Raw genomic sequence first — 115,343 nt, 5'->3', positions numbered from 1 at the left:
AATTTTCAATTATCTTGCTTTAACTTAACTCTTGGATAATGATTTTCTTTATAACGCTCAACATTTTCCACAATTTTTTTAGATACATCATACATCTGATATTTTACCGCAAAAGCATAAATAAAATCAGTTAAATCATTTAAAAAATTTTCCTTTTTAACATCATAAAATTTTTCAACCATATATGTATTTTTTCAAGTATCTCACATATTATAAAAACTAAAAAAAGATGAACTTGGTTTATCATAAACAACTCCCGTTGAATAACTATCTTGTAAAAAATCCAAATACCATTTATCATTAAACGATAATTTTTTTGATGTTTTTAAAGTTGGATTAATAAAATAATTTGTCTGCGACCAATTTTCAAAAAAACTACTTCGTAAAAACATTGTATTAATAAAATCAGTTTCATTAATACCTTTATCAGTACTTATTCTCTCGTTTAAGCATATAATGATTCTCATTTAACGGTCTAAACGCCGTTAAAGTAATAAATGGAATAACCAAACCTAAAAAACTTAAAATAAATATGGCAAATAAAGATAACGATTTTTTCATAAATTCAACTCCTAACTATACAATGTTTTTGAAACAATAAACCCAACAATATATAAACTCGATATCGTTAACATTAACGGATGACTAAACAAAACTGCCATTCTACCAAATAATCAAATCAACCAAGTATCAGAATTATATAAATCCATAATAATATTTTTTGCTGATGTAAATTGATTAATAATAACAGTAATAAAACCAGCTCCAAATATAGCAATTGCCGCCACCAATAAAACTAATTTAATCATTATTTAACACCTCTTTTAATTTTTGCTTGTTGTCTAATATTTTGACGTTTAATTTCTCGTTTAACTTGTTGCTTATTACTATTGTGATAAACTTTTTTACCTATTCCAATACCTTTTCGTACGGTTGATGAATATACTTGCGAAACACCATTATTAACTGTTGAACCTAAATTATTATATTGTGTTGATGTGCCGTGAATTGCATAAATAGATAACTTAATAACCATAAAAAAGATTAAAAAATAAGCAATTGACGTATTTGTCATCGGTAACTTTGTATTTCAAATTACATCAAAAATAAACAAAAATATATCAAAAACAAAACTAAAAATCTTGTCTCAATTACTATTATTATTTTCAACTAATAAATTAATCATCTTTACTATTTCCTTTCTCTTTTTTAGGTTTTAAATTCTTTTTCAAAATATCAATATCAAATAACTTCAATCGTTCTTTAACACTTAATTTTGTAATTTCTGACCAATAATATTCTTTTTTATTAACAATTTCATTATTTTTTAAATCACGCACAAATTTTAATCATTGACTATCATACTTATTGGCAAATTCAAGCGGAATAATTATTTTAAAAAACCGAATCCCTAATCCAACATCCGACTTATGTTTTACTCGTTTACCTTCTGCTGTTCGTTCTACTGATTTTGTTTTTCAAATTTCATAATCGGTTATATCTTGGAAAATTCCAATTCGCATAATAAAAAAACGGTTAAAAAAATTAAATCCTTTTTAATAATAGGTTTTTTCAATGAAATTGGAATAATAATCCCACTTGCTAACTGACGAATATTATTTCAAATCATCCCCTCACGCTGAGCAGTAAACAACGCACGATTACCAAAATGTCTCGCTAAAACAATTCACGGTATTTTACCACTATGAACTTTTTTCTCATCGTGAGGACTAGTTCCATCAATATACAAATAACTTTCATCAAATAAAATAACACTATCATCTGGGGGAACTGGTTTTGTTCTATCTGTAAAATCTAAATTTTTAAATGTTAAAACTTTTACTTTATCATCTTCTAACGGATAATTACTATAAATTTTATCTGTCAATAATTTCATAACTTGCGATAAATAAGTTAAAAGTAATGTTTTACCAGTTCCTAATTTACCAATAATTACCGACAACGGATTATATCAAATAAATTGAACTAACCGAAAAGCGTTTAACTGATAAAAAATATTTTTTCACAATCATAACACAAAATAAACACACTGCAAGGCAAACAACAATCAAAATACCAAACCAACACAATATAAAGAAATTATCCAAAATAATAAATCAATTAAACTAAATAAAATCATTGAACCACTAATATAACAATAATTTTTAAAGAAAAATATAAATTTTTTCATTTTACCTCCAATAGTTATTTATAATTAAACTAGTATTATTATGGTTTTTTCTCCCCACAAATCAAAAAATAGAGTGATAAAAATTAAGAAAATTTTAAAAATAATTTCAATATTATTGCCTATTATTGCCTATTATTGGAATTATAAACTTTTTAATCAATCCTATCGAAAAATTAATTACTACAATTAATTTTGTAGAATGAATATTTAAAAATATTAATCAAATAAATGCAAAAGAAATATTTTTTACAACATTATTTATATTAATAATTATTGCATTCATAATGAAAATATATATTATATTCAAAAAAAGATTTTAAAATTTTGTGGGGAGAGAAAACCATAATAATAACAAAATTTAATTATTTAAAACAACTAACTATTTTAAAAACCATTCACATTAAAAACCAAGTTAAGAACAAAATAACAATTCAAATACCAACCATTAAAGTTAAATATTCATTTTGTGTTAAATTCCACATTGTAATACTTTCAACATTCATTTTATCTATAAACAAAAATATATGAATAAAAAACTCTTTTAATTTAATTCAATCATTTTGCATTTTTAAAAACTCCACATTTTTTGAATAAGTTTAAAAAAAATTCCAAAAAACAAAACAATAAATAACACAAACGATATAACATATAAAAACTCAGGGGCATTTGCACCAATAATATAACTAACAAATTGAACTCAATAATCATATAAACTCATTTAATTTAAATCTTCCAAATCTTTAATTAATTGTTGCTCTTTTTCAACAGTTCAATTTATTAAATTATTATTGTTATTATTTGCTTTTACTTTTTTAGGTTCACTTGAAAATAACGCTTCTTTCATTTTAGTAAAATAATTTTGTTTATATTGATTATATAAATTGATTAATTCTGTTCCAGTTAAATATTTTCAAATATTTCGCTTTAAATTTTCATCATACTTTATAATAGGATAAGAATTATCATAAATCAAACCAATTGCTACTTGCTCTGAATGTTTTTCACTCGGATAAATAAACCTATTACTCAACCAAAAACCAATATGGCGATTATGATTGGGTAAATTAATAAAACTTGCTTTATCTGTTGTAAAAGGGATAAATTCCTTACTAATAAAATAATTTTCTATATTCTGATTTTTCTTAATATAATTACTCAATTTTATCAACTCCTTCAATTTGTCAATATTGAATTAATTTTTCTTTTTCAACATCAAAATCCACCTTAATTTCAAAAATATATTTTATATGCATAATAATCATAAAAATAAATGATATAAAAGCAAATACAGACATAATAATTTCAAAGAATGGAAAATCTTTACCATAACTTAATATTGAAATATAAATAAAAAAACTTAAAAAAAACAAATTAATAATATGTCCAAAAAAACAAATCAAATTTAATCAAAAAATATCTTTAATAAAATCTCTCTTTATTTTTTTATATTCCTTAGTTGTTTTAAATTTCATATCCATAATATAATCTCCTAACTAAATATTTGTTGTAAATTAACAGCTCACAACTTAACTAGAAAAATTAAACACTTATTTAGAAAACATTTACAGCTTAATAAACAATGTTATAAATAATGTTCGTATAATGTTTATTTATTGCAATAAACACTGATTATTAACAATGTTATAAAAAATGTTAATATATTGTTTATTTAATGTTTAATAAACACTGTTAATAAACATTGTTAAATATATAAAATAATAAAAATTGGCACACTGAAAATAACTATTAAGAACTTTAATAGTAAATATAATAAATTCATTTTTCTATTTAATAAATTCATTTTTTACATCAAATCACATATAAAAACTAGTGTGCCACAGTTAAAATATATGATAAATAATAAATACTAAACTCCTTTAACCATAATACGGAAAAAATTTAATATTTTTATAATACAAAATATAGCAAACGGAATTAAAATAATTCACGCATCGCCTAAGAAAACCATTATCTCAGGTAAAATATTTGTTATACCTTCTTTAACTTTTCATAATGCACTAGTTAATCCAGTTCAAATACCAGTCATACCCTCAGTCATAGTTTTAGGTGTAGGTGCTGTTGTTGTTAAAAAATTAACCGCCGTTGTTAAATACATACCTAACATTATTTTTTATCCTCCTTTCTTTCAATTTCTTTTTTATCTTTTTTATTTCGTTCAATTTGACGAATTTTTTGATAAATTCCTAAACCAATATAAAGAAAAATCCCCAATACAATAAGAACACTAAATATTGTCGTTAATCAAATTGGCATAATATAACTCCCTTCTAAAAAATTAAAAAATTGAAATTTGCAAACTCGCTCCGCTCGTTGTCGCTTCGCTCCATTAAAAAACATTATTGAATAAATTATCCGCTAATAAATTACGCGGAATAATTTATTCTTTTACTTTTTAATTTCAATATCTTTTGCAATCTTATTAGCATTATTAATAACATTATCTTTACCATACTTTTTCACTAGCGACTGCAAAATAAAATATTGCTTTGTTTGCATAATTTCAACTCCTTAATTAAAAATATTAAAAAAATTTACTTTCCAAAACTGTAAAAACCAAAAATACAAAATGTGTGTGGTTTCTACAATTTTTTTTAATTTTTAATAAAAAGAATTGACTTTTGTGTCAAACCAATATAAAATTTATAAGCGTATATTGTGAAAAGTGAGGTTAATAATTAATGGCATTAAAAGAAAAAGAATTTGGGCATTACGCTAAAAGAATTGATTACACAAAAGTAAGTGGGAATTTAGATTTACCAAACTTAATTGAAATTCAAACTGAAACATATGATTGATTCAAGAAAACAGGGATTAGCGAAGTGTTCGGGGAGGTATTTCCGATTGTTGGACATGAAGGAAATATAGTTTTAGAGATGTTAGATTGAGAATTTAGAGAGCCACGAAGAACAATTTCTCAAGCAAAAGATGAGTCAAAAATTTTTGAAGCACCAATTTATTCAAATTTAAAATTAACAATTAATTCAAAAGATTTAGAAGTTGAAAAAGCAATTGTTAAGGGAGAACCAGAATTAATTAAAGCGTGAATTGAAGAACGTGTCGGGCATATGATTACAATTTTAAAAAAATCAACTGATGTTATTTATTATGATATTCATTCTGGCGATGAAACAGCAACATGTACAATAACAATTAAAGAAAGATTAGATGATAAACTAATTATTGATATTACAATTGAAAAAGAAGGCGAAGTCTTTTTTGGTGATTTTCCACTAATGACAGGAAAAGGAACTTTTATTGTTAATGGTTCAGAAAAAGTCGTTGTTTCACAATTAGTTCGTTCACCAGGTGCATATTATAAAATTGATTTAAATCGTAAAAATGGAGAAAATGTTTACTATGTTGATTTAATTCCATCACGAGGGACATGGTTAGAGTTTGAATCAGATCATAAAAAAATTAAAGTTGGAAAAGAAGAAAAATTTGAGAATGTTTTTTATGTAAAAATAGATAAATCTAGAAAAGTATCTGTTGCTAATTTCTTAACGGCGTTAGGAATTATTAAAGAAGATGCTCTAGAAATTTTTGGCGATAATAAATTAGTAAAAAGCACTTATGAATTAGATTCATACACAGGTGATATTTCATATGATCAAAGTATTGCTGTTCAAGAAATTTATAAAAAAATTCGTTCAGGAGAAACAGCAACTCCAGATGGTGCGACAAAATATTTATATGGATTATTATTTGATAAACGTAAGTATGATTTAACCAAAGCAGGACGTTTTAAATTAATTCAAAAATTATCAGTTGAAAATCGAATTTATAACAAAATATTAGCTGAAGACATTAAAGATGTAAATGGTAAGGTTGTTTTTACCGAGGGAATGTTAATGGATAAAGAAGCTATTAACAAGTTAAAAGGAATTTTAAAAGCAGGAGCTTGTTTACAAGAAGTTAAATTTAGTGATGAAATTATTTGTTCTAATAAAATCCAAAAAATTAAAGTGTATGTTGATAATGAAGTTTGTTCACGTGTAGCGAATATTATTGGAATTGATCTTAATGCAACTGATGAATATGTAACAGTGCCTGATGTTTTGGCGACATTTTCATATTTATTAAATTTAACAGATGGAATTGGGGAAGTTGATGATATTGACCACTTAGGAAATCGTCGTGTTCGAACAATTGGGGAATTATTACAAAATCAATTTCGAATTGGTTTACTAAGAATTGAAAAAAATGTTAAAGAAAAAATGTCAACTTCAAATTTATTTAAAATGAAACCTTCAAATATTATTAATAATAAGCCATTATCATCAATTATTGGTGAATTTTTCAATTTATCACAATTATCACAATTTATGGATCAGACAAATCCTTTAGCTGAATTAACAAATAAACGTCGATTAACAGCCCTAGGGCCAGGAGGATTATCAAGAGAACGTGCTGGGTTAGAGGTCCGAGATGTTCACTACTCACATTATGGTCGTATTTGTCCAATTGAGACCCCAGAAGGGCCTAATATTGGATTAATTAATAACTTAGCAACATATGCTAAAATTAATTCATATGGATTTATTGAAACACCATATCGCCGTGTTATTGGTTGCAAAGTTACAATGGAAAATGATTATTTAACAGCTGATGAAGAAAAAAATTATGTTGTTGCACAAGCTAATATTCGTTTAAGTGACAAGGGTGAAATTTTAGATGAACAAGTGGTTGCACGTTTCCAAGGAGAAAATATTATTGCTGGACGAAACGATGTTGACTATGTTGATGTTTCACCAAAACAAATTGTTTCAATTGCAACAAGTTGTATTCCATTTTTAGAAAATGATGATGCCAATCGTGCTTTAATGGGTGCTAATATGCAACGACAAGCAATTCCTTTAATTGTGCCAAATTCACCATATGTAGGAACAGGAGTTGAATATGTTGCTGCTCGTGACTCGGGATTAGCAATTGTTTCACAATATGATGGAACTGTTGATTTTGTTGATGCAACAAGAATTGTTTTAAAAACAAAAGAAGGATTAAAAAATTATAATTTAGACACTTTTGTTCGTAGTAACCAAGGAACATCATTAACTCATGTTCCATTAGTGCGTCAAGGACAAAAAATTGAAAAAGGACAAGTTTTAGCTGATGGACCATCAATTGATAAAGGAGAACTAGCATTAGGACAAAATGTAGTAGTTGCTTTTACAACATGAAATGGTTACAACTATGAAGATGCAATTATTGTTTCAGAACGGTTAGTATCCGAAGATGTTTTTACATCAATTCATATTGAAGAATATACAATTGAACGTCGTCAAACAAAACAAGGTCCAGAAGAGATTACTCGTGAGATTCCGAATATTTCTGAAAATGCACGAAAATTTTTAGATGATGATGGATTAGTTATTATTGGGACAGAAGTTAAACCCGGTGATATTTTAGTTGGAAAAGTAACACCAAAAGGACAAACCCAATTATCACCAGAAGATAAATTATTACAAGTAATTTTTGGTGAAAAATCAAAAAATGTTAAAGATAATTCATTACGAGCTCCAAATGGTGGTGAAGGAATTATCCAAGCAATTAAACGCTTTCCACGAGAAAAATATGAATTATCAGCTGATGTTTTAGAAGTTATTAAAGTTTATATTGTTCAAAAACGAAAAATCCAAGAAGGAGATAAAATGGCTGGTCGTCATGGGAATAAAGGGGTTATTTCGAAAATTTTACCGTTGGAAGATATGCCACATATGGAAGATGGAACACCAATTGATATTATGTTAAATCCATTAGGGGTACCATCACGAATGAATATTGGACAGGTGTTAGAAATTCATTTGGGAATGGCAGCTAAAAAGTTGGGACAAAAAATTTCAACTCCTGTTTTTGATGGAATGACAAATGAAGAATTAATTGAAATTATGGATAAAGCAGGAATGAAAAACTTTGGGAAAGAAGTTTTAATTGACGGTCGAACAGGTGAAAAATTTGATAATCCAGTTTCGATAGGAGTAATGTATATGTTGAAATTATCACATATGGTTGATGATAAATTACATGCAAGAAATGTTGGGCCATATTCATTAATTACACAACAACCATTAGGAGGAAAAGCCCAAAATGGGGGGCAACGTTTTGGAGAAATGGAAGTATGAGCGTTAGAAGCTTATGGTGCAGCTCATACATTACGCGAAATTTTAACAATTAAGTCTGATGATATTAAAGGAAGAACACGTGCTTATGAATCAATTGTGAAAGATAAAAAGATTCCAGAACCAGGAATTCCAGAATCATTTAATGTGCTAACTCGTGAAATTCAAGGGTTAGGATTTAATATTCATATGATTGACGAAAAAGGAAACATTAAGAATATTAAGAGTTATGATGAGACAGATTATGTTGATGAAGACTTATTAACAGATAGTGAAGAATTTGAAGATGAATTTGATATTGATAACTTTATTTTAAATACTAATCGTGAGCCACAAAAAAATGATAATTTAGATGAATTTGTTAAAGTTGAAGATAGTTTTTACTTGGTAGATAATTTAGTCAATGATGAGTTAGATGACATTGATGATGAACTTGATGAAATTAATGATCAAGATGAATTAGATTAAGGGGCAAGAAAAAAATGATTAAAAATAATGAAAAAAATAATCGTATGATTAAAATCGGCTTAGCAAATCCTAATGATATTCGTAGTTGATCATATGGGGAAGTAAAAAAACCAGAAACAATTAATTATAAAACATTAAAACCAGAACGAGATGGATTATTTGATGAAAAGATTTTTGGTCCAACCAAAAATTTTGAATGTGCTTGTGGGAAGTACAAAAAATCAAAAAATAAGGGAAAAATTTGTGAACGTTGTGGAGTAGAAATTACTGAAGCGATTGTTCGTCGTGAACGAATGGGACATATTGAATTAGAAGAACCAGTAACACATATTTGAATGTTAAAAGCAGCACCTAGTCGAATTGCTTTAATTTTAGATATGAAAACAAAAGAACTTGAAGAAGTTGTTTACTTTGTTTCATATATTGTATTAGATGCTGGTGATGCAAAATCATTGAAACAAAAAATGGTATTAGATTTAGGAAATGCTAAAACATCAGCACAAACACGTCAACGATTAACAAAGACATTGCGTGAAATTTTAGATACACTAGAACATAACAAAATTGCTTATGAAGTGGGAGAAACAATGATTGAAGATTTAAAAAATACTTCATTGCCATTTTCAATGGATGAATGTGCTCAGTTCATTAATCGTCATACTAATGCACGATTTGGAATTGGAGCAGAAGCTGTTGAAGTATTATTAAAAAATCTAAACATTGATGATGAAATTGAAAAAATTAAGCAAGATTTAAAAGATAAAAAAACACAATTAGATCAAAATAAATTAATGAAACGTTTAGAAGTTTTAGATTCATTAAAAAAATCAGGTTCACGACCAGAATGAATGATTTTACGAGCAGTGCCAGTCATCCCACCAGATATTCGTCCAATTATTCAACTAGATGGTGGTCGTTTTACAACATCAGAAATTAATGATTTATATCGTCGAATTATTATTCGAAATGAACGATTAAAAAAAGTTAAAGCAATGGGAGCACCAAGTGTTATTGTTAATAATGAAAAAAGGATGCTACAAGAAGCTGTTGATGCTTTATTAGATAATGAACGTAAGGCACGACCAGTAACGGGAAAAGATAAACGACCATTAAAATCATTAACAAGTATTTTAAAAGGAAAACAAGGTCGTTTCCGTCAAAACTTATTAGGAAAACGAGTTGACTATTCAGGGCGGTCAGTTATTGCAATTGGACCTGACTTAAAAATGTATCAATGTGGGTTGCCACGTGATATGGCCATTACATTATTTAAACCATTTGTTATTAGCAAATTAGTTAAAGATGGTTTAGCAGCAAATATTAAAGTTGCGGAAAAATTAATTTTAAATCAAGATGATAAAGTATGAGAAGTTTTAGAAGAAGTTATTAAGACTCGTCCAGTGTTATTAAATCGTGCGCCAACGTTACACCGATTAGGAATTCAAGCATTTGAACCAAAATTAGTTAAAGGAAAAGCAATTAGATTACATCCATTAGTAACAACTGCTTTTAATGCTGACTTTGATGGTGACCAAATGGCGGTTCATGTCCCAATTACAGAAGAAGCAGTTGCTGAAGCACGAAGTTTAATGTTAGGAAATCGAAATATTTTAGGACCAAAAGATGGTAAACCAATTGTTACACCAACTCAAGATATGGTATTAGGGAATTATTATTTAACATATGAAGAAAAAGGACAATTAGGGGAAGGAACAATCTTTAAAGATTTAAATGAAGCTGTTATTGCATATGAAACTGGAGCTGTCGCTTTACATGCTTTAGTTGCTATTCCTGTTGTTGGTTTTGTAAATAAAAAATTTAAACCAGAACAAATGAAAGATTATATTATTACAACCCCAGGAAAAATTATTTTTAATCAAATTTTTAAAGAAGAGTTTCCGTACTTAAATGAACCGAATGTTGAAAATTTAACAGCATTACCTGCTCGTTCATTAATTAAAGACAATGTTAATTTAGTTGAATATTTAGCGAGTTGAAAAGTTAATCCACCATTTAAGAAAAAAGATTTATCAAATATTATTGATCGCTACTTTAAACAATATGGAGCTAATAAGACTGCTGAAATGTTAGATAACATGAAAAATCTTGGTTTCAAATATTCAGGGAAATCAGGAGTAACAGTGTCAGCGGGCGATGTTAAAGTTTATGATAAAAAACAAGAAGAATTTAAAGCTACAGATGAAAAAGTAAAAGAAATTAATGATTACTTTAAAATGGGAATGTTGACCAGTCGTGAAAAACAACACCGCATTATTAGTGTATGATCAAAAGTTAAAGATAACATTCAAACTGAATTAGAACATGTTTTACGTGAAGACCCAAAAAATCCAATATTTATGATGGCGGATTCAGGAGCACGAGGAAATGTTTCAAACTTTACCCAATTAGTTGGGATGCGGGGGTTAATGAATAATCCAAAAGGAGACATTATTGAATTACCAATTAAGTCTTCGTTTCGTGAAGGTTTAACAGTGTCAGAATTCTTTATTTCAACCCATGGGGCACGAAAAGGGATGGCTGATGTTGCTTTAAAAACAGCTGACTCAGGATATTTAACAAGACGATTAGTTGATGTTTCACAAGAAATTATTATTACAGTGAAAGATTGTAATTCTCGTCGTGGTTTTGTTGTATCAGATATTATTGAGCAAAAACATGCTAACATTATTGTGCCATTATTTGACCGTTTAGTTGGCCGCTATAATTTAAAAGATATTAAATTAAAAAATGGTGAAGTTATTGCTGCTAATACATTATTGACTGAAGAAGATAGTCGAAGAATTGTTGATAATGATATTAAGGAAGTTATTATTCGTTCTGTTTTAACTTGTGAAGCAGAAAAAGGTGTTTGTCAACGTTGTTATGGGAAAAACCTTGCTACAGGAATGGAAGTTGAAATTGGTGAGGCAGTTGGAACAATTGCTGCGCAATCAATTGGAGAACCAGGAACACAATTAACAATGCGAACATTCCATACTGGTGGTGTTGCTGGGGGAGCTGATATTACCCAAGGGCTACCACGGATTAAAGAATTATTAGATGTAACCACACCAAAAGGATCAATTGCTGTTATTTCTGAAATTGATGGAAAAATTAGCGATATTCGTGATGAAGGTGGAATTCATACCATTTATGTTAAATCAGATAGTGATGAACGAAAATTTAAAACACAATATAATGCTGTTTTAAGAGTTAAAATTGGTGACAAAGTTGCTCGTGGTCAAAAATTGACGGAAGGTTCAATTAATATTAAAGAATTATTAGAAGTTGCAAAAATTGAAGATGTACATAATTATATTTTAAAAGAAGTACAACGAGTTTATCGCTTACAAGGAATTGAAATTTCTGATAAATATATTGAAATTATTATTAAACAAATGTTAAATAAAGTTAAAATTATTGATGCTGGTGATACTGAATTATTACCAGGAGAAATTGTAACAATTAAACGCTATCGTAATGAAACAATTAACGCTGTTCGTTCAATGAAAAAACCGCCAACAGCAAAACATGTTATTTTTGGAATTAAAAAAGCACCATTAGAATCTGAGTCATTCTTATCATCAGCGTCATTCCAAGATACAACACGAGTATTGGTTAAGGCAATTATTAAAGGCAAAGTTGATTGTTTAGAGGGTTTAAAAGAAAACATTATGTTAGGACATTTAATTCCGGCGGGAACAGGATTAAAAAATCCCAAAGATATTATTACGGCTGGAATTGCAGCAAAAGCTGAAGAATACTAAAAAGACCTAATGGTCTTTTTTCTTGGGAATATTGACAATAAATCTTGACTTAATTTTTTGTTTTATGTAATATTATATATGGATTGTATTCTTTGATACACTCGGATATGTGAAAGAGAAAGGAGAAATCTTAATGCCAACAATTAATCAATTAGTGCGTAAACCACGTAAATATAAAGTGTGAAAAACAAAAGCTCCTGCTTTAAACAGAGGGCTAAACTCTTTACAAAAAAAACCTACTAATGTTACAGCACCACAAAAAAGAGGTGTTTGTACAAGGGTTGGAACAATGACACCAAAAAAACCGAACTCAGCGTTACGAAAATATGCTCGTGTGCGTTTAACAAACGGAATGGAAGTAACAGCATATATTCCCGGTGAAGGACATAACTTACAAGAACATAGTGTTGTATTAATCCGTGGTGGAAGGGTTAAAGATTTACCGGGGCTTCGTTACCATATTATTCGTGGTACTTTAGATACTGCTGGAGTTAATAACCGCCAACAAGGAAGATCACTATATGGAACAAAAAGACCAAAAGCCGCAAAAGTTTAATTAAACAGAAAGGAGGATTATTACGATGCGTAAACGCCAAGCAGAGAAAAGAGATGTTTTACCAGATCCAATTTATAGTTCAAAATTAGTAACACGTGCAATTAATAAAATTATGATTAATGGGAAAAGAGGAGTTGCTCAAACAATTTTATATGGAGCATTTGAGATTGTTAAAGAAAAAACAAAGACTGAACCGTTAGAAGTTTTTAATAAAGCAATTGAAAACATTACGCCACATTTAGAATTAAAAGTTCGCCGAATTGGGGGAGCTAATTACCAAGTTCCAATTGAAGTAAATGAAGATCGTAAAGTTACGTTAGGATTAAGATGATTAATTAATTATGCAAGATTACGTAATGAAAAAAGTATGATTGATCGTTTAGCAAATGAAATTATTGATGCTTCAAATGGAATTGGTGGAGCAGTTAAGAAAAAAGATGATACTCATAAAATGGCGGAAGCTAATAAGGCTTTTGCTCATTATCGTTGATAAAAAATAGAAAGGAAAAGAAAAATGGCAAGAGAATATTCTCTAGAAAATACGAGAAATATTGGAATTATGGCACATATTGATGCTGGAAAAACTACAACAACAGAACGAATTTTATTCCATACTGGGAAAATTCATAAAATTGGTGAAACCCATGATGGAGCTAGCCAAATGGATTGAATGGCTCAAGAACAAGAACGTGGAATTACAATTACTTCCGCGGCAACAACGGCGTTTTGAAAAAATATGCGCTTAAATATTATTGATACTCCAGGGCACGTTGATTTTACTGTTGAAGTAGAAAGATCATTACGTGTGTTAGATGGAGCAGTAGCTGTTCTTGATGGACAATCAGGAGTTGAACCTCAAACAGAAATGGTTTGACGTCAAGCAACTACATATGGTGTACCACGGATTGTATTTGTTAATAAAATGGATAAAATTGGAGCTGACTTTTTATACTCAGTAAAAACAATTCATGACCGTTTACAAGCAAATGCTCATCCAGTTCAAATTCCAATTGGAGCTGAAGACCAGTTTACAGGAATTATTGATATCGTTGAACGAAAAGCTTATAATTATGATGGAGCAACAAACGAAGAAGCAAAAGAAATTCCAATCTCAGATGATTTAAAAGACTTAGTTGAAGAATACAGAATTAAATTAATTGAAGCAGCGGTTAACTTTGATGAAAATTTAATGATGAAATACTTGGATGGTAATGATATTTTAATTCCAGAAATTAAAAGTGCAATTCGTACTGCAACATTAACTGGTGATTTTTTCCCAGTCTTTTGTGGGAGTGCTTTTAAAAACAAAGGAGTTAAATTAATGTTGGATGGGGTAATTGATTATTTGCCTTCACCACTTGATATTCCATCAATTAAAGGTGTTCTAGAAGATGGGACTGAAGTTGAACGTCATGCTGCTGATAGTGAACCATTTTCAGCATTAGCATTTAAAATTATGACAGACCCATTTGTTGGGAAATTAACATTTTTCAGGGTTTACTCTGGAGTGTTAAAAAAAGGAAGTTCTGTATTAAACTCAACAAAAGATAAAACAGAACGTATTGGTCGTTTGTTGAAAATGCATGCTAATAATCGTGAAGAAATTGAAGCAGTGTATGCTGGTGATATTGCAGCAGCAGTTGGTTTGAAATTAACAACAACGGGAGATACGCTTTGTGATGAAAAAAATGAAGTAATCTTAGAATCAATGGTTTTCCCAAAACCAGTTATTAACTTAGCTTTAGAACCAAAAACAAAAGCTGACCAAGAAAAAATGAGTTTAGCATTACAAAAATTAGCAGAAGAAGATCCAACTTTCCGAACATGAACAGATGAAGAAACAGGGCAAACAATTATTGCTGGAATGGGAGAACTTCACTTGGATATTTTAGTTGATCGAATGAAACGTGAATTTAAAGTGGAAACTAATGTTGGAACACCACAAGTTTCATATCGTGAAACATTTAAAGATAGTGCTGAAGTAGAAGGAAAATACATTAAACAATCAGGAGGACGTGGACAATATGGACACGTATGAATTAAGTTTGAACCAAATCATGATAAAGGATTTGAGTTTGTTGACGCAATTGTTGGTGGAAAAATTCCAAAAGAATTCATTGGTTCAGTTAAAAAAGGTTTAGAAGAGTCAATGCAAACAGGAAAATTAGCAGGATATCTAATGATTGATATTAAAGCAACATTATATGATGGGTCATACCATGATGTTGATTCATCACAAATGGCTTATGAGTTTGCCGCTAGTTTAGCTTTAAAAGAAGCCGCTAAAAAATGTAAACCAGTTATTTTAGAACCAATTATGGCTGTTGAAGTTACTGTTCCAGAAGAATACTATGGGGATGTAATGGGAAACTTATCTTCACGTCGTGGTCAAATTGAAGGAAATGATCAACGTGGAAATGCCCAAGTTGTAAAGGCAAAAGTTCCATTATCAGAAATGTTTGGATATGCAACTGACTTACGAAGTTTTACCCAAGGACGAGGAACTTATACAATGTTGTTTTCACATTACCAAGAAGCACCAAAGTCAATTACCGAAGAAATTATTAAAAAAGCAGGAAAATCAACAGATTAATTATTATACAATGGTTTAATCTACCATTACTAAAAAAAAGATTGCAAAGTAAAAATAATTAATTTATAATAGTTATGACATTTGTCTATTAATTAAAAATATAGGAGGAAAAGATTAAAATGGCAAAACAAAAATTTGATAGAAGTTTACCACACGTAAATGTTGGAACAATTGGCCACGTTGACCATGGTAAAACTACTTTAACAGCAGCTATTACAACTGTATTGGCTAAAAAAGGATTTGCAGAAGCCCAAAAATATGACAATATTGATAAAGCTCCTGAAGAAAAAGAACGTGGTATTACAATTAATACTTCACACGTTGAATATCGTACTGATAAAAGACACTATGCGCATGTAGACTGTCCCGGGCATGCCGATTATGTTAAAAACATGATTACAGGTGCTGCACAAATGGATGGTGCAATTTTAGTTGTTGCAGCAACAGATGGGCCAATGCCTCAAACAAGAGAACATATCTTATTATCAAGACAAGTTGGTGTACCAAAAATGGTTGTTTTTTTAAACAAATGTGATATGATGGATGGCGATACTGAAATGATGGATTTAGTAGAAATGGAAGTTAGAGATCTATTAAGCGAATATGGTTTTGATGGTGAAAAAATACCAGTTATTAGAGGATCAGCTTTAAAAGCTCTTGAAGGTGATGTTCAATGAGAAGAAAAAATTATGGAATTAATGAACGCAATTGATGAATGAATTCCAGAACCAGAAAGAGATACTGATAAACCATTTATGATGCCAGTTGAAGATGTTTTCACAATTACAGGTCGTGGAACAGTGGCAACAGGTCGTGTTGAACGTGGAATTGTTGAAGTTAATGAACAAGTCGAAATCGTTGGATTAAAAAATGAAACTAAAAAAGTTGTTGTAACAGGTTTAGAAATGTTTAGAAAATTATTAGATGATGCTAAAGCTGGAGATAATGTTGGGATTTTATTACGTGCAGTTGATCGTAGTGATGTTGAACGTGGGCAAGTTATTGCTAAACCAGGTTCAGTTAAACCACATAAAGAATTTAAAGCACAAGTTTATGTTTTAACAAAAGAAGAAGGTGGACGTCATACAGCATTCTTCGGAAACTACTGTCCACAATTTTACTTCCGTACAACTGATGTTACAGGTTCAATTAAATTACCAAGCGGTGTTGAAATGGTTATGCCAGGGGATAATGTTGAAATGACAGTTGAATTAATTGCACCAGTTGCGATTGAAGAAGGAACAAAATTCTCAATTCGTGAAGGTGGACGTACAATTGGTGCCGGAACAGTTGTTTCAATTAGTAAATAATAACATTTAAAAATAACTATCTTTGAGTTATTTTTTAATTAATTATAATTAATCTTGTTTTTATATTTTTTTCTTATATAATAATATTAGATAAGTTTTGAAAGAAGTAGTAACAATGAGATATAATCCAACAGTTAATAATGCGGAAGTTCCAGCAACAAGTAGTTTTTGAGGAAAATTATTTGTATACATTTGATTTATTTTAATTATCCCAATTTTCTTATTTATTTTATCAAGAAATAATTTAATTAGAAATAAAGAAAAAATTGAAGAAACAGCTTCTGACATTGATGTTCAATTAAAACGAAGAATTGATATGTTAACAAAATTAATTGATAGCACAAAGCAATATATGAAATATGAAAAAGATACTTTAACAGCAGTTGTTGAATTACGTAGTCAAGCAAATAAAAACTTAAATGTGAAGGAATTAGAGCAAGTTAATAATGCTGTTACAAGTCAAGCTGGTAAAATTAATGTATTATTAGAAAATTATCCAGATTTAAAAGCTAATAACAGTGTAATTGAATTACAAGCAGGAATTAGAGATTGTGAAGATAATATTGCGGCTGCAAGACGTTTTTATAATTCAGTAGTTCGTGACTTTAATGGGAGTTTAAAAACATGGCCATCAAATGTTACAGCAAGTTCATTAAAATTAAGTACATTCTTATATTTTGAAGCTAATGCTGCTGATCGTCAAGATGTTAAGATAGATTTAGGCCAATAATTATTTAAGTTTAATTCTATTTTTTTAATTAATTAAAAAATATAAAAGGATAAAATAAGAATGATTAAATCAGATTTAGAAACAATTGTTGAACATGATTTTCAAATGTTAATGCAAAAACATAAACTAAAAAATCTTAATTTTAAATATTTTAAAAAGCGGTATATCTTTTTGAATTTCATCTTAGTTGTTATTACTTTTTTCTTGTTGTTTTTATTATTAGCAATAATTATGAGAATGCCACTTAGTTTTTTAAAAGGATTATTAGAATTAGGTATTGCTGGTAAAATTATTTTAATTTTTAGTATTTTAGTTATTTTAAGTTTAGGGATTTGATTATTTACAAAGTATTATCAAGCAGCAAAATTACAAAAAATTATTATGCAAGAACTACCGTTTGAGAAATTTTATCAAATTGGTCTTAATGCTTTGGCAAAAAAACAATATCAAATTGCTACTATTACTCAAAAATTTAATCTTTTTCCACGTATGGGAGTACCTAATACGAAAGATCTTAAAGAAGACTATGTTATTAATTTTTATGAAAATGATATTAATTACTCATTTGGAACATTGACACGACGCGAAGTGAATGGTTGAGGTAAATATAAAGAAGTTACTTATACGCGATATCCTTATTTGACGCTTGATGTTAAGGAAATGCCAGAATTAGTTGCTACAATTAAAGCAATGGATACCTTCTTAAAAATTTTTAAAACAATAGATAATACAACATTAGAATCAACAGAATTTGAAAAAATGTTTGCTGTTAATGCAAATGACCAAATTTTAATACGAAAATTATTAACACCAAAAGTAATAGTCAATTTAATTGAGTTAGCAAAAAAAGAAACAAAAATCCCAACAATGCACTTTGATGATGGGAGCTTGACAATTGTTTTTAATAATTATTTTGTTAATAGTTTTGATGACCCAAAAGGACGACTACTTGGATTCTATTTTATTGGAACTTATCAAGATATTTTGACAAATATTATTGATGTTATTAATCAAGACATTGAATGATTATTGACTGTTTTGCAATGAGTTTTAGTGTATGATTTTAGGTAGTAGATTTTTGTGGTGGAATGGGTTTATTTAAAATAATTAAATTAATGGTATTAAATCCACCAATAATACTACAACTTCATAGAACATATCCTAAGCCGACATATCACAATCGCTTAATTATAAGACTAAAAGTTGTTTTTAAAATTAGTTGGATGGAAATTAAAGTTAAAAAGAAGAAAACAATTGTAATGATTAAAACAAAAAAATAAAAATATAAATTTAAACGTAATCAATTTTTGTTGTTATCATAATAATAAATTTTTGAAAAAATGAAGGGGTTTTTAATAATTAAATAATTAATAAATAATATAATTAAATTAACCACAAGAAAAATTGAACAATAAATTAATTTATCTTGTGATGACATGTTTTTTAATGCTAGTAAAATAATTATAAAAATAATTGTTACAATACCTAATGAAGCAAAAAGTCATAATAAATGCCATTTATTTTTTTTAAGATAACTACGAATACGAATAATTTTCATTGTTGACTCCAATCATTTTATTAGTTAAATATATCTTACTATAAATTTTAATAATAATATTATTTTTTCAGTTTTTGTGGTTTAATATAATAGAAAAACTGAGGAGGACATTTATGTATAAAGTAATTAAAGTGACATCATATTTTTGGTAGTATATATTATTTTGAGGTTTTTAATAAAATTAAGTAATTAGAAACAAATTAAGTTTCGCTTATGACTAAATGATAACAAAATTTATAAAAAATTAAACCTTTTTTAAAAAATATAATTTTTAATTATGAATTTTCCCATACCAAAAAGTACTTTTTAAAGTTATTACTAATTTTAAAAAGTTTTTTATAAAGATAAAAATTGGTTTTGTCTTTGATTTAAATAAAAAATATTAAATTTAATTTTTTCTTTAATTTTAGTATTTTTTTCAATTTTAACTTCATTAATTTTGCTATTAAGTCTTAACATTGAAGAAATTAACATATTATTAAATATTTCTTTACAATATATTTTTGCCCCTCGTCCTTTAACGGACTTAATATAATGTGAAACATCACCCTCCATATGACAACCAATATTATATTCTAATGCTTGATTTTCAATGCCATCTTTATTATTTTTAATTAATTCAATAGTTTCTAATAAAAATTTCTTTTTGTTGTCAATAACATAGGGTAAATGACAAATTAAAAAATCTAATAAGACTACATAATTTCCAGTAAAAAAATATATTTTTGCTAATTTATATTTTAATCTATTAATTTTGTTTTTATTTCTATATGAAAATAAGTCTTTAAATCTTTTTACTAAATGAAATTTATCCAAACTATATGATACAGTATTATTTTTATATTTTTGATTGGAGTTTTGTGGATAAAATTAACTAATTTATTTTTATATATTCTATTTGCTCGCATTAAATTAACATTTAATAATAATTTTTTAGCAATGCCTTTTTTATGCAAATCAGTCATAATTTTATATCATTCATCGGTACTAATTTTTGTTATTTGTTCAAAATTTAAACCATATTCAAACAACCATTTATCAACATATCCTTTATATTTTTTATTTAATCGTGGTGCTTTTTGTACCAACTTTGGACTTATTTTTTGTAAGTTTTTTTAAATTTTTAATAGATTGTTAATTTTTTCTAAATTAGAAATTTTAAAACCCTTAGAAAAATCATTACGTGCTAATTTACCAATTGTGTATAATAAAGTCTCATTATTTGCTTGTTTAGTAAAATCAAATATTAATTTATTAAATAAAATCTTTTTACCTGTTACTTGTTTAACAACATCTTCTAAATTTTTAGCAGTTACTATTCCTAATTTTTCAAGTAGTTTAGTTTCTTTTGCTAATTTTAAAACTTTTGTTATTCTAGCAGCACGCGTTAATTTACCAACACCACCAATTGCTGGTAATAAATTTAGCGTAGTACTTTTTGCTGTAACTTCTGAAGTTAAACTATCGTATATTTGATTTACAGCAAAATCGGTTGCTGTTTCTACTCCAAACGAGATAAGTGTGGCAGCAAAATTAGATAATCCAGCACCAAGACCAACAGTCGAAGCAATCCCACCCGTCAAAACTGATAAACCAAGGGCTAAAACTTGTATTCCTAAAAATTCTAATAATTGTAAACCAAAACTTTTTTGTTGTTGTTGAATTGACAATCTAGTTGGTGTTTTAACTGCATAAATCAGAGCAGTTTTACTTGTTCCAATTGGCATATTTTATTTTGATTATTTCTTAGTAGCAGCAGGAACTGTAATTTGCTTTCCAGTTGTTTCTTCGGTTAATCAATTTGTACCACTTAAATTATATGGCACTTCAGCATCTTTACTAAAATCACCCTGGTCTCTATCATCAAAGATTTGATGTGAATAATCTAAAATATTAACATTATAATCTGATGTTCTTAAACCAGCATTAATTTTTTGAATTGCTTTAATAATTCCTGTATTTATTTCATCAATTACAACTGATTTTTTAGTTAAAGTAGGAACATCACTATATCAAGGTGTTGTTAAAGAACCAATATTATCTTTACTAAATCTTTTAATACTAATTTTATTTACTTTTTGTACTTTATAATATTGAACTTGTGAAACACCAGTTGCTTTATTTTTACCAGCAATATAAATATCAATTTCAATATCTGTTGCAGTAATATCATAAGTATCTGGTGAACCTTGATAATATAAAGGCCATCAATCAAAATCATTAGTTGTTAAACTTGCATCAACTGCTTTAACAGCTTTTAAAACTTTTGCATTTAATAATGGTCTTAAATCTTCACTTGTTACTTTTTGTGGTACAGTAATTCCTTTAATAATTTCATCATTTGTTAAACTATCTACACTTGTAATTTTATCGTGAATATCTATGGCGCTACTTACTTTGAATAAATTAAAGAAACTGTTCCACTATACTTATTTGGATTTCCAGTTGCTAATGTGCCAGTAGATGTAATATTAGTGAATGTTGCATCACCAGTTTGATAATTAGTATTTTTTGTTTTAATAGCAGTTTCTAATTCTGCTGTTGTTGGTGTATTGCCTGCCATTGTTATTTGACCTAAATTAGGTTGTGTAATAACTGTTGATAAGGGTTGTAAATAATTATGTTTAATAATTGCTTTGGGTTCAACTACTGCTCCACCTAATTCTAAAATTTTTTCCATAATTAAAGTATTACCCATACCAGTACCTAAACCAGCAGGACCAATTCTTAATGGGGTATGGTCTTTTTTACGCAAAATTAATGGGTCATATTTTTTGCTAAATTTAAAGGCGATTGCATTAACACCATTTGGTAATAGGCTAATTGTTCCTTCTGAACCATCTTCATTAATAATTGGTAATTTTTTAGGAACCATATAGTATGTTGTTCCTTCAACGGTTTTCATTGCTCCACTTGTTGAAATTACACTGTTAATTTGGTCATTTGCTCCAAGTTGTAACTGTAATTTATTACGAATTCCACGGATAAAATCTGCTGAACCCAAGACAACTGTTTCTGATGGAGTAAAACCATTTTCATATATTTTATCCATAATTTCATCATGGATTTGTAAAGCATTTGTATCATCTGCTTTTTTTCCTTTAATAGTTGTAACTTCTCCTTTATTAATAATTTCTAAAATTTTATTACGTTTATAAGCAACTTCAGTATCAATTGCTTGTTCAATATCAGCAGCTCAAAGATTAGGGTTAAAATAACTTTCTATGGGGTCTAATTTACGAGCAAAAAGTAAAATTGTATCTAATACAACAGCTCCATCCTCAAATTCTACTGCTGAATATTTTAACAAATTATCATCTGTATTGAATACTTGCCCATCTTTTCCTAAACCTTGTTTATATTTAATATTTTTCTTTATTTTATATTGTAAACTAAATTTATTTGCATCTAGTCAAGCAAATAATGCTTCTCAGCTTAATTTTTGTTGATAAGTTTTTAAGTATCATTGTTCAAATGTTTCTTTATCATTAACTGTTGCTTGGTTTACAATATCACCAAAAATTCTTTGTGGATTTTGTGCCATAATTTTATTCCTTCTTTCTATTTATTAAATACATTGTCTGTATCTAAAATATTGTTTTGTTTTTCTTTTGTTTTTGGTACTCCACCAGTATTAACTGTTTGTACCTTAATTAATTCATCATAAACACTTTGCAATTGTGTTTTGATAACTTCAATATCATCAGTAATGTCATAAGATTTTAATAAAACATTCTTAAATTATTCATTATCAGTTAAAGAATTAATAAAATCAATTATTTCAATTTGTTTTAATTGAATTGTTTGTTGTTCAATTTGTGAAGTTAATTCATTATTTTTTGTTTGTAATTCGGTTAATTGTTGATTACTATTTTCTAAATTACTTGCATTAAATTCTTCAACTTCATCAGTATTTTCTAAAATAATTTCAGCAGTTTTAATATCTAAGCTGCCATCTTCATTTTTAATTGGTTCATTATCTTCATTGATAAGAACATATTTTACATTTTTTAATGCCATTGATTTTTCCTCCTATTTTTTAATATTTGTATTTGTTCTTTTTCTAATAGCTTTTTGTATAATTTCAAAACTATCTACCCTAAAAGATAAAAAATAGCGTTTAGTTTTTATATTTAACTGATTAAAAACTGAGCCTTTAATTTTTATTTCATCATCTTTTTTTAATTTCAAAAACTCATTTAAAATCAATGGATTATATATTGATAATGTTGAATAATTTAATCCCTCTCATTGACATTTAGCAGAGCAAGCATCAACTTCAACACCCCCCGCAACCAGTGCCTTAATTTTAGTTTTAATCGGATTTTCATGTAATCTAACAGTTAATTCTAATTTATTAACTTTTTTATTTTTTATTTTAGGTTTATTAGTTATTGATTTTTTAGATAAATTACTTTTTGTTTGCGCCATTTTTATTAACTCCTTTTAATAAAAAATATTGTAAATGTTTCCAAGCATCTAATTTATGCTCTGTCATTTTAATATTTCCTTTATAAATATAATTTTTCTTAACAACTGGTGATTGTAAAACATAATTTAAATTAAATAAATATTTACATAAAACTTTTAAACCACCAATAAATTTAGGAGTAGATAGGGGGTTTTTTATTTTTAAACCTTTATGAAGTTGGTAATCTTCAATTATTACAATAACTTTGCTTAAATAATAACAAATTTTATTTTTAAAATCATTTAATATTAAATACATATTATTTATTGCTTCTTCTTCAGAATTAGAATTAAAAGTAATATTATTAATTATTTTCTTTTTCAAAAAATTATAAATAATAATACCAGTTTGTCCAATTCCAGCAGGGTCAATTGCAATAATATATTTAATCATTTTTATCTAAAATTGGTTCTATTTGTTTTGTTTTATATTTTTCAACAAAATAATATCATTTATCAATTATTTTTAAATTACATTTTAACTTTGCTAATTCTAATTCTGTTTTACTATTTCTTAATATTTTTTCAATTATAAAATCATTGTTATCATCTTTTACAGGTCTTCAAATATCGCTATTTTTATAACAAATTACAAAACGCATATTATTCATCCTCATCAATAATTAATTGTTCTAATTGTTTTTTTGTGATTTTAATACCACATAAATAAGCATCTTTTAAATTAGCACCTTCTAAATCAGCACCTTTTAAATCAGCACCTTCTAAATCGGCACCTTTTAAATCAGCACTTCGTAAATAAGCACCTTTTAAATCAGCACCTTCTAAATCAGCAAAGCGTAAATTAGCATCATATAAATTAGCATCATATAAATTATCATCTTTTAAATTAGCATCTTTTAAATCTAATATTTCACTTTCTAAATATTCATTTATTTTTTGTTTTTCAACAGTAACTCTTGTTAAGTCCGTAATCATATCTTGTAATGTTTTCATTAAATATCTTCCTTTCTGTAAAAAACACAATATTTTTTATTTATTTTGATAGAGTTTACCCCCTCACGGAAATAAACAAACAATTTACCCAGTTATTAATTACGTTTCATCAATCCCTACACAACTTTATATAAAGAAAATAACCTTTTGGAGCTCCTCCCTCTTGTTTTTTAGTGTCCGATATTGTTTTTTTCGGTTTAACAGCACTCTTTTTATGAAACAAGCAAAAACACACGCTCTGACATTTCGCGGGCGACTAACCCCGCCGAGAATTAAAAAAATAAATATGGGTAAATCCAATCGCTTTCACACTTTCTTTAAGGCTTCGTGTCATAGATGAGTTATTCATCTTTAAGCATCAAAATATTAAGTTTTAGTATTGCATTATTCATCAGATAGTACCTTTATTAAAAATGATATTATTAGCTGTTAAACCAAAAAAATATAATAAATCACAGAAAGGAAATTATAAAAATTAACTAATTAATGGAGAAAATGGGTTAATTTTTAATTTTAAAGATACTATCTGATGAATAATGCAATTAAAAAAAACGCTCTAATAAGCGATTAATTTAATTTGTATTTAATTACTTTATTTATAATTTTTATAAAACCTCAACTTTTTTCCGACTACCATTCCTTATGCACGAATTAGTGCTGTTACAAATGCAACGGTTTTATTTATTCGTTTTAAAAATGATGTTGATTGAAATGCAATGGATAGAAAACAAACTAAAGTTGCCATTGCTTTAATTATTCCTGAATCTAAATCACGAAAAATTAATTTAGGAATTTTAAGTGAAGTAGTACGAAAATTAATGGATGAAGATTTTAAAAAAAAGCAATGAAAGTTGAAACAGAGAAAGCAAAAATTTCAGCAGCATTATTAACTGGGATTGGAAAAGAAGAGGTTCCAACTAAAACGACTCCAACTGGTCAAAAGCCGTTGTTTTTAGCAATGACAGACAGCTTGTGCAACAGGAGAGTAGTGCATACTTTTAGCTGCGGATAAATTAAACCAAACTGTTCCTAAAATGGTATACGACATTAAAGTTTAAACACATCGAGTTGAAGGTGTTCGCAATGATTTTACAGAGGGAGAAATTAAAGAAGCCGAAGTAATAATTGCTGCAACGGATATTAGACTTGATATGGAAAGATTTAGTGGAAAAGAGTTTATAACTGTCCAGTTGCAAAAGCAATTAAAGTTCCAGAAGGGGTTATTAATGCCGCTCTAAAAGAAGGAAAAGAGCTTATAATCACTATCAAAATTTAGTGGTGTTTTAAATTCTAATATTTAATACTTGCCACTTTGATAATTATCAATGTTAATATCAATATTAGAATAATAACTAAATTTTTTATTTAGTTCTCTTGTTAAATTACTTTTTATATTGAATTATGTAAAATTAAGTGAAAAAAATATTTATTAATTAAAAAATTATAAAATTAAACATAACAAAAAAATAGATTTTATTAATAATATACAAACATTAATTTAATTTGAAAAAATTTTTTTAAAATGTTGTCTTGATGTAAAATTTCCCAAACAAGGTATAATTGTAGTATTTAATACATCTAAAATAGATTTTAATCTACTACTAATATTATTTAATGACTCATTTTGACCTAATCATCGCCTTATATCTCTATTTATTTTTTCTACTAATACTTTCTGATGAGGTTTACCAGCATCACAAAAATATATTCTTATTTTAAAATGTTTTTTTATTGTTTTTCATCTATAAAATTCTTTTCCTCTATCGGTTAAAATACAACTAAATTTGCTAATACCAATTTTGTTAATCATTTTCATTAAAATTAAAATTGTTAATACAATACTTGCCTTTTACTAAATAAAATATCATAAAAAAGTATTTTAGATTTATGATTCACTAAATTACTATTATTATTTTCAACTAATAAATTAATCATCTTTACTATTTCCTTTCTTTTTTTAGGTTTTAAATTATTTTTCAAAATATCAATATCAAATAACTCCAATTGTTCTTTAACACTTAATTTTGTAATTTCCGACCAATAATATTCTTTTTTATTAACAATTTCATCATTTTTTAAATCACGCACAAATTTTAATCATTAAATATCATACTTATTGGCAAATTAAAGCGGAATAATTATTTTAAAAAACCGAATTCCTAATCCAACATCCGACTTATTTTTGTGTTAAATTTCACATTGTAATACTTTCAATATTTGTTTTATCTATAAACAAAAATATATGAATAAAAAACTCTTTTAATTTAATTCAATCATTTTGCATATTTAAAAAATCCACATTTTTTGAATAAGTTTAAAAAACATTCCAAAAAACAAAACAATAAATAACACAAACGATATAACATATAAAAACTCAGGGACATTTGCACCAATAATATAACTAATAAATTTAACTCAATAATAGTTATTATAAATAATATAAATATTGTTATAAGTTCAACTTTTTCAACTCATTTTTTAAATCCTTTCTGTATTACTAAAATATAAAATTAATTAGCATAATAACAAATCAAATTAATCATTTACTCGTATTGTAATTTTTAATTAAATATATTAAATTTGTTAAGAAAAAATATATCCCAGTTAAATAATTCCTAATTCCAAAAACAAATATTAAAAATATGAATGTTTTTTTATTTTATTTCAAAGTTAGATATATTAATCCAATTCACAATCCAATTATTAACAAAAATAACACAAAACAACTTATATACTAAAATATAATATTATTTGAGAAGTTTTTTTGTATTTCGTTAACTGAATTTGTTTTTTCATTTTTTGCAATTTAATACCAAGAAACTTCTATAAACAACCAAACAAGCGGATTATGGAAATTGTTTTCATCATACCAATTATTGCATTTAACATCATTTACACTTCCTTTCTTTTTTATTTTTTATTTGTGGTAAATAACTTGTAAAGTATTAGTTTCAAAATGATCATATTTTTGTTTGCATACTTTGTTTTGTTAATAACCAATATGCAAATCCCTCTGCCAATAACTCGTCATCATCACTCAATCGATATTACTGTTAGCAAATATCCTTAACACTTTTTCTTTGTCTAGTTTTACAAACTTATTTAAGTTATTAATTTTCTGTCCTAAAAATTGCTTTAAATAAAAAATATGATTAATTTTAAATTCTTCTCAATCATAAAAATAAAAGTTATGTCCTAATTCATGGATTAAAATATTCAGAAAATTATTGGTTGTAAATTGTCCCTTGTGTAATTCACTATTTATTTTTTTCAAATGCACAAGATAAAACCTTTTTGTTTAGCAAAATAGTTTGGTGATTATTTGTTTGTCCTAAGACATTATTATCACCATCAATCGCATTTTTTATTTCTATTTTCTTTAAAATTTCATTGATATTTGTTTTATTTCAAATATTAGCAACAAAATTATAAAACAATAAAATAAGTTGTTTTAAATTATATTGGTATTGTTGACAAATATTATTCAATATTTTTTTTCAATAATTTTGTTGTTATATTTTTAATAATATTGTAGTTGTTGATAAGTACTAAATTCTGTTTTAAATTTAATTTCTAAATTAATATCTGCTTTGCTTAAAAAAGCATCTGTTAAATTTTTTATTATATCTGTTTTATATTGATATTTGTTATTTTTACAATAACTTTATTTTCTTTTTCATACATAAACAAAATATATCTCCTTTTCTAAATTAAATTTTGATAAGTTGATATTTGATATATTTTATCTTTGTTTATTTGTTTCTTTTAATTTTAGTTCCATTTCTAAAATTTCTTTTTTAATTGTAAATTTTCATTTTGAAGTGATAAGGATTATTAATCTTTTTATTTTTTGTGTATAATAGAAAATATTAATATAAAAGGAGGATAAGACAATGCATTTGTTAGTAAAATCATTATTCGATGTTCTTCCATGATGAGCTGCTTTATTTAATTTCAATAATAATTTTAATGCTTATAATTGGATTAGTTCTTTTTTTCAAACGAAGAACTGATCAAGTTGCAATTCAACAGTTTAATAAAAAATTATAAAGTTTATGGCAAAAAACTGGTAAGTCAAGAAAAAAACATAAAAAGCAAAAAACAGTAAATAAGAATAAAAATCAAGATAAAGATAACTTAAAATAAAAATTATAATTTTTATCTTTTTATATTATAATATTTCCAGGATATTTTAGTCTCATTATATAAAGGGGGATACAATAATAAAAGTACAATACAAAAAACATCTGAAATTTTTTGCCTCAAAAAAATGATATGCGACTGCATTAGTATTAATTTTATTAGCAACATTACAAGAAATTATTATGGAATCAACAGACTTAGTTGATAATTTTTTTGCAAGTTCAATTCAAAAAAATGTCCATGGTTATCAAGAACTATTTAATGAGATTAAATATATTTTTGGAGCAGATAATGTTTATCATGTAAAAGCAGCTTGAGATAGTTGGGGTTTAGGAAATTATGTTGGATATCATTATACAGCAGGACAATTAGCAATTAATGGAGTTACTGCCTCTAACCAACTTTATTTTATTATGTTTGCAATTCTAAGCGGAGTTTGTTATGGCTTTGGAGTTTTTAATTCACAATATTATGGTGCTGAAAAATATAAAGAATTACAACAAGTAACATTATTAAAAATTTATGTTTGTTTAATCATTTGCCTTATTGTATTAATTTTATCTCAGGTTTGTGGTTATGAAATGATTAGTTTTATTACAACACCAAAATATGTTCCTCGCCCTGAGATAGTTGCACAATTAAAACCTGAGGATAAAGATTTAGCAATTCAGTGGTTTAAATATTTTGAATATAGAGCAGCGTCAATTTCAACATTAGAAGGAGCAGAGTATTTTAAAATAGTTGCTTTATCATATCCATTGTTAGCAATTAACATTGCTTTTATTACGACTTTACGTGAAACTGGCCGAACAGGTTTGGCAGTATGAATTTCAGTTATTGCTTTAAGTACAAATTGTTTTATGAATCCATTTTTAATTGAACCAAATTTTATTGCAAATTTTAATGGAATTGGTGTACAAGGAGCCGCGATTGCTACGTTAGTTTCACGTATTTTGCAACTTTTTTTTATAATAGTTTTATTTTCATATAAACGGTATAAATTTATTCCTAGAAATTTATGATACTTTGATGGTTATGTTATAAAACGAGCGTTTCAAAAATCTTGACCAATTGTTTTAAATGAAATTTTTTGATCAGTCGGAATGGTAATACAAGTTAAATTACGAGCATATTATAGTTTAGATGCTTTAACAGCAAATGCGATTTTTTCAACAATTATTGCTGCTTTATATACGCCGCTGTATCATGGATTTGCTGCGGGAACTTCAGTTTTAGTTGGCAGCCGGTTAGGGGCTAATAATTTAGAAGAGGCAGAATATAATGGTAAACATTTAGTTATTTTGTCTTTTCTAGTTGGAATTATTGCGGGATTAATTTTAGTTGCCGGAGGATGATTTTTACCAGATTCATTGTTTTTAAATAATACGACAGAAACACTTAAAATTGCACATTGAATGCTTTTTGCTTATGGATTATGATATCCTTGTTTAATGATTGCTGCAACAAGTTATGCCATTATTAGAACAGGTGGTGCTGTGATGAATGCCTTTGTTTTAGATGCTTTATTCACATGATTAGTGCCAGTACCATTATTAGCAATTTTAATTTTTACTTCAAATTTAGATATTATTTATATTGTATTAATTATGCAATCAGTTGACAGTTTAAAAGCAATTTGAGCATTGATTATTTTAAAACGAAAAAAATGGGTAAAAAATTTAACAGAAACTAAGCATATCACAGAATTTGATAATAAAGTAAAAATTATAAAAAGAAATGCGAAAGAAATGTAAAAATTTTGCATTTTTTTATTTTTTGTGTATAATATTATTTTTTATTTTAATACTAAAAAACAGTGAATGTATGATATAATTACTTTGTAATAAAATGGGTATGAAAATGGCTAAACTAAATTTAATAAAACATATTAAGTTTTTTTGAACGGGGTAAACATAAACAATGAAAAAAATTAGAGTATTAACGTTAGAAAAAAAAGGAATTTTAAAAAAATTCTTATATCAGAATGAAGAAGTTAAATTAGGTGATAAAATTGCTTTAATTGAAACTGAAAATGGTGAATCTATTATTACAGCCCCAATGGATGGAATTATTGTTAAGTCAATTAAAGAAGGCGCTAAAATTAAACCCAATGCTGTTATTGCTAATTTGCTAACAACTGAAGATGAAATTGAAAAGTATTATTTTAAACGTCTTGAAGATAACGAATTTACTCGTTTAAATAAAAAAGGGGTAAAATTTTCGACAACAAAAAATGGTCAATTTGGAACAAAATGAAATGATGTTGAAGAAGATGATTATTCAGGAATTAGTATTGGGAACGAAAATACTTTACATCCAACTTTTACGCCACCTTTATTTAATCAGCAACAAGTTTACAATAATGAAAACATAATTAATTCAAGAACTATATTAATTAATGAACAACAGCCATTTGATACTTCGATATTATCACAAAATTTTAACAAAAATGGTGGAACTCCCTTTTCTAAAGAGAATACTATTAATAATAGTTCTTATTTTTCAACAAATATTGAACAAAATCAATCTATTAATTTTCAGCAACAAAACAATTCATCATCACAAAAACAACTTTTTGAACAACCCACTAAAATAACACAAGAAGAACAGAAACGATGGGATGAAACAGCATTATCTTTTGGTCCTAAGAAAACACGAAGATTATCATTTAAAAATTTAAAAATTAATGATAATGATATTATTAATAATCGAGAAAAAATTCCTTCAATTGATACAATTAAAAACCCAATGAATAAAGAAATAAAAAGTGAGGCTAAGACAACAATGGTTAATATTCCTGATTTGAATAGTAATATGTTTAAAGATGGTAACTTTGAATCACAAACAAATAGTTTGAATCAAACGTCTTCTATTCCCAACCAAAATATTATAACGAATGCTATTACAATTGGACAAAAAAAAATAACAGAAGAAAATCAAGCAAAAGAATATGCAAAATATTTAGTTAATACAACAAAGCATCAAGATGAAGTACCAATTAATGCAGCAGCATTTTTTGGTGGTCAAAATGAAAATACTAGTTTTCGTAATCTTGTAAATCAACGTCGTGAGCAATTACATAATAATAATGATTTTCATGATTTATCATTAGAAATTGATAATTCAAAAAATTCAATGGATTTTTTAGATGAAGATGGACGTCCTAAAATTTTACGTAATATTGTCCAAGGAAGAATGAATGATTTAATTAAAAGAAATGTATCATCAGAAGTACAAACTGGGCATAGTAGTTCTGCTTCTAGTTATAATGACAATGTTAATACTTTTAAAACAAATGACAAAAAAATATCTGATGAAGCTTATATTTCTGCTGATGTTTACACAATTGATCCAAATGATTCAAATGAAGCGAAAGAAAAAAAACAAGGACATTTTTCTCCATTAAAATCTTATCGTGATCGTTTATATAAAAAATTAAATGATAATCAGCAACGAGAAAAAATTTTAAAAACAAGAAATCAACGAGAGTTAATTAAGAAAAGAATGGAACAAATTGCAAAAGGAAATGTTGAAGTTGATTCTGTTTTAGGAGGAATTAGTAATTATCAGCGTCCTTCTTTTGAGGAAGTTGAATCACAATATAAAATATTAGATAATGAATACTATTATAATAATTCGCAGCAGAAAAAAACAAATGATGATATAGTTAAACCATCTTTATCATATGAAAAACAACAATCATCTAAGCAATTAACTCAATTTGAAAACAGTGATGAAAGTAACTGTAGTTTAAAAGGTACAATTGACAATAATGTAATGATTGAATTGGCAATTTTAAAAGAACGCTTATCTAATCAAGAACAAAATAATCGTCAAAATGAATTATTACGAGAAATTCAAAGTTTACGTAAAGTAAATAATAATAATAATAATAATAATACAGATGGAACAAACATTGAAAAAATGATGCAATATATGTTAATGCAACAAATGTTAAAAACAATGAATGAGTCAGTTCCTGTTTTAAAAGATATGTTAAAAGAATTTAAATTTAATAATAAACAAGGGCCTGAATTAAAAACTGAACATAATTGTGAAACACATAATTTACAAGTTAAAAAATTTAATTCCACAGAAACTACAATTCCTAATAGTTATGGAAACTTGGTACAACCATTAAATAACAATTTAAATATTATTAATACTAATAATCAAGTTGAACCACAGGGATTAGAAACAAGAGAAGAAATTAAATCAACAAGATATCCTGCGATTCAATCAATGATTATGTCTCAAGCACATGTACCACCATTAACAATTAATACTGAAATTGATATGTCAGCAATTATTAATCAACAACAAAAATTAAAAAATGCAAATGCTGAGCATGGTATTAAATTTTCGACAATGAGTTTTTTAGTAAAAGCAGTTTCGTTATCTTTAAGTGAATATCCAAAATTAAATTCATATTATGATTCAAAAACAAATCAAATTGTAATTAAAAATTCACAACACATTGGGTTAGCAACAGAAACTAGTGAGGGATTAGTTATTCCAGTTATTAAATTTGCTGAGCGAATGAGTTTAAAACAAATTGCAATTAACATTCAAGAAACAATTGAACGTTTACGTCAAGGTGAATTATATGATTATGAATTAAAAGGAAGTACTATTACTATTGCCAACTATGGAATGGTTGGAGCAGTTAATGCAACACCAACAATTTTTTATCCTAATTCAGCAGTAATTGGTGTTGGGCGTATTGTTCGTAAACCAATTGTTATAAAAGGGGATAAACTAGTAATTCGTTCAATAATGAATCTTGCTTTAACAATTGATCAACGAATTATTGATGCTGCAGAAGCAGGTATTTTCTTGACACGATTAAAAGAAATTTTAGAATCACCAGAATTAATTACGTTGTCATAAAAAAATCTTATTAATTAAAAATTAATAAGATTTTTTAATTTTTTAAAATTTTATAACTATAATTTTTTCCTTTAATAATTAAATTATCTAGTTCAATTAGTTCACTGTCGTTACGATCAATAATTATAGTAAAAATTAAGTCACCATGATAAATTAACCTAGATATAATATTAATTTTATTTTTGTCTAAAAGTTCTCGTAAAAATACTTCATTTAATGGGCGTAATAAAATTCCAATTTTAATTTGTTTATTAATTTTTTCTAACTGAGAAGAATTTAAAATAATACGCGTAATGGCTGTATATCCATTTTTAATTCAATCTTTGGGTAAAATGTAAATTAAATTAAAATACCGAAGAACTAGAACAATAATATTTGTTATAATATTTTTTATATTTTTTTCAAGAATATTTTTTAAGATAGTTTTTCCTGAAATATGTCGTATTTCACCATTATTGGTTTTGTAAATATTTTCACGACGATTCCCAATGACATATGCATATACATTATGTTTTGCTTTTTTATCTTTATACTTTTTTTAAGAAGTTAATAACATCTGTTTCAGTTTGAACGTAACTAGCAAAACAAAGAAATTTAACATTACGAATTATTAATTTTTTAATTAAAATTTTATTTTTCTTAATTATATACATTTTGTTATTCTTTTTCTATTTTTACTCCCCTGGGTACTACATAGTTGTACCTAATATATTATATAATATAAAATTAATAATAAGATTTATTAACATAATAATCCTTTTTTAAATAATATCTTATTTATTTTAATTTTATAAAAAATATGTTTTTAAGATGTAGAAATAATTCTATTTACTTTTTTTTGTTTTAAGTTATAATAAATAAAGTTATTTATATAATAAGATATGGCGGTTGTGGCGAAGAGGTTAACGCTCCGGATTGTGGCTCCGGCATTCGTGGGTTCAAGTCCCATCAGCCGCCCCATTTTTAACTACAAAAGTAGTTTTTTATTTTTAAAAAGAAAAAATATCAAATCCAACATAATATCTCCCCTATTAAAATTATCAAACAAATAGGGGAGATTTTTACTTAACTATAAGATCTTGTAAAAAGCAATATATAAATTTATAATTTCCAAAATAATTTATTTCCAATAAAAAAAATTTTTAATTAGTTAAAGTCTGTCTATTTACTTAATAAATACAACTGATATAATGAAAATGTTGACGTATTTAAAATAGAATTTTATTTTAAAGTAATTAATATCAAAATAAAATTAAATATTATGGCAATTTAAATTTAATAATTTTACACAATTTTTTATTGTATTATTTTTAGTTGTTTTTTTGCTGTAATTTTAAAAAAGTAAATTATGGGAGGTAACATTATGGACTCGTTACAAGTTGGAGATACTGTCTTAGTACATGCTTATAAACATAATGGTTCAGTTTACCGTAGTTGAAAATCAGCAGTTCTTTTATTACTAGAAGAAGAATATATTGTTTTAGTAAATGAAAATGTTACTGTTACAGAATTGAATGGGAGAAAATGAAAAACAAATGAACCAGCAATCTGGATTTTTAATCGGAAAAATTGAAGTAATATTATTTGTATGCTTAAAGATACCGGGATAAATTATTATTGTAATATTGCATCACCCTTTATTATGGATCAAAAAACAATTAAGTATATTGATTATGATTTAGACATTAAAGTTTTTGCCAATGGTAGTTATAAAATTTTAGATTTAAAAGAGTTTAATCGAAATCGCATTGCTTGAAAATATAGTCGTGATATTGTTAATGCAATTTGAACAGAAATTTATAATTTAAAGCATTTAATTAAAAATAAACTTTTTATTTTTGAACATAGTCGTGTAGAAACATTATGGAAACAATATTTAGTATTAAAATCTAAATTACTTAAATAATGTTTTATTGTTTATTCTCTAAACAATAGATATAATAAAAGTGTTTTAAAGAGAAGATTTCTAATGAGACAGTATAATTTTAAAAAAAATTTTTTATGAGGTAGTACTTTTTCTGGACCGCAAACAGAAGGGGCATCTTTGGAAGATGGAAAATCTGCATCAAATTGAGATCATTGATTTAAGTTAGAAAAATACCGTTTTTTTAATTAACAACCTTGTTTGAATGATTTTTACCATCGTTATCAAGAAGATATTAAAATTGTAAGGGAGTTAAATTTTAATTCATTACGAACATTAATTCAATGAACTAGATTAATTCATGATGGAAAAACAGTTAATCCAAAAGGAATTGAATTTTACAATAATGTAATTAATGAAATGTTAAAAAATAATATTAAACCAATTATTAATTTATTTGATTTTGATATGCTCATATTGAGCACAACAAAAAGGTGGTTGGCTTTCACGAGAAGTCGTTGATGCTTTTGTTTTTTATGCAAAAACTTGTTTTGAATTATTTGGTGATCGAGTTTAAATATTTACCACTTTTAATGAACCAATTGTTGTAATTTAAGGTAGTTATTGATATGATTAATCTTTTCCAAATAAAGTTAATATGCAACATGGTATGCAAGCCCAATGGAATACTTTAATTGCTCATTTAAAAGCATTTAAAGTATTCCTACAATTAAAATTAAAAGGAGAAATTGGGTGCATTTTAATCATTTCACCATCAATTCCTCGTAGTAAAAATAAAGCTGATTTATAAGCAGCAAAATTACATGATTTGTTTACAATTAATTGTTTTTTAGATTAAATGGTTAAAAATGTTTATCCACAAGAATTAAAAGAAGTTGCTAAAAATATAACTTTATGTGACAAATTGCTGATGGAGATTAAGAATTAATTCAAGATGAGAACTTAAAAATTGATTTTTTAGGAGTTAATTTTTATTAACCAGCTCGAGTAAAAGGCGTTGATTTTATTCCAGATTTTACTAATGGAGCAATTACACCACATTATTTTTACCAATCTTATGAAATTCCATGGCGTCGTATTAATCCATACTGAGGATGAAAAATTTTCCTAAGGAAATTTATATCACATTAATGAATTTAAAAAAAAATTATAATAACATTCCAGTTTATATTTCATAAAACGGAATGGGAGTTGAGAATGAAGAGCGTTTTTTAGAATATGGTATTATTAATGATCAATATCGCATTGATTTTACTAAAAAACATTTAGTTTGAGTTCATCAAGCAATTAAATAAGGTTCTAATTGTTTTGGCTATCATTCTTGAACTTATATTGATAATTGATCATGAATGAATGCGTATAAAAATCGTTATGGATTTGTTCAATTAGATTTAGTTAATAGACGGTAAAAAGATTTTAAAAAAATTAGCTAATTTTATTGATGAAACTGCTAAAACAGCAATATTTGAATATGAAACAGAAGTAATTTAAGAATTTAAAAAATGAAAATTATATATTAAGAGCGTATAATTGTTTTACGAAAAGAATATGATGATAATCATAGCAAATTTAATCAATAAGTGTATGTTTCACGGTATAGTGAAGCATCACGAATTTTAAAGTTAATTCTGGTAATTAAAGTTAAAAAACCATTGGGTGAAACTTTTCATATGTTATTAACATGTTGGCGCATGATATGAATGCTAATCTAAAACACCAACAGAAAATAATTGAACTATATTATCTAGTAGTTGATGTAAAAAAAGATTTTTTCAAATAACTAATAAACAAAAATTAATAGGTAATTTAACTATTTTAATTCAATCAGATAATGATAAACAAAAAAGATGATATAGACCATATAATTATCCAAAAGTACATATTCAAGTTTGATAAGCAATGAAATCAGCAATAGGTAAAAATGGAAATGGAGCAGGATCAGTATTTTGAAATATGTGATTACATGTATTATTACGCAGTGAATTAAGATAATATGTTAATTGACAAATATATACACAACAAAATAAAGGTGGCGGTGATGTTAAATTAAGATCAAGCCGTATTAATAAAAACTTATTAGAATTAAATAAAGAAATAAATCGTTATAGTAATAATTTTTATCAAACAAAAGATGCTAAGTTAAATAAAAACAAGCAATTTATTGATAATAAAAATTTATTAATTCAACAACGATAATATGCTACTAATTTAAAATTAGGTTATCAAAAATTACATACTAAAATAATATTAAAATCAAAAACAATTAATTTTTATAATGAAATTAAAAAAGGATTTAATATAACTAAAAACCCAATAAACACAACAAAAAATAAAATAAAAAGGAAATAAATCCTTTTTATTTTCTAGTTGCAGCAGGAACTGTAATTTGCATTCTTGTTCTTTCTTCAGTTAATCAATTTGTACCACTTAAAGTAATTGTTAAATGCAAAAGTTTTAAAAGCAGTTAAAGCAGTTGATACTAGCATCATCTAATTTATTAATAATTTCTTTTTGAAATTCTGATAATTTTAATTTTCTAATTTCTTTCATATTATTTATTCTCCTTGCCATTCAATTTTTTCTAAATTAATAATAGTTTTTTCACTATAAAATATATTTTTAGCAGTAAGCTCTGCTTCAATATATGTATAAAAGAACTGGGTATTAAATCCAAATTTATCTTTTGATACTTGATGAGGAGGTACTTAATACTACAAGTAACTACAAAATGTAGAACATTGTAGTACTTTGTAGTTAATTGTAAAAAGGAGAATTTAAAAATGAATATGAAAAAGAAACTTTGTTTAAAAAAAAGATATTGGGGTTATTGCTTTACATGTAATAAAGAAAATGAAGAAGAAATTCAAAATAGATTGATTAAATACACACTTGGACAAGATGAAATTATACACGAACATTGAGCATTAAATACTAGAAAAAATTAGGAGGAATTAAATTATGAAAAAATATAAATACTTATAAGTCCCCACTAGTAGATTAATTAAGAAATCCTTGCCCAGTTTTTAAAAGTTATTTATCCTCTACGCACACGATTTTATTTTTCTTCTTGCAATTAATAGTTATGAATGCACCACTACGCGTCTATCTTAATCAAAGTCATTAATTTACAAAATCGCAAAAAACAAGTTAACAGCTCTAATGGTTTCATTCCGGCGGAAATGCCTTGTTGGGGAACCTTCCCTAAAAAATATGTAATTATAAATTAAACACTTGTAGAGCCAATTATTTAATTTTTAAAGTTGTTTTATAAAATTTAAGGTTTTAAAAAAAAAATTTTAATATTCAGTGTAATAAACATCTTCAAATCATTCTGTTTTTTCACGATGGTTAACTGTATGAAACTGCTTTGGTGTTCCACATTTACTACATTTAATAAAAGTATTTTTAGACATATTTTTTTCATCTCCTTTTTATGGTTGTTTTTAAATAAAAAAACCAACCCAATAAGGGTCGGTTTTTTGTCCTACTTCATCCTTTATTCTACATTTTTAATATTTTAAAATTAAATATAACAAAAAAATAGATTTTATTAATCATACACAAATATTAATTTAATTTGAAAAAATTTTTTTAAAATATTGTCTTGATGTAAAATTTCCCAAACAAGGTCTAATTGTAGTTAATCAAGTTGGCATAATACATCCCTTTCATAAATTAAAAAATTGAAATTTGTAAAATCGCTCCGCTCGTTATTGCTTTGCTCCATTAAAAAACACTATTTAATAAATTATCCGCTAATAAATTACGCGGAATAATTTATTCTTTACTTTTTAATTTTAATATTTTTTTTGCAATCTTATTAACAATATTAATAACATTATCTTTATCATACTTTTTCACTAGCGACCGCAAAATAAAATATTGCTTTGTTTGCATAATTTTAACCTCCTATAATTAACTTAAAAAAGTTAATTAAATTAATAGTTAACTTTTTATAGGTTGGCATTTACAATTTACAGAGTTAAAAACATTTTCTGTCGTTTGTTTGCCTGACTTTGAAATAACAGTTAATGATAATAAGATTGATAATCCAAATTATTTTGCACTATTTATTCCTACAAGTGATTTAAAAGTACTTAAGAATGAATTTGATTGGGTAATGTTAGATAATAAAAATGATTTTAGAACAACTATTAATAAGGAATGATATTCAGGTTATTTTTATATGAAGGGAGTTCTTTAAATGCATATCAACACTGCATTTTTGTACTTAAAATTATTTTATAGTTTTGAAATTACAGAAAAATCACCTTCTTCTTCTAATTACATTAATCTAAGGATAAAATCAGGTTAAACATTACAAGTGATAAGAAAATAATGAAAGATTAAAAAAAAAGAAATAAGTTTGAAAGTTCAATTTATTTCTTTTTATTTAATTATTTTTAAAAATGTAAGTAATTACAAATTAAATCTTGGTATTATCTTTATAATTATGTTAAAATCTAATAAATTAAGGAGGAAAAGTAATTAATGTCATTTACTGTAATAAAACACCCGTTAATTTTGGATAAATTAACAAGAATGCGTAAAAAGGATAGTAATTCAAAGGTCTTTAAAGAAAATTTAGATGAAATTGCGCAATTAATGGCGTATGAAATATTTCGAAATATTGAATTAAATGAATTTGAAATTGAAACACCAGTAGCAAAAACAAAGGGATATAAAATTGCAAATGATATTGTTTTATTTCCAATTTTAAGAGCAGGTTTGGGTATGGTCGATGGAATTATTAATTTAGTCCCAAACGCTAAAATTGGACATATTGGATTATACCGAGATGAAAAAACCTTAGAACCACATGAATATTTTGCCAAAAAACCAGAAAATATTAATAAAGCAAATGTTTTAGTTTTAGATCCAATGTTAGCGACAGGGGGCAGTGCTAATGTGGCAATTCAAAAAGTTAAAGAATGAGGAGCAACTAATATTAAATTAGTATGTTTGGTAGCTGCACCTGAAGGAAAAAAATGTATTGAAGATCATCATCCAGATGTTGATATTTATGTTGCTGCATTAGACCAACGTTTAGATGAGCATGGTTATATTATTCCTGGTCTAGGTGATGCTGGAGACCGTATTTTTGGAACTAAATAAAAAAAATAAATTAAATTGAAAAAACCATTTTAAAGGTGTAGAATATAAACTGTCAATAATAAGTTTAATAATGTTTTTGGGAATACTAATAGTATTAACGATGATATATTTGACATTAAAACGAGATTGAACTTTATACACAGGATTAGTTTTGGGGTATTTGTTTTCTCTTATAGGTTTCTTAATCATTTGTTTTTCTGGATGATTGTTAAGTATAAGTTTAAATAAGTACTTTTTTATCTTATTGTACCTAGTTCGCTTAGTTATTTATGCTATACCTATAGTTATTTATGCTGAGAATACTAGTTTTTTTAGTATCTACACAATAATTGTTGGAATTAGTTTATGTCCATTTTCATCATTATTTGCAAATGTTAAATTTCCCATTCATCAACGCAGAAAGGAAAAGAAAAATGGCAATAATGAATAGTAACTTTGGTCAATTTCTTGCAATTGATTTAATACCTGATCCAAATAAAAGCGGAATGGATGCATGAAGTTATACAATTTTATTACCGCAATTAGTAACGATAGTTATTACTACCTTTATTATTATGCTTTTATCAATAGGTTATTATAAAAGCATAAAAAAACTTGGTCCAACCGATATTCCAACTGGTTTAGTACTTTTTGCTGAAATTACAATTAAGTGAGTTGAAAAACAAGTTGTTGATTTGATGGGACCAAAATATAAATTTTTAACAGTTTATGTTATATACTTATTATTGTATATTGGGATTGGAAATTTAATGAGTGTTGTTGGTTTTGAATCACTTGCAACAGCTTATACTGTCCCATTATCAACGGGATTGGTTACCTTTTTTGGAATATATTATTTTGGGATTAAATATCAAAAACTAGTATATTTTAAAAAGTTTTTTGTCAATCCATTAGAATTATTAACCCAATTTGTTCCTTTGATTTCAATTTCATTTCGTTTATTTGGAAACATTTTGGGAGGAACAGTTATTATTACCTTGTTCACAGCCTTAATGAGCTTTATTTGAGGACAGATTCCTTATATTGGGCCTGTTGATTTATTAGCTGGTGTATTTTTACCTTTTTTAAGTATTTATTTTGATGTTTTCGATGGTTTAATTCAAGCATATATTTTTGCAATTTTAACAATTGCCTATTGAGCAATGGAAATGAAAACAGAAACCAAAGATAAAAACGAAAAGAAAATTAAGTTAAAAAAAAGAACAAAAAATTAAAAATGTTAATTTAAATGGCTAAAAAAGGATTAAAATAAAATTATATATTTGTTAAGGAAGGGGAAAATTATAATATGATAAATTTTATGACAATAGATTTGCTATCGAATATGATGACAATATGATTTATGGCCGGAATTAATGATGGTTTTACAAAGGGAATGTCATTATTGGGTGCAGGATTAGCTGCCATTGGTTGTTGTGGTTCAGGAATTGGACAAGGGTATACTGGTGGAAAAGCTGTTGAAGCAATTGCTCGAAACCCAGAAGTTGAAAGTAAAGTTAGAACACAATATATTATTGCTGCTGCGATTACTGAATCAGGGTCAATTTATGCATTAGTTATTGCGATTATTTTAGCATTTGTTACTGGTTAATGAAAAGTAAAAAGTTGGAAAGAAAGAAGGCTTAAGATGTCTATGACAATGTGATTAATGTCAAAACCAATTGAACCAGCAGAAATTATTAATCAATTATTTCCTAATCTATGGGTTTTTATTGCGCATGTTATTGCGACAATTATTTTATTAATTTTATTATCAAAATGAGTTTATAATCCATTTCGAAAAGTAATGCGGGCTCGTCGCAATAAAATTCGAGAATTAATTCAAGATGCTGCTGAAAAACAAGCAAAAACAACAATTGATCAAAAAGAAGCATCGAAATTGTTAACAACAGCGAAGGTAGAAGCAAATAGTATTATTGTTGCGGCTCGAACTGAAGCAGAGGCAAAACGTCATCAAGTTTTAGAAACAGCAAAAGCTGAAGTTATGCAGTTAAATGAACAAGCCCATAAAGAAATTCAAAAAGAAAAAGAGCAATATTATGATGATATTCGAAAATCAATTATTAATGTTGCTTTTAATGCAGCTGAGAAATTATTAAGCAAAGAAATTAATAAAGAAAAAAATGAAAAATTGATAGAAGAGTTTATCAAAGAATTAGAGTAGTAAGTTATGTTAGTTAGTGAAAAATTTATTGATAATTATGCAGCTGCTTTAATGGACTTGGCGCTTGAAACAAAAAAAATTGATCATTTTTTAGAAGTTAGTAATATAATCGTAGATTTATTTAAACAAGAACCAGATTATATTAAATTAATGATGAATGCTGACATTGCAAAAGAAGAACGAAAGAACATTTTAGCAAAACCATTTCAAAAATTTATTGATCCGTTAATTTTAAATGCCCTTTTTTTATTAATTGATCGTGAAGCTTTTTGTTATGTTAGAAGAATTTTTAAAAATTTAAGAAAATTAATAAATATTAGTTATGATGTTCAATATGGAAGTATTTATTCAACCCAACCATTAACAAGAAAACAAATTACAACAATTGAAACAAAATTAAGTAAAAAATTTGGCTATCATATTGAGTTAGTTAACAAAATTGATCCATCTTTATTAGGCGGAGTTCGGATTAAAATTAAGCACGAAATTATTGATGGTTCAATTGCAGGACAATTAGAAACAATGCGACAAAAAGCAATATATAATAAATAGTAGATGGGGTGAAAAAGTGGCTTTAAATGTAAATGAGATTTCCGAAATAATTAAAAAACAGATTAAAGAATATTGTAAAAAAATTGAAATTCATGAAGAAGGAACTGTTGTGACAGTTGGTGATGGAATTGCTTTAATTGATGGTCTTGACAATGCAATGATGAGTGAATTGCTAATTTTTCCGAATGAAATTTATGGAATGGTATTAAACTTAGAAGAAGGCGCTGTTGGTGCCGTTTTAATGGGTTACAATACAACAATCCGTGAAGGTGATCAAGTTCGTCGATCAGGAAAAATTATTGAAACGCCAGTTGGTGATACGTTGTTAGGCCGTGTTGTTAATGCATTAGGACAACCAATTGATGGGAAAGGACCATTAAAAGCAACAAAAACACGTCCTGTGGAACGAATTGCACCTGGTGTTATGACTAGAAAATCAGTTGATGAACCAATGGAAACAGGAATTATGACAATTGATGCGATGATTCCCATTGGGAAAGGACAACGAGAATTAATTATCGGTGATCGCCAGACAGGAAAAACAGCAATCGGAATTGATACCATCTTAAATCAAAAAGGGAAAAATGTAAAATGTATTTATGTTGCAATTGGGCAAAAAGCATCAACTGTTGCACAAATTGTTGAAAAATTACGAACTGCTGGTGCATTAGAATATACAACAGTTGTTTCAGCCACAGCAAATGAATTAGCGCCATTACAATACTTAGCACCATATACTGGTGTTACTATTTGTGAAGAATGGATGGAATCTGGTGAAAATGTCATTATTATTTATGATGATCTTTCAAAACATGCTGTTGCTTATCGAACAATGGCACTATTATTACACCGTCCACCTGGTCGTGAAGCATATCCTGGTGATGTTTTTTATTTACATAGTCGGTTATTAGAACGCGCCGCGCGAGTAACAAAAGAATATGGAGGCGGAAGTATTACTGCTTTGCCAATTATTGAAACACAAGCGGGAGATATTTCAGCATATATTCCAACTAATGTTATTTCAATTACTGATGGGCAAATTTTCTTAAATAATGATCAGTTTAATGCTGGAAATCGTCCTGCGGTTGATGTGGGATTATCGGTGTCACGAGTAGGATCAACAGCACAAATTAAAGCAATGAAACAAGTTGCTGGTTCATTAAAATTAGAATTAGCACAATATCGTGAACTACAAGCATTTGCTCAATTTGATTCTGATTTGGATGATGCGACAAAAGAAGTATTAGAAAATGGAAAACGAGTAATTGAAATTTTAAAACAAAAACAATATTCACCGCTTTCACAAATTGATCAAGCAATCATTTTATTAGCAGTTAAGAAAAAAAGAATTCGTTGAATTCCAGTTGATAAAATTCAAGAATTTAAAGAAGAAATAATTGAACATTTTAATACAAAAGCAAAAAAATACTATACTGAATTAGCAAAGGCCAAAGCCTATAGCGATACCTTAATGACTAATATTGATAATGAAATTATTAATGTTGTTAAAAAAATTACCAATAAAATTGCTAATTATAAACCAGAAATGTTTGGAGAAATTGAAGAGTGGAGAAAATTAGGACAATAAAGGTTAAAAGTACAAAATGGCAGTTGGAACAGATTTAAAAAAACAAATTACTTCAATTACTTCAACATCTAAAATAACACAAGCAATGAAATTGGCAGCAATAGCAAAATTAAAAAAAGTTGGTAAACGAATTTCTAATTCAAAACCATATTTTGCTGAAGTTTATACTGTTTTTAATGATATCATTAGTAAAGCAGATGATTCAATTTATCAAAAAAAAGATGGCATAAAAGATAGTAAACGTAGTTGTTGAATCATTGTTAATTCAAATTTAGGTTTATGTGGTGGTTATAATATTAATATTAATAAGTTGGTGTTACAACAATTACGAAAAAGTGATTGTATTATTGCAATCGGTTCTAAAGCAGAAACATTTTATGCTCATAAAGGTTATGAAATTATGCAAACAAGAAAAGATATTGATATTAATTTTTCTTATGATGATGCACGTGAGTTTGCACAAGAAATTTTATCTGGTTTTAATGGAAATACTTATGATGAAATTAAAATTGCTTATACAAAATTTATTAATAATGTAACTTTTGAACCAACAATTTTACAATTGTTACCAATTATTAAGGTAACACAACATGAAGAATCAAAACACATTAATGTTATTACCGAATTTGAACCAGATCCAGCAACGATTTTAGAAAATGCAGTGCCAATGTATTTAAATACCATTTTATTTTCATCAATCGTTGAATCACAGGTTTCAGAACAAGCATCACGGCTAGTAGCAATGGAAAATGCAACAGATAATGCAAATGAAATGTTAGAAAAATTATCGTTATTATATAACCGTAAGCGTCAAGCAGCAATTACACAGGAAATTACAGAAATTATTGCTGGCGCTGGCGCGCAAGAAAATTAAGAGGTGGTTAAAAAATGGAGAAAAATGGAAAAGTAGTACAGGTGTTAGGACCTGTTGTTGATGTACGGTTTACGGAAGAATATTTGCCTGAATTATATAATGCTATTACGGTTAATAATAATGGTACAAAGTTAGTTTTAGAAGTTGTTCAACATATTGGTGATGACACCGTACGGGCAATTGCCTTAGGACCAACAGAAGGAATGGTTCGTGGAATGGATGTGATTGATACAAAAGCGCCAATTACAGTTCCGGTTGGTGAAGAGGTTTTAGGGCGTATGTTTAATGTTCTTGGAGAAGCAATTGATGAAAAACCACAGCCAAAGACAAAGATAATGCGTCCAATTCACCGTGAAGCACCATCATATGAAGAACAACAAACAACAGCTGCAATTTTAGAAACAGGCATTAAAGTTGTTGATTTATTAGTTCCCTTTGCAAAGGGGGGTAAAATTGGTTTGTTTGGTGGTGCTGGAGTAGGAAAAACAGTACTAGTACAAGAGTTAATTAATAATGTGGCAAAAGCACATGGAGGAATTTCTGTCTTTGCTGGTGTTGGTGAACGAACACGAGAAGGTAATGATTTATATTATGAAATGATTGAAGCTGGTGTTATTGATAAAACAGCTTTGGTTTTCGGGCAAATGAATGAAACACCAGGAGCTCGTATGCGAGTTGCTTTAACTGGATTAACAATTGCTGAATATTTCCGTGATGATAAAAACCAAGATGTTTTATTATTTATTGATAATATTTTCCGTTTTACCCAAGCTGGTTCTGAAGTATCAGCCTTATTAGGACGGATGCCATCAGCAGTTGGTTATCAACCGACATTAGCAACCGAAATGGGAGCATTACAAGAACGAATTACTTCAACAAAAAAAGGAAGTATTACTTCTGTCCAAGCAGTATATGTGCCAGCGGATGATTTAACTGATCCAGCTCCAGCAACAACATTTTCTCATTTAGACGCTAAGGTTGTCTTAGACCGTGAAATTGCAGCATTAGGAATTTATCCAGCAGTTGATTCATTAGGAAGTTCGTCTCGATTATTAGACCCATTAGTGGTTGGTGAAGAACATTATAAAGTAGCACGAGGAGTACAAGAAATCCTCCAAAAGTTTAAAGAATTACAATCAATTATCGCAATTTTAGGGATGGATGAATTATCAGATGAAGATAAATTAGCTGTTACAAGAGCACGAAAAATTCGTAACTTTTTATCACAACCATTTTTTGTAGCTGAAAAGTTTTCTGGAAAAACAGGGAAATATGTTCCTGTAGTAGAAACAATTCGTGCTTTTAGAGAAATCTTAGCAGGAAAATATGATGATGTACCAGAACAAGCATTCTTATATGTTGGAACAATTGATGAGGTTGTTAAAGCCGCCGAAGCTTTAAAACATAATTAAAATGGCGAATCAAATTAGTTTAAAAATTATTACACCACAGGGTGTCATTGTTAATCGCTTAGTTGATATTATAACAGTGAAAACAATTACGGGATATATGGGTATTTTGTATGGCCATATTCCTCTTGTTTCAACAATTGTTCCATCTGAAATGACATACAAAGTTAATAATAAAGAATATAAATTAAGTATTGCTGGTGGAATTTTGCAAGTTGAACAAGAGTTTGTTAAAATTCTTGCTGATGAAGTTGAACCTATTAGTTAGATTCCAAAATAGAAATCTCTTTTTTGAGATTTTTTGTTTTAATTTTCTTAATTATAAATAAAAAATAAAATATGATAGAATGATAATGTCTGAGACTACTTATATTATAAACTAAGTAATATTAAAAGAAGGTAGGCAATGTAATGATAGTAAAAATGATATTGTGTGATATTGATGGAACATTAGTAACTGATAAAGATAAAAAGATTCCAACTATAAATATTGAGGCTTTAAAAAAGGCTCAAGCAATGGGTATTTTAGTAACGATTGCTTCAGGACGGGTTCCTAGTAGTTTATCTGATTATGCAACAACATTAGGAATTCTTGACCATTGCCCGTATGTTATTGGTGCTAATGGTGGGGCTGTTTTAAATTTAAAAACAAAAGAATATGTCTATGATGAAATAATTTCATATCAAGATACATTATGAGCAATGAATATTGTTCGAGAATTTGGTCATGATTTTTATTTAGCGCCACTTAATGAACAAGAAGCTTATGTTTCACAATCAAGCATTATTAAAGATGATCTTTTTTTATTTCGTAATACTTACATTAAAACAATTGTTTTAGATTGAAATGAAATTCCACAAATGCGTAAAATTGTAATTTCTTGTCATAATGAACAAAAACAAAATTGGTTACGACAACAAATTGCGGTTAGTAAAACATTAAGGACAGAAGTTACGGGATATGGGTTTATTGAGATTATTCCTAAAAATGTTAATAAATGACAGGGAATTTTAAAATTAATTGAAGTACTCAAACATAAAGAAAATCACCATATTGATTCAGATCAAATTATGTGTTTTGGTGATCAAATGAATGACTATGAGATGATTAAAAATTCAAAATATGGAATTGCATTAGCCAATGCTACACCGCAATTAAAAGAAGTTGCTTTTGCAGTAACTGCAAAAGATAATAATGCGGCAGGAATTGCTGATTATCTTTATAAGACAATATTAAAATAGAAGATTAGGTTGTAATGTTAAAAATTAATGGTAACCAAATTGAATTAATTGTTACTGATGTTGATGGCACATTGATTACTGATAAGCAAGAATTATCAACTCTTGTTCAAAATAAATTACTTGCATTGCAAGCAAAAGGGATTTCTGTATCAATTGCATCAGGATGAATGCCCCTTGGTTTTGATAATTATACAAGAGAATTAAAAATTAATAATTATTATCAATATGTTATTGGTGATAATGGTGCTTTAGTGTAAGATACTAAAAACAATAAGTCAATTTATTTAATGCCAGTTTTGGATTTAGTTATTGTAATTGATATTTTAATAAAATATCAATGTGATTTTATAATTTCATATCAAGATGATGATAATTTATATTGTGTGGGTGAAAAATTATTAAAAATTAAATCAAAACCAGGTGCATTTTTAGATGGAATGAAGCAATTAAAACCATTTTGTTTTGATGATATTAGAATAGCCAATAAAATTGTTGCAAAGCATTCATCCAAAATAATGTTTCAAGAAATGTATACAGCTTTAAAACAAGTTTTAAATATTAATGTTGAACCACTGTCTGAATATGGATGTGATATTGTACATGGTAATTCAAATTAATGGCAAGCAATTTTACATTTAATTGATATTTTAAATCAAAGGCAAGGATGTGAAATTAAATTAGAGAATGTTTTATATTTTGGTGATAATTATAATGGCTGTTCTGTGTTTAAAATTTTACCTTATGCAATTGCAATGGAACATAGTCCAACTAAGATTTTAAATTTAGCATACAATTTAGCTAGCAGCAATAATACCGGAATAATTTATCATTATTTAAATAACCTTGAAAAAAATAATTAAAATTAATTTAAAATACAATAATTTTGTTAATTTTATAGTATTATTAATAGGAACATAATTTAATTTAGAGAGGGATGTTTTAATGAACCTATCAAGTATGATGTTTTTAGCAATTGAACCACAAGTAGCCAATACAATTATTTATGTTTTTGAAATAATTGCTTTAATTGTATCAATTATTATGATTATTATTGGTTTATTACAAAACAAAAAAGCACAAACAGGATTAAGTGCTTTAAATGGTGGTAATGATGAATTATTTGCTAATAGTAAAGAACGTGGGTTAGATCGAACATTATCTATTTTTATATTAGCTTTTGGTTCAACATTATTAGTTATTACATTATTGATAAATTTATTAACAAAAGTTCTATTGTAATAATTAAATCTTTAAAAATATCATTAATTGCAAAGAGATTTAAAAATGTCTCTTTTTTCATTTAGGGGGGAAGTATATGCACGATCGAATTGTAGCTATTTTAAAAAAACAAACAAAACCAATTGATACGATTGAATTAAAACAGTTATTAGATATTAATAAAATTAATGATAATAAAATGATGTTAAAAGTTTTGGTTGAATTAGAAAATGATAATATTATTGGGGTCACACAACAAAATCGGTTTTATTATTTTGATCCAAAAATTTATTTACGAGGAGTTATTAGCATTAATAAAAAAGGTTTTGGTTTTATTAAAATTAGTGAAAACCAAAAAGAATACTATGTTAAACAAGATGATTTAAATAATGCCTTAGACCAAGATCAAGTTTTGTTTATTTTAAAAAAGCAAAAAAATATTAATAATTATAAAAAAGCAGAAGCACAAGTAATTAAAGTTTTGAAGCGAAATAATGAATATGTAGTTGGAGTTATTAAAAAGAATCGTCATAAACAAAAATATTTAGAAATTTTAAATAATAAATTAATGCAATATAGTGCTGAAATTATTAATTTAGCTGATGCAATTGAAAATACAATTGTAAAGGGAATCATTACAAATATTAATAGTAAAAACAATTTAATGCAAGTTAAAATCATTGAGATTATTGGTAATACTAATCAAGTCGGTGTTGATGTCTTGGCTATTTTACATGAATTTAATATTCGTACTAAATTTAATGAAGAAACATTAAATGAAGCCAAACAAATTAAACAAGATGTTGATGTTGCAAGAATGTTAGCAGATAAATCACGCCGTGATTTACAAGCAGAAATGTTTGTTACAATTGATGGGAATGATTCAAAAGATTTTGATGATGCTATTTTAGTTAAAAAAAATCAAAATGGTAATTATTTATTATTGGTTGCGATTGCTGATGTTGCACATTATGTTCCACAGAATAGTTATCTTGATAAAGAAGCTTTTGACCGAGGGTGTTCAGTTTATTTAATTGACCGGGTTGTTCCAATGTTACCAGAAAAATTAAGTAATGGGATTTGTTCGTTAAATCCTTTTGAACCACGATTAACATTAATTTGTGAAATGGAAATTAATAAGCAGGGACATGTTGTTAATTCTAGTATTTATGAAGCTATTACTATCTCAAAAGTGCGATTAACTTATGATGAAGTTAATAAGTTATTCTGCCAAGAAAAAAATCAAATCTCAGGTGAAATTGCTAAAATGTTGTTTTTATCGCAGCAGTTATATCAAATTTTAGTTTTAAAAAAAGAACATGATGGGGTTGTTGATTTTGATTTAGATGAACAAAAGTTTATTGTTGATAAAAATGGTAAGATTAAAGATATTGTTGTGCGAGAGCGTGCTGATGCAGAAAAATTGATTGAGAGTTTTATGATTCGCGCTAATGAAACGGTAGCCGAAACAATTTATTGAATGGATTTGCCATTTGTTTATCGTGTGCATGATAAGCCAAAACCAAAAAAATTGTTTGATTTGTATACGCAATTATCTTATTTAGGTTTAAATATTAAAGGAAAGTTAGAAAATATTCATTCTAAAGATTTACAGCAAATTTTAAATAAGTTAAAGGATAAAGAAAATTTTAAAGTTATTTCAGCTTTAGTATTACGAAGTATGGAAAAAGCTAAATATAGTGCTATTAATGATGGCCATTTTGGACTGGCATCTCGATGTTATACGCACTTTACTTCACCAATTCGGCGTTATCCCGATTTAGTTGTTCATCGTTTATTAAAAGAATATTTATTTCAAGGAAAAGTTAAAATTACTAATTTAGAACAAAAGCGAACTTTTGTTAGTCATGCTAGTCAACAGTCATCCCTTACAGAATTACGGGCAATGGAATGTGAACGAGAAGTTGACAAAATGAAAGAAGTTGAATATATGGAAGATAAAATTGGCTATGAATATAATGGAATTATTGCTGGAGTTACTTCGTTTGGAATTTTCGTTGAATTATCAAATACAATTGAAGGATTGATTCATATTACTGATTTAAAAAATGACTATTACGTTTTTGATGAAAAGAATTTAAAATTAATTGGAGAACGGAAACGAAAAGAATATTTTTTAGGAAAAAAAGTACGAATTAAAGTAAAGAAAGCAAGTAAAAAATTACGGCAAATTGATTTTGAACTAGTTGATTAAGGAGTTGATATTAATGTTGACAATTACAATTAATAAAAAAGCACGGTATAATTATGAAATTATTGAAACCTATGAAGCTGGTATTGTTTTGACAGGCAGTGAGATTAAGTCAATTCGTAATAATGATGTATCAATTAATGAGGCCTTTGTTATTATTCGAAAAAATGAGGCCTTTGTTATCAATATGATAATTGCTAAATATAAATTTTCAACATTGTATGCATTAGATGCTGATCGTACTAGAAAATTACTTTTGCATAAAAAAGAAATTAAAAAAATTTTGCAAAGAATTAAATTAGAACGTTTCACATTAGTACCATTAAAGTTATATCTTAAAAATAATTATGCTAAATTAGAAATTGCTTTAGTTCGTGGGAAAAAGAATTATGATAAACGAGAAACAATTAAGCAACGCGATAATGAGCGTTTACGTCGGAAATATTAATTTTTAAAAAGTATAAAGTAAAAAAGAATTAATTGAGGTAGTAAATTCAATAATTAAATAAAATGATAAAAATAATGATGGGTTTACTCAGTTTTCTATAATTATTGAAAATTTACTTCGAAAAATTCCAGATTTTAATCCCAAAAATTATGGGGCACAAAATAATAAATTTTCATTATTTTTAAAAAACAATTTTTAAGACAGTTATGATTTTAAAGAAAAGGGAGGAATTTTATATATAAAATTAAAACAAAAGAAGAAATAATTATATAATGAATTATGTAAAATGAAGTGCAACAAATCTTTATTAATTAAATAATATAATAAAAATTATAAAAATCAACTATAAATTTAAAAAAATTAAAAATATTTTAATTTTTCTTTTATTTTATCAATATTTAAACAAACTAAAAAATAATTTATTAATTTTAATTAATAAATACATATTTTATTATTTTAATGACATATTTGATAATTTAATATACATTTTTAAATATTTTGTAGTATACCACATACATTTTGGAGATTGCAACAAAACAAGAAAAAATAATAAAATATATAATTTAAAATATAAAAACATTATTAAAAATAATACATATATAAATAAAAATTATAAAATTGACACACTGAAAAATATTTTAAATAAAACTTTATAAATTTAAAATTATTTAGTTAAATTAGTTAAAAATTGAAATGGTGTCTGAAAATTCAAAGATTTATGCATTCTTTCAAAATTATAAAAATAATAGTAATCATTTATTTTATTTTGTAAACCAACTGCATCCAATATTTTTTCTTCAAATACAAATAATTTACTATAATTTTGATGAAATCTTTCAATTTTACCATTTGACTGCGGAGAACGAACAGGTGTTGTTTGATGTAAAATATTTTTATCTGTTGCACTTCGATTAAAAAATGCATAAATATTATTAATAATAAGGAAATATATTATTTTTTAGTTAATATATGAGTGTAAAACTGTTATAAGTTATAATAAAAGTATAAATAAGAGATGAAGTAAAAATGAATATGGAAAAAATAGTTACCGTTATTGTTGCTTCGTTATCATTCATAAGTATAATTATTTCTTCAATATTTAATTTTATTGCTAATAAAAATAATCAACTAAATGAAGTAAAAATTGATGAAATACATAAAAAGTTAATAGAAAATCATTCAAGAATAATGGAAATTCTAATAAACAAAATATTTTCCACAATTGACAATGCAATTAATGGTTTTATAAAATTATTTAACCAAAGTAATAAAGATCAATCATATGAAAGAATGGAAGTTGAAATAACAAACTCCAATGAACCTGATATTAGTTAAAAGATGCTTTTAAAATAAAAAAGTCATATAAAAATAATAATGTTTAGGAGAAAAATTATTACTTATAAAGATAAAGAAAAATTACAAGCAAAATTTATTAATGGATTTATTAAAAATTAATTTTATGATATAGTATTTGATTACTGGACATTATTAAAGAATAAGAAAATTAATAATCAAAAGAAGATAGAAAAAAAAAGAACATTCTCTAAACAATTGCCAAATAATTTTGTTAAAAAACTATTAAATAATATTTTTAGTTTAAAACATGAAATATTTAATAATAGTAAAAAAAATTTTGCTGAACTTGAACAAGAAAAAGTAGAAAGCAAAAAACCAGAAAATTTTAAAGAACACTTTTATTTTTTCAAAATTTTAAATATTAAATACAAGTTAAAAAAATGTTTAAATTTTTGAAAAAAGCTTCAAAATAGTATCAAGTATTATTTATTAAAATGGCGTTGATAATCCGGTTATCTGTTGACCGTAGTGAAAAAATATGAAAATGAATATTAAATAGAATTGATTGAAGTCTTGCCTTAAACCTTGTTGAAAAAAATAATAATTCAGACCAATTTATTCTTTTTGTAAAAGCACTTTTTAAAAGAAGTTAATAACAATATGATTAAAGAATGAGAAGGAAAAATTAAAAATAAAAAATTAAGCAATGATGTGACAACATCTATTTCTAATTTTTATTATACATTGAAAAATAAATATAATTATCATATATCTAATTAAATTATGTTCTTACTAAAGTTAACTTTAAAATAATGGTTGGTATTATGTTATTCCTTCTAAATTTATTTTAAAGATTTTAAAGGTTATGTTTTTTAAACTATAACCTAATAATTGACTTTAATTTAGGGCTTTTTATGATATAATTAACTTAATTAATTTATAATAAGAGGTAACCAATATGAAGTGAGAACCGCAACAAACGATTGAAATATTAAAAGAATATGTTTATAGTAAAAACAGACTTGATGAATATCGCAATCGTGTGGCATTATCAAATTTACAATTACCACCTTTTTATTTAAAAGAAGATAAAAGTCAATCTGTTTCATCAGTTGTTTTTCGTTTTATTAATGAAAAAGAAATTAAAAAAGCATATGATAAAAATACTTATCAATGAATTATAAATAGTTTAGAAGAAACTATTTTAAATTCTTTAAAAATGGCTGAAAATATTATTGGAATTCATCGCCATGAAAATATTTATTTGGCATTATACGAAGATGATGGGGATTTAAATTATTTAATTGAAATTGCTAATTATATTAATACAACTATTAAAATTATTAATTATACATTATATGAAAAATATCAAGCTGTCCGTGAGGTTAGAATTGGCATTGGAATTGCGAATGATCCATCAATTGAAAGAATTAACGATTTAGAAGAGAGTTTTATTGTTCCATTTGATGAAGATATTAAAGATAGTGTGCAATTAGCAGAAACATATGCTGCAGAAGTTATTATGTTTAATAATTTACCAGTTTGTACTGATGCATGGGTTTTTATGAATTTAACTGATGATAATCAAGAACTAATTCGAAAAAATTCACGTCAATATTTTAATTTAAGAACACCTCGTCAACGTTTATTTACGGATTTAATTGATCCTAATGTTGCAGGAAAAATTGAACGAGGTACCTTGCAAGTTGAAGAATAAGATCAAAATAATTAGGTTAAAGTTATTTAGTTTTATTCTTTTTTGTTTAACATCATGATTATTTCGGTATAATCATAAGTAGAAAGTGAAGTGGAATAAAATGCAAGCATTAATTTTTCAAGGAAAAAAGAAAATTGAATGAACTGAAACTAACGAGCCAATTATTAAAAAAACAACAGATATTATTGTTAAAATTGAGGAATTTAATTTTTCACATGCGTATTATCGTCCATATTCGGGGCATGATAATAGTGTTGTTCCTAACACAATTATGGGGTATTAAGGAGTTGGTGTATTGACAGCAATTGAAACTGATATTACAAAACTTAAAATTGGTGATCGCGTTGCAATTGGATGTGTTAATCACTGTAATATTCATTGTAATATTTGTCAATGATGTGAAACAAAAAGCATTTGCTAATTGTACTAATGGTGGTTTTATTTTGGGAACTAAAATTAATGGAACGCATGCTGAATATGTTCGTGTTCCTTATGGGAAAAATAGTGTTATTAAAATTCCAAAAACAATGAATTTAACTGATGCTTTAATGTTAAGCGATGTGTTACCAACAGGATATGAAAATGTTATTAAAAAAATTGATTTAAAACAAATTAATAATATTGCTATTATTGGTGATGGGAAAATTGGTTTAGTCATTTTATTGTTATTAAATAAATATAATAAAAAAATTGATATTTATGGTCATCATAGTCAAAAATTAAATTATTTTAAAAAATGGGGGGGGCGCATAAAATTTATGATAGTACTTTAAATACTTTTGATATTAAATATGATTTAGTAATTGAATGTGTATGTAATGACCGGGGTACTTTTGAGCAGGCACAACAAATGATTAATTTTAATGGTACAATTATTACAATTGGTGTTTTTAAAAAACCAGTTGTTTTTAACTTACAACAATTATGAAATCAAAATATTACTATTCATACCGGAATTTTAAATTGTTATACTTTAAAAGAACTTGTATTAAAAATTGAAAATAAGGAAATTATTCCAAAGTATTTAGTATCAAAAACTTTTAATAAAAATGAAGTGTTAAAAGCATATGAAACTTTTATGGAGACAGATATTTTTAAAGTTGTTGTGAAATTATAACAAACAATAGAATAGGGTGAAGGAAAGAAATGGTTTTTTTTCAAAAATTAAAAGCAAAACGTGAAGAAAAAAAACAGATTAAATTAGAAAAGGCGTTACGTAAAACACGTTTAACCTTTTCTAATGATATTAAAAAATTAGCACATAAGTATAAAGAATATGATGATCAATACTTAGAAGAATTAGAAGAAATTTTAATTGCAAGTGATATGGGAATGAATATGGTTTTACAAATTATTAATCAAATTCGTAAAAAAGTACGAAAAGATTGAAGCATTGAGGACACAAATGATTATTTGGTTGAAGTAATTATGGATTTATATAATGATCCAAAAAGTAAACAAAATAAATTAAATATTAAAGACCAGCGCTTAAATGTTATTTTGATGGTTGGTGTTAATGGTGCCGGTAAGACAACAACTATTGCTAAATTAACAAAACAATTTCTTGATCAAAAGAAAAAGGTCCTATTAGTTGCTGGTGATACTTTTCGGGCAGGGGCGGTTGAACAATTAAACCAATGAGCAGAACGTTTAAATGTTAATATTGTTAAACCGTTAAAAGAAGGGCAAGATCCAGCTAGTGTTATTTATGATGGATTAGTTAAAGGAAAAAAAGAACAAGTTGATATTATTATTATTGATACAGCGGGACGTTTACAAAATAAAGTTAATTTAATGAATGAATTAAATAAAATTAATCGTATTATTCAACGAGAAATTCCCGATGCTCCACATGAAACCTTATTAGTAATTGATGCGGTTACTGGTCAAAATGGTATTTTACAAGCAAAGAATTTTTCGGAGGTAACAGATGTTAGTGGGATTGTTTTAACAAAAATGGATGGTACGGCTAAAGGAGGCGTTGTTTTAGCAATTAAGGACCAATTAAAAATTCCCGTTAAGTTAATTGGTTTGGGTGAGCAACCAACTGATTTACAAGAATTTGATATTGAGCAATATATTTATAATTTAACCAAAGATTTATTTAACAAGGATGAAGTGGAAATAGAATAATGAAAGATTTGGCAAACTCAAATGAGTTAATTCTTTTATATGAATTATATTGGAAATTATTAACAACAAAGCAAATAAAATATTTTGAATTATATTTTTTTGATGATTATTCATTAAGTGAAATTGCAGGTTTAAAAAATGTTTCGCGTAATGCTGTTTATGATTCATTGGTAAAAATTACAAATGCTTTGCATAAATTTGAAAATAACTTAAAATTAGGTTATAAGCAACATCAGCGAGATATCATTTATCAAGAATTTAAAAATATTAAGGAATGTGCTGGATTAATAAAAAAATTAAAAAAAATTGATAGTGATTAAGGAGAAAATAAAATGAATATTTTAATGATTGGTGATATTTATGCACAAGCTGGACGGACAGCTGTTAATAAATATTTGCCACAAATAATAAAAAAATATAAGCTTGATTTAATTATTGCAAATGGTGAAAATACTACCCATGGGAAATCTTTATCAAAGCATCATTATAATGAATTAAAAGAAATGGGGATTAATATTATTACTTCCGGAAATCATATTTTTCGTAATCCAGAAGTTTTAAATTATATTGAAGAAGTAAATAATTTATTAAAACCAGCAAATATGAATTCGTTTACACCTGGTAAAGGCACAGTTGTTATTAATATTAATAATAAAAAGATTCGTGTGACTAATTTAATAGGTCGTAGTTTTATGGACCCAGTAGATAATCCATACACAATTTTTGAAGAAATTATTAATAATAATGATAGTGATCTTCATTTTGTTGATTTTCATGCCGAAGCTAGTGCAGAAAAATTAGCTTTTGCTTGGAATTATGATGGTATTATTACTGGTTTTTTTGGAACGCACACTCATGTTCAAACAGCAGATAATCGAATATTGCCAAAAGGAACAGCATATATTACCGATGTTGGTATGTGTGGTAGTTATAATTCAATTATTGGGGCAAATCCAGAAGAAATTATTCTTAAGGAAAAAACTGGTTTACCAGTGCGTTTTGAACCAGCAGCTGAAAATGATAAATTAATTTTTTCAGCGGTATGATTACAAGTAGATGATAAAACTAACCAAGCAGTAAAAGTTGAACGAATTTTAATTCATCCAGAAAATGAAACTGATTTTTTAGGATAATAAAGGAGTAACTTAAATGACTAGTTTAATTAAAACAAATGTAATAATTATTGTTGTTTGTAGTATTTTAGGAATTTTTTTGTGTTGTTATTTTTTTCTACGTTGTTATCGTCTTTTAAACAAGAAAACAAAACGATGAGAAATTCAATTACCGGAATATATCGAACATAAATACTTTATTACTTCTGATCAATATGAATTATCAACATTAGGAACAATTGATAAAAATGGTCGGGATATTATTTTAGCAGTTCATGATTTATATGGTAGTAAGGAAAATTTTACTGGTTTAATTAATAATGAAATATTAGCTAAGAATAAAGTTTCAGTAATTGCTTTTAATCAACGCAATGTCGGAGATAATGTGCCAACTAGTATTAAAAATGTTGGAGTTTTAGTGAATGATATTATTGACGTAATTACAGCATTAAAAAATAAATATGAACAACAAAGAATTATTTTATTATTAGAAGGATTTTCATGTGGTTTAATTAATTTATTATTGAAACAAAAACCATTAATTGAAAAAATTGTTTTTGTTAATCCAATTACAAATTTAAATGGAATAAGATTTTCAATGATTAGCAAAATTGGGATTGGATTTGGTTTTTTATTTAATTTAAACAAAACTCTTAAAATTCATATTGATTATCAACTTTTAAGTCAAAATGAAGATTATAGTACTTTAATGATGGAAAAAGAACAAACTTATTTTTTAAATCAAATTTTACAATTTAATTATCTTAATAAAAAGATAGTAAAACAAATTAATAATCTTAAAGTAAAAACTTTAATATTACAAGCAGAGGTTGATAAATTTTATGATACAAAACAAGTAACTTTAATTAATAATAGACCAGTTAAAATAAAAAAAATTGAAACAGCAAAACATTATTTATTCACTAATCAAAATATTAGTGTTGAAATTCTTACCGAAATAATTAATTTAAATTAAAATTAACTAATTTTTAAGTTATAATATACTTGTTGTCATTGTCAAGTAACAACATAAAACTTATTCAGAAGTGGTTAGTACGCTAAGCAATGATCCACTAGCAACCCTATATTTAACTAGAAGGTGCTTTTAGCAGGGCAAAATGATATGCTACCAATAAGATTTATTAGTTATTGAATAGAACTTAACTATTAATTTATATGTAAACATATTGTTATTAATGCCACATTATTCTGATGTGGTTTTATTTATGATTAAGGAGAAGAAAAAAGATGAGAAAAGAGCGAATTTTATTTACATCAGAATCAGTATCAGAAGGGCATCCTGATAAGATTTGTGATCAAATTTCAGATGCTGTTTTAGACGCATGCTTAAAAGAAGATCCCTTATCACGGGTAGCATGTGAATGCTTTATTACAATAAACCGGGTTATTATTGGTGGTGAGATTACAACAAAAGCAAAAGTTGATTATGCCAATGTAGCACGTAAAGTATTAAAAGAAATTGGTTATAATGATGCAGAATGTGGAATTGATTGACAAACTTGTGAAGTTGAAATATTAGTTAAAACACAATCACCAGATATTTCACTTGGTGTTGATAATGCTGGAGCTGGTGACCAAGGAATTATGTTTGGTTATGCAACAAATGAATCAGATAATTATATGCCGTTAGCAATTTCTATTGCTCATGCTTTAGTAAAGCGAGCAAGTATGCTTCGTAAAAAAGGAATGTTTATTGGGGCACGACCAGATATGAAATCACAAGTAACGTTAGACATAACAAATGCTAAACATATTTATATTGATACAATCTTAATGTCAATTCAGCATGATGAAGATATTGATGAAGCTAAATTTAAACACTTTGTTATTACGAAAATTATGGAACCAGTTGTGCAAGAATTTAAAATGAATTTAGATTTTAAAGTTTTAATTAATCCAACTGGTCGATTTGTAATTGGTGGAGCAAAAGGTGACGCTGGGTTAACAGGGCGAAAAATTATTGTTGATACATATGGTGGCTATGCACGGCATGGTGGTGGTGCTTTTTCGGGAAAAGATGGAACAAAAGTTGATCGTTCAGCAGCATATATGGCTCGTTATGTTGCAAAGAATATTGTTGCGGCAGGATTAACTGAACGATGTGAGATTCAATTATCTTATGCGATTGGAGTTGCTGAACCGATTTCAATTTTTGTTGAAACATTTGGAACTAATTTTGTTGCAAATGATATTATATTGAAGGCGATTAAAAAAAATTTTGATTTTCGCCCCCAAGCAATGATTAAAACGTTAGATTTACAAAAACCAATTTATCAACAAACGGCAACTTATGGGCATTTTGGTCGTTACCATACTGAACTACCATGAGAAAGATTAGATAAAGTTCAAAGTTTAATAAAATATTTACCATATGTTTAATTTTTAGATATAATTAACAAAAAGAATAAGAGGAGAAAAACTAATGAAATATAAGTTAATTGCTCTTGATTTGGATGGTACAACAGCAAGGAGAAATCGAATTTCAAAGCAAAATGTTGCAGCAATTAAGTGAGCATTGGCAAATGGGATTAAAGTGATTATTGCAACTGGGCGTAGTATTGGTGCTATTAGAAAAGTTGCAAAAAAATTAGGCATTATTGAAAATAAAATGCCAGTAATTGGTTTTAATGGTGGCATAATTTATGATTTTGCGAAAGAAAAAATTCTTCAACAAAATTTTTTTTCTAATAATGAATTAATAAATGTTTTTTATCTTGCTAATAAGTGTAAAATTCAATTATGATCATATTCCGTTAAGAATAAACATTTTGCTTATGTTAATACTAAGCATAGTTTGATGACTAAATGAATGAGTTTTCACACAAAACGAAAAAGAATATTAGTATATGATCCTACTACTTTACATGACCAAGCTTACAAGTTTGTTGTTAGTGGTAAAAAAGAGAATGTTCTAAAATTTAAAGCAAAACTTTTAGTAAAATATGAATTTAATATTTTTGATTGGTCATATTTGCCAAATCAAAGTTTAAATTTAGAAATTAGTCCAAAGGATAGTGACAAAAAATATGCTTTAGAATATATTTCTAAAATATATAATATTCAACCATCAGAAATTATTGCGATGGGTGATGGTTCAAATGATTATGAAATGTTAAAATGAGCTGGCGTTGGAATTGCGATGGGAAATGCTAAAGCGGATATTAAAAATATTTCTGATGATACAACTGCCCATTATCGTCGTTCAGGAGTAGCAAAAGCAATTAATAAATATTTTAAAAAATAAATTATGTAAAATTAAGTACAACAAATCTTTATTAATTAAATAATATATTAATTACATATTTTATAATTTAATATACATTTTTAAATATTTATTGTTTATATATTTTGCAAAAACATTTCTTTAGAACTTATTCAATTTAAACATGGCCGGAGTTTATCATTTATTACATTATTAACTACTCAATTTATTTTTTTGTTGACTAATATTATTAAAATCAGTTCCAAGAGGAAATAATTTTCTAAACTCACCATTTATATTTTCAATTAAAGGTTTTTGACGAGGTTTACCAGCATTACAAAAATATACTTGTGTTTCAGCAAATATTTCCATTTATAGTCATTCACTAAATTCTTTTTTCTGTCAGTTATTACGCCTTTAATTTTCCCAATTAAATTATTGTTTATAACAATATCTTTAAACTTTTTTCAACTTCCCTAGCAGTATGATTTTTTAATTTCATTACAAAATAATTTTTACTTGATTGTTCTACTAAAACCAAATTACTAGATAGGTGGTTTTTTCCAACGACTGTATCCATTTCAAATCATCAAACGTTAGAAACTTTATTTTCAATATCTCAAATTGACTTAAAATCAGTTAATTTACCACGATTATCTTTTTTTCCTTTTGTTTTAAATTTTTTATCACGATATCGTAAATTTTGTTTTAAAAATCCATAAAAACCCAAACAAATTCATTTATACAATGTTTTATTTTAAAAAATAACGATAAATAAATTCTCTCGGAGAATCACGATATTTATTAAGTCTAATTTTCATAAAATTAATCTGCTCTTCCATAAATTTACATCTTTTATTATTGTTTTTTCTTTTCTTATAATACATTTTATCTGACTTATAAGCACTATATTCATCAATATTTTTAAAATTTTTAATTTCTCGTAAAATAATACTACGATGTCTATTCAAACATTTAGTAATTACAGAAATATTTTGTTTACCATTCTTTTTTAAAAAAATTTTTAATAATAATAATAATTGTTCTAATTTAACCTTATCCATAAAACTTAAATGACTATACATAACATTTATATACCTTTCATTAACTTATAAAATTTTTAATATTTAATACGAATAATTGATATATAATTAATATATGATAAAATCAATTATATATAAAACAATAAAAAGGAACAATATATATGAAAAAATGACTTAGCATAATAGGAGCAATCGAATTAACAGCAACAAGCACAATAACATTAATCAGTTGTAATAAAGAAAATAATAATAAAAACAAAGAAGATAATAAACCAGAACTACCAGATAATCAACAACAACCACCAGAAGGCAGTAATTGAAAACAAGTTATAGCACAAGAAAAACCATTTAATAAAGTTGATAATAAGTATTATTTTGTTGTGTGACGTGGTGATAAAAATGATGATTGAAAAATTATTAAATTTAACAATAATGAAAAAATTAAAAGATGACATCCAAAAACTTTGGATGTACAAAATAATATTAAACTTTGCTTAACTAACTATGCAGAAATTCCAATTGATATTGATTTATCAATTGATGCAAGCACAATTAATCGTTGAAAAGATGATATAAAAAATAATTATTTTAAAGCAGTTTATCGTTGGGATGGCGTTGGTGAACCACAATTACCAACTATTAACAAGAATACTAGTGAAATTATTGATTGAAAAGAACAAAAAGGAACTGAATAACAGTTCCTTTTTTATATTAATCGCACAAATTTCATAAAAATAATTAATAAAAATATATTTTTTATTATACTATACAATGCAGGATTAAATTTTCATACTTCAAATATTTCACTAAAAAAACTATATACTGCTTCAAAAACGTTACCAACACCGCTCGCTAATTCGTTAACTTGTTTAATTCCCGGAATAGTATTAACAATTCAAATGACCGCATTTTTAATATGAGCACCAAAATCTCATCAACCCGCGGGCGTTACATATTGCACCTGTCATCATTGTTTATCGGGGAACAACCCACCGTTATTAATTTCTTGTCAGTTATAAATACCAAAATTAAAATTATAATATCGGTACATATCATTATCCGAAAAATAAAAATATCGTGGATAAATTTTAAAACCATTATTTACTAATAAACCATATTTTTTATTATAATCTTGAACATAAGTATTATTTTCTAAATCAAAAATCGTGCGTAAATAATTAGTATAAAATTTCTGTGAAATATTAAACATACTACTTAATAATTTATCAAATTGTAATTTATAGTTAATATTTTCACTCAACAAAATATTATTAAAATTTTGCAATTTCAACGCAAAAAAGTTAACTAAAACAATATCATACTGTAAATTATCAATATATCAATTTTCAATAAACGAACTACGATTTTGAAACACTGGCACCAACGCACTTGCAAAAAAAACGACTGTAAAAACTTAGATAAATCAAACTGACCGCTAAATTGTTGATAATATTTTAAACCTTTACTATTTAATGATGAATAAATTTAACCATTAAAATTAAAAACTTCACCCGTTATCGTTTGCATAAAACTAAAATTAAAACTTAAATCATAATTATTAATATTATTTAATTCCAAACTGCCGGAAATAATTAAATTTGATTCATCAACAGTCAAAATCATCCGATAAATTGCTTTTTTAATATTTTTAACATCCAACTCATCAACCGTTTCAAAATCAAAAATTATCCGCTTTGTTCCAACCTTATTAGGATTTTCATAATCCGCATTACCACTTTGTTGAACTATAATATTTTCAGATAAAAAAGCATATAAAAATAAATTAATAAAGTTTTTTACGCAATTTTGTTGATAAGTATTCTGCTACAATATAACCTCACCAGTGTTTTTATTAATGGTTGGGATTCCTGGTTCACCAACGCCATCCCAACGATAAACTGCTTTAAAATAATTATTTTTTATATCATCTTTTCAACGATTAATTGTGCTTGCATCAATTGATAAATCAATATCAATTGGAATTTCTGCATAGTTAGTTAAGCAAAGTTTAATATTATTTTGTACATCCAAAGTTTTTGGATGTCATCTTTTAATTTTTTCATTATTGTTAAATTTAATAATTTTTCAATCATCATTTTTATCACCACGTCGCACAACAAAATAATACTTATTATCAACTTTATTAAATGGTTTTTCTTGTGTTATAACTTGTTTTCAATAATTTTCATTTAACTTAACTCTTGGATAACGATTTTCTTTATAACGCTCAACATTGTCGACAATTAATTTAATTTTTAACTCTTTTCAACAGAGTTCTTTTAAAGACACTTTCAAATCCTCCTTACAAATAGTAAGATTTCTAAATTTTTTTATTGTGTAACACTTACCCTTTAACCATTGCATGTTAAAGATTTATCCCCAAACCACAATAACTCTTTTATATTGCCTAAAAGAATTGCCTGCATTATGTCGTAGCGGTACGGCCACCCCTATATTGTTTATCCTCGCTTGCTTGGTTTTACTACATTCCAAGTAGGAGAGTTTTATTTGACTGGTTTTGCTGTTATTTTTTTAAACTAAGCAAGGTTATCTACGATTTTAACATAATTAAAAAAGATATAATTTTATATCTATCTTTTTCTTAGTTTTTGGTAAATTTATATCAACTGAATATTTTACGCGGTCAATTAATACCTTTATTAGTACTATAATATTTTCTTTTTTAAGCGTATAATGCTTCTCATTTAACGGTCTAAACGCCGTTAAAGTAACAATGTAATAACCAAACCTAAAAAAATTAAAATAAATATGGCAAATAAAGATAACGATTTTTTCATAAATTCAACTCCTAACTATACAATGTTTTTGAAACAATAAACCCAACAATATATAAACTCGATATCGTTAACATTAACGGATGACTAAACAAAATTGCCATTCTGCCAAATAATCAAATCAACCAAGTATCAGAATTATATAAATCCATAATAATATTTTTTGCTGATGTAAATTGATTAATAATAATAGTAATAAAATCAGTACCAAATATCGCAATTGCTGCCACCAATAAAACTAATTTAATCATTATTTATGCACTCTCCTATATCCTTGTTCTCTTGTTTTTGCTTGTTTTGCTAAACTTGATAATTGTTTTTTATTACGATTAATTTTAAATTATTTACGATTTTTATTATGTTTTTGCATATTTTGTTTAGTATCAGAAACACCGCGAACTGTTGAATAATATATTTGCGAAACACCACTATTAACTGTTAAACCTAAATTATTATATTGTGTTGATGTCCCGTGAATTGCATAAATCGATAATTTAATAACCATAAAAAATATTAAAAAATAAGCAATTGACGTATTTGTCATCGGTAATTTTGTATTTCAAATTACATCAAAAATAAACAAAAATATATCAAAAACAATACTAAAAATCTTGTCTCAATTACTATTATTATTTTCATCTAATAAATTAATCATCTTTCTTGTTTCTTTTCTCTTTTTTAGGTTTTAAATTTTTTTTCAAAATATCAATATCAAATAACTCCAATCGCTCTTTAACACTCAATTTTGTTATTTCCGACCAATAATATTCTTTTTTATTAAAAATTTCATCATTTTTTTAATCAAGCACAAATTTTAACCATTGACTATCAACTTATTAGCAAATTCAAGCGGAATAATTATTTTAAAAAACCGAATCCCTAACCCAACATCCGACTTATGTTTTGCTCGTTTACCTTATGCTGTTTGTTCTACTGATTTTTTTTCAAATTTCATAATCGGTAATATCTTGAAAAATTCCAATTCGCATAATAAAGAAACGGTTAAAAAATTAAACCCCCTTCTTAATAACTGGTTTTTTCAATGAAATTGGAATAATAATTCCACTTGCTAACTGGTTAATATTATTTCAAATCATATCCTCACGCTGAGCAGTAAACAACGCACGATTACCAAAATGTCTCGCTAAAACAATTCACGGTATTTTACCACTATGAACTTTTTTCTCATCGTGAGGACTAGTTCCATCAATATACAAATAACTTTCATCAAATAAAATAACACTATAATCGGGTGGGACTGGTTTTGTTCCATCGGTAAAATCTAAATTTTTAAATGTTAAAACTTTAACTTTTTCATCTTCTAACGGATAATTACTATAAATTTCATCTGTTAATAATTTCATGGTTTGCAATAAATAATTTAAAAGTAATGTTTTACCGGTACCTAACTTTCGAATAATAACTGATAACATATTATCTCAAATAAACTGAACTAAACAAAAAGTATTTAACTGATAAAAAATATTTTTTCATAATCATCACACAAAATAAACATATTGTAAAGCAAATAATATTCAAAATACTAAACCAACACAGTACAAAGAAATTATCCAAAATAATAAATTAACCAAACTATACAAAATCATTGAACCACTAATATAACAATAGTTTTTAAAGAAAAATATAAACTTTTTCATTATTTAAAATACCTAACTATCTTAAAAACCATTCACAAGAAAAACCAAGTTAATAACAAAATAACAATTCAAATACCAACCATTAAAGTTAAATATTCATTTTGAGTTAAATTTCAAGTTGTAATAGTTTCAACATTTGTTTTATCTATAAACAAAAAGAAATGAATAAAAAACTCTTTTAATTTAATTCAATCATTTTGCATTTTTAAAAACTCCACATTTTTTGAATAAGTTTAAAAAACATTCCAAAAAACAAAACAATAAATAACACAAACGATATAACATATAAAAACTCAGGGGCGCATTTGCACCAATAATTTAACTAACAAATTGAACTCAATAATCATATAAACTCATTTAATTTAAACTTTCTAAGTCATTAATTAATTGTTGTACTTTTTCATCACTTTAATTTATTAAATTATTATTATTTGTTTTTACTTTTTGATGTTAACTTGAAAATAATACTTTTTTCATTTGTATAAAATAATTTTGTTTATATTGATTATATAAATTGATTAAGACTGTTCCAGTTAAATATTTTCAAATATTTCGCTTTAAATTTTCATCATACTTTATAATAGGATAAGAATTATTATAAATCAAACCGATTGCTACTTGTTCTGAATATTTTTCAATCTGATAAATAAACTTATTACTCAATCAAACCCCGATATGACGATTATGATTGGGTAAATTAATAAAACTTGCTTTATCTGTTGTAAAAGGAATAAATTCCTTACTAATAAAATAATTTTCTACATTCTGATTTTTCTTAACAAAATTAATCAATTTTATCATATCATAACTAAATATTTGTTTAATAAACATTGTTATATTTAATGTTTTGCACTTTGATTACAAAATGTAAAATAAAAAATATCATCAAAACTATTGATATTTTTTTTGTTTTTTTTATAATTAATGTTGCCATAATTTAAAAAAAGTTTAGTATAACTAAACAAAATTACCAAAGGGGGGGGGTTGTCTATGTTACTAGGAGAGAAAATTAAACTATTACGTCAAAAAAATAATTTAACAATTGAAGAATTAGCAAATCGTTGTGAATTAACGAAAGGTTTTATTAGTCAACTTGAACGCGATATTTCTTCTCCGAGTATTGAAACACTACAAAGTATTTTAGAAGTTTTAGGCACCAACTTAGCAGATTTTTTTAAACAAGAAAAAAATAGAAAATTTGTTTATGCAGCAGAAGAACATTTTGAAGTTAAACAAAATAATTATCGAATTGAATGATTAGTTCCTAATGCGCAAGTAAATGAATTAGAACCAATTTTAATTCAAATTAAGCCGCAAGGAAAATCAGAACGTATATTACCATTTGAGGGTCAGATTTTTGGTTATGTTTTGAAAGGAACAGTGTTAGTTTATTCTGGGCAAAAAGTACAAACAGCACATACTCGTGATAGTTTTTATTTATATGGTAATAATCAACACTATTTAAAAAATGAAACAAATGAAATTGTTGAGGTATTATGAATTTCAACACCACCAATATTTTAAAAGATTAGAAAAGGAGCATTAGCATTGGAAACAAATATTTTAGAGTTACGAAACATTTCAAAACAATATGAAGGAAAAGTAGTTTTGAAAGGAATTAACTTAAATATTAAAGAAGGAGAATTTGTCACATTACTAGGACCATCAGGATGTGGAAAAACAACAACATTAAGAATTATTGCTGGATTTGAACAACCTAATAGTGGGGAATTATTATTTTTAGGAAAAGACTATTTAAAAACTCCAGTTCATAAACGAGAAGTTAATACTGTTTTTCAAAATTATGCTTTATTTCCGCATTTAAGTGTTTTTGATAATATTGCTTATGGTTTAAAAGTTAAACGCAATAAGTATGATGTTATTGAAATTGAAGTAAAGAAATTTTTACAATTAGTAGGATTAGAAGGTTTTGAAGATAAATCAGTTGAACAATTATCGGGTGGTCAACGCCAGCGCGTTGCATTAGCACGAGCATTAATTAATAAGCCAAAGGTTTTGTTATTAGATGAACCAATGGCTGCATTAGATGTTAAGTTACGAAAAAAAATGCAAGCAGAATTAAAAACTTTGCAAGGAGAAATTGGAATTACTTTTATTTTAGTAACTCATGATCAAGAAGAAGCATTAACATTGTCTGATCGTATTATTGTAATTAATGATGGAGCAATTCAACAGGTTGGAACACCAGCGGAAATTTATAATGAGCCAGAGAATTTATGAACAGCACAATTTATTGGTGACTCAAATATTATTTCAAATGCAATTTTTATTAAAGATAATTTAGTAGCAATTGATGGCAAAAAAATTGTTTGTGTTGACCGTGGATTTGGTGAAAATGAAGAACAAATTGATATTATTATTCGTCCTGAAGATATTGAAATTGTTCCAGTTGGGAAAGGATTTTTCACAGGAACAGTTAAAAGAATTAATTTTAAAGGAGTTCATTGGGAAATTATTGTTAAATGTAAAGAACGAAAATATTTAATTCATTCAACAGACAGAGTTGAAGAAGGTGATCAAGTTGATATTTCATGAAATGTTGAAGATATTCATGTTATGTGGAAAGAGATTGATGATTAAGGAGCAAGAATTATGAAAAACAAAAATAAACCACCAAAAAAAGGTAAAGGATGATTTAAAAAACAAGGTAGTAAAATTAAATCAATTAGTCAACATTTTGCTGCTTGATGTCGAACAAAATATTTAAATATTTCTTATTATGCAAAACAAAACAAATGGTTTAAAAGAGGCTTAAATCCAATTTTATGGCCATACCTTATTATTATGATTTTATTAATTGTTGTACCATTATTAATTATTTTATTATATTCGTTTATTCAACCAACGGGAAATAGTTTAGTTTTTGAAATTAATTTTAAAAATTTTGTAACTTTTTTTTCAGAGCAAAAATTTATTATTGCACTATTTTTAGCTTTAGGATATTCATTAATTGCCGCCCTAATTGTAATTGTGATTGCTTATCCAGTTGCTTATGTGATGGCATTTTGTAAATCAAAATTATTGTCAAAAAATATTTGAATTTTAGTAACATTACCAATTTGAATTAATATGTTACTAAAAATTATTGGATTACAAACAATGTTTAATATTATTGCTCCAAGTTTACTTGGTACACCAATTTCGGTTGTTATTGGAATGGTGTATGCATTTTTACCATTTGTAATTTTACCAATTTATAATAGTTTAGATAAAATTGATACTTCATTAATTGAAGCTTCAAAAGATTTGGGAGCAAATGGTTTTAAAACATTTTGAAAAGTTATTTTTCGTCAATCAATCCCAGGTATTATTGCAGGTGGAACATTATTATTAGTGCAAGCAGCAACTTCGTTAATTATTGTTAAATTTATGGGGAATGGTCGTATTAATTTAATTGTTGATGTAATTGAAGCATATTTTTTTAAAGGAGAAAACTTTGGAATTGGAGCAGCAATCTCAGTTGTCTTAGCCCTTATTGTTTTTTTAATTATTGTGATATCAAATTCATTATCAAAATATTTTGAAACAAGAAAGGGGCGTCGCAATGAAAAAGTTTTTTAAATCATCTTATATGGCATTAATTATGTTATTCATTTATATTCCAATTATGATTTTAATTTTATTTTCATTTAATAGTGGTGAAAGTATGAGTATTTTTAATGGTTTTTCTGATCGATGGTATAAAAAACTTGCTAATGAGCAACCTTTTTTACAAAGTATTATTGTGTCAGTTTTTACAGCAGTAATTGCAACTGTTGTCTCCGTTATTATTGGCACTTTAGCTGCGATTGGATTAAGTTGAGCACGGCGAGTTACACAAAGAATGACATTATCAATTACTAATATTCCATTAATTAATGCTGATATTATTACAGCTGTTTCGTTGATGATGTTATTTATTGCTTTAGGAGCAAATTTTGGAATGTTAACATTAGTTTTTGCACATATTTCATTTGATGTTCCATATGTAATTATTACAGTATTACCACGTTTACGGAAAATTGATCCAAAATTAATTGAAGCTTCATTAGATTTAGGTGCAAAGCCTTCACAAACTTTGCGAAAAATTATTTTACCAATTTTAAAACCAGCAATTATTGCAGCTGCAGCAATTGCATTTGCAATGAGTTTTGATGACTTTATTATATCTTATTTTATTGGTAGTGACGATGTCAATGTTGCAACTTTTATTTATACAATGAAAAGAATTAAACCTTTTATTAATGCTTTTGGTACGATTTGTATTGCAATTATTGGAGTTATTATTATTGGATGAAATGGATGAAATGTTTATAAAATTAATTATAATAAATTTCGCCGAGAAATGTTAAAAGGAACTTATAAAGATAAAGATATTATACGCTATGAAAAGAAATTAGCCTTTCTTTATCATCAATTAAATAATAAAAAAATTAATAATGAAAAACAAAAAGAACAATTACGTTGAAAAATTGTTAAACTAGAAAAAAAATATGATAAAAGTGTTTTATGAATTAAGAATAAAAAACAAACTTTTATTGAACGGCAAGAAACCAAAGAAAATATTAATAAAATATCACGAAAAAAATCCCGTTGATTTGCAAAAAGTTGAAAGTCATTATCATTAGTAACAATTTCAGTTGGTTCAATTGCTTTGCTAACAGCAGTTTATATTAAAAATAATATTTATGATTTAGCAGTAGCAAATTGAGGTGAATATATTACTTCAGATTTAATTAGTAAGTTTGAAAAAAAATATAATGTAAAAGTTAAATATAGTGTTTATGATAGTAATGAAACATTGTATAACAAATTATATACAACACATTATGACGTGATGGTTCCAAGTGACTATATGGTTAATAAGTTAGCGCAAGAAGGACGTTTAGAAGAAATTGATTATCAAAAATTAAATGATGTTGATAAAAATTTCAACATTATTAAACCTAATCCAAATTATCATGGACAAGATGTCAAAGAACGAACAGTTGGGAATGAATATTTTAATGATTTAAATGTTGATGTAGCAACAGTACAAAAAACAAATCCAGAATTTTATCAAAATTATATTTTTTCTTCTACTTTGGATCCAACAACAGCAAAATGTTTTGATAAAAATTATGCGGCATCATTAGCTGCTGGATTATTAAATGTTTTAAATAAAAATAAACTGAAAGATGCTACTCAAAAAACAATTGTTAATTATAGTTTACCTTATTTTTGAGGAGAAGTATCACTTGTGATTAATCCAACAGAAAGTAACTTAAAATTTTTAGATGAGATATTTGCTAAAGCAAATCAAAATTTACCAACAACAGTTCAAGGAAAATTTGGTTATCAACGTGCAGAGTGAGAACCTAGTATAAATCGCGATAAAATTAAACTTAATGATGTTGAAAATAATAAGATTATCTCAAATGGCATTTCTTGAGATATTTTATGACAAGCAGCCGCAGCAAATAAACGAGTTTTAATTAATAATGATCCACGAAATTTATTTATGTTAACTACTGAAAAAAATTATTTCAAACCAGTACCAACAACGCAAATGGAAGTTGATCATGGTTACAACGAATTATCAACATTGCTAAAACATAATAATGTTGCCTTAATGAATGATGAGTTAATCAATGCAGTTGGTGATGGACATTTTGATTTTGCTTTTATGTATAATGGGGATGCAATTTATGCGGATACATTATTTGCAAAGAGTCATGAAGAAGCAAAAGGAACAAAATTAATTATTACCTGCCCACGAGCAACAACAGCGTGAACACCAGAAACAGTTGAAGGAACTAATATTTGAAGTGATAATATGGTTTTATCAAAAAATGCTAGAAATCAGGAGTTAGCTTATAAATTTATGAATTTTATTATTCAAAATTCATCAGCATTAACAGAAGAAGCTAATTATACTTCACCATATCAACAACTAATGGATTATGAAAATAATTATAATTATTATCGTAATGGTCATGATCCAGAATCTGGCGCAATGATTAATTATCAACGTGATTATGTTCCTGTAGCGAAACTTAATGAGAAGGGAATGTATGTTGCTCAACCAGAAATGGCTGATAGAACATTTGAAATAACTGATTTAGATAGTTATGTATTAAATAAATATAATATTTTAATTGCTGGGAAAAACTAATAATTATTTTTTAACATTAAATTTTAATTAACAAAAGTAAAATAAAAAAAATAAGATGATTATATAGTAATTTGAAAGTAGGGAAGAACAATTAAAAAGCAGGGGTATTTTATGTTTACAATTTTATTCGGAGTATTAGTTACGTTAATTTATTTTTTATTTTCTTTTCGTGATAATACTTATCAAAAAAATAAACCCACAACAGATTTTAATAACAATATTTATCAAATTGTTTTTACTAATAAATATAATTTGCCATTACTTAACAAAAATATTATTCCAAATCCGCTTCAGATAACTGAACAAATGTTTGGAATTTTAATTGAAGAAATTTTATTAAAATTTAATTTTAAGTTTCAAAACTATATGCCAATTAATCAAAATACACTGCAAAAAAAATATCGTAAATTGACAAATATTGGTTTAATTTCAAACCCAAAATATATTAAATGATACCACCGCTATTTAATTACCAAACAACTTTTGAATCAAGTTTTAATTCCACAATTTTTACATTCTCAAATAATAAATATTTTAAGGTTATTTTGTGTTTTTTAATTTAAAATATAAATTAAAATTTTTAAAACAAGAACAATTTTTATTAGTGAGTAGTATTATTGGATTTAATTATTTATTATTAATTAATAGTTATTGGTCAATTTTAGTCATTTTATGTTTAGGGTTTATTTTGATTTGGCAACAACAAAAAATTTATTGAGGAGTAATCATTTTTACAATTATTGTTTCAGCATTATGTCATTATTATTTACAACAACCAAGTTTGCACTAGAACAACATTGTTTGTGGCAAAATTCAAAAACAAGGAAATGGTTATTATTATTTTAGTGTTGGTTGAAAACAATATTTTTTAAAAACAACTATTAATTTTAATTTACATGATCAAATTTGTTTATAGGGTTATTATTCAAACATTAAATCAGGATCTAATGTGTATGAATTAAATATGCAATCATTTTTGAATGCTAATAACATTTTTTATCAGTTTAATATAACAAAAGTAATTGATGTTAAACCTGGAAATACTATTCTTGCCAAAATAACAAAGTTTTTTAATAGTTATGATAACTTAACAAAAGATACGCTTGCCTTATTTTTATTTGGACAAAAAACAAAGACAACACTTGTTTTATATGATTATTTTCTTCAATTGGGCATTATTCATTTGTTAATTGTTTCAGGTTATCATCTTAATATTTTGTTTTATATTTTAAGCAAAATTTTTAAACGAATAATACGACGAAAAGATTATTATTTTTTTACTTATTCTTATTTTTTTTATTTATATTTATTAAATTTTTCTTTTACTAGTGTAAAAGCAATTGTCTTGTTATCGTTATCACTATTTAATGTTCACTTTTGAGACTATAAATTAATAGCAAAGCAAAAATTAAATTTAAGTATTTTATTAATATTATTATTTTTTCCATATAGTTTTTTAGGAATTGGGTTTTGATATAGTTTTATAATAACATGATTATTTTTAAATTTAAATTCAAAAACAAAACATTATTATTTTTGACAGAAATTGCTATATTATAACTTAATGGTATTTATTTTTCTACTTGGATGAATGTTATATTTTAATTATCAATTAAATTTTTCTACTATTTTATTTAATTTATTATTGTTACCAATCTTATCATTAATTTATTTATTCTCTTTAATAATTGTTTTTATACACCCTGTTATTTTATTTATCAATATTTTTATTTATTTTTAACTAATTATATGGTGATTTTAAATAAAATTAATTTAATATGAAATATTGGTTATGTCCCTTTGTTATTTCTTTTATTATATTATATTCTTTTATGAGGAATGAATAAAAGTGTGTTTGGAAACAAAATATTTATAATATTTTGCATTCTATCAATAATTTGTTATAGTTTACAATCATATTTTACTAGTATTTATTATTCAATGACAATGTTAAATGTTGGAAATGGTTAAACAATTTTTTTCAAGACAAGCGTACTTTAAAAATAGTTTTATATGATGTTGGGGTTGGATATGGTCGTTCAAAACAATTAGTTAGTAATTATTTAAAATGAGCAGGTATTAATTGAATTGATGCTATTTTTGTTTCACATCAACATGATGATCATAAGAATAATTTACCAACTGTAAAAAAATATTTTAATGTTAAACAAGTAATTCAAAATGATACAAAATTGAAAACATTTCAATTTGGTGGATTAGGATTTACTGTCTTACATAAAACAATTAATGATAAAGATGAAAATAATAATAAATTTATTACGAGAAAAATTATCTTCAATCACTATGTTACAAGTTCCTCATCATGGTTCAGAAACTAGTTCAAGCTTAGCATTTTTACAAAAAATAACACCAAAGGTTTGTTTCATCTCTGGTGAAAAAACAAAACGTCAAAATTATCCGGCTCCAATTGTTGTTGAAAATTTAAAAACAATTAGGTGTCAAATTTATTTTACAAATGGTAGAAGAAATCTTCAATTTAATATTATGTCAGCATCAACAACAATTAAATTATTTTAAATCCTTAATTTATTTTTTACTTTATATGATAATATTACTTTGTCATAAGTTTTAGAACATTCTAAAGGAGCTTTAAAAGATGTTTTTAATATATGGAGAAGATGCTTTTTTAATTAAAATGCAAAAAAATAAGATTTTAAAAAAAATTAATCCTGATAATGAGTATGATTTACAAGAATATAATTACTTAGAAGACCCCCTATTATCTATTCTGAATGATGCCAACACAATTCCAATGTTTTCAGGAAAAAGAATAATAATAGTTAATGATAGTTATTTTCTTACAGAAGAAAAAATTAAGACAAAAATATACAATAAAAGTTATTTAACAAGTTTAATGGAATATTTAGCAGCTCCAAATCCGAGTACTTTTATTATTTTTATTTGTCCAGTTAATAAACTTAGTAATCGTTTAAAAATAACTAAACAAATGTTAGCGTTAACTAGTGTTTTAAAAGCAACAAATTTATCATATAATGAATTAATTAAGTTTATTGATGATTATATTACAAAGCATAATGGTACAATTAAACAAAATTTAATTCCTAAGATTGTTGAATATTTGCCAAATAATTTATATATCATTAAAAATGAATTAGAAAAATTATTATTAATAAATTCAAATATTACGATGGAATTAATTGAAAATAATATGACAAAGTATTTAGATACCAATATTTTTAAATTAGTTGATGATTTATTAAAAAATGATTTGAATAGTTTTTTAATAAATTATCATTATTTACAAGAACGCGGTTTAAATAGTATTGCTTTATTAGCATTAATTACTAATAGTATTATTTTTACAAGAGATATTATTGTTTTATCTTCTTTAAAAAAAACACCTTCACAAATTGCAGAAATTTTACAAATTCATCCGTTTCGAGTAAAAAAAATTTCAGAGCATATGCATAATTTCAGTATTAATAAAGCAAATAATATTATTCAAAAATTATTTTGAATTGATTATAATATAAAAAAAGGTATAATAAGAAAAGAAATTAGTAGTGATTTGTATTTAATTAAATTATTTGATATAAATTAAATTATTACAAAAAGAGAGATGAGGGACATAAATAAATGAAAGAAAATAAATTATATGCCTATATAGTTTATACATTATATAATATCTTTAACGATGATAATATTAAGGCACAAGTAATAGTTAACCAGGACTTTAAAAAATTAGTAATTCAACAAATTTGTAATTTATTAACATTAGAAAAAGAATTTAATGCAAATTTAAATGATAATAAATTTACTCTTTCATTTGCTCAAGTTTTGGTTGATATTACTAATGAATCAGAAACAATTGAAAAGGTTGACGGGGCTACTTTTAATATGTTAGATGAAGAATATGTTGTTTTTGTGAAATATATTGTTTCAAATTTTGGTGTTGAAAAAAATTATATTACCAGAGAAAACATCATCACTAATGATTTAATTGATGCCACAGCTGATTTTACTGATGAAAAAGTAATTGATAATGCTCGTGAGAAGTTAAAAGTTAAAGCTAATAAAGAAGGGGTAGACGAATCACAACCGGAAGTAGGACCAGCAAGGGGAATTGGAGACATAGGAGCGTCAATGGGTGGCATTAGTTCGGAATTTAGTGATCCAAGTAAATTTGATATATCACAAATGATGCAGAAAATGGTAAATATGCCAATTCATCCACGCTTAGACCCACGGTTTTATTTTTATACTTCAAAACCAAAGTATATGCCAATTTTAAAAAAAATTGTTGCTGTTTTTGTTATTTTAGCTTCTGCTTTGTTAATTTTATTGTGATTTTTAAATTCCTATTTAAATATCTATTTAGACACAAAAGTAATTGTTTATACAAATCCACGAACTAGAGCAATTGTTATTATTGGTGGTGGTGCTGATAGTGCTTTACATAATGCTAACAATAATTTTAGTGAAGTATTTAGTTTTGGTTCAAAATATAAATTTTTATTAATGCAGTCCGCCGGATTGCAAACTTTCTCAGGAATTTTATCGATTTTGCCAGGAATTTTCTTGGGTTATGAATTATTAGTGAAAAAGCGTTTTAAACGCGATAATTATGTTGTTAGATTCTGACCAGTTGTATTATCAATCATTATTCTTTTTTATTCTTCATTGTCATTAATTCAAATATTATTACCAAATGTTGTTGAGAAATATTTTAATAGTATATCGGTACCTAATAATGGCTATATTGTTAAAAACGACCCACAATTAGAAATAACAGAATTATTATTATTACCAGATTCAGATTTAACTATGACAATTAATAGTTTAGTAAGCGAAGTTTATAATAGCACAACTTACAAAGTATTACATATTTTTACAATTATTTCAATGATTTCTGGTTTTCTTGCAGGAATTATGGTTATTATTTTAGTAGTTTTATCTCCTAAAACAGACCGTAATAAATTAATTCGTGCTAATACAGAATACCAAAAAGTAGTTACTGCAATGATGAATGGACAAAAATATGAAATGGATCCAACATTATTTGATGATGAGTTTAAAGATGATAATGTTTTTGAAAAAGATGATTCTAATAAATCAAAAGATAAATAAAAAAAATCATAATTAATATGATTTTTTTTATTTTTTTAATATTTACTGTCTTTGTTAAAAAGGATTTTAAAATTAATGTGTTTTAAGCATTAATCTGCTTTTAACACGAGCAGCTTTATTAGCATGATAAATTCCTTTAGTAACTGCTTTGTCAACTAAACTAATTGCAGTATTAACTAATTGTGATGCGTTTGCTTCTTGTGCGTTAATAGCGATTTCTGCTTTTTTGATTGCTGTTTTTACTGATGATTTAAAAGATTTATTTGCTAAATTAGCTTTTGAATTTGTTTTAATTCTTTTAATTTGTGATTTAATATTAGCCATTTTTGCTCTCCTTTCGACTTTTAAGACACAAAAAGATTATAGCAAATAGATAAAAAAGTGTAAAGGAAAGTACTACTTTTTTAATATTTTATCATTATTTTTTTAAATATATCTGTATAATAATTGTAAAGTAGGTGCATATAGAAATGGGATATTATTATTAACACCGTTTAGGGTTTTCTTTTCATTGTTTGCAACGAATTTGAGAACTAATTCCTGCTTTTAAAAATGAAAATGATTTAATTATTAAAGAAAAAATTATTAAAATTATTGATAATTCTTCTGATCGAATTGAGACAACAAAAAATTTATATATTAAATTCCATGATTTAAAAGGTAATTTATATGTTGTAGTTGCAAAAAAGACAAAACTAATTGTAACAGTAACGCCAATGAGTCCTGAAAAATTATTGGATATTATTACAAGGAATTAATTTTTTTTATTTAAAAAACCAGTATGTTATAGTTAAATTGTAGGAAAAGGAGAACAATAAGAATGAAAATTGTGATTGGGAATGATCATATAGGTATTGAAATGAAAAATGCAATTGTTAAACATTTAATTGCACAAAAATATGAAATTATTAATTTAGGTATAGATAGTATTGAGGTAGTTGATTATCCTGATATTGGTCAAGCTGTTGGTGAACGCGTAATTAAAGAAAAAAATAGTATTGGAATTATAATTTGTGGAACAGGAATTGGAATTTCAATTGCGGCAAATAAAGTAAAAGGAATTAGAGCAGCATTGTGCAATGAAACAATGCTAGCAAAATTAGCGCGCGAACATAATAATGCTAATGTTTTGGCATTGGGTGCTAGAATTATTGCAAATCAAAATGCAATTTGAATTGTTGATATGTTTTTAAATAGTACTTTTGATGCTGGTCGTCATGCGCTTCGTGTTGAAAAACTTAATAACCTTTAGGATAAAATTATGAATAATTTAGATAATTTATTTTTGTATCGTTTTAACAATTTTACTTATGTTAGGATATATAACTGATAATAGTGATTATTCAAAAAATAATATAATGGAATGTTAATTCACTATTATTAAAATTTTTAACAAACATCAATACGATTATTTGTACGATTACTTTTGGCTTTGGTGTTTCAACAAATTCATTATGATATTTAAGTTTTAATGAGATTTATTTTTATCGAACTAATCCTTTTGCAACAGTAACTTTAAATTTACCAATTGTTGTAATAACGAATATGACTGGTGCAATCATATTAATTCAATTTTGCGGTAAAATAAAAACTAATAAAATTCCTAAAAACATTAAGCAATATAAAATTCAAAACCATAATTTCCGACTTTGAAATAATCTTGTAATGCATGAAGCTGAAATAAAAAAGATTTGGTCGCATAAAAAAAAAGTAGGGTATATATAAAGAAATTAAATAAGAATAATTAAACCATTTACAAAAATGGTTTTTTTTATTTGAAAAAACCTAAAATAACTAATTGATTCAGAACAAGGACAACATCTTTATATATTTATAATTTTTAAAATAATAAAAAAGTTGTTTCCTTTCTGAAAAAACCATATTAAATTAAGAAATTAATAAATAATTTGTCCACTAACTTAGTAAAGGTGTTGTCCTTGTTCTGTTTCACTTAGTTATATTAATAAATCAATAGTTAAATATTAGATTGGAGAAACTAAAAATGGAAAAAAATATTGTTATTAAATGCAGTAAATGTGGAATACCAAAACAGTTTCATAAAGTTAATCATCGCGAAAAAACAGAATGATTTGATGATGTTTATTATACTCAGTATTAAATTTAATTTATAAAAATGAAAATTATTAAACAACAAAAAATATGTGATGTTAATAATTGTTTTCAAGCAATATCATTTATTACTGAAAAATTTGAAACAAATAAATTTTTATGAACTTGTGAAAAACATAAGAGTTTGTTAAATCAAATTAAATATACAAATAAAAAAGCAATTTTATTTTATGAACGCTTAGAAAATTCAAAGATATATATTGATTGAGAGACTGGGTATTTAAAAATCTTTTTTAGTAAAATTAAATAATTTTAATATAACAAGATGAATAACTTATCTGTGGCACACTAGTTATGTAATTTGATTTATTAATTTTAATTTTATATTTCCTTTATTAAACTTGTTAATAGTATTTTTAAGTGTGCCAATTTTTACTATTTTATATTTTTAATAATGTTTATTAACAATGTTTATTAAACATTAAATAAACAATATATAAACATTAAATAAAACAATGTTTATTAAACAATAAATAAACTATAGATAAACAATATATAAACATTAAATAAACAATAGATAAACATTAAATATAACAATGTTTATTAAACAATAAATAAACTATAGATAAACAATATATAAACATTAAATAAACAATAGATAAACATTAAATATAACAATGTTTATTAAACAATAAATAAACTATAGATAAACAATATATAAACATTAAATAAACAATAGATAAACATTAAATATAACAATGTTTATTAAAAAAAGGAGTGTGATTAATTATGTTAGGAATTTGAATATTTTTTTTAAAACGTAAATGTCAAATTTGTCATTCTATTTTGAATAAAAAAATTGTTGGTAGTTTGTATTTTAAGTTAAATGTTTGTTCAATGCAGTGTAACCGAAAGCGAGTTGATTTGAGTAATGTATCAGAAACCAAGTTATAAGAAGAATATTAACGTAGAAAATTGCTTTATTCGAAGAGAATTTATAGTTTTTAGAACAGATAAAGCTTCATTTATAAATTTACCTAATCATAATCGTCATATTGGTTTTTGATTGAGTAATAAGTTTATTTATCCGAGTGAAAAAAATTGTAATCAAGTAGCAATCGGTTTGATTTATGATAATTATTATTCTATTGTAAAATATGATGAAAATTTAAAGCGTAATATTTGAAAGAGTTTAACTGGAACGGAATTAATTAATTTATATAATCAATATAAACAAAATTACTCTACTAATATGAAAAAAGCATTATTTTCAAGTGAACCTAAAAAAGTAAAAACAAATAAAAATAATTTCACAAATTTAAGTGTTGAAAAAAAAGAACAATTAATTAAAGACTTAAAAAGTTTAAATTAAAATATTCCCAAAAAAGTTTTAAATAATATACAAAGTTTTAAGATTATATATTAAATAGACATAACATAGAAAGCTCACTACATATTTTAAAACACAATAGTATAGTGCCTGCGATCACCTTTAAAGTGAAGCGAAAGGCAAAGGGTGAAAAAATGTTTAAAACAAATTTAGGAAAATTAATAAATGGAGATGCTTTGGAATTTATAAAGACATTAGAAAACGATAGTGTTGATTTAATACTAACTGATCCGCCCTATTTATATAATTTATCAAAAAGAGAAAACGAACAAAAAAATGAAAAAAGCAATATAACCAAAAGCATAAATAAATATATTAATGCTATCTATGATAATAATTTACATAATTCATTTGATATAAATACTTATTTAGATGAGTTTTATCGAATTTCAAAAAATAAATTTATGTTAATTTGAATGAATAGACAACAAATTATAGATTATTTAGATTGAGTTCGTAAAAAAGATATGCTTTATGATTTTATCCTTTGAAACAAAACAAATCCAATGCCAACTAATAATCATATTTATCAAGATAAAGAATATTGTATGATAATTTATTCTAAAAAACATCGAATTCCGAATTATAAAAATGATTATGAAAGTAAAAAAACAATTTTTAATTATTCAATCGGAAAAAAATTAACAAGACACCCAACAGAAAAACCATTATATATATTTAATCGATTAATTAGTAAATATAGTAAAGAAAATGATTTAATTTTAGATTGTTTTTTAGGAAGTGGTACAACCGCGTATGCTTGTGAACAGTTAAAACGAAAGTGATTGGGTTGTGAAATAAATAATGAATATTACAAAATAATTAAAAAAAGATTAAAAGATATTCAGTTTAAATTTGAATTTTAAGAGAAAGGAAAGAAAAAATGAATATTGCTTCAATTTTGGCTAAGTTAGAAAAAATAGAATTAGAACAAGAAAAACAAAAACTTTATTTAATTGCATTATCTAATTGTGGTTTGTCTGACTTACAAAAAACAGAATTATTAAACAACATTAATTTAATTGATGAAGAATATAAACAAAAACAAAAAGATAAACGACAAGCTAAAAAATTAGGCCTTAGTTATGCTAAATATAAAAAAATGCAAAAACAATAATTATTTTTTATTAATTAAAAACATAAATTATATAGCAGTTTTAATTGCGATGATGGTTGTATTATCCCAAGTAATGCGAATACAAATTATTTTAAGAACATCAATTCCATTATTTTTAATTCCAGTTTTTATTAGTACTTTTATTTTAAATTGATATTGTTGTTTATTTATTGGTTTTGTTGGTCATTTATTAGTTGATTTATCATTATGGGGTTTTACGCTAGGATCATTATGTTGAAATTTAGGAACTGGTTTATTAGCAATTTTATTAAGGATTATTTATTTAATAAAATATCATAATTTCTGAAAAATTATCCTACTATTATTAATAAATTTATTAATTTATTTTCCAATTGATTTTATACTTTTTTGATTAAATCTTGGAATTTTAAATATAGAACAAATAATAATCGGAGTTTTAATTGTAAACACAATATGCTTACCAACTTTTTATTTATTAAGTATCAAAATAATAAAAAAAATTAACCAAGGAAATTTTTAAGGAGGTAAAGATGAAAAAGCTAAATAAAAAAACTATTAACAAAATAAATGAATTAATGCTTAGAAGTTATCTAGTTTCAAAAGATGAAATTACTGATGAACATTGAGCATTAGGTAAACAAAATTAAGAGGAATTAAATTATGACTAAAAAATACTTATTAATTATTAAAAATGAATATTTAACTACTTATGCTTATTACACACTAGAAGAAGCAAAAGTACGAGAAAAAATTGAAAATAATAATTATGGCTTATCAACGGCAATTATTGATTTAAAAGATATTGAATGAAAAGGAAATAAATAATATGAAAGAAATTAGAAATGTACAATTATCAGAATTTCAAAAAGAAATTATTAATAAATTAGATGATAAATACTGCTATAAAATTTCCCGTGGAACTGGAATATATAGTGGATATAATGCAATTAAGATTTTTAATAAAAAAATGGAACACTTATTCACAATAGATGAAAGAGATAATACTGTATCAATAAATAATTACATTAAAAATAGAAAAAAGGAACTGGAATTCTTGGAACTTATATTAAAGGAAAATAAATAATGTGTGAAAAGATGAAGATGGCAAAGTTTACACAAAAGAAGATTTATTTAATGAAGCATTAGAAGAATGTCATTCAGAAGAAAGTGCTTATGACTATATTGATACATTAATTATGGAAAAGAATTTGGAGGAATTATAATATGAAAACATTAAAAGATATGATTAAAGATTTAACAGGAGTTACTGTTGAAAAAGAAAAAATAAATAAATATTTAGAAAGTGAAAGATTAGATTTAGAAGGTGCTAATTTAGAGTGTGTTTATTTAGAAGATGCTAATTTAGAGTGTGCTGATTTACGAGGTGCTGATTTAGAAGATGCTAATTTACGCTGTGCTGATTTAAAAGATGCTGATTTACGAGGTGCTAATTTAAAAGATGCTAATTTAGAGTGTGCTGATTTACGAGGTGCTGATTTAGAAGATGCTGATTTACGAGGTGCTGATTTATATGGTGCTAATTTACGAGGTGCTGATTTATATGGTGCTAATTTAGAGTGTGTTGATTTAGAAGATGCTAATTTACGAGGTGCTGATTTATATGGTATCAAAATCACAAAAAAACAATTAGAACAATTAACTATTGAGGAGGATTAATAATGAATATAACAGAATCAATTAAATTTGGTAAATTACAAGAAGAAAATGATGCACTTAAAGCAGAAAATGAAACACTTAAAAAAGAACTTGCTGAAAAAGATAAAGAGTGAGAAAAACTTGTATTAGAAATATATGATTTACAACAACGCCAATTATATAAAGAAGATTTTAGAACATTTGATTATTGTATTAATTGTGGAGATGAATTATTTATCATAGATAATATGAAAAAAAGAAAAAAAGAAATAAAAAAAGTAAATATAAATGAAAAATGTAATATTTGTGGGTGAAAAAGGATAATTGATTTAAAAGATAGTTCTAAATATGACAAATTACCTAGTAAGGAGGAAAAATAATGGATGTAATAAAAAGCGAAAATCAAATAAATCAAATTATTAAAACAAATAAAGATTTAGATGATTTTAAAAATAAAGATGAATTTATTATCTCAACATTAAAAAAATGTGTGGCAAATAATTTACTATTTTTAAAAAATATTGATAATGATTTAAAAAATTTGAATAATTTAATTAAAAATATTAACAATTTTCAAGTTAATAACAAAAGTGATGCAGATTATGGTACTGAATTAAAAATATTATTAAAATCTACAATTAAAAAAATAATAACTCCAATTGTTAATAATCGATCAGAACTTAAAATAATTGATAGTTTGTATAGATACATTACTAAATCTTTTGAAAAATTAGAAACAGATGTTATTCAAATTGAAATATTGACTAAACAAATTAATTGAATGAATGCGGCTGAAAATCAATTAAAAGAATTAAATAATAATAAAGAAAATAATTTAATTTCTGAAATTTTGAATAAAGAAGACATAAAAGTTAAAGGTTTAAAAACAAGATGAGATTTAAAAATAAATATTATTGATATTGAAAAAGTGCCAGAAAAATTTATTATTAAAACTATTGATGAAGAAGCGATTAAAAAAGCAATTAAAGAAAATAATAATGAAATTCCAAATATTAATGGTTTAGAAATATTATATGAAAAGAAACATCATTTTTAAAGATAATGCAATTTATTAGTAATAATATTAAATTAAAATATAATGTAAATTTTGAAAAAGATAACCATTCTTATTTTATAGATAATATTATTTTCCCCAGCATTACCGCTATTATTAGTTATTTTAATAATACTGAAATTCAATATGATAAATTAATGAAAAATAATGAACTTTTTAAAAAAGCAACAGAAAGAGGAAAAATTATTCATGAGTTTATTTCACGGATTTTATATGATGCAATTTTCCAAACAGAAAATAGAAAAGATTATAAAACAATTATTAAAAATAGTAAAAAAATATCAACAATAAAAGAAAGTTTAAAAATAATTGAGTTATTCTATAATTTTTTTAATAGAATAAAAAACGATTTTATTAAATCAATTATTATGTTTGAAATACCCTTATCAGACGGAAAAGTGTGTGGCACTCCCGATTTAATTTATTATGAAAATAACAAAGCTATTGTTGTTGATTTTAAAACTTGAAAATACTTTAATGCTGAAAAAATTAATAAAGCAAAAATACAAATTACAGCATATAATTATTTACTTGAAAAAAATAATATTTTTACTAGTAATATTGGTGAAATTTGAATAATTAACGAAAATGGTGTTAATATAAATCGTTTCAATATTACCAATCAATTAAAGTTAGAGTGACAAGAAATAATGCATACATTTTTAAAAAATAATTCTAATAAGGAGAAAAGAAACTATGAAAATTAAAAAATATTGTCCCAAATTAAAATATTGAGGTTATTGTTTTAAATGCAACAAAGAAAATAAAAAACCAAAACACTAGAAAGGAATATTAGTATGAATCAATTTATTGCCATTGGTAGAACAACAAAAGATATTGAAATTAAAAGAACACAAAGTGGTAAAGAATATGCCATGTTTCAATTAGCAGTAACAAGACCACATTCAACTCAAAAAGAAACTGATTTTATTCCTTGTCAAGTTTGAAATAAACAAGCAAGTGTATTACAACAATATTGTCAAAAAGGTAGTCAAATTGCAATTACAGGTATTTTACAGTCTTTTAAAGACAAAGAAAATAAAATACAGTGAACAGTAAGAGTTTATAGTTGTCAATTTTTACAAACTAATAATAATTTAAAAAATAGTACACCTCCCATAACACCCACAAAAATAAATCAGACCCAATCAGCAACAAGAAATATTCGTTTAGAAGAAATAGAATCAAATAAATCATTTGAAAATAATGATGATGCTATTTTATGAGATTAAATATGGAAACTAATAAATATATTTTATGTTATCGTTCTGAAAAAGGTAAACGACCATGTAAAACTTATTTTGGTGAATATATAACTGGTATTGATGTTGAAGATGTCAATATTAATTCAACTTGGGAATGAGAATATTTTAAAAAAAATTATGGGGAAAATAACTTAGTTATTTGTAAAGATGATAAGTTAGATCTAATTTTAGAAAGAAAAAAATATAATGAAAAAATGTAATAAATATCGTAATCATTTTATATCGTAATCATTTTTTAAAATGTAAAAATATAAAATTATTCTTTTTTACAAAATTACATAAATATAATTGCTATTCGTGTTATTTGTGAAAAATAAAAAAGGAGAAAAAATAAAATGAATAATAAAATTGAATTAATATTAAATAATTCAAAAGTTAATAATTGAATTAATGAAAAATTAACAAATCAGAAAGAAATTAATTTATTTCGTAAAAATATCTTAACAATTTATAATAATAATCCCAATTTATTTGATAAAGAAAAAATAAATTTAATGAGTGTTTTATCTGCTTGTGTAAAAGCAATGTTATTAGATTTACCGTTAGACCCTAACTTAGGATATGCCTATATTGTTCCATATAATGGAAAAGGACAGTTGCAAATTGGTTATAAGGGTTATATTCAGTTAGCAATCCGAACAGGAAAATATTTAACAATAAACGCAATAGAAGTAAAACAAGGTGAATTATTAAATTTTGATGAATTAGAACAAGAATACAATTTTAAATGAATAACCAACGAAAATGAACGAACAAAAAAAGAAACAATCGGATATGTTGCATTTTTTAAACTACTAAATGGTTATAAAAAAACTTTATATTGAAGTAAAGAAAAATGCGAAAATCATTTTAAAACATATTCTAAGAATTATCAAACTTACGGAAAATTTACGGTTGGAAGTTATGAGGGGATGGCACTTAAAACAGTATTAACCCAACTTTTAAGAAAATGAGGTATTATGTCAGTTGAAATGCAAGAAGTCTATCAACATGATCAAGCAATAATTATTAATAACAGCAAAGAGTTTAGTGATAATCCTAACATAAAAAATAAAGAAGATAAGAATGTTATTGAATTAAATAACAAAAAAGATGAATTAAATCTAAATTTAGAACAAGAATTTAGCATTAATGAAATAAATGATGATGAAGAAATTGCTAAAACTGTTGATGAAATGTTTTCTGATTAAGAAAATGAAAAATAATTGAAAAGATTATGATAAAAATCGTCCAATTAGACATAAATTTTATCGCAATAAAAAATGAGTAAAAATAAGAAACGATTATTTTAATAGCAAAATGGGAATATGTGAACGATGTTATCAAAAAGGATATATAGTTAATGGTGTTATTGTTCACCACAAAGAATATATTACCGATCAAGATTTTATTAATTGAAACATTGATAAACTTTTTGCCTGAAAAAATTTAGAACTATTATGTATGAAATGCCACAATAAAGAACACAAAACCGAAAAAGGTTACCGCGATAATGTCATAATTGACGAAAAAACTGGCAAAGTAAAAATAATCGATAAAGAAGAATAAAAAGAGGTTATTATGCTTAAAATAATAGAATTATTTGCTGGGATTGGGAGTCAAAGAAAAGCATTAGAAAATATTGAAATTAACCATAAAATAGTTGCTATTTGTGAAAATGATAAATATGCTGAAAAATCATATCGAACAATTTTTAATGATTATGATACTCCAAATTTAGGTGATATTACCAAATTAGAAACTTTACCATATGCTGATTTAATAACTTGATCATTTCCATGCCAAGACATATCAAACGCCAATAATAATGGACAAGGATTAAACGGTAAGCGAAGTGGTTTAGCTTACAAAGTTGTTGATTTAATAAAAACAATGGCAATAAAACCGCAATATCTTTTAATGGAAAATGTGCCAAATTTATTAAGTAAAAAGTTTTTTGTTGGATTTCAAAATCTACAAAATCAACTTAATAAATTAGGATATCATAACCAATATTTTACAATGAATGCCAAGGATTATGGAATTCCCCAAAATAGAAAACGATTATTTATGATTTCAACATTAAAGCAAGATTTTAAATTTCAATATCCCCAACCTTGTCATTTAAAATTTTTAGTAAAAGATATTTTAGAAAACAATGTAAATGAAAAATATTTTATTAGACAAGAATCAATGAAAAAAGCAATTGAAAACAATAAACTTAAAATTATTCAACAATGTGCTTATACAACTACAACAAAACAAATGCGATGAGAAAATGCAGGAATTATTGCAATTCCCAATGATATAAAAAAATTTAATGATGGAAAATTAATGATTAATCTGAGAAATTATAATCAAGTTAATATTTTTAATGACATAACAAAAAATAATCTTATTCCAACCATTACAACAGCACACGGAAGACCACCACAAATTGCATTGCCAATTAAGGATTATGGTAATTTTATTGTTTTACCAAGAGCAAATGATGGTTTGCTAATTAATGGATCATATAATCGGTTTTGAAAAACAGAAAATAATTATATGGGAACAATCGCGGCAAGTAATGTCAATAAAATTATGATTGATAATAAAATACAAAATCAATATACTAATAAAATATTATCTTTTTTAATTGATGAAAAAGAATACTTTTTAAGAATATTAACGCCTCGTGAGTGTTGATTATTAATGGGGTTTAGTAATACAGACTTTGATAAAGCAAGCAAAGTTGTTTCAGAAACACAACTTTATAAACAAGCTGGTAATAGCATTGTGATTGATGTATTAGAAAAGATTTTTATAGAAATGTTTAAAACAAAAAATAAAAATTAATAAAGGAGAAAATAAAAATGAAAAAAGTAAGTAAAGAAATATCAGATCAAATAATGGAATATGTAATTAATTCTGACTTTGATAATTTAAGAAATATAACTAATAAACTATATATAAAAGGTAATTTTCCAAATGAAACTAAGGAAATGATACACAATATAATTGATACATTTGAAAAAAAATCCAAAAAAGAAAATGAACCTATTGTAATACCTGTAAAAAAAATCAATGATGAAAATAGTATTTTTTCAGTATCTCCAAAAAAGAAAATGAAAGAAATAAAGCTTATTACAGTTTTAAGTACGGAGAAAAAATAATTAATAATTATAAATTAATAATAGGATACTATAATAAAATTTGTTCTGTTTGTAATAATGAAATACCATGTATTTTTACTCAAGTAGGATTAATAAAAATTAATGAAAATCAAAATCAATTACTTTATTATGGTCATTTTAAATGTATAAAAAAATAAGTATGATAAGATTAATTTATAAATATTAAAATAAGGAGAAAAATTATGGCCAATGAAAGAAAAACAAATTAAAATAATATGGTCTTTATATTCAAATATTAAAGATAAATAAAGTGGTAAAAAATATTATTTTAATTTGTTTTTCTAATGAAAATACTCAAAGTTCTTTTCAACAAAAACAAGAGTTATTAGATAAAGAAAAAAAATATTAGAATTAAAACTTAAGTTAGCAGAAATTGAAGAAGGTATTCAAGTTATTATAAACTTTTAATATAGAATATAATGTTTATATATTTAGAAACAATTTAATAAGATATGAGATATTCAAAATTAATTGTATTTTATGGAGGAAAGCAAAATTATGTTATCAGAATATGATATAAGAATGGAAATTGATGAGGCACTTAAAAATAAAAAATGAGTTTTAACAGGGCCAAATAAAAATGTTCATGCTGAAAAAAGTTTAGAAAGAAAGCGACCAGACTATGTATTAATGGACAAAAATAATAATAAACCATTAATTATCATTGAAGCAAAACGACCGGGTAAAGATTTAATTTCTGCCTTAAACCAAGCTAAAAAATATGCATTAAAAATTGGAGCTCCTATAGCATATGCAACTGATGGTAGTATCATTAAAACCTTACATATTGATACTAATAAGCCTTTATTTTTAAATGGTGATGAAGTAGAAGAATTTATAACTGAACAAATAGCATTTAAATATTTAAATACAAATGAAGTATATACAATAAGCCAAAAAATAATTAAGTCACGACAAGAATTAATTAATGTTTTTTCATTAGCAAATAAGGAATTACGTAAAGAAGGGTTACAAGCTGGTATTGAAAGATTTAGCGAATTTTGTACTATTTTATTTTTGAAGTTATATAGTGAACAAGAAATCATTAGGGAAAATAATAATGACAAATTAAGGATTGATCCTGAATATCGTTGAGATTTTTTTAAAACTTTTTCTGGTACCGAATTAATTGCATATGTAAATAATGTAGTTATTAAAGAACATTTTCAAAAAATATATGGTGAAGATATTTTTCAACCTTTGAAAATTAAAAACCCAAAAGTTTTAAAAAATATAATAAATAATTTAGATGAATTATCCTTATCTGATATTAACTCGGATATAAAAGGAGATGCATTTGAATATTTTTTAAAAGCCTATTTAGCTAATCAACATAAAGACTTAGGAGAATATTTTACACCCAGACATATAGTTAAGACTCTTGTTAAATTAATTAATCCAAAATTTGGTGAAGCAATTTATGACCCATTTTGCGGAACTGGAGGAATGTTAATAGAGTCATTTAAACATATTTTTAATCGTATGCCTAGAAATGAAGAAACATTAGATTTTTTGAAAAAAAATACAATTTATGGTCGTGAAATCACAACAAATGCCCGTATTACTAAGATGAATATGATTTTAACGGGAGATGGACATAATAATATTCAGAGAATAGATAGTTTAGCAAATCCTATAGATAATAAATATGATATTGTTATTACAAATATGCCTTTTTCTTTAGGAAATTTTGATGAATATAGTGGATTATATTCTTTAGGTAGTGCTAATGGCAATTTTTTATGTATTGAGCATTGTTTGAGATCTATTAAACCTGGAGGAAGAATGGCAATTATTATTCCTGATGGTATCCTTTTTGATAAAAAATATAAAAAAATAAGAGAATATATTTACAAAAATTCTTATGTTGAAAATATTGTATCTTTACCACAGGGTTCTTTTAAGCCATATACAGAAGTTAAAACAAGTATTTTATTTTTAAAGAATATAAAACAAAAACTAAATCAAGATTATGTTTGATATTTTACTGTTAAAAATGATGGTTTTACATTAAATACTAAAAGAAAAAAAATAGTAACTGGTAATAATGATTTAGATATATTTTTGGCATATAATAATTCTTATGAAGAAAATAATCTTATGCATTTGGGATTTAATAAATTAATCATGGATGAATTGAAAAAAAATGATTTTATTAGTATTCCTAATCAGTATATAGAATTTTCTTATAATACAAGTACAAATATAATAGAATGTAAAAATATTATAGAAGAAGTAAAAGAAAAAAATATTGAAAAACAAGTTAAAATAGTATGAAGCGTCACAAAAAATGGTTTTATAAAATCATCAGATAATTTTAAAGAACAAGTTCCTTCAGAGGACATTTCTCATTATAAACTTGTACCGCCAAACTGTTTTGCATATAATCCTGCAAGAATTAACATAGGATCAATTGCAATAAATTTAGATAATGATATTAAATGTGTTAGTCCAATGTACATTGTTTTTAAAGTAAATGAAAAAATAATTAACCCACGATATTTTTATTGGTTATTACAATCTAACAATGTTAAAGAACAAATTTTACATTATTGTTTTGGAACTGTTAGACAAACATTGAATTATAAAGATTTTTGTAAAATTAAGATACCTTTAACTGATATAAAATTACAAAATGAGATTGTTAGTAAATTAGATTTTTATTTAGAATCAATTAACAACTTAAAAAAAATTATTTCATCACAAAAAATTTATTTGCCTATAAAAAATGATTGAAGTGTTAAATTAATTGGTGAATTATGCAATACACAATATGGTTATACTGCAAAAACAGAAAATAATAGCTTAATGTCAAAAGATAATATTAGATATATAAGAACGACTGATATTATTAATATTTTTGAACTAGATAATAATGATATAAGATATATTGGCGATGAAAAATTGAATAAAATTTCAGAATATAAGGTTAATTTCGAAGATATATTAGTAACTAGAAGTGGATCTGTAGGAACAAGTTTTTATGTTAGTAAAAAATATGAAGGAATGGTTTTTGCTTCTTATTTAGTAAGACTAATATTAAATAAAAACTTAATATTGCCAAAGTTCTTAATATATTTTACAAAAACAGATTATTATTGAACTCAAGTAGAATTATTAAAAGATGTTTTAACTCAACCAAATTTAAATGCAGAAAAAATGAAAATGATTAAAATTCCTTGCCCTTCATTAGAAATTCAAAAAGAACTTATATATAAATGAGATGAAGAATTTAATTTGCTTAATAAGTTTAAAAAAGATATTAATTTTTTTTGAGAGAAAATTAATGAAATTTTAACTGAAATTTGATAATTGTATTTAATAAAACTATTAATGTTATACTTATATTGTAAAACTTTATAGAAAATATTGTTTTGAATGCTAGGCATCTGACAAGTTTATGTGAAAGATTAAATAATCTTTTGTATTTGCTTGTTGGGTGTCTTTTTTTGTTTAAGAATTACAAGATATATTGAATTACTTATTTTATTTAATTTTTGTTGTTTTTTATTTTTCATATATAGAATATATTATTAACTATTTATTTTTTTTAAAATTAATATTTATATTTTTTTATTTGACAAATAATTTTAATGACGGTATCATCACGGTGTAATTAGTTATATAAATATTAATTTTATTTTACTTATATACCCCCCCTATAAGTCCTTTAAAATAAGGGCTTTTTGGGTTCCGATGTGGTGGGGTTCCGTGTACACTTTTTTAATTTTGAAAAAAACCGCACTTTTATACTAAAAATAATAAAAACCCCGTAAATAAAGGAGTTTTTATAAATGAATGAGTTAAAAGATAGCAAAAAACAAGCAAAAAATAGCCAAAAATTAACAAAAAATGCCCCTTTTTTGACAAAAAATAAAAGCATTTTAACAAAAGAAAACAATAACTTAAACCAACACGAAAACCTTTTAAATTGAGAAAAAGATAAAGAAAAATTAATTAATAAATATAAACGATTTTTAAAAGAAAAAAATGTTATTTTAGATATTATTAAACTTGATTTTTTAGAAGAATTTTGTACCCTTAAATTAACTTTAAATAACATTAATAATGAAATCCAAACTTTAATTAATGATGGTAAATTATTTTCTGAAACCGATAATAATCGTGGAAAACCAAAAGAAGTAAGACACCCTGCTTTAATTTCTTATGGTCAAGCATATAAAGATTATAAAGCTGGATATGAAATAATAGAACAATGAATAAAAATAGCTAATCAAAAAGATAATTCCGATACTTTTAATTTTAATAATTTGTATGATAATTCAGAGGAAAAATAAGGATGCAAGCAAATAATGAAAAAACAAATTTAGAACTATATCATGAATGAATGAATAAAAACTCTAATAAAAACAAAGTTGGAATAAAAATTAAAAAAATTGTTTCCACATTAGTAAAAGAATTAAAATCAAATAAAGATTATTATTTTAATCACAAAGAAGCAAATAAAACAATTAGCTTTATTGAAAAATCTTGTTTTCATACAACTGGAGAATATAATAAACAAAATTTTAAATTAGAATTATGGCAAAAAGCATTTTTAGAAGCATTATATGGTTTTTATAATAAAAAAACAAATTTAAGAAGATTTAAAGAAGCACTCTTAATTGTCGGAAGAGGAAATGGAAAAACCGCCCTTGCTTCTGCAATCGCTTTAAAAAGTCTAATTTTAGATAATGAAGCAAATGCCGAACTTTATTCTATTGCAACCAAACGAGATCAAGCAAAAAGAGTTTATGAAGAAATGCGACGAATGATTTTTATTAATCCTAACTTAAATAAAATTTTAAAAGTTAAGCGAGATAAAATAGAGTTTATACATAATAATTCTTTTTTTCAACCACTATCATCAGAAACAAAAACATTAGATGGTTTAAACCCCTATTTTGTTGTTTTAGATGAAGTAGCAATGATGGAAAAGCGTGATATTTATGATGTTATGCGAACAGCAACCGCAAAAAGAAAAGATTATTTAATGTTATTAATAACAACCAATGGATCTATTAGAGAAAATATTTTTGATGAAAGATATTCGTATGCTGAGAAAGTTTTAAAAAATACAATAAAAGATAATAAATTTTTACCTTGAATTTATGAACTTGATGAAAGAAATGAATGAAAAAATTTTAACAATCTTTATAAAGCTAATCCAAATTTGGGTATTTCTAAATATATTGATAATTTTAAAGCCGAATGACAAGAAGCATTAATTACACCAACTCAACAACCTAATTTTTTAATTAAACATTGTAATTTAAAGAGCAATTTAGATAGTGCCCTTTTTAGTCGATTAGATTTAGAAACTAAAAATAATAAAATTATTAATACCGATGAATACTTAATAAAAAATAGAATTTGCACCATTGGAATTGATTTATCAAAAACAAACGATCTAAGTGCAGTTATATTTTTAATCCCAAATTTAGACACAAATGAATTTATATTATTATCACAATTTTTTATGCCAGAAGCAAGAATAATTGAAAAAACAACAGAAGATAAAATACCATATAAACTTTACCAAGAACAAGGAATATTAACATTATGCAAAGGAGAAGAAATCAATATTAGTGAAATTGTTAATTATATTATAAATATAATGAAAAAATATAATTTAATTTGTTATGGTATAGGATATGATACTTTTAACTCTTATCTTTTAAAACAACATTTAGATAATGCAGGGTTTTATCTAATAAATAATTTAATTAGATTTGGAGTAAGAACAATTAGTCCAATTATAAAAGCACTTAAATTAGAATTTGATGACAATAAATTTGTTTTTAATCAAAACCCATTATTAAAATTACATTTTAATAATGTTGATGTTCTTATTGATGAAGAAAAAGAAAATATGATGCCAATTAAAAGATCAAAAAACAAACGAATTGACGGTTTTATTGCCCTTTTATTTGCTTATAAAATCTTTCGTGATAACAAAGACCGAATTTATATTGAATTATATAAAATATATTCTCAAAAATAAAAAAAGAGATTTAATATCTCTTTTTTTATTTATAGTATCGCACAGACTATTGACTGGCAAGGTTTCTTTTCTTTATTTAAACTTGCAAGTAGAACCTAGAATAACTCGCAACATCACTTGCTATTTAATTATAGCATTTTTTTATAAAATTAAAAAAATTAAAGGAAAAATAAAAAAATATGTTATTATATATACAAATTTTTATTTATTATAACATAAATTATTTCTTATAAATTAATTTTATTAATATATATTATATTTTAAAGAAAATTTATATTGTCTTTTTTTTATTTGACAAATAATTTTAATGACGGTATCATCACGACGACAATAAATGATGGGGTTAATTATTATTGTTAAGGTTGGTGATTATGTTTTGATATAAAAAAAATAAAGAAAATAATAATGATCTAAATAAAACGCCTAAAAATTCTCAAGTTGATATTGTTAAGTTTGAATGAAAAGACTTTTTTACTAATTTTCAGAATAATTATCAAATTGATGTAGTTAAAAGCACAATTAATCGGATTGCTACTGATATAGCACAAGTATCAGCTAATACATATCGCCAAAATGAAAAAATAAAAAAATCTAATTTTGATTATTTATTTAATTTGAGACCAAACAATTTAATGAGTAGTTATGATTTTTATTATAAGATAATTACTAATTTATTTTTGCAAGGGAATGTTTTTATTAAAATTGAAAAAGATATTAATGACAAAATTATTTCTTTAATTCCAATTGAATACAGTAGTATTGAATTATTGTCTAAGGATGATGAATTATTTATAAGATTTTATCAAAATAATAATGCATTTGAGATATTACCATATTCTCAAATAATTCATCTACGAAAATTTTATAATAAAAATTTCTTAGGGGATAATCCCAATAATTCGCTTGAACCAAGTAAAAGAATATTAGAAGAAATGACAAACTCTATTATTAACAATTTTAAAGAAACAAATTCTTTAATGGGAATAATTACTACAAATATGCCATTGGGACCAACTGGTGCTCCCACACAGTTTAACCAAGAGAGATCCCAAATGTTGCCAGTTTTACCAGTTGAAGATATTAATTTTAAAAATACTAATTTTAGTAATAAAAGAGTTGCATATTTATCATATGGGCAAGATTTTAAAAAAATTGATAGTAATATATCAAAATTTAGTAAAGAACAAAATGAATATTCTGAAAATTTAATTTATAAATTTTTTAATATAGCACCTGAGATTGTTAAAGGTACTTATAATTCAGAACAATTTTTAAGTTATTTATCTACTGTAATTCATCCAATTTTAAGACAATTAGAAAAAGAATTTACTTTTAAAATTTTTACTAAAAAGGAATTAGAATTAGGGCATTATTTTGAGTTTGTATTAGATAGTAGATTAATAATACTAAACTTATCAAACACTTTAAAAGGCGTTGAACTTGGGGCAATAAACCCAAATGAAATAAGAAAATTATTATTTGGTTTAAACCCCTACGAGGGAGGAGATACCTTTTTAAATTGAAATTATGGAAAAGTAGATAATGAAAAAAATGGAGAAAACAATGGACAACAATAAAATTATTAATAATGAAATTACCAAAAAAATTGATTTTAATATAAAAAAAATTAAAGAAATAAAAGAAGATAAATTTAGCACAAATGAAATTATCGGAATAGCAAATAAATATGATGTAGTTGATTATCACAATGACATTACTGACTATAAAAGTTTTGAAAATGATTTAAAAAATGGTAAAACTGTGCCAGTATTTTTATCTCATAATCACGAAAAAATTTTAGGAGTTGCAGATTTAGAAAACCGCAAAGACGGATTATGAGCAAAAATTAAAATATATACTAATACTAATTACGGAAAAGAAACTTACGAAATTGCTAAACAAATGCAAAAAGATAATAGACCAATGCAGTTAAGCATAGGTTATCGTATTTTAAAATCAGAACCAACAGAAATAAATGGCCAAGTTGTTCGTTATTTAAAACAAATTGAAGTTGACGAAATTTCTTTGGTTCCATTAGGGGCAAATCCACAGAGTAAAATACAAGAAATTAAAAATATCAAAGGAGAAAAAAATATGGAAAAAGTAAATTTAAAAGAATTAAATGACAAAATTATTGATTCCAATAATGAATTAGAAGAAAAAAAAGAACAATTAGAAAATATGGAATTAAATAAAAATAATTTATCTAATAAAGAATTGCAAGAACAAAAAGAGTTATTAACTGCAATTAAAAAATTAAATGAAGAAATTACAGAAAATCAAAAAATAAGAAATGAATATTTAGAAAAAAATATTAAAAATATTGAAAACGGAAATAGCACAATTTTACAAACATTAAGGGGAACAGAACAAATGGAAATTAAAACTTTCTATAATCAAAAAGACATTTTAGATACAAGAGAATATAAAAATGCATGATTAAAAAATATGCAAAGACAACAATTAACACCACAAGAAGCAAAATTTTTACAAGTTGGAACAAATCCAACTGGAAACGAAGATGCGAGCCCACTTGTACCTACTACAATATGAAAAAATATCTTAAATGAAATTAAATTAACTTCTAATTTAATTAATGAAATAACTATTTTAGAACATCGCGGAAAATTAGATATTGCCTATGAAAAAGGTTCAACGGCAGCTAAATTTGTTACAGAAGGTGAAGAAATACAAGGAAAAACAGGAACAGATAGCATTCATTTTGATGGTCACATTATTGCCACTTCGCTTGAATTTTCAGAAACTACAAAATTTATGACAATTGAAGATTTTGAAGCTTTTGTAATTAGAGTAATTACAAACAGAATTAAAGAGGGAATTGAACAATCAATCGCCACTGGAACTGGAACAGGTCAACCAACTGGAATATTATCCGATACAAAAATTAAAAGTGTAAAAATTAAAGAATTAAACTACGATACTATTATTGAAATGATTAAATCATTAAAATTAGGATATTCAAATGGTGCTAAATTTGTAATGAATAACGAAACATTCTGAACTATCCAAAATATTAAAGATAAAAATGATCGCCCTATTTGAAACCACAATATAAGTTCAGATGGAGTTTCTAATAAAATCTTAGGTTATGATGTTGTTTTAACAGACACATATCCTACATTTTCTACAACAAATAAAACGAATTGCATTAGTTTTGGAAAATTAAATACTTATTATGTAAACTTCCAAGAACCTTTAACTCTAAGATATTCTGAACATATCGGAATTAAAAAACTTTTACATACATATGTGGGAGCAGCCATTTTAGATGGTAAAGTTGTTGAACATAATGCTTTTGTAAATTTTAAACCTGAATAATTTAAAAATAAAGGAGGACAAATATGGATTTATTAAATTTTGTTAAATTAAGTTTACGACTTCAACATAATTCATTTGATGAAGAAATAAAAACATTAATTCAATCTGCTAAAAATATTTTAATAAATTCTGGTCTTCCTTTTAAAATTATTGAGGAAGAAAATGATGAACAAATAAAAAATATTATTTCTATTTATGTTAAGGAAAATTTAGGGCGAGAATTAATCGGAGAAAAATTTTATACTATTCTTAACTATAATATTCAACAATTAATGTATAAATATGCTAATTATCCACAAACAACTATATATCAATTGGAAAAAGAACTCACAGAATTAAAAAAGAAATTAAAAGATATTAAAAAACTAGAGAAAATTAAAAATGAAAGATAATTTAATTTTATTGAATGATTATGTTTTTCTAATTGATAAAGAAGAAGACGAAAACCCATTAAGTCATAAAAAAATAACTAAAAATAAAAAACAAGTATTTTGTGATATTAAATCAATTTATGCCAGTGATTTTTATACAGCTAGAATGGCTGGTATAAAATTAGAAATAAAATTAATTATTGATAAATATATGTATAATAATGAAAAATTTATTTTAATTGATTATAAATATCAAAATAATTGACAAGAATATGAAATTATTAGAATTTATGACAGACAAGATGGATTTTTAGAACTATTTTTAAGTTTAAGATAAGGTGTTAAAAAATGAAAAAAAGTAATTCAGTAGTTGATATATTTGATTTTGTTGCAGACTCAATCCAACAATATACTTATGATATTCAAGAACAAATAAAAGCAGAAATTAAAAATGTAGGTGAAAAAATGTTGGCAGAAATTAAAATCACTTGCCCTATTAGTAATAAACATTTAACAAAAAGAAAACATTTAAAAAATTATTTTGTTTTTAAAATAAAATTAACCAAAGATAAAATAATTGGTGTAATTTATGCTACTAAACAATATCAAATAATTCACTTATTAGAATATGGATATATTAATCATTGAAATAATGAAAAAATTAATCCTCGCCCATTTTTACGAAATGCTTATAATAAGTATATTGATGAATATATTAAAAAAATAGAAAATATTTTAAAATATTAATTAAGATGATTATTAATAATAAAAGACAACAAAACATTAATTTAATTATTGAATTATTAAAAACACTTTATCCAAATAAAAAAATTAAATATACATTTTTTAATTTTAATGAAAATAATTTCAATAACATTGAAAATAATATAACTTTTTATAGAATTAATGATAATATCTTTTTTTCATCAGATAATATTAATAATTTTATAAGACAAACATTCCAAATTTGCTTTAATTTTAAAAATGAAATTAATTTTAATGAAATTGAAAAACTAGAAAATGAATTAATAAATAAAAAAATAAATTATCAATTAGCACAAGAGTTTTATTTATACGAACAAAATTTATATATCGTAATTTATGAAATATTTTTGTTGCTAAAAAGATAAAAGGAGAAAAAAACAAATGAATAACAACATTATTGAATTTGGGCTGGAAAATGTTCATTATGCAAAATTAAAATACAATCAAATAACAAATAAAACAGAATATGGAATCCCACTAAAAATATTAGGAGCAGTAAATTTAAGTTTAAATGTTAGCGAAAACACTAACACCTTTTATGCTGATAATAAACCATACTATATTTCACATTCTTTTCAAGGTTATAGTGGTAGTTTAACAATAGCAAAACCATCTGATACTTTTGAAAAAGAAATTTTAGGAATTGAAAGAGATAAAAATGGTAATTATATTGAAAAATCAACTAGTTTAAAGAGTGAAATTGCTTTGGGATTTGAAATCAAGGGTGATTTAGAAGAAAAAAGAATTTGACTTTTAAGAGTTAATTTAAAACGCCCTAACCAAACTCATAACACTCAAACTGAAAATGTAAACCCAGATACTTATACTTTTGAATTAAACGCTTTACCACGAATTGAAGATAATGTTATTAAAATTAAAACAACAAAAAACGCTAATGAAAATAATTATAATAACTACTTTTCCCAAGTCCCAAAATTAGAAAAAGAAGATAAAAACGGAAATGAATAGATATTTAGAAAGTTTAAAATTAAAAGTTAATATAAGCACTTATGCATTAATTATTTATGAGGATTTATTTGGTTCATATGGGGAATTATTAAATAAATTAGAAAAAGACAAATATGAATTTTCATTTATTTTAAAGTTATTATTTTCTTTTTCGAAAGCAGCTGATGAAAATCAATTTAAAGATTTTAAGGAATTTTGTCAAAAAATTACATTTAAAGAAATTACCGAAAATGTTAATGAAATTAATAACTTAATAATGGAATTTGTAGGTGCTAGCGTTAATGATAAAAATTTACAGGAATACGGCGAATTAACAAAAAAGTAGATTATAAATTTAATAAATTTACTCCTAACTTATTACTATGACTAAGTCATTTGGGTTTTTCAATTATAGACAGCAAATATATTAAATTAAAAACATTAATAGAAATTATAGAAATTTATAACAATCAAAATAAAAGATTGGCAACACAACAAGATATTAATAAATTTTTTTAAAGGAATAGTTAATTATGGCAAAAGAAATTAAAGGAATGAGCATTACTATTGATAGTAATGTTTTAGAATTAAATAACAATTTTAAAAAAATAGCCGATAACATAAAACTATCAGGATCTAAATTAAAAAATTTTGATAATAATTTAAAATTTAAAAACGGTGATGAAATTGATATTTTAAATGAAAAATTTAATGAATATAAAAATATCATTGATAATATTTCAGAAAAAAAAGAACTTTTAATTGAAAAATATAATCAATTAAATAAAACCATCTTAGAAACTCAAGAAGCATTATCAAAAACAAACGATACTGCCGAAAGAGAAAAATTAATCCAAAAACAAAATAAATTAAATAAAGAATATGAATATACAAAAATAAATATTGATGCATCTAATCGCAGTCTAAACAACTTTAATGAGAAATTAAAAAATACTACACAAGAAATAAAAAATATTCCCTTTAAAAAATTTGAAGAATTTGGAACAAAGTGTCAAGAAATCGGAAAAAAATTAAGCACACATATTACAATACCCATTTTAGCAATCAAAGGAATTTTAACAAAAATAACTGTTGATACCGCCAAATATGCTGGTGAGCTTAAAAAAACATCAAAAGAAATTGGTATTACAGCAGAAAACTTACAAATATTTCGTTATATTGCAAAAAGAACTGGAATTACTAGCGAAGAATTAGAAAAAAGTTTTAAAAAATTACGACAAGGTATTAGTGCTATTTCTTACGGAATAGCAAATGAAACAACAGAAGCTTTTAACAAATTAGGAATTAATATTAAAAATAATGAGGGATCTTTAAAAGATACAGGAACTATTTTTTTAGAATTAAAAAAATCGTTAGAACAAATAAGTGATGAAACTGAAAAAAATAATTTAATAATAGATATTTTTGGTTCTAAGTTAGGAAAAAACCTTATTCCGATGCTTGCCTTATCAGATGAAGAAATTAAAAAAATGACAAGCAACATTAAAGATTTAGGTATTGTTTCAAATGAAAATGTTGACAAAACAACACTATTAAATAAAAAATGAAATGAATTTAAACATGTTATTAATATTACAAAAATGAATTTAGCATCCGCTCTATTACCCGTGTTTGAGTCTTTGGTTTCTTTTTTAGAAGTTAGTTTAATACCAATTATTAAAGGAATAACAAATTTTTTTAATATGTTTAATGATACAACCAAAAAAACTATTTTTATTATTTTAGGAATATCAGCAAGTTTGGGGGCTGTTGTTTACACAGTTGGAAAAATCATAAATGCTATTAGTTCATTAAAAACACTTTTGTTAGGAATGGCAAAGCACCCAGTTCTTTATGGTATTTTAGTTAGTTTGTCCGCCTTAGCTGCTGGAGGAGTGTGATTATATAATAAATTTAATAAACCACCTCAAAACATTAACCAAGAAAACCAAACTAATAATTATAATAAAATTGAAAATAAAAATGAATTTAAACCAACAATTATTATTGAGGGAGAAAATGATAAAGAACGAGCAGAAAAAATAATTGAAATCATAGGACAATGAAATAATAGAGTATAAGGAGAAAAATATGTATAATTTACCATTTAGAACTTTTAAAATTACTAATAATCAAGATACTTTAATTAATTTATGTGATTTAGATAATATTATTGTTTTATCGTTTAATGGATTAAATATTAATTTTGATAATAATTATTTAAACATTGATAATAATTTTATTTTAAATAATACTAAGCATTCTTTAAACCAAATAATTTTTAAATTATTATTTATAAACCCAAACGCCTATGATAAATTTTATGATTTTATTAATAAATTAAATATTAATTTAGATAACAAATCATACCCCTTTTTATTATTTTATAGTTTTTGAATAAATGAAAAAACAAAATTGGAATATTATTGTGAGGTAATTATTAAAAGTATTATTAAAACAGAATTGAATAATAATAATGATTTAGAGGTTGATTTTATTTTAGAACAATTAACTAACTGAAAAAAAGAAGAGGATAAATTATTTGAAATAAAACCAAATAAAACAAGCGGAAAAAGATACAATGAACATAATAACAAATATTATTTTAAATTAAACCGCATTAAATATACCAATCAATACAATGAAAAAATTAAAATTAGTAATAATAGTTATTTAACATCAGATACTTTAATAACAATCAATGGTCCCACAAAAGACCCATATTTAAAATTAGAAAATATTAATGGTAAAATAATAAGTGAACTTAAAATTAATGTTGAAATAAATGAAAATGAAAAAATAATAATAGATAGTAGAATAAAAAGTCAAAGCATCATAAAAGTTGATTTAAAAAACGAAAAATCATATAACATATATCAATATCAAGATTTTAAATATACTAATTTTATTCAAATTCCACCAGGAAACTATCATATTTTATATTCTTCTAATCTTTCAAAAGACAAACAAGTTGGAAATATTAATATTAAAAAATTTGAAGAATATATTTTAATTTAGAAAAAAGGAGAAATTAAATGGGTGTAGGAAGTTCAACCAAAAGACATTGAAATGACGAAATAATTGCAATTAGAGAAGATAAAAAAGAAATTATTAATAACTTAAAAAATACTAATTTAAATGCAGAAATTTTAAAACAAATCCAAGAATTAAAAGAAGAAATATCAGAATTAACAAAAGAAATTAATGAAGAAAAAAATAGTTTTGATGAAGCTGTGAAAGAAAGCCCACAATTTAAATCAAAAATCTTAAAAATTCCTGATTATAAATTAATGATTGATTATATTAACGAATTATCTAATATTGTGCTTGAAATTAACAAAACACAACAAGAAGCAGAAGAAAAAGCAAGACAAAAAGCAAAGGATGAATTATTAAAAATTGAAATTAAAGAAGATAAAAATATTTATCAAGGTAATAGAATTAAATTAATTATATTTGGAGTTGATTTTGAAAAAAGATCTTTATTTTATAAAGATAATTGTATTGTTGAAAATTATAAAATATTTTTAGATATTTATACCCCGCAACTATCAACTTTTAATGCTTATAATTATTATAATCTTAATGTTGAAATTGAAGACATTGTTTGTATTTTGAATAACGAAAATCAATTATATATTGGAATTATTACTCATATTGAAAAAAATAAAGATGAAAATTTATATACCTTTACTACTAAAAATATTGAATCTATTTTTGATTTTAAAATTTACAATATATATAAAAATAAAAGTTGATATATTTTTTCTACTTTAAAAGAAATTTTTAATAAAAACCTTTCTTTTATTAAACTTAATAAAAAAATTAATGACGAAAAAAATAATAACCCTAAATTTTTTGAAGAAAATGAAGAAATAGAATTTAATTTTTACCAATTTATTAACAAAATATTTAAAATAACAAATATATTTTTAAAATTTAATATTGATTTAAAAAATTTTATTTTAAATTGTGATGTTTGCAAAGATGGACAAGAAGATATCAAATTAAATATTTATAAAGTAAAAGATAATATTAAATGTATTACAAATATAGAAATTGAAGAATTAAACCAAAAAAGGGTCAACAGAATTGATTTTTATCAAAAAAATAACCCAAACAATTACATAAAATCAAGCTTATTAAAAAATAATACAATCTCTTATGAAATAAATAATAATAATTTACAAAATAATTTAATTAAAAATAAAATTTATGAATTAGAAGAAAAAGACTTTACCATAGAAAAAATTATAACTATTAGTAATCAAGAATTTAAATTAAGCGAATACTCACATCTCATAAAATTTGATATTACAAAAGATAACAATATTTTAAATTTAAACAATTTGCAACTAAGAGATAAATTTACCTTATTATTTAACAATAAAGAATATAATAGCATTTTATCTGGAATAATTTTAGAAAGCAATAAAAACACAATTACCCTAATATTTGGCCAAGTAAGATTATGAAGTAAGTTTTAATATTTATTAACCAATATGCCCCTTAAAACGCATAATAAAGTTATTTACAAACAAATATATTTTTATATAATTTAACTAATTAAATAAAAATTTTGATAAAAATATTTTTGAAGTTAAACACCCTTAAAATGAATGATAAATAGTATATAATATAATTATAGGTGGGCCGTATGGACTTGTCCGCTATCGGTAAGAGCATTGTTTGTTTCCCCACCTAAAAAAGAGATAATCGGCCAGAGTCTAGTCGGTAAATACTTCTAGAAAAAAAGTTGCTGGTGTGTTCTTAGAGAGCAGGCAAGCTGCCCGACAAAAAAAGAGGTTTAATTATCTCTTTTTTATTGTATAATTTAATAGTAAATAAAAAGTGGTGATTAAGATGAAGGAAAGTATGCTATCAAAATATTTAAAAATATCTCCAATAGAAGCAAACAAAATAGAAATGGCAATATTGTTTCTACTAAATTCAGCATTTCAAAATAAAAAACAAATTTATAAAATGCATGTTTTTAAATTTTTATCTTTTTTAGAATGAAAAGCTGCAAAAGAATTTTCAGGTCATTTTTTTATTTTAAATTTTGTAGCCCTAAAATGGGGGCCAGTTCCTTACAAAATATCAGAATTTATTAATGAAAATGGAACTTTTCAATTCTTTACTTATAGTGTATTAAAAAAAGAAAAAGACAATGATTTAAATAAAATATTATTTAGTTTTAAAAATTTATCACCCACTTATTTTGAAGATTATTTTAATTGAGAATATTTTTCTGAAAATGAAAAAAAAATATTAAAAGAAGCATCAGAATGAATATTAAAGTTTAAAAATACAAATTTATTAAGCGATAATTCTCATAGAATAATGAAATCATGAGAAAAAGCATGAGAAAAAGCAGTTGAAAACAGTAAAAAAAGCGTTTTTTTTGATTTTAGTTATGAAATAGGAATTCCAAAAACAGATGAAGATTATGAAGAAATATTAAAATTATACAAAATAGAATGTAAAAATAATTATGAATTATAATGATAATTTAGTTTCTGTTTTTATAGATAATTTTGATAATGTTTTAGATATTAAAAATGGTAAACCCAAAAAATCACTTTTAATTCCATTGTTTTTTGACGGATATTACTATCATCTTATAAGATTAACAACGAAAATTCCTAATAAGAATGAAAAAAATTATATCAAAATTCCACCTACACCAGATACTAAATTAAAAAAAGAGTGTTATGCAAGATTAGACAGAAAAGATACTGAAATAAGAAAAATGGAAAAATGAAGATTAGAAAAATATACAATAATAAATTGTTCAAAGATAAATTATATTTATCGTAAAGAAATTTTAGAAAAATGTTTTAATTCTCCGCATATACAAGAAATATATCATATCTTTTTAAAAGAAGAATTAAAAAAAATCGAAAAAGAGATTTAATTATCTCTTTTTTATTTGTTTATTTGACAAATAATTTTAATGACGGTATCATCACGACGACAATAAATGATGGGGTTAATTATTATTGTTAAGGTTGGTTATTGTTAAGGTTGGTGTTTTTTTATGTTAGATAATAATGAAAATAATAAGGTGGTTAAATTATGGCAATAGTTTTAAAAACATTTCCTAATTGTAATGTAGAAGCGTGTGATGATGGAATTATCCAAGATTTTTTTTCTCGTTTTTTTGTTAAAGAAAAAAATGTTCTTTTTTTAAACGAGGCAAAAAAATTAATAAAAAGGCATCTTGGAAATAAAGTTATTTTTAATCAAACATATATATTAATTTATGGGCGAATTATTGAAATTGAAGAAGACACAGAATATGAATTACAAGCAACGAGTGGATATGTAGTTAAAAAAATTATTTTTAATATTAATTTAAGAACAAAAAAGAATGAGATTAAAACACTAACAAACGAATTATTAAATGAAGGCAATTTATCATGAGAAGATATTAAAAACGAAGAATGAAACTATGATATTGAATTATTCACCTATCAATTACAAAATAACACAATTTACAATATAAAAGAAAATCAAAAATATTGAGAAGACTTAAAACCACAACAAAAAATAAACAATGAACTAAAAAATAATTTTAACAACATTGATAAAACAATGACTAAAAAAATGATTGCTAACAATACATTACATACTGAGTGAGATAAAATATCCAACAAATTAGAAAAAAAATATTTATAGAAAGAGAGGTAAAAAATGGCATTTAGATTTATAACATTTGACAACACAGAAGATTATTTAACAGACCATGACCAAGCAATATACTATGATTTTTTATTAAGAAATCAAACAATCCCCTATTATGCCAATAAAGAATTAAGCAATAAAAACGCTATAAACTTATTAACTAATAGCGATAATTACAACGAAGAAATGTTAAAACTATGTGATAATAATTCAACAGGTTTTTTATTTTACGGATTTGGCGAACAAGAAAACTTGGAAGCAGAATTCAAATATGAAGACAATGGAATTCAAGTAAAAATAAAAACTAAAAAAGGAAACAAAGAAATACCATTTTTTTATTTAAGCATTTGTGGAAGAATGATTAAAGTAGAAAATAACACCACAAACGATATTAACGACTTAATTCCATATGCAAAAAACCAAGCAGAAACAACAAAAACAATATTTCTAACAATTAAAATAGATATGTCCAAAGCACCATTAGTGTATCCAATCCCAGATATAGACAACTCAGATAAAAACTACCAATATATTAATAAAAAATTTATAAAAAGTTTAGGTGAAAACAAAAGCGAACAAATTGAAAAATTAACAGAATTATTAGAACAATGCCCCATTAACACTAAAATTGACGAAGTTGAACCAAGCAAAATTGACAATAAATTCTATTTCGAAAAAACCAACGAAGAAGAAAATAAACCTTGAAAAAACATCAAAAGTGTCATGTTTTGAAACGATAATTCAAAAATAATAGCAACCGCCATAATCGATAACATTAATCAAGTAAATGATTTTAAATACCAAACAATTTATCAAAACAGATGTGCTAGCGAATATTTTGTATGAACAGACAAAGAAAGATTAATCCAAGATAACTTAAACACAAGACATAAAGATGGAATTTATGAATTTCCCATTCTTAGTTTTAATTTACCCTTAAAAGGCGAAAAAATAAAATCCTTTGACTGAGAATATACCGCACGAGTTCCCATTCGTTTTCAATCAATCAAAAACCCCAACAATTTTATTAATTTTTGCGAATATGCCCGAGAAAAAATAGAAGAACACAATAAAAAATGAAACACAGAAATGGAAAAAATGGATCAAAAAACAAAAGAGTTAGACAAAAGAATAAGAGAAATGCCCTACAAAATAGAAAGTAGTGTCAAATATGTCAAAAGCAGATTAAAAGAAATGACACCACAAGAAAAACCATTTAATACAGTTGATAATAAATATTATTTTGTGGTGTGACGTGATAGCAAAAATAGTAATTGAAATATTAATAAATTTAATAATAATAAAGAAATTATTTTAATAACTGGTGATATGAGATTACAAAAAACCAAATTTGGCAGTGAATATGACTTGACTATAAGAGTTCCAGAAATAAGAAATATGAGTGTTTGAAAAGAAGATGATAGAACTTATTTTAAAGCAGTTTATCGTTGAAATGGTGGCGAAGAATGATCACCAATATTATTATATGATGGTGAAAGGGATATGATTAAGTTTTGGGTATGAAAAGATTTTAAAACATGAGAAAAAGCACAGCGTGGTATTGTAACAACGGCTGCTATTGGTTTGCGAGCATTTGGATATTGAGTACTAATTGATAAATATTAATTTAATAATAAGGAGAATAAAAAATGAATGAGACTATTTTAGAAATTATTGTTTTGGTTATATCACTTTTTACTGGTGGAACAACCGGAATAACTGCAACTATTTTGAGCAAAAAACAACAAAAAATCAGAGATGAAAACAAAGAATTAAAAGAAAAAATAAACGATATTAAAATTGAAATTAATAATATTAATACAAAATTAGATGTTATTACAATTATAAATAATAAATTAGCTAATAACAACAAAATAAATATCAGACAAAAAAACAAGGATGGTAATAAAAATGAAAAAGAAAAAAACTAAGTTATTTTTTCTACGATTAGCATATTGAATAGTTCACGGTTTAACAATGGGATTACCAATTTTATTCACCGAAATTAATAAACTAATGCTAAAATTAAAAGAAAAAATTAATAAAGAATGTATTTTGTTAGATGAAAATAAAGAAGATAATATTAATGAAATAATTAAAAAAGATCATAAAAAAGAAAATTAAATAAATTAAAAAAAGCAATTTAATAAAAATTGCTTTTTTATTCACCATTAAATTTTACATTACCATTATTATCAATTATTAAATCAGGTAGATTTTCTTCGCCACCATTTCAACGATAAACTGCTTTAAAATAAGTTCTATCATCTTCTTTTCAAACACTCATATTTCTTATTTCTGGAACTCTTATAGTCAAGTCATATTCACTGCCAAATTTGGTTTTTTGTAATCTCATATCACCAGTTATTAAAATAATTTCTTTATTATTATTAAATTTATTAATATTTCAATTACTATTTTTGCTATCACGTCACACCACAAAATAATATTTATTATCAACTGTATTAAATGGTTTTTCTTGTGGTGCTATTCATTCTAATTTTTCTTTTATTTCTTGGCAATTTGTACATATTTGATTTGCTTGTTTTAGTTGTGTTAATTCATCTTCGCTATATTGTGGTGTATTACAAGCAACTAGACTTGTTGTGCTTGTACCTAGTAATGTAATTGCTCCTAAAAAACTTAATCATTTTTTCATAAAAAGTTACTCCTTTCTTGATATTTTATTTATATAAAAATTATATAATGAATTAAGCAAATTTAATGATTATTTATCAAAAATATAATTAAAATAAAAATATTCAAAAATAATATTTATTTTGATAATATATTAACAGTATCAAACAACAATTTTAATTTTAAGAAAGGAAAATAAAATATGTCTCAAAATAAACCATCATTGAGTTTAAAAATAGACAAATATTTACAACTTTATAAACAAAGTTATATATTATCAGTTAAGGGTTTAGCCCTTTTAGAAATAATAAAAAAATTAAATTTTGAAGAAGTAAAAAAAGAACATGAAGACTTTATTGATATATCTGTTAAATTTATAAAAATATTGTGAGAAGAAGACAAATTAAAAAAAGAAATTAATTTTGATTCTTTAAGTAAAAATAAAATTAATAAAATTAATCGAGTTTATAAAGAATTAAAAAACGACAAAGAACATTTTTTTAATACTATTATAAATATTTTTCCTACAACAAATAACATTGAAGAAATTGAAGAAGAAAATAAAGTAAGTTTTGAATTTAAAGATTTAAATACCAAAATTGTATTCACTAATGTTGAAAAAAAAATTAATCAAGATTAAAAATCTTGTTTTTTTATTTTAAATTAATATATAATATGTTTGTTATCAAAAAAGTATCAAAATTGTATTAAATAATATTAAAAAAATTAAATATTGGAAAAACAAGTTAAAAATAACTTGCTTTTTTTAGGTGTTTATTTTAATGTGTGTGATGATTTATTTTTAAATCAGGAAAGGAAACAACTTTAAAATGGATATTAATATTATTATTAATGGAAAAAACTTTTTTAATGAAATATATAACGATTTAGAAAAATATGCTATTAGAGAAATTGCATATAGATTAGAAAAATGAGACGATTTTATTTTTCAAAATTATCAAGAAGATGATAATTTTAAAGATTTTAGAGTAAAAGAAATTAGAACAAAAACATTAATTACTTTAAAGGGGAAAATAAAATTTAAAAGAAGAAGATATTGTTGAACTAATCCAAAGACGGGAAAAACAGAGTATGTTTTTATTTTAGATATAATTTTAGGAATTAAAAAATGACAAAGAATGGGAAATGATGTCAAAGAAAGAATTTTGTCATTTTTGAGTAAAGATAAAAAATATTGCGACATTTCTGGTACATTAGAAAAAGCAGGAATCAGTTTAATGTCAATTTCAAATACTATAAAAAATGCAACAACAAACGACAAATATTATATTAATAAAACAAATATTAAAATAAATGTTCCTCATACTTTATATATTCAAATTGATGGTACTTATATAAAAATGTGGAACCAAAATGAAAAAATAAAAAAACACATCCTATTGTCTACCGTTCATACTGGCTATGATCAAATAAAATCAACTGAAAAAAGACCAGTAATTGCAAATAAGTTGGGCGTTTATGAAATGGATAATATTCCAAATTATATTACTAAAAAAACAAAATTAAGACCTTTTGTTGTTAAATTAATACTTTTAATTATAAATAATTATAATATTCAAAATGATACTGAAATTATGATTTTAGGTGATGGAGCAAATTGAATTAAAGGTGTTAAAAAAGATATTGCAGATCGCTTTCCTAATAACAAAGTTCATTATACAATAGATAAATTTCATCTTAAAAGCAGATTTGAAAAGTTATTTCCTTTTCAAAGAAAAAACGCAGAAATTAAAGAAATTTTTAATAAAGCTGTTGATTATTTTTATAATGGAAAATATGAGGAATTATTACAGTGTTTAAAAGATAGCAAACCATTTATTCCTGAATCTAAATTAGATTATTTTAATAAAACAAAAAAACTAATTAAAAATAATGAAGAGGGTATTAAAAATCAGACATTGTGAAATAATATTGGTTGTCATGTTGAAGGCGATATATCACATATTAAAGGAAGATTTGTTAAAAAAGCAACTTATAATGAAAAAACCTTAAAAAACAAAATGAACGCTATTATGCAGGAATATACAAATAAAATTGATATTTTTAATCAATTAGAACAACCACCAGAAAATATTAGTATTTTATATAATAATTTTAATAAAACTCAACAACAAAATTTATATCTTTATTAATTTCATTTTTAAATTAAATAATTTTAATAAAAATGCATTTTTTGTTGTGATTAAATTTAAAAAAAATATAAAAATTTATTGACAATAAAATTAAACATGGTATCTTTAAGTTAAGTAGATGGATTATTTATTTCATAATTTCTTAAATATAGTAAATACCCTATAATAATTTATACGACCAAAGATTTCCTAATATAAAGATGTACTAACTAATAATAAAAGAGTAATTGAATTAATATTTTTAGCAAAATAAAAAATGATAAAATTATAATTTAAAGTTAGTGAACATGATAATGCTAACCAAAAACAAAAATGCTGAATAATAAAAACTAATTGATAAAAAGATTTTATTCTTTTTTTAACCAAGTTAGTTTTTTTCATTTGCTTTTTATTTTTATATGCCGGAAATTAAAAACAATATTGGTGCTTTTTCTCCGAAAGTTTTAAAACATTTTAGTACATTTTCATGATGAAAAATTATTGTTATTCTTAGTCTATTATTTTTTATTGCTATTTTAAGAGAATTAAGTCAAGGTGATTTTTTAAATATTATTTTAGTACAAGAAACTTGAGTACGTTATCACAGTAAAATGATGGTGGAACATTATTTACATTTAGTTCAGGAAATTTGATGGTTTGCACAAATTATTGGAGCAATGTCTATTTATTTTTTTATTAGAAAAATTGGAATTAAGAATTCATTCATTTTAGCATTAATAATTTGAATTCTATATTTTATTTTTGTTGCTATAATTCCAATTCCGGAAGTTTTATTAATTTGTCAATTTTTAAATGGTTTTTCAATGATATTTTTGTTTGGAATTTTATTTTCAATTACAATGATGTAGAATTATCGTATTCAAAATCAACCTGTAACGGGTTATTTTTCAGCATTAAATGCTTTAGTAACATTTCTTGTATAATTCTTAATCCGGAATTTTGGCCATTATCAAGTTGGTATTTTTAGTAATTTAAATTTAGATTGAAATTTACAATTTATTAAAAATGATTTATTTTTAGATTAATTAAAGCAAGTTATTTTATATTTATATTTAAGTTTTGTTATTAGCTGCTTTATTTTAATTGTTGTTGTTTTTTTAGCATTAAATTTATTAGTGGTAAATATTATAATCGCAACCAATTTGAAAATAATCTTAGTGAATTAGTTGGAATGGTTGTTATCCATGAGATTGATTAAAAAATTTCTTTAAAAAAAATATTTACAAAAAAGAAGTTACATAATAACTTCTACTGCAATAATATCAGGCATTTCTTGTTTAACAATTTGTTCAACACCATCTTTAATTGTTGAATCAATTAATCCGCAACCAACACATGCTCCTGCCAAACGAACATAAACAATATTATTTTTAACTTCAACAAATTCAATATCACCGCCATCTTGGTTAATATAAGGGCGAAGATTATCAATAATATCTTTTGCTTGATTTGTTTGTGTCATTCTAATCACCTTCACTATTTAATTATAGCATTTTTATAACAAAGTTAGTTTAATTAATTATGTATATGTATATAATAATAGGTAGGGATTGAATTTAGAATTTTTATTGGAGTTTAAATTTTTAGAGGAGGACTAATGGAAGAAAAAAGTTTTAGTATATATGGCCTATCTGCTGGAATAAAATTAGCAGACGAAATTTGTAAAATTTTAGGTGTAACAAAACAAGAAATGGAAACTATTCGTTTTGCTGATGGTGAAATTTTGGTAAGGGCAATGAATTCAGTGCGGGGAAAAGATGTTTATATTATTCAATCAACATCTTGGCCAGTCAATGAAAATCTAATGGAATTATTAATTGCGATTGATGCTCTAAAACGCGGTAGTGCACAAAGCATTAATGTGATCATTCCCTATTTTGGATATGCTCGTCAAGATCGAAAAGCACGTGGTCGCCAACCAATTACATGTAAATTAGTGGCAAATATGTTAACAACTGCAGGGGCAACAAGAGTAATGACTGTTGATTTACATTCACCACAATCAATGGGAT

The 115,343-nt window shown here is 24.9% G+C and carries 133 protein-coding genes, 1 tRNA gene, 7 pseudogenes and 1 riboswitch (2 of these 142 cut by a window edge); of the genes and pseudogenes, 104 read left to right on the top strand and 37 right to left on the bottom strand.

What is annotated here, in order from left to right; translation table 4 throughout:
* The 10 genes and pseudogenes from SKUN_RS07500 to SKUN_RS11055 all read right to left on the bottom strand — a co-directional run.
* Positions 1 to 561 (bottom strand): annotated as a pseudogene (locus SKUN_RS07500) (spiroplasma phage ORF1-like family protein); it reaches 1,573 nt to the left of the window's first position.
* Between the two features lie 11 nt (positions 562 to 572).
* Positions 573 to 809, bottom strand: a complete 237-nt coding sequence (locus tag SKUN_RS07495; RefSeq protein ID WP_053391498.1) for a hypothetical protein — start codon at positions 807 to 809, stop codon at positions 573 to 575.
* Positions 809 to 1,186: a hypothetical protein gene (locus SKUN_RS07490; RefSeq protein ID WP_053391497.1), complete on the bottom strand. Its 378-nt coding sequence runs from the start codon at positions 1,184 to 1,186 to the stop codon at positions 809 to 811. Before SKUN_RS07490 ends, SKUN_RS07495 begins: the two co-directional genes overlap by 1 nt.
* Positions 1,179 to 2,191: pseudogene (locus SKUN_RS07485) on the bottom strand (hypothetical protein). The gene SKUN_RS07490 and the pseudogene SKUN_RS07485 overlap by 8 nt, the downstream one beginning before the upstream one ends.
* Positions 2,192 to 2,553: 362 nt before the next feature.
* Entirely contained in the window at positions 2,554 to 2,757 is a 204-nt protein-coding gene (locus SKUN_RS07480; protein ID WP_053391496.1) for a DUF2649 family protein, read from the bottom strand.
* A gap of 2 nt (positions 2,758 to 2,759) precedes the next feature.
* A complete protein-coding gene (locus tag SKUN_RS09580) occupies positions 2,760 to 2,909 on the bottom strand; it encodes a hypothetical protein (RefSeq protein ID WP_015988090.1) in 150 nt (49 codons plus the stop codon).
* Entirely contained in the window at positions 2,910 to 3,350 is a 441-nt protein-coding gene (locus SKUN_RS07475) for a DUF3627 domain-containing protein (protein ID WP_083436134.1), read from the bottom strand.
* Positions 3,343 to 3,669, bottom strand: coding sequence for a hypothetical protein (locus SKUN_RS07470; protein WP_053391494.1), 327 nt, complete (start codon positions 3,667 to 3,669; stop codon positions 3,343 to 3,345). Before SKUN_RS07470 ends, SKUN_RS07475 begins: the two co-directional genes overlap by 8 nt.
* A 389-nt stretch (positions 3,670 to 4,058) precedes the next feature.
* The gene (locus tag SKUN_RS07465) at positions 4,059 to 4,316 is read right to left on the bottom strand and encodes a hypothetical protein (protein ID WP_053391493.1); all 258 of its coding nucleotides are present in this window, start codon (positions 4,314 to 4,316) and stop codon (positions 4,059 to 4,061) included.
* Positions 4,316 to 4,549 (bottom strand): hypothetical protein, encoded by a 234-nt coding sequence (locus SKUN_RS11055; RefSeq protein WP_053390782.1) that lies wholly within the window; start codon positions 4,547 to 4,549, stop codon positions 4,316 to 4,318. The genes SKUN_RS07465 and SKUN_RS11055 overlap by 1 nt, the downstream gene beginning before the upstream one ends.
* 341 nt (positions 4,550 to 4,890) lie before the next feature.
* Here SKUN_RS11055 and rpoB point away from each other — a divergent pair, with 341 nt between their 5' ends.
* The 8 genes from rpoB (at position 4,891) to SKUN_RS07420 (ending at position 18,826) form a co-directional block, all read left to right on the top strand.
* The gene (gene rpoB / locus SKUN_RS07455) at positions 4,891 to 8,799 is read left to right on the top strand and encodes a DNA-directed RNA polymerase subunit beta (RefSeq protein ID WP_053391492.1); all 3,909 of its coding nucleotides are present in this window, start codon (positions 4,891 to 4,893) and stop codon (positions 8,797 to 8,799) included.
* A gap of 14 nt (positions 8,800 to 8,813) precedes the next feature.
* Positions 8,814 to 12,566: a DNA-directed RNA polymerase subunit beta' gene (rpoC, locus tag SKUN_RS07450; protein WP_053391491.1), complete on the top strand. Its 3,753-nt coding sequence runs from the start codon at positions 8,814 to 8,816 to the stop codon at positions 12,564 to 12,566.
* Positions 12,567 to 12,699: 133 nt separating this feature from the next.
* The gene (gene rpsL / locus SKUN_RS07445) at positions 12,700 to 13,122 is read left to right on the top strand and encodes a 30S ribosomal protein S12 (protein ID WP_053391490.1); all 423 of its coding nucleotides are present in this window, start codon (positions 12,700 to 12,702) and stop codon (positions 13,120 to 13,122) included.
* Positions 13,123 to 13,147: 25 nt separating this feature from the next.
* On the top strand, positions 13,148 to 13,615 hold the full coding sequence (gene rpsG, locus SKUN_RS07440; RefSeq protein WP_053391489.1) for a 30S ribosomal protein S7: 468 nt from the start codon (positions 13,148 to 13,150) through the stop codon (positions 13,613 to 13,615).
* A 21-nt stretch (positions 13,616 to 13,636) separates the two neighbouring features.
* Positions 13,637 to 15,715, top strand: a complete 2,079-nt coding sequence (fusA, locus tag SKUN_RS07435; RefSeq protein WP_053391488.1) for an elongation factor G — start codon at positions 13,637 to 13,639, stop codon at positions 15,713 to 15,715.
* Between the two features lie 119 nt (positions 15,716 to 15,834).
* Positions 15,835 to 17,025, top strand: a complete 1,191-nt coding sequence (tuf, locus tag SKUN_RS07430) for an elongation factor Tu (RefSeq protein WP_053391487.1) — start codon at positions 15,835 to 15,837, stop codon at positions 17,023 to 17,025.
* 97 nt (positions 17,026 to 17,122) lie between these two features.
* Positions 17,123 to 17,755: a LemA family protein gene (locus SKUN_RS07425; RefSeq protein ID WP_235511071.1), complete on the top strand. Its 633-nt coding sequence runs from the start codon at positions 17,123 to 17,125 to the stop codon at positions 17,753 to 17,755.
* A 60-nt stretch (positions 17,756 to 17,815) separates the two neighbouring features.
* Entirely contained in the window at positions 17,816 to 18,826 is a 1,011-nt protein-coding gene (locus SKUN_RS07420; protein WP_053391485.1) for a DUF3137 domain-containing protein, read from the top strand.
* Here SKUN_RS07420 and SKUN_RS07415 read toward each other — a convergent pair.
* The 10 genes from SKUN_RS07415 to SKUN_RS07370 form a co-directional block, all read right to left on the bottom strand.
* A complete protein-coding gene (locus tag SKUN_RS07415) occupies positions 18,819 to 19,313 on the bottom strand; it encodes a hypothetical protein (protein ID WP_053391484.1) in 495 nt (164 codons plus the stop codon). The genes SKUN_RS07420 and SKUN_RS07415 overlap by 8 nt on opposite strands.
* A gap of 336 nt (positions 19,314 to 19,649) precedes the next feature.
* Complete coding sequence (locus SKUN_RS07410) at positions 19,650 to 20,129, bottom strand: hypothetical protein (RefSeq protein ID WP_053391483.1); 480 nt, start codon at positions 20,127 to 20,129, stop codon at positions 19,650 to 19,652.
* Positions 20,111 to 20,401, bottom strand: coding sequence for a hypothetical protein (locus tag SKUN_RS07405; protein ID WP_053391482.1), 291 nt, complete (start codon positions 20,399 to 20,401; stop codon positions 20,111 to 20,113). The genes SKUN_RS07410 and SKUN_RS07405 overlap by 19 nt, the downstream gene beginning before the upstream one ends.
* A 27-nt stretch (positions 20,402 to 20,428) precedes the next feature.
* Positions 20,429 to 21,040 carry a hypothetical protein gene (locus SKUN_RS07400; RefSeq protein WP_053391481.1) on the bottom strand — a complete coding sequence of 204 codons (612 nt, stop codon included), beginning with the start codon at positions 21,038 to 21,040 and terminating at the stop codon, positions 20,429 to 20,431.
* A 665-nt stretch (positions 21,041 to 21,705) separates the two neighbouring features.
* Positions 21,706 to 22,857 carry a hypothetical protein gene (locus tag SKUN_RS07395; RefSeq protein ID WP_053391480.1) on the bottom strand — a complete coding sequence of 384 codons (1,152 nt, stop codon included), beginning with the start codon at positions 22,855 to 22,857 and terminating at the stop codon, positions 21,706 to 21,708.
* 197 nt (positions 22,858 to 23,054) lie between these two features.
* A complete protein-coding gene (locus tag SKUN_RS07390; protein WP_053391002.1) occupies positions 23,055 to 23,333 on the bottom strand; it encodes a hypothetical protein in 279 nt (92 codons plus the stop codon).
* 12 nt (positions 23,334 to 23,345) lie between these two features.
* On the bottom strand, positions 23,346 to 23,744 hold the full coding sequence (locus tag SKUN_RS07385) for a hypothetical protein (protein WP_053391479.1): 399 nt from the start codon (positions 23,742 to 23,744) through the stop codon (positions 23,346 to 23,348).
* Positions 23,725 to 24,177 carry a hypothetical protein gene (locus SKUN_RS07380; RefSeq protein ID WP_053391478.1) on the bottom strand — a complete coding sequence of 151 codons (453 nt, stop codon included), beginning with the start codon at positions 24,175 to 24,177 and terminating at the stop codon, positions 23,725 to 23,727. Before SKUN_RS07380 ends, SKUN_RS07385 begins: the two co-directional genes overlap by 20 nt.
* A complete protein-coding gene (locus SKUN_RS07375; RefSeq protein WP_053391477.1) occupies positions 24,170 to 24,385 on the bottom strand; it encodes a hypothetical protein in 216 nt (71 codons plus the stop codon). The genes SKUN_RS07380 and SKUN_RS07375 overlap by 8 nt, the downstream gene beginning before the upstream one ends.
* Position 24,386: 1 nt before the next feature.
* On the bottom strand, positions 24,387 to 24,737 hold the full coding sequence (locus SKUN_RS07370; protein ID WP_053391476.1) for a pentapeptide repeat-containing protein: 351 nt from the start codon (positions 24,735 to 24,737) through the stop codon (positions 24,387 to 24,389).
* A 635-nt stretch (positions 24,738 to 25,372) separates the two neighbouring features.
* Between SKUN_RS07370 and SKUN_RS11050 the strand changes: the two genes are divergently transcribed.
* Positions 25,373 to 25,627, top strand: a complete 255-nt coding sequence (locus SKUN_RS11050; protein WP_327196295.1) for a PTS sugar transporter subunit IIA — start codon at positions 25,373 to 25,375, stop codon at positions 25,625 to 25,627.
* A 608-nt stretch (positions 25,628 to 26,235) separates the two neighbouring features.
* Here SKUN_RS11050 and SKUN_RS07365 read toward each other — a convergent pair.
* From SKUN_RS07365 to SKUN_RS07345, 4 genes are all read right to left on the bottom strand, one after another.
* Positions 26,236 to 26,553 (bottom strand): DDE-type integrase/transposase/recombinase, encoded by a 318-nt coding sequence (locus tag SKUN_RS07365; RefSeq protein WP_053391475.1) that lies wholly within the window; start codon positions 26,551 to 26,553, stop codon positions 26,236 to 26,238.
* A gap of 14 nt (positions 26,554 to 26,567) precedes the next feature.
* Positions 26,568 to 26,825: a hypothetical protein gene (locus tag SKUN_RS11045; RefSeq protein WP_053391474.1), complete on the bottom strand. Its 258-nt coding sequence runs from the start codon at positions 26,823 to 26,825 to the stop codon at positions 26,568 to 26,570.
* Between the two features lie 88 nt (positions 26,826 to 26,913).
* Positions 26,914 to 27,021 (bottom strand): DUF2649 family protein, encoded by a 108-nt coding sequence (locus tag SKUN_RS08615; protein WP_083436133.1) that lies wholly within the window; start codon positions 27,019 to 27,021, stop codon positions 26,914 to 26,916.
* A gap of 973 nt (positions 27,022 to 27,994) precedes the next feature.
* Positions 27,995 to 28,225, bottom strand: a complete 231-nt coding sequence (locus tag SKUN_RS07345; protein WP_053391471.1) for a hypothetical protein — start codon at positions 28,223 to 28,225, stop codon at positions 27,995 to 27,997.
* 837 nt (positions 28,226 to 29,062) lie between these two features.
* On the opposite strand from SKUN_RS07345, the gene SKUN_RS07340 reads away from it, so the two are divergent.
* Both SKUN_RS07340 and SKUN_RS07335 read left to right on the top strand, forming a co-directional pair.
* On the top strand, positions 29,063 to 30,634 hold the full coding sequence (locus tag SKUN_RS07340) for an MATE family efflux transporter (RefSeq protein WP_235511069.1): 1,572 nt from the start codon (positions 29,063 to 29,065) through the stop codon (positions 30,632 to 30,634).
* Between the two features lie 166 nt (positions 30,635 to 30,800).
* Positions 30,801 to 33,770, top strand: coding sequence for a 2-oxo acid dehydrogenase subunit E2 (locus SKUN_RS07335; RefSeq protein WP_053391469.1), 2,970 nt, complete (start codon positions 30,801 to 30,803; stop codon positions 33,768 to 33,770).
* Between the two features lie 34 nt (positions 33,771 to 33,804).
* Here the strand turns inward: SKUN_RS07335 and SKUN_RS07330 are convergent, their stop codons facing one another.
* The gene (locus tag SKUN_RS07330; protein WP_327196294.1) at positions 33,805 to 34,260 is read right to left on the bottom strand and encodes a YigZ family protein; all 456 of its coding nucleotides are present in this window, start codon (positions 34,258 to 34,260) and stop codon (positions 33,805 to 33,807) included.
* 394 nt (positions 34,261 to 34,654) lie between these two features.
* On the opposite strand from SKUN_RS07330, the gene SKUN_RS07325 reads away from it, so the two are divergent.
* The 24 genes from SKUN_RS07325 (at position 34,655) to smpB (ending at position 52,477) form a co-directional block, all read left to right on the top strand.
* Positions 34,655 to 34,730, top strand: a tRNA-His gene (locus SKUN_RS07325).
* Between the two features lie 403 nt (positions 34,731 to 35,133).
* Positions 35,134 to 35,676, top strand: a complete 543-nt coding sequence (locus SKUN_RS07320) for a DUF402 domain-containing protein (protein ID WP_053391468.1) — start codon at positions 35,134 to 35,136, stop codon at positions 35,674 to 35,676.
* Positions 35,677 to 35,739: 63 nt separating this feature from the next.
* A complete protein-coding gene (locus SKUN_RS11040; protein ID WP_235511055.1) occupies positions 35,740 to 35,886 on the top strand; it encodes a family 1 glycosylhydrolase in 147 nt (48 codons plus the stop codon).
* 9 nt (positions 35,887 to 35,895) lie between these two features.
* Entirely contained in the window at positions 35,896 to 36,228 is a 333-nt protein-coding gene (locus SKUN_RS11930) for a family 1 glycosylhydrolase (protein ID WP_456299943.1), read from the top strand.
* Positions 36,229 to 36,292: 64 nt separating this feature from the next.
* Positions 36,293 to 36,445 (top strand): hypothetical protein, encoded by a 153-nt coding sequence (locus tag SKUN_RS11030; RefSeq protein WP_235511046.1) that lies wholly within the window; start codon positions 36,293 to 36,295, stop codon positions 36,443 to 36,445.
* Between the two features lie 1,990 nt (positions 36,446 to 38,435).
* Positions 38,436 to 38,600, top strand: a complete 165-nt coding sequence (locus tag SKUN_RS09575; protein ID WP_158500831.1) for a hypothetical protein — start codon at positions 38,436 to 38,438, stop codon at positions 38,598 to 38,600.
* 1,061 nt (positions 38,601 to 39,661) lie between these two features.
* On the top strand, positions 39,662 to 39,859 hold the full coding sequence (locus SKUN_RS07310) for a hypothetical protein (protein WP_053391467.1): 198 nt from the start codon (positions 39,662 to 39,664) through the stop codon (positions 39,857 to 39,859).
* A gap of 287 nt (positions 39,860 to 40,146) precedes the next feature.
* The gene (gene upp / locus SKUN_RS07305) at positions 40,147 to 40,770 is read left to right on the top strand and encodes a uracil phosphoribosyltransferase (RefSeq protein WP_053391466.1); all 624 of its coding nucleotides are present in this window, start codon (positions 40,147 to 40,149) and stop codon (positions 40,768 to 40,770) included.
* Entirely contained in the window at positions 40,739 to 41,200 is a 462-nt protein-coding gene (locus SKUN_RS11860; protein ID WP_408640752.1) for an MG406 family protein, read from the top strand. The genes upp and SKUN_RS11860 overlap by 32 nt, the downstream gene beginning before the upstream one ends.
* Entirely contained in the window at positions 41,184 to 41,984 is an 801-nt protein-coding gene (locus SKUN_RS07295) for a F0F1 ATP synthase subunit A (RefSeq protein ID WP_235511043.1), read from the top strand. Before SKUN_RS11860 ends, SKUN_RS07295 begins: the two co-directional genes overlap by 17 nt.
* 74 nt (positions 41,985 to 42,058) lie before the next feature.
* Complete coding sequence (gene atpE / locus SKUN_RS07290; protein WP_004028354.1) at positions 42,059 to 42,361, top strand: ATP synthase F0 subunit C; 303 nt, start codon at positions 42,059 to 42,061, stop codon at positions 42,359 to 42,361.
* Positions 42,362 to 42,397: 36 nt separating this feature from the next.
* A complete protein-coding gene (gene atpF, locus SKUN_RS07285; protein ID WP_200902996.1) occupies positions 42,398 to 42,934 on the top strand; it encodes a F0F1 ATP synthase subunit B in 537 nt (178 codons plus the stop codon).
* A 6-nt stretch (positions 42,935 to 42,940) separates the two neighbouring features.
* Positions 42,941 to 43,486, top strand: coding sequence for a F0F1 ATP synthase subunit delta (locus tag SKUN_RS07280; RefSeq protein ID WP_053391463.1), 546 nt, complete (start codon positions 42,941 to 42,943; stop codon positions 43,484 to 43,486).
* A 16-nt stretch (positions 43,487 to 43,502) separates the two neighbouring features.
* A complete protein-coding gene (gene atpA / locus SKUN_RS07275) occupies positions 43,503 to 45,074 on the top strand; it encodes a F0F1 ATP synthase subunit alpha (RefSeq protein ID WP_053391462.1) in 1,572 nt (523 codons plus the stop codon).
* A gap of 16 nt (positions 45,075 to 45,090) precedes the next feature.
* Positions 45,091 to 45,948 (top strand): ATP synthase F1 subunit gamma, encoded by an 858-nt coding sequence (gene atpG, locus SKUN_RS07270; protein ID WP_053391461.1) that lies wholly within the window; start codon positions 45,091 to 45,093, stop codon positions 45,946 to 45,948.
* A gap of 14 nt (positions 45,949 to 45,962) precedes the next feature.
* The gene (gene atpD, locus SKUN_RS07265) at positions 45,963 to 47,360 is read left to right on the top strand and encodes a F0F1 ATP synthase subunit beta (RefSeq protein ID WP_053391460.1); all 1,398 of its coding nucleotides are present in this window, start codon (positions 45,963 to 45,965) and stop codon (positions 47,358 to 47,360) included.
* A gap of 1 nt (position 47,361) precedes the next feature.
* Positions 47,362 to 47,625 (top strand): FoF1 ATP synthase subunit delta/epsilon, encoded by a 264-nt coding sequence (locus SKUN_RS07260; RefSeq protein WP_004028348.1) that lies wholly within the window; start codon positions 47,362 to 47,364, stop codon positions 47,623 to 47,625.
* 143 nt (positions 47,626 to 47,768) lie between these two features.
* Positions 47,769 to 48,599 (top strand): Cof-type HAD-IIB family hydrolase, encoded by an 831-nt coding sequence (locus SKUN_RS07255; protein WP_083436132.1) that lies wholly within the window; start codon positions 47,769 to 47,771, stop codon positions 48,597 to 48,599.
* A 14-nt stretch (positions 48,600 to 48,613) separates the two neighbouring features.
* Complete coding sequence (locus SKUN_RS11025; RefSeq protein ID WP_235511041.1) at positions 48,614 to 48,856, top strand: HAD family hydrolase; 243 nt, start codon at positions 48,614 to 48,616, stop codon at positions 48,854 to 48,856.
* 39 nt (positions 48,857 to 48,895) lie between these two features.
* Positions 48,896 to 49,216 (top strand): hypothetical protein, encoded by a 321-nt coding sequence (locus SKUN_RS11020; RefSeq protein ID WP_235511039.1) that lies wholly within the window; start codon positions 48,896 to 48,898, stop codon positions 49,214 to 49,216.
* A 9-nt stretch (positions 49,217 to 49,225) separates the two neighbouring features.
* On the top strand, positions 49,226 to 49,459 hold the full coding sequence (locus tag SKUN_RS11015) for an HAD hydrolase family protein (protein ID WP_327196292.1): 234 nt from the start codon (positions 49,226 to 49,228) through the stop codon (positions 49,457 to 49,459).
* 82 nt (positions 49,460 to 49,541) lie between these two features.
* Positions 49,542 to 49,838, top strand: coding sequence for a preprotein translocase subunit SecG (gene secG / locus SKUN_RS07245; protein WP_053391459.1), 297 nt, complete (start codon positions 49,542 to 49,544; stop codon positions 49,836 to 49,838).
* Between the two features lie 76 nt (positions 49,839 to 49,914).
* Positions 49,915 to 52,032: a ribonuclease R gene (rnr, locus tag SKUN_RS07240; protein WP_053391458.1), complete on the top strand. Its 2,118-nt coding sequence runs from the start codon at positions 49,915 to 49,917 to the stop codon at positions 52,030 to 52,032.
* Positions 52,033 to 52,045: 13 nt separating this feature from the next.
* Positions 52,046 to 52,477, top strand: a complete 432-nt coding sequence (smpB, locus tag SKUN_RS07235) for an SsrA-binding protein SmpB (protein ID WP_053391457.1) — start codon at positions 52,046 to 52,048, stop codon at positions 52,475 to 52,477.
* 664 nt (positions 52,478 to 53,141) lie between these two features.
* Here smpB and SKUN_RS08605 read toward each other — a convergent pair.
* Positions 53,142 to 53,363, bottom strand: a complete 222-nt coding sequence (locus SKUN_RS08605) for an integrase core domain-containing protein (protein ID WP_268794897.1) — start codon at positions 53,361 to 53,363, stop codon at positions 53,142 to 53,144.
* A gap of 146 nt (positions 53,364 to 53,509) precedes the next feature.
* Here SKUN_RS08605 and SKUN_RS07230 point away from each other — a divergent pair, with 146 nt between their 5' ends.
* From SKUN_RS07230 to SKUN_RS07185, 13 genes are all read left to right on the top strand, one after another.
* A complete protein-coding gene (locus tag SKUN_RS07230; RefSeq protein WP_144416785.1) occupies positions 53,510 to 53,812 on the top strand; it encodes a hypothetical protein in 303 nt (100 codons plus the stop codon).
* A gap of 455 nt (positions 53,813 to 54,267) precedes the next feature.
* Positions 54,268 to 54,426, top strand: coding sequence for a hypothetical protein (locus SKUN_RS09570; protein WP_158500830.1), 159 nt, complete (start codon positions 54,268 to 54,270; stop codon positions 54,424 to 54,426).
* A 305-nt stretch (positions 54,427 to 54,731) separates the two neighbouring features.
* Positions 54,732 to 55,490 carry a hypothetical protein gene (locus tag SKUN_RS07220; protein ID WP_053391454.1) on the top strand — a complete coding sequence of 253 codons (759 nt, stop codon included), beginning with the start codon at positions 54,732 to 54,734 and terminating at the stop codon, positions 55,488 to 55,490.
* Positions 55,491 to 55,590: 100 nt separating this feature from the next.
* A complete protein-coding gene (locus SKUN_RS11010) occupies positions 55,591 to 55,773 on the top strand; it encodes a hypothetical protein (protein ID WP_235511026.1) in 183 nt (60 codons plus the stop codon).
* A gap of 12 nt (positions 55,774 to 55,785) precedes the next feature.
* A complete protein-coding gene (locus tag SKUN_RS11490) occupies positions 55,786 to 55,911 on the top strand; it encodes a hypothetical protein (protein WP_268794836.1) in 126 nt (41 codons plus the stop codon).
* The gene (locus SKUN_RS11005; protein ID WP_235511025.1) at positions 55,889 to 56,263 is read left to right on the top strand and encodes an MDR/zinc-dependent alcohol dehydrogenase-like family protein; all 375 of its coding nucleotides are present in this window, start codon (positions 55,889 to 55,891) and stop codon (positions 56,261 to 56,263) included. Before SKUN_RS11490 ends, SKUN_RS11005 begins: the two co-directional genes overlap by 23 nt.
* Positions 56,227 to 56,607, top strand: a complete 381-nt coding sequence (locus tag SKUN_RS11000) for a zinc-binding dehydrogenase (protein ID WP_235511024.1) — start codon at positions 56,227 to 56,229, stop codon at positions 56,605 to 56,607. Before SKUN_RS11005 ends, SKUN_RS11000 begins: the two co-directional genes overlap by 37 nt.
* 29 nt (positions 56,608 to 56,636) lie before the next feature.
* Positions 56,637 to 57,623 (top strand): signal recognition particle-docking protein FtsY, encoded by a 987-nt coding sequence (gene ftsY / locus SKUN_RS07210; protein WP_053391453.1) that lies wholly within the window; start codon positions 56,637 to 56,639, stop codon positions 57,621 to 57,623.
* Positions 57,623 to 57,943: a YlxM family DNA-binding protein gene (gene ylxM / locus SKUN_RS07205; protein WP_053391452.1), complete on the top strand. Its 321-nt coding sequence runs from the start codon at positions 57,623 to 57,625 to the stop codon at positions 57,941 to 57,943. The genes ftsY and ylxM overlap by 1 nt, the downstream gene beginning before the upstream one ends.
* A gap of 12 nt (positions 57,944 to 57,955) precedes the next feature.
* Positions 57,956 to 58,756 (top strand): TIGR00282 family metallophosphoesterase, encoded by an 801-nt coding sequence (locus SKUN_RS07200; protein ID WP_053391451.1) that lies wholly within the window; start codon positions 57,956 to 57,958, stop codon positions 58,754 to 58,756.
* Positions 58,757 to 58,772: 16 nt separating this feature from the next.
* Positions 58,773 to 59,711: a serine aminopeptidase domain-containing protein gene (locus SKUN_RS07195; RefSeq protein WP_053391450.1), complete on the top strand. Its 939-nt coding sequence runs from the start codon at positions 58,773 to 58,775 to the stop codon at positions 59,709 to 59,711.
* Positions 59,712 to 59,768: 57 nt separating this feature from the next.
* A riboswitch (SAM riboswitch) is annotated at positions 59,769 to 59,874 on the top strand.
* A 109-nt stretch (positions 59,875 to 59,983) separates the two neighbouring features.
* Positions 59,984 to 61,135 (top strand): methionine adenosyltransferase, encoded by a 1,152-nt coding sequence (gene metK, locus SKUN_RS07190; RefSeq protein ID WP_053391449.1) that lies wholly within the window; start codon positions 59,984 to 59,986, stop codon positions 61,133 to 61,135.
* 43 nt (positions 61,136 to 61,178) lie between these two features.
* Positions 61,179 to 62,000, top strand: a complete 822-nt coding sequence (locus SKUN_RS07185; RefSeq protein WP_053391448.1) for a Cof-type HAD-IIB family hydrolase — start codon at positions 61,179 to 61,181, stop codon at positions 61,998 to 62,000.
* Between the two features lie 95 nt (positions 62,001 to 62,095).
* Here the strand turns inward: SKUN_RS07185 and SKUN_RS07180 are convergent.
* A pseudogene (locus tag SKUN_RS07180) lies at positions 62,096 to 63,043 on the bottom strand (IS30 family transposase).
* A 119-nt stretch (positions 63,044 to 63,162) separates the two neighbouring features.
* Here SKUN_RS07180 and SKUN_RS07175 point away from each other — a divergent pair.
* Positions 63,163 to 63,696: a lipoprotein gene (locus SKUN_RS07175; protein WP_053391447.1), complete on the top strand. Its 534-nt coding sequence runs from the start codon at positions 63,163 to 63,165 to the stop codon at positions 63,694 to 63,696.
* Between the two features lie 11 nt (positions 63,697 to 63,707).
* Here the strand turns inward: SKUN_RS07175 and SKUN_RS11855 are convergent.
* The 6 genes and pseudogenes from SKUN_RS11855 to SKUN_RS07140 all read right to left on the bottom strand — a co-directional run.
* A pseudogene (locus SKUN_RS11855) lies at positions 63,708 to 64,927 on the bottom strand (spiroplasma phage ORF1-like family protein); the annotation flags it as partial.
* An 883-nt stretch (positions 64,928 to 65,810) separates the two neighbouring features.
* A complete protein-coding gene (locus SKUN_RS07160) occupies positions 65,811 to 66,047 on the bottom strand; it encodes a hypothetical protein (protein ID WP_053391444.1) in 237 nt (78 codons plus the stop codon).
* Positions 66,047 to 66,451 (bottom strand): annotated as a pseudogene (locus tag SKUN_RS07155) (hypothetical protein). The gene SKUN_RS07160 and the pseudogene SKUN_RS07155 overlap by 1 nt, the downstream one beginning before the upstream one ends.
* Positions 66,444 to 67,454 (bottom strand): annotated as a pseudogene (locus SKUN_RS11670) (hypothetical protein). The pseudogenes SKUN_RS07155 and SKUN_RS11670 overlap by 8 nt, the downstream one beginning before the upstream one ends.
* Positions 67,454 to 67,657: a DUF2649 family protein gene (locus SKUN_RS07145; RefSeq protein WP_053391443.1), complete on the bottom strand. Its 204-nt coding sequence runs from the start codon at positions 67,655 to 67,657 to the stop codon at positions 67,454 to 67,456. Before SKUN_RS07145 ends, SKUN_RS11670 begins: the two are co-directional and overlap by 1 nt.
* A 205-nt stretch (positions 67,658 to 67,862) precedes the next feature.
* Positions 67,863 to 68,255 (bottom strand): annotated as a pseudogene (locus tag SKUN_RS07140) (DUF3627 domain-containing protein).
* A gap of 189 nt (positions 68,256 to 68,444) precedes the next feature.
* Here SKUN_RS07140 and SKUN_RS07135 point away from each other — a divergent pair.
* From SKUN_RS07135 to SKUN_RS07100, 10 genes are all read left to right on the top strand, one after another.
* On the top strand, positions 68,445 to 68,978 hold the full coding sequence (locus SKUN_RS07135; protein WP_053391442.1) for a helix-turn-helix domain-containing protein: 534 nt from the start codon (positions 68,445 to 68,447) through the stop codon (positions 68,976 to 68,978).
* 24 nt (positions 68,979 to 69,002) lie between these two features.
* Complete coding sequence (potA, locus tag SKUN_RS07130; RefSeq protein ID WP_053391441.1) at positions 69,003 to 70,055, top strand: spermidine/putrescine ABC transporter ATP-binding protein; 1,053 nt, start codon at positions 69,003 to 69,005, stop codon at positions 70,053 to 70,055.
* A 12-nt stretch (positions 70,056 to 70,067) separates the two neighbouring features.
* Complete coding sequence (gene potB, locus SKUN_RS07125; protein WP_053391440.1) at positions 70,068 to 71,036, top strand: spermidine/putrescine ABC transporter permease; 969 nt, start codon at positions 70,068 to 70,070, stop codon at positions 71,034 to 71,036.
* Complete coding sequence (locus SKUN_RS07120) at positions 71,020 to 73,608, top strand: extracellular solute-binding protein (protein WP_053391439.1); 2,589 nt, start codon at positions 71,020 to 71,022, stop codon at positions 73,606 to 73,608. Before potB ends, SKUN_RS07120 begins: the two co-directional genes overlap by 17 nt.
* 111 nt (positions 73,609 to 73,719) lie before the next feature.
* Positions 73,720 to 74,166, top strand: coding sequence for a hypothetical protein (locus SKUN_RS07115; RefSeq protein ID WP_235511022.1), 447 nt, complete (start codon positions 73,720 to 73,722; stop codon positions 74,164 to 74,166).
* A gap of 46 nt (positions 74,167 to 74,212) precedes the next feature.
* The gene (locus SKUN_RS10990; protein ID WP_235511021.1) at positions 74,213 to 74,398 is read left to right on the top strand and encodes a hypothetical protein; all 186 of its coding nucleotides are present in this window, start codon (positions 74,213 to 74,215) and stop codon (positions 74,396 to 74,398) included.
* Between the two features lie 159 nt (positions 74,399 to 74,557).
* Positions 74,558 to 75,349: a ComEC/Rec2 family competence protein gene (locus tag SKUN_RS10985; RefSeq protein ID WP_235511020.1), complete on the top strand. Its 792-nt coding sequence runs from the start codon at positions 74,558 to 74,560 to the stop codon at positions 75,347 to 75,349.
* Positions 75,350 to 75,864: 515 nt separating this feature from the next.
* Entirely contained in the window at positions 75,865 to 76,146 is a 282-nt protein-coding gene (locus SKUN_RS10980) for a ComEC/Rec2 family competence protein (RefSeq protein WP_235511019.1), read from the top strand.
* A 79-nt stretch (positions 76,147 to 76,225) separates the two neighbouring features.
* Complete coding sequence (gene holA / locus SKUN_RS07105; protein WP_053391438.1) at positions 76,226 to 77,191, top strand: DNA polymerase III subunit delta; 966 nt, start codon at positions 76,226 to 76,228, stop codon at positions 77,189 to 77,191.
* A gap of 35 nt (positions 77,192 to 77,226) precedes the next feature.
* Complete coding sequence (locus tag SKUN_RS07100; RefSeq protein ID WP_053391437.1) at positions 77,227 to 78,717, top strand: hypothetical protein; 1,491 nt, start codon at positions 77,227 to 77,229, stop codon at positions 78,715 to 78,717.
* A 72-nt stretch (positions 78,718 to 78,789) separates the two neighbouring features.
* Here SKUN_RS07100 and rpsT read toward each other — a convergent pair whose 3' ends face one another.
* Positions 78,790 to 79,041, bottom strand: a complete 252-nt coding sequence (rpsT, locus tag SKUN_RS07095; RefSeq protein ID WP_053391436.1) for a 30S ribosomal protein S20 — start codon at positions 79,039 to 79,041, stop codon at positions 78,790 to 78,792.
* Positions 79,042 to 79,232: 191 nt separating this feature from the next.
* Here rpsT and SKUN_RS07090 point away from each other — a divergent pair, with 191 nt between their 5' ends.
* Complete coding sequence (locus tag SKUN_RS07090) at positions 79,233 to 79,475, top strand: hypothetical protein (RefSeq protein WP_235511018.1); 243 nt, start codon at positions 79,233 to 79,235, stop codon at positions 79,473 to 79,475.
* A gap of 62 nt (positions 79,476 to 79,537) precedes the next feature.
* Positions 79,538 to 79,969: a ribose 5-phosphate isomerase B gene (rpiB, locus tag SKUN_RS07085; RefSeq protein WP_053391435.1), complete on the top strand. Its 432-nt coding sequence runs from the start codon at positions 79,538 to 79,540 to the stop codon at positions 79,967 to 79,969.
* Between the two features lie 232 nt (positions 79,970 to 80,201).
* Here the strand turns inward: rpiB and SKUN_RS11485 are convergent, their stop codons facing one another.
* Positions 80,202 to 80,330, bottom strand: a complete 129-nt coding sequence (locus SKUN_RS11485) for a hypothetical protein (RefSeq protein WP_268794834.1) — start codon at positions 80,328 to 80,330, stop codon at positions 80,202 to 80,204.
* A 521-nt stretch (positions 80,331 to 80,851) separates the two neighbouring features.
* Here SKUN_RS11485 and SKUN_RS07080 point away from each other — a divergent pair.
* The 39 genes from SKUN_RS07080 to SKUN_RS06905 all read left to right on the top strand — a co-directional run bounded on the left by SKUN_RS07080 (position 80,852) and on the right by SKUN_RS06905 (position 110,665).
* Positions 80,852 to 81,097: a hypothetical protein gene (locus SKUN_RS07080; RefSeq protein ID WP_053391434.1), complete on the top strand. Its 246-nt coding sequence runs from the start codon at positions 80,852 to 80,854 to the stop codon at positions 81,095 to 81,097.
* Between the two features lie 479 nt (positions 81,098 to 81,576).
* On the top strand, positions 81,577 to 81,741 hold the full coding sequence (locus SKUN_RS09940) for a hypothetical protein (RefSeq protein ID WP_167693716.1): 165 nt from the start codon (positions 81,577 to 81,579) through the stop codon (positions 81,739 to 81,741).
* Positions 81,719 to 82,159: a DUF3627 domain-containing protein gene (locus SKUN_RS07075; RefSeq protein WP_053391433.1), complete on the top strand. Its 441-nt coding sequence runs from the start codon at positions 81,719 to 81,721 to the stop codon at positions 82,157 to 82,159. Before SKUN_RS09940 ends, SKUN_RS07075 begins: the two co-directional genes overlap by 23 nt.
* A gap of 152 nt (positions 82,160 to 82,311) precedes the next feature.
* Positions 82,312 to 83,043, top strand: coding sequence for a DNA-methyltransferase (locus SKUN_RS07070; RefSeq protein ID WP_053391432.1), 732 nt, complete (start codon positions 82,312 to 82,314; stop codon positions 83,041 to 83,043).
* Between the two features lie 17 nt (positions 83,044 to 83,060).
* Entirely contained in the window at positions 83,061 to 83,294 is a 234-nt protein-coding gene (locus SKUN_RS07065; RefSeq protein ID WP_053391431.1) for a hypothetical protein, read from the top strand.
* Between the two features lie 49 nt (positions 83,295 to 83,343).
* Positions 83,344 to 83,796 carry a hypothetical protein gene (locus tag SKUN_RS07060; RefSeq protein ID WP_144416784.1) on the top strand — a complete coding sequence of 151 codons (453 nt, stop codon included), beginning with the start codon at positions 83,344 to 83,346 and terminating at the stop codon, positions 83,794 to 83,796.
* 140 nt (positions 83,797 to 83,936) lie between these two features.
* Complete coding sequence (locus SKUN_RS09565; RefSeq protein ID WP_155522072.1) at positions 83,937 to 84,101, top strand: hypothetical protein; 165 nt, start codon at positions 83,937 to 83,939, stop codon at positions 84,099 to 84,101.
* A gap of 1 nt (position 84,102) precedes the next feature.
* Positions 84,103 to 84,360 (top strand): hypothetical protein, encoded by a 258-nt coding sequence (locus SKUN_RS07055; protein WP_053391429.1) that lies wholly within the window; start codon positions 84,103 to 84,105, stop codon positions 84,358 to 84,360.
* Between the two features lies 1 nt (position 84,361).
* Positions 84,362 to 84,499 (top strand): hypothetical protein, encoded by a 138-nt coding sequence (locus tag SKUN_RS09560; RefSeq protein ID WP_158500829.1) that lies wholly within the window; start codon positions 84,362 to 84,364, stop codon positions 84,497 to 84,499.
* Position 84,500: 1 nt separating this feature from the next.
* A complete protein-coding gene (locus SKUN_RS08595; protein ID WP_083436130.1) occupies positions 84,501 to 84,953 on the top strand; it encodes a pentapeptide repeat-containing protein in 453 nt (150 codons plus the stop codon).
* A gap of 2 nt (positions 84,954 to 84,955) precedes the next feature.
* Positions 84,956 to 85,312: a hypothetical protein gene (locus SKUN_RS07045; RefSeq protein ID WP_053391428.1), complete on the top strand. Its 357-nt coding sequence runs from the start codon at positions 84,956 to 84,958 to the stop codon at positions 85,310 to 85,312.
* Positions 85,312 to 85,989 (top strand): hypothetical protein, encoded by a 678-nt coding sequence (locus SKUN_RS07040; protein ID WP_053391427.1) that lies wholly within the window; start codon positions 85,312 to 85,314, stop codon positions 85,987 to 85,989. Before SKUN_RS07045 ends, SKUN_RS07040 begins: the two co-directional genes overlap by 1 nt.
* A 5-nt stretch (positions 85,990 to 85,994) precedes the next feature.
* Positions 85,995 to 86,714 carry a PD-(D/E)XK nuclease family protein gene (locus tag SKUN_RS07035; protein ID WP_053391426.1) on the top strand — a complete coding sequence of 240 codons (720 nt, stop codon included), beginning with the start codon at positions 85,995 to 85,997 and terminating at the stop codon, positions 86,712 to 86,714.
* A 90-nt stretch (positions 86,715 to 86,804) separates the two neighbouring features.
* Complete coding sequence (locus SKUN_RS07030) at positions 86,805 to 87,239, top strand: single-stranded DNA-binding protein (RefSeq protein ID WP_053391425.1); 435 nt, start codon at positions 86,805 to 86,807, stop codon at positions 87,237 to 87,239.
* 2 nt (positions 87,240 to 87,241) lie between these two features.
* On the top strand, positions 87,242 to 87,472 hold the full coding sequence (locus SKUN_RS07025; protein WP_053391424.1) for a hypothetical protein: 231 nt from the start codon (positions 87,242 to 87,244) through the stop codon (positions 87,470 to 87,472).
* A gap of 135 nt (positions 87,473 to 87,607) precedes the next feature.
* Positions 87,608 to 88,462 carry a recombinase RecT gene (locus SKUN_RS07020; RefSeq protein ID WP_053391423.1) on the top strand — a complete coding sequence of 285 codons (855 nt, stop codon included), beginning with the start codon at positions 87,608 to 87,610 and terminating at the stop codon, positions 88,460 to 88,462.
* A 4-nt stretch (positions 88,463 to 88,466) separates the two neighbouring features.
* The gene (locus SKUN_RS07015; RefSeq protein ID WP_071937198.1) at positions 88,467 to 88,820 is read left to right on the top strand and encodes an HNH endonuclease; all 354 of its coding nucleotides are present in this window, start codon (positions 88,467 to 88,469) and stop codon (positions 88,818 to 88,820) included.
* A gap of 12 nt (positions 88,821 to 88,832) precedes the next feature.
* Positions 88,833 to 90,089 (top strand): DNA cytosine methyltransferase, encoded by a 1,257-nt coding sequence (locus SKUN_RS07010; RefSeq protein ID WP_053391421.1) that lies wholly within the window; start codon positions 88,833 to 88,835, stop codon positions 90,087 to 90,089.
* A 17-nt stretch (positions 90,090 to 90,106) separates the two neighbouring features.
* A complete protein-coding gene (locus SKUN_RS07005; protein WP_053391420.1) occupies positions 90,107 to 90,406 on the top strand; it encodes a hypothetical protein in 300 nt (99 codons plus the stop codon).
* A 519-nt stretch (positions 90,407 to 90,925) separates the two neighbouring features.
* The gene (locus tag SKUN_RS07000) at positions 90,926 to 93,739 is read left to right on the top strand and encodes an N-6 DNA methylase (RefSeq protein ID WP_053391419.1); all 2,814 of its coding nucleotides are present in this window, start codon (positions 90,926 to 90,928) and stop codon (positions 93,737 to 93,739) included.
* Between the two features lie 482 nt (positions 93,740 to 94,221).
* The gene (locus tag SKUN_RS06995; protein ID WP_053391418.1) at positions 94,222 to 94,725 is read left to right on the top strand and encodes a hypothetical protein; all 504 of its coding nucleotides are present in this window, start codon (positions 94,222 to 94,224) and stop codon (positions 94,723 to 94,725) included.
* A gap of 2 nt (positions 94,726 to 94,727) precedes the next feature.
* Positions 94,728 to 96,431 carry a terminase large subunit gene (locus SKUN_RS06990; RefSeq protein WP_053391417.1) on the top strand — a complete coding sequence of 568 codons (1,704 nt, stop codon included), beginning with the start codon at positions 94,728 to 94,730 and terminating at the stop codon, positions 96,429 to 96,431.
* Between the two features lie 371 nt (positions 96,432 to 96,802).
* Entirely contained in the window at positions 96,803 to 98,008 is a 1,206-nt protein-coding gene (locus tag SKUN_RS06985; protein WP_053391416.1) for a phage portal protein, read from the top strand.
* Positions 97,995 to 99,770 (top strand): phage major capsid protein, encoded by a 1,776-nt coding sequence (locus SKUN_RS06980; RefSeq protein ID WP_158500828.1) that lies wholly within the window; start codon positions 97,995 to 97,997, stop codon positions 99,768 to 99,770. Before SKUN_RS06985 ends, SKUN_RS06980 begins: the two co-directional genes overlap by 14 nt.
* Positions 99,771 to 99,793: 23 nt before the next feature.
* Entirely contained in the window at positions 99,794 to 100,162 is a 369-nt protein-coding gene (locus tag SKUN_RS06975; RefSeq protein ID WP_053391414.1) for a head-tail connector protein, read from the top strand.
* Positions 100,152 to 100,478, top strand: a complete 327-nt coding sequence (locus tag SKUN_RS06970; protein WP_053391413.1) for a hypothetical protein — start codon at positions 100,152 to 100,154, stop codon at positions 100,476 to 100,478. The genes SKUN_RS06975 and SKUN_RS06970 overlap by 11 nt, the downstream gene beginning before the upstream one ends.
* Before the next feature lie 11 nt (positions 100,479 to 100,489).
* Positions 100,490 to 100,888, top strand: a complete 399-nt coding sequence (locus tag SKUN_RS06965; RefSeq protein ID WP_053391412.1) for a hypothetical protein — start codon at positions 100,490 to 100,492, stop codon at positions 100,886 to 100,888.
* 5 nt (positions 100,889 to 100,893) lie between these two features.
* Positions 100,894 to 101,271: a hypothetical protein gene (locus tag SKUN_RS06960; RefSeq protein WP_053391411.1), complete on the top strand. Its 378-nt coding sequence runs from the start codon at positions 100,894 to 100,896 to the stop codon at positions 101,269 to 101,271.
* A gap of 16 nt (positions 101,272 to 101,287) precedes the next feature.
* Positions 101,288 to 101,875, top strand: a complete 588-nt coding sequence (locus tag SKUN_RS06955) for a major tail protein (protein ID WP_053391410.1) — start codon at positions 101,288 to 101,290, stop codon at positions 101,873 to 101,875.
* Positions 101,868 to 102,200: a hypothetical protein gene (locus SKUN_RS06950; protein ID WP_053391409.1), complete on the top strand. Its 333-nt coding sequence runs from the start codon at positions 101,868 to 101,870 to the stop codon at positions 102,198 to 102,200. The genes SKUN_RS06955 and SKUN_RS06950 overlap by 8 nt, the downstream gene beginning before the upstream one ends.
* A 187-nt stretch (positions 102,201 to 102,387) precedes the next feature.
* The gene (locus tag SKUN_RS06945) at positions 102,388 to 103,935 is read left to right on the top strand and encodes a phage tail tape measure protein (RefSeq protein ID WP_053391408.1); all 1,548 of its coding nucleotides are present in this window, start codon (positions 102,388 to 102,390) and stop codon (positions 103,933 to 103,935) included.
* A gap of 10 nt (positions 103,936 to 103,945) precedes the next feature.
* Entirely contained in the window at positions 103,946 to 104,872 is a 927-nt protein-coding gene (locus tag SKUN_RS06940) for a phage distal tail protein domain-containing protein (protein ID WP_053391407.1), read from the top strand.
* Positions 104,873 to 104,889: 17 nt separating this feature from the next.
* A complete protein-coding gene (locus SKUN_RS06935; RefSeq protein ID WP_053391406.1) occupies positions 104,890 to 106,341 on the top strand; it encodes a hypothetical protein in 1,452 nt (483 codons plus the stop codon).
* 376 nt (positions 106,342 to 106,717) lie between these two features.
* Positions 106,718 to 107,359 (top strand): type II toxin-antitoxin system antitoxin SocA domain-containing protein, encoded by a 642-nt coding sequence (locus tag SKUN_RS06930; protein ID WP_053391405.1) that lies wholly within the window; start codon positions 106,718 to 106,720, stop codon positions 107,357 to 107,359.
* Positions 107,349 to 107,771, top strand: a complete 423-nt coding sequence (locus SKUN_RS06925) for a hypothetical protein (RefSeq protein ID WP_053391404.1) — start codon at positions 107,349 to 107,351, stop codon at positions 107,769 to 107,771. Before SKUN_RS06930 ends, SKUN_RS06925 begins: the two co-directional genes overlap by 11 nt.
* Before the next feature lie 161 nt (positions 107,772 to 107,932).
* Positions 107,933 to 108,535, top strand: coding sequence for a hypothetical protein (locus SKUN_RS06920; RefSeq protein WP_053391403.1), 603 nt, complete (start codon positions 107,933 to 107,935; stop codon positions 108,533 to 108,535).
* Between the two features lie 15 nt (positions 108,536 to 108,550).
* Complete coding sequence (locus SKUN_RS06915) at positions 108,551 to 110,167, top strand: hypothetical protein (RefSeq protein ID WP_053391402.1); 1,617 nt, start codon at positions 108,551 to 108,553, stop codon at positions 110,165 to 110,167.
* A gap of 23 nt (positions 110,168 to 110,190) precedes the next feature.
* Entirely contained in the window at positions 110,191 to 110,472 is a 282-nt protein-coding gene (locus SKUN_RS06910) for a hypothetical protein (RefSeq protein WP_053391401.1), read from the top strand.
* Positions 110,453 to 110,665: a hypothetical protein gene (locus tag SKUN_RS06905; protein WP_053391400.1), complete on the top strand. Its 213-nt coding sequence runs from the start codon at positions 110,453 to 110,455 to the stop codon at positions 110,663 to 110,665. Before SKUN_RS06910 ends, SKUN_RS06905 begins: the two co-directional genes overlap by 20 nt.
* A gap of 37 nt (positions 110,666 to 110,702) precedes the next feature.
* Here SKUN_RS06905 and SKUN_RS06900 read toward each other — a convergent pair whose 3' ends face one another.
* Positions 110,703 to 111,200 carry a lipoprotein gene (locus tag SKUN_RS06900; protein WP_053391399.1) on the bottom strand — a complete coding sequence of 166 codons (498 nt, stop codon included), beginning with the start codon at positions 111,198 to 111,200 and terminating at the stop codon, positions 110,703 to 110,705.
* A gap of 180 nt (positions 111,201 to 111,380) precedes the next feature.
* Here SKUN_RS06900 and SKUN_RS06895 point away from each other — a divergent pair, with 180 nt between their 5' ends.
* From SKUN_RS06895 to SKUN_RS10975, 3 genes are all read left to right on the top strand, one after another.
* A complete protein-coding gene (locus SKUN_RS06895) occupies positions 111,381 to 111,818 on the top strand; it encodes a hypothetical protein (RefSeq protein WP_053391398.1) in 438 nt (145 codons plus the stop codon).
* 190 nt (positions 111,819 to 112,008) lie between these two features.
* A complete protein-coding gene (locus tag SKUN_RS06890) occupies positions 112,009 to 113,331 on the top strand; it encodes an Mbov_0401 family ICE element transposase-like protein (RefSeq protein WP_053391397.1) in 1,323 nt (440 codons plus the stop codon).
* A 398-nt stretch (positions 113,332 to 113,729) separates the two neighbouring features.
* The gene (locus SKUN_RS10975; protein WP_235511017.1) at positions 113,730 to 114,179 is read left to right on the top strand and encodes a hypothetical protein; all 450 of its coding nucleotides are present in this window, start codon (positions 113,730 to 113,732) and stop codon (positions 114,177 to 114,179) included.
* Positions 114,180 to 114,565: 386 nt separating this feature from the next.
* On the opposite strand, the gene SKUN_RS06875 is transcribed toward SKUN_RS10975, so the two are convergent.
* A complete protein-coding gene (locus SKUN_RS06875; protein WP_004028319.1) occupies positions 114,566 to 114,793 on the bottom strand; it encodes a NifU family protein in 228 nt (75 codons plus the stop codon).
* A gap of 135 nt (positions 114,794 to 114,928) precedes the next feature.
* On the opposite strand from SKUN_RS06875, the gene SKUN_RS06870 reads away from it, so the two are divergent.
* Positions 114,929 to 115,343 carry the 5' end (the start) of a ribose-phosphate diphosphokinase gene (locus tag SKUN_RS06870; RefSeq protein ID WP_053391395.1) on the top strand. 605 nt of this gene lie beyond the right edge of the window, so 415 of the gene's 1,020 nt are visible here — the first part of the coding sequence; its start codon is at positions 114,929 to 114,931; the stop codon falls past the right edge of the window.

It is taken from the genome of Spiroplasma kunkelii CR2-3x (assembly GCF_001274875.1).
Lineage (GTDB): Bacteria > Bacillota_I > Bacilli_A > Mycoplasmatales > Mycoplasmataceae > Spiroplasma > Spiroplasma kunkelii.
The sequence above is the reverse complement of the archived record's forward strand: the minus strand, read 5'-3'. Positions and strand labels throughout refer to the sequence as shown.